Consider the following 115343-nt stretch of genomic DNA (forward strand, 5'->3'; position numbering starts at 1 on the left):
ATCCAGCACCACCGACAGCCCATAACCATGCGCGGCATCGATAAAGGCTTTGAAATCGTCGGGCGTGCCATAGGCGGCATGTGGCGCATAGAGCAGTACGCCATCGTAGCCCCAGCCGCGGTTACCGCCAAACTGCGACACCGGCAGCACTTCGATCATGGTGATGCCGGTGTCGGCCAGCATCGGCAGTTTATCGATGGCCGCCCGGAACGTTCCCTCGGCGGTAAAGGTGCCGATGTGCAGTTCATACACCACCGACTCCTCCCACGGCCGTCCCTGCCACTGACTGTTCTGCCAGCGATAGGCTGCCGGGTCGATCACCAGCGACGGGCCGTTGACGCTGTCTTTCTGCGCACGGGCGGCGGGATCGGGCACGGCGGTGCCATCTGCCAGCACAAAATCATATTCGGTATTGGCGGCGACTCCGGCGACCCGGGTTTCAAACCAGCCATCACCCTCTGGTGTCATCTCAATATCCTGACCTGAAAGCCGCAGCGTGACGCGCGGCTGACCGGTTGCCCAGAGGCGGAAACGCACCTCGTCGCTGGCAACCCGTTCTGCGCCCCAGCTTTTAAAAAAAGATTTGGATTCCATTCAGTTGCCTCATTTAGCCTGGAAATGCGCGATGGCAGCCATCGCACGAAAAGGGTGTTGATGACACAAGCGTTAAAAAACCGTAAAGCTATCAGCGAGACCAGAATGCCAGATGGGCTGGCGCGTCTCTTCAGCCAGGAAGCTGGACTGGTATTCAGCGTGATACCGCAGGAAGCCAGCGATGAGACCGTTTTCACAGGGTATACAGACAGTAATCATAGACTAAGATGTTGCAGTCGCAGGGCGGCGGGGCGTGGCGCGGCATGAATTTGTGTTAATTGCAGTGAAATGACCGCCACCGGCCGCAGAGGCGCATCGGCAGGCGCAGAAAATCCTGCCGGATGGGGCGGATTCGCTCTACGCTTAAACCTGATGGCGCCAGTCACATCGCAGGATCGGCGCCGCTGAACATTGAAAAGGAAATGACGTGAGGAAATGCGTTCTGTTCGCTGCGCTGCTGCTGCTCTCCGCCTGTTCTAACCGGGTCGGACACCGGCTGGACAGCGGTAATCTGCAGCATATTCATGCCGGTCAGACCAGCCGGGCGCAGCTGATCGCGCTGTTTGGTCAGCCAGACAGTGAAACGCCTTACACCGACGGGCAGCGGCTGCTGAAGTGGACCTACAGCGAGGCGCGCACCCTGAATACCACCGAGGGGCAGACGCTGACCGTCCAGATGAAAAATGACAGGGTACTGAATTATGCGCTGAGCAAAAGTTAACCGGCCCGGCTGTGGCGCTGCCCGGTGGCGTCTGATGCCACCGGCATCACCGGCTAGCATCCGCCGTTTTGCTGCGACTCCCGGCTGTCGGCGCGCGGCTGCGCCAGTCGGGCAAAATCGGAGCCTGCCGGATGCTGATAGATCTGCAGCGAAAAGAAACGGGTCATCGCCGTGATGTACTCAAAAATCGCAGCCTGGGTATTCTCATAGTCGGCCCAGTAAATTGACGAGGTAAAGCAGTAGACCTCCACCGGCAACCCCTCCGGCGACGGCTTCAGCGGCCGTACCACGATATACATCTCTTTCTGAATATCATCACGCTGCGCCAGCCAGGCGGTCAGGAATTTACGGAACACCATCAGGTTAGTGATGTTGTTTTCGATAAACCAGCGGTCGCCGACGGCGCTGATATCGCGTCCATCCAGCAGCTCCGTTATCGCTTCACCGGCCAGACGGATCTGACTCATCGCCTGCAGCATCTCCTGATTCACAAAGGTAATCGACTTCTGATCGAGCCAGAAGCTGCGCATGATGCGGCGTGCGCCTGAAGAGAACATCGCCTGCCAGTTGGTGTAGGTCTCGGTCAGGAAATTTTTGGTCGGAATGCGCGACAGGGTGTTGTCCCAGTTGCGGATAGTGATGGTGTGCAACGCAATATCGATCACCTCGCCGCTGATGTTTCTGTCCGGCATCTCGATCCAGTCGCCCAGCTGCAGCACGTCGTTGGAGGAGAGCTGAATATTGGCCACCAGCGACAGCAGCGTATGCTGAAAGATCAGCATCAGCACGGCGGCCACCGCACCCAGCGAGGAGATAATAATCGCCGGTGACTTGTTGGACATGATCGCCAGAATCATGATCGCGGCAATGATGTGCACCAGGATTTTACCAATCTGGATATAGCCTTTGATCGAGTGATTTTTGCGTTTGGACTTGCGCGAATAGGAGTTGTTAACGATCTCCAGCACTTCATTAAAGAAGATCGAGAGATAGATAAAGAACAGGATGCCGCAGATGGTCTGAATGGCCACTTTCAGATTTTCAGGCAGGCCCGGCATAAACTGCAGAAAATTGTAGACCACAATCACCGGCACAAAGTTTGACAGTTTCTGAGAGAGGCGGATGTCTTTATCCAGCGGCACGCCCTTTTTATGACTGCTGAAAAAGACCTTCCTGATCACTTTGACGATGAAGAATTTGCAGATCAGGTGCGTGATCATGCCCGCCATCACCAGCAGCAGCAGGCTGAAGCTGATCGACAGCACCCGGTTTCCCTCGATAAAACTCGTCAGACTCTGAATGTAATGCATGATAACCACGTACGAAAAAGAGGAGGGGCGAATTCAACCACAGCGGGGGGGCGGTTGTTAAGCGCCGAATGCGCTCAGGTTCTGCCGCCGCGCTTTTTTCTGTCGCTGGCGATGCGTGCGGCATCGTCTGCACGCCGATGCTCAGATAAATGGCGCACTGGCCGATAACGATCTTATCTCCTCTGACATGAGCCTCCCGACATGCTAAAAAATCTTAAAATTACACACGGCATTCTGGCCGTACTGGCCATTTTTATTACGTTACTCACCCTGACCGGTTTTCTGTTTTATAACGGCGTCGCGAAGGCCGATAAAAACTTTGTGGCGGCCGAACAGCTGACGCTGCAGCAGCAGCATCTGAGCGATGCGGTTAAAACCCTGATCAAAACCCGCGTCACCATCAACCGCGTGGCGATCCGTTTCCTGAAAAATCAGCAGGACCCTAAATCGCTGGCGGCGATGGCGGCGCTGCTGGAGCAGGCACAACAGTCAGCGGAAAGGGCCAATGCGGATTTCAGCGCGTGGCAGGCGATGCCGCGCAGAGCCGGGCAGGGTGAGGCGCAGTCGGCGCAGGTTGAAACCGCCTATAGGCAGATGCGTGACACCATGCTGGCCTCTGTTACCTTCCTGAAGCAGGGCAACTATCCGGCCTACGGCAACCTGGAGGCGCAGGCGGCACAGGATCAGCTCGACAGCGCCTATGAAGCCTGGCGGGCGGTGAACATCCAGCTGATGAAAGATACCTCTCTGCATAACCAGCGCAGCCTGACGGATGCGCTCTGGGCGCTGCTGACTATCGGCCTCATCACCGCGGTGATCGGCGTGGCGGTCTGGATCGGACTGCAGAAACTGCTGATTGGCCCGCTGGCCAGGCTGACCGGCCATATGCGCGCCATCTCTGCGGGCGATCTCACTGCGACGATCCAGCCGGAAGGCCGTAACGAAATGGGGCTGCTGACGCAGGAGCTGCAGCAGATGCGTGACGCGCTGGTGGTGACCATCACTTCAGTCGATGAGGCGACCCGCTCTATCTTTACCGGCGCGGCGGAAATTTCAGCCGGCAGCACCGATCTCTCCTCCCGTACCGAGCAGCAGGCGGCCGCGCTGGAACAGACCGCCGCAAGCATGGAGCAGCTCACGTCTACGGTGAAACTCAACGCGGACAATGCGCAGCAGGCCACCACGGTATCCAAAGAGGCGTCAGCCACGGCGCAGCAGGGGGGCGAAACCGTTGCCCGGGTTATCGCAAACATGGATCAGATTAGCGAAAGTTCCAGCCAGATCGCCGGGATTACCGCCATTATCGACAGCATTGCCTTCCAGACCAATATTCTGGCGCTGAACGCCGCCGTGGAAGCCGCGCGCGCCGGTGAGCAGGGCCGGGGATTTGCGGTAGTGGCGGGGGAAGTCCGCTCGCTGGCCGGACGCAGCGCCAGTGCGGCGCAGGAGATCCGTGGGCTGATCGAGCGCTCCGCCGAGCGCATCAAAACCGGCGCCGGTCATGCTTCTCAGGCGGGCGTGGCGATGGAGAGCATCGTGAAGTCGGTCAGCCGGGTAACGCAGCTGATCGAAGAGATCGCGGCGTCCTCCACAGAGCAGACCCGCGGCATTGAGCAGGTCTGCATTGCGGTCTCGGAAATGGATGGGGTAACGCAGCAGAATGCCGCGCTGGTGGAAGAGTCCGCCACGGCCGCCGCCTCGCTGGAGGATCAGGCCAGCACGCTGCGCAAAACGGTCTCAGTCTTTAAAACCAGCAGCCTGCGGGCAGCGTTCTCCGCCGCGCCGGTGGCGAAGGCGCTGGTCGTGCCAGCCCGTCAGCCTGTCGCCGTGACGGACAATGATAACTGGCAGAGCTTCTGACAACGGCGGAGATCCCGCGATGGCATAAAAAAACCGCCCCGGAGGGCGGTTTTTCTTTGACGCAATCTGTCAGGCCGGAACCGACTGCGCCTTCTGGCTGCGTGACCAGACGCGGTGCGCCTTCATCGCCTGCGTAAACGCAGACATCAGCGCGCGCTCTGCCGAATCACCTTCCACGATCCCCTCTTCCTGATCGCCATCGTTGAGGCCGAACTGCGCTTTAAAGCGGCGTGCGTCGCCCACCAGGCCGATCACCTTGAGATGCTTGTAGGCTTCCAGCAGGAAGTAACGGGCATCGCCGCTTAACAGCAGGGCGTCGATATTGCCATCCGGCACGATCGCGGCATCAAAGGTCAGTGACGGCAGACCGGCGAAGGTTGCATCCACCGGCAGCACTGACCCATCATCGGCCCGCACCTGACCCATGTGCGGCGCCAGCAGCTTAGCGTGGACGCCTTCCGCCTTCAGCGCCTGCAGGATGGCCAGCACATCTGCGGCTTTCACGCCGTCGCTGAGCAGCAGCGCCACCTGGCGGCCTTTGATCTCTCCGCCCGGCACGGCGTAGAGACTCAGGCTCTCATCCTGAGTCAGGCCGTTCACCGCCGCAGGCGGCTGAATGTTGCGCTGCTCGTCGGTCAGCGCGATACCCAGGTTATCCGCCACGCCCTGCGCCAGTTTCAGGTCGATGCGCGCCAGATGGTCCACGACACGCTCGCGAATATAGGCTCGGCCCACTTTACTTAACTCAAACGAGTAGGCCCCGATGATGTGCTGCTGCTCGAACGCCGTCTGGCTGTTCCAGAACAGGCGCGGCTGGGCGTAGTATTCACCGAACGACGGGCTGCGCTCACGCACCTTATGGCCTTCCACACGCTCCTGATAGCTCTCGAAGCCGCCGCCTTTCGCCGCCGGTGGGGTTTCACGCGGCCAGTTATCGTTGATGGAGTTCGGCTCGTAGTTCGCCGGATTGGTATCGATATCCTGACGATGCATCCCCTGACGCTGGAAGTTGTGGTAAGGGCAGGTTGGACGGTTGATCGGGATCTCATGGAAGTTCGGCCCGCCCAGGCGGCTGATCTGCGTGTCGGTGTAAGAGAAGAGACGACCCTGCAGCAGCGGATCGTTGGAGAAGTCCAGACCGGGCACGATATGGCCCGGATGGAACGCCACCTGCTCGGTTTCCGCAAAGAAGTTGTCCGGGTTGCGGTTAAGCACCATCCTGCCAACGATCTCTACCGGCACCAGCGCTTCCGGGATCAGCTTGGTAGCATCGAGAATATCGAAGTCATATTTGAACTCATCCTCTTCCGGGATCAGCTGCAGGCCCAGCTCATATTCCGGGAAATCACCGGCTTCGATCGCTTCCCAGAGGTCGCGACGGTGGAAATCGGGATCGCGACCGGTGAGTTTCTGCGACTCATCCCACAGCAGCGAGGCTTTACCGGCCACCGGCTTCCAGTGGAAGCGGACAAAGGTAGCTTTGCCTTCGGCGTTGATCAGACGGAAGGTGTGGATACCAAAGCCTTCCATGGTGCGGTAGCTGCGCGGGATGCCACGGTCAGACATCGCCCAGATCACGTTGTGCATGGTTTCCGGCTGCAGAGAGACGTAGTCCCAGAAGGTGTCATGGGCGCTCTGGCCCTGTGGGATCTCGTTGTGCGGTTCCGGCTTAACGGCATGCACGAAGTCAGGGAATTTATGCGCATCCTGAATAAAGAAGACCGGCGTGTTGTTGCCGACCAGATCGAAAACGCCCTCTTCGGTGTAGAACTTGGCGGCAAAACCGCGAATATCACGCACGGTATCCGCGGAACCGGCACCGCCCTGAACCGTGGAGAAACGGACAAACACGGGGGTAATCTGCTCCGGGTCGCTGAGGAACTGCGCTTTGGTCAGATCTTTCAGTGAGCGGTAAGGCTGGAAATAGCCATGGGCGGCCGATCCGCGGGCGTGGACGATACGCTCGGGGATACGCTCGTGGTCAAAGTGCGTGATTTTCTCGCGCAGAATAAAGTCTTCCAGCAGCGTCGGACCGCGCGACCCGGCGGTCAGGGAGTTCTGATCGTTGGCGATGCGCGTACCCTGATTGGTGGTCAGGGCCTGATGGGTGCCGTTTTTACGGCTGGCTTCAAGCTGGTCGAGTTTGGCGTTGTGTGTCTGCGGAGCTTTCAGGCTGCCTGGTGCGGTAGGCTGTTTGCCGGGCGGTGTCGGTTCAGCGGGTGGCTGATGTGAACCATCTTTGGGTGCCAGCGATCCCAGACCCGGCTCTGAGGATTCGGGACCGGTGGTGGGCGCACGTTCGCTCAGGGGTTTCTTCTCTGTATCTTTCGACATTAATCCATGCTCCAGCGGTTATTTAACTTTCAACGACACTAAATATAGAACAACCTGAACAATCGTGAGGGTTAACCGGCCATTTAACCGCCGCACACGTTCCTTTTTTATCCGGACAGAAACCGCCGCTTATCTCTGCACCTCTCCTGTCGCTACGCTTATCGATGCCCGAACCGTCTGGCTTAGCGGCGGGTCAGGCCGCGCCCGCCATACGAATAATCCGGTCTGCTGACGTTCCGGCGTTGTCCGCCAGCAGGTCAGCGCAGAGGCCGGAAAGGGCTGAAAATGGTTAAACAAAATTAACGTCACAGCCGGAAACTTTTCGTTGAGTTTGGAAATGTTATATCATAACATTTTGCGCAATTGTAACGATGAGTGAGGATGGGGTTGTGGCAAATCTGACAGGTCAGTGGATTAGGGTCATCGGGGCGCTGTTAATCAGCCAGCAGGCGCTGGCGCACGGCACGCATACGCATGGAAAACCGCTCTCTGCGATGGAGCAGAAGGCGGCAGAAGGCGTTTTTGCTGACAGCGATGTGAAAGATCGTCCGCTCTCTGACTGGGACGGACTGTGGCAGTCGGTCTATCCGCTGCTGCAGAGCGGAGAGCTGGACCCGGTCTGGCAGAAGAAAGCGCAGCAGACGCCCGGTAAAACGGCAGAGGAGATTAAAGCCTATTACCGCAAAGGCTACGCCACTAACGTTACGACGATCGGCATCGAAAACGGTGTCATGGAGTTTCACGTCGGGGAGCAGGTCAGCGCCTGTCACTACCGCTACGCGGGCCATAAAATTCTGACCTATACGTCAGGCAAAAAAGGGGTGCGTTACCTGTTTGAGTGCCAGGATGCGGACAGCAAAGCGCCCAGATATGTGCAGTTCAGCGACCACACCATCGGCCCGCGCAAGTCTGCGCATTTCCATATCTTTATGGGCAACGTGTCGCAGCAGGCTCTGCTGACGGAGATGGAGAACTGGCCGACCTGGTACCCTTATCAGATGACCAATGCGCAGGTCGTGGAGGAGATGCTGCATCACTGAGCAGGGCAGCGGCCCGACCAATCCGTGCAACACGGCGGGTTAAGCGTGGCCGGGCGCGGCTTTCTCACGATCCTGATCGGGTACGCTTTGCGGCCCGGTCAGCCGTCAGAAAGGTTTCCACACACTTTCCAGACCGGAGGGTCCGGCCCGACGCGATTGCCGCACACTGGGGCGGGCAGCCGCTTCGCCCGCGCCGCGCCGGCACGTCTCACCCTGTATAAGTACGCCTCCTGCGGCTATTCCGCTCAACGCCGTGGCTCACGACTGGCTGGTCGCCAGCGGCCTGTTACACTTCTGATAAGCATAAATCAGGAGCAGACATGAAATTAGGCTTCGCATGTAAGTATCTTAACCCCGAGGGGAAACAGTTTTTTCCGTTTCGCGCGACCACCCGTAAACGCTTTCTGAGTTTATCGCACGACGAACGCTACCAGCTGCTGTATGAGATCACCGTAACCAATCTCAATCATCTCTTCCTGACGCTGGAGCAGCTGGCGACGTTGCCGCCGTCACTCAGGATGATGCGTATCGGCAGCGACCTGCTGCCCCTCTACACGGTGCCCGAAGCCGCACCGCTGTTTGCTGAATTTCTGCCGGCGCTCTATTCGCAGTTTGCCCGCTGTGGCGAGCTGGCGCGGGCGCACCAGATCCGGCTCTCATTCCATCCGGGGCAGTATACCGTGCTGGCCTCCGACAACCCTGATGTGGTGACGCGGGCGCTGGAGGATGTGGAGTATCACACTCTCTGCGCCTGCCTGATGGGCTACGGTAAAACCTTCCAGGATTTTAAAATTAACATCCATATGAATGGCAAGGCGGGCTTCGACGGCTTTAAGCAGTCGTTTAACCGGCTCAGCCCGGAAGCGCGGCTGATGCTGACGGTGGAAAACGATGAAATCTCCTGCTCGCTGGATGATGTGCTGCAGGCGGCCCCGCTCTGTCCGGTAGTGCTGGATATCCATCACCACTGGGTAAAAGAGAGCGAATTTATCCAGCCCGATGATGCGCGTGTGGCGAGCGTCATCGACTCCTGGCGCGGCGTCCGGCCGGTGCTGCACTATTCGATTTCGCAGGAGGGGATTATTCCGGCGCAGGGCTGGCCCGATCAGCAGCAGCTGGGGGTGAGCAAAAGCAAACTGCGGGCGCACTCCGACTATTTCTTTAATCCGACGCTGAATGCGTGGGCGCTGTCGTTCCGGGATTTCGACATCATGTGTGAAGTGAAAATGAAGAATCTGGCGCGGGAGCCGCTCTACCAGTGGGGAATAGCGCAGCAGCTGGTGGCCGATCCGCAGGCGGAATCGGCCGGGGAACAGCCGGTTAAATAATGGCAACGCCGCCCGTCACGGCGATGGTGGCCCCTGAAATGTAGCTGGCCTCATCGCTGGCCAGCATCACATAGGTGGGTGCCAGTTCCGCAGGCTGACCGGCACGCTGCAGCGGCACTTCGCTGCCGAAATTTTTCACCTGTTCAACCGGCATGGTTGACGGGATCAGCGGCGTCCAGATCGGGCCAGGCGCGACCGCATTGGCCCGGATACCTTTTTCAGCCAGCAGGGCCGCCAGGCCGCCGGAGAAGTTTACAATCGCGGCTTTGGTGGCGGAGTAGGCGAGCAGCTTTGGTTTCGGCTGGTCGGCATTGATTGAGGCGGTATTAATGATCGAGCCGCCTGCTGGCATATGCCGCGTGGCCGCTTTACTGAGGTAGAACATCGCATAGAGGTTGGTCTTCATCGTCCGATCGAACTCATCATCGCTGATTGCATCCAGCGATTCGCGCGTCATCTGATAGGCCGCGTTGTTCACCAGAATATGGATTTCGCCAAACGCCTCGACGGCCTGGTCAACCAGCGCGTTGCAGTGTGACGCCTCGGTAATGTCGCCAGGCACCAGCAGCGCCTTCCGGCCCGCCGCCTCCACCAGCCGGGCAGTATCCTGCGCATCCTCATGCTCATCAAGATAAGAGATCAGCACATCGGCACCCTCGCGGGCAAACGCAATGGCGACCGCCCGGCCGATGCCGGAGTCGCCGCCGGTAATAATCGCTTTTTTACCCGCCAGCCGGCCTGAACCCTGATAGCTCTCTTCACCGTGGTCGGGCTGAGGCTGCATCGCGGCCGTGCTGCCAGGCCAGCTCTGCTGCTGCTCTGCGAAAGGGGGCTGTGGACGCTGAGTGGATGACATGACGTTTCCTCCATAAAAGACAGGGTAATCCGGTCCGGGCATCAGGCCCGGACCGGAGAGCGATCAGGGTTTCGGCGGGGTGATGCCGTCAATCTGCTCGGACTGAGCGCCGGAGCCGGGACGGGCATTACCCAGCAGCGGCTCGTCGCCCAGAATATCGGGCTGCTGTTTCGCGCTGAAGTGACCCCGGCCATCGTAAGCCGGGCCGCTGCTCCAGCGGCCTTCCGGCAGCGGCTTATCCAGCGAGGTGTTCAGGCAGTAATAGGCGTGCTCCTGCGCCTCATGCTCCTGCGGGAAGCTGTTCGGGATCGGCAGCGAGGCGTTCAGGCCACCCATCTCTTCGATGACGGCCAGCCACTGCTGCTGGTGCAGGGTGTCACGGGCGATCAGGAAGGAGAGGAAATCCTTCATGCCCTTATCTTCGGTCATATTGTAGAGCCGGGTCGCCAGCACGCGGCCCGTCGCTTCTGCGGTAACGTTCGCCAGCATGTCGGCGGCCACGTTGCCGGAGGCGTAGATATGGCTCATATCAAACGGCATGCCGTTGGCGTTCACCGGCATCGCCGCCAGTCCCGAGGAGAGGATATGGCGCGGATTCATGCCGCCCAGAATGGCGTTGACCACCGGATCTTTCGCCGACGCTTCCTGATAAGAGAGCGGGGCGCCTTCAAGGTTGAGTGCCACGGCGTAGCCCAGCATTTCGATATGGCTCAGCTCTTCCGTCGCGGTCGAGATCAGCAGATCGCGGATCCGGACATCGCCGCGAGCGCCCATCGCCTGGAAAAAATATTGCATCGCTACACGAATCTCACCCTCGACGCCGCCGATGGCCTGCTGAAGCAGCATGGCAAACTCAGGATCGGGCTTTTCTACACGAACCGGGAATTGAAGTTTTGATGAATGATGAAACATGATTATTTTCCTCGTCTGTGTTTGCAGGGGATGCAGAAAAAGCCTGGACACAGATAACGGATAAATAAAGCGGAACGAGAGCAATTAACCGGGATTGATGGTGAAATAATCGGCAAAAAAGCGTTTAAGCGGAGCGATATATGGCTGACTGGGTGGCCTCAGATCGGTGCTGAGAAGGGGCAGGCGTTGCGCAGGGCAGAAATAAAAAAGCCCCAAAAAATGGGGCCGATTCCGGTCGGGAAATGCATCCATGCTAATTCGCGTTCCCTCATAACAGACACAGGTTATCAGCTGTCGCTGGTCACCGACGCGCGCTGCAGAACATGCTCAAGCGCCTGACGGTAGATATCCTGTTTCATCACATCACGCTCGCTCTCCAGGTGGTTTATCAGGCCCAGCACGAGATCTTTATCGGAGACGTGGGCTTTTGCGCGAGCAAGTTCGGCATGGACGGCAGTAATCACCTGCTGTTCCGTGCTCAGCGCGGTACCAGAGTTCATGAAGTAATCAGAAATCTGAGACTCTGTATTCATCGTTGTTTGCATGGTCAGGCCTCATAAGAAATTGGGGGAGATTGCGGTCCGCTTAGCGGCTGACGCAAAAAAAATTGCATCTGAAGGTGGAAATCCACAACACCTTCAGATGCGGTGCAATGCACCTTTCGTTACAAGTGATTTAATATCACGAGGTAAAGTTATACAAGAATGGCAAACTTGTACAATAAAATTTGACAAAAAGGCACTGGTCGGTGGTGTATTTTAAATGCACCTTTAATTTGATGCTGGCGTTATTGCCACGAAGCCATAAAATACAAGGCGTTAGGTTTTGCTTACGGCAGTGGGGTGGGTTCACAGCCTGACGATGAAAAATGTCTTCCTGCTACAGCAGGGAGCTGAATCGCCCGTCTGAGTGCGGTCATCAGCAAAACCTGTACAGGTTTCAGCGCGGAAAATGTGCAGCGTCACGTCGGGCTGTCGCCATATTGTCCGTCGGAGAAGTGACACAGCATAATTCACTTCACACCGCCGGTTCAGACAGCTAAGGTTGACCCCTTATCCATTACAAGGAAATGATCATGGTCCACGACTATTTCGCGATCCCCGCTGCGGGTATCACCCAGGAACAACATAAACGCGCGGTCGCTGTCGCGGCGGCGCTCTCTGTCGCAAAAGAGTCCGTCAGCGCCTCGACCTCCGCAACCGGTTCGAAGGCCTCCTGGGATCTGCAGGCTGTGGCGAATGAAATAGCGAATCTGGCTGATGCGATTCAGGATGCGCTGGAAAGCGACAGCGGGGTATAAAGCCGGAGGTGCACCAGAGAGGGTGGCCGCCAGCCGGAGCAGCGTTCAGCCGCGTCGATAAAATCCGGCAGGCGGGCGCTGCCGGAAGGGCATTTATTCCATGCCGGGAGGCTCATACTTAATATACTGCCGCAGGGCATCATGGATGGCCTGATTATTCCCTTCCTCCAGCCCGCGCTCAGCATATTCCTTTGCCAGTGCCGCCAGCACATCGTCAAATTTCCCTTTGTAGTTGAGATTATTCAGCGCGATTTGCTGGCCCAGTATCGCTTTTAATACCGTGGTCTCCACCGTTAACTGCGCTACCGTCTCTTCCAGCTTTCTGATGCGATCGTCGTCTGCCATAACTCCTCCATGCCTGAAAAAAAGCAGAATAACCCGCTCACCGGTCATATTCAAACGCCAGACCGGACCAGACAGCGGATGTCAGATTTTCCTTAAGTCAGAATAATTCACGGCGTAATTTATAAGTGGCATTACTGTAAGCCGATGACGGAAATATTTCACTGCTGCGCTGAAAGTAACCCGTTTTTGTTTACTATCCCGGCAATGAAAAAAGGGCGATAAAAAAAAGTGCTGGGCCATCAGACGTTTTACTTAAAAAAGGGCCATATCACTTGATTAAAAGGGGGAATAGCTATTACTGTAATTATATACAGTAATCTGAAAAAGGAGTGAAATTGTGGAATTCATTAAACCTGCGGACATTCGCGCTATCCTGCCTTTGCCGCTCTATATCGAACGTGTCCCCTGTGGCTTTCCTTCTCCGGCACAGGATTATGTTGAACAGCGCATCGATCTGAATGCGCTGATGGTTCAGCATCCCAGCGCCACCTATTTTGTCCGCGTCAGCGGCGAGTCGATGATTGAGGCGGGCATTAACGATGGCGATATGCTGGTGGTCGACAGTTCCCTTACTGCCGCCCACGGCGATATTGTGGTCGCCGCCGTCGACGGAGAGTTCACCGTTAAGCGTCTTCAGCTTCACCCCTGCCTGCAACTGATGCCCATGAATACCAAATTCAAACCGATCGCTATCCGCACTGAAGATGTGCTGGAGGTGTTTGGTGTCGTCACCTTTGTGATTAAAGCGACGCATTAACACAGTGCGTATGGCTTAACTGAAAGCTGCTGACCTGCCGATGAGCATGACATTAACACAGGCTCACCGGCAGGGCTGTCTGTCCGACAGCGGGTCAGGGGGCGTACATAACCGGATCAGGTCGTGAACTGACCAATCCATGGACTGCTGGCTTCCTGCGACCAGAGCTGCAGCAACTGCTCTCTGAATTTCTCAGCGGCCGGACTGAGGGCGGTTTCCCGCCGCTGCACCAGCCCCAGCGTGCGCCGGATAACTGGCTCAACCAGTGGACGGCTGACCAGAATGTGATGCTCATTCACGGGCATCGCCAGATTCGGCACCACCGCCACACCCAGGCCTGCTTCCACCATGCCCAGTGAGGTGGAGAGATGTCTGACCTCATAAAACCAGTCTGGCTTAAACGCGACACTCTCCAGCGCCTCATCGATCAGGGACCGGTTTCCGCTGGATCGCCGCACCCCAATCAGCCTTAAACCTGCCAGATCATCCCACATGACCAGCGGTTTCTGCGCCAGCGGATGATCGCGACGACAGGCCAGAACAAAGGGTTCATTTACGAGAGGAGTAAAATCGATATTGGGATGTGTGATGTTAATCATATTTATGCCGAAATCTGCATCGCCATTTAGCACCGCTTCGAGACAGTCGCTGGCGCTGTGCTCAAGGATCCGGATACGAATGTGGGGATAGCGATTGTTATAATCTTTGATCGCAGCGGGCAGAAAGTAAAATGCGGCCGTAGGCAGACAGGAGAGGGTAACCAGACCGCGCTGGTGGGTTGCCATTTCGCGGATATTCAGAATAGAACTTTCATATAAGTCGATTAAATTCTTTGCTTTAGGCAAAAACTCCCGGCCAACAGCGGTCAGTTTTATATTTCGTGTCGATCGCTCAAATAATATTATCCCGAGACTTTCTTCGAGTTTTTTTATTCTGCGTGTTAATGCAGGTTGTGAAATGTGAAGAAAATTAGATGCGCGTGTAAAACATCCGATTTCTGCAACCTTAACAAATGCCTGAATGCCCTGAAGTTCGTGCTGCATTAATGCCGAAATCCTGTGGTGATTATGATGCAATTACCCTAACGCACCCTTTATTAATACGCAAAGCGTATTAATGCTGTGAATTTTGACATTAGCGTTAATAACCGCGCTATGGAATCTTGTTGCGGCTGTCATCATCATAAGAAATGAGAAAACAACATGCTGAAAATTCCTTGCGTATTAATGCGTGGCGGTACCTCAAAAGGCCCCGTTATTCTGGCCAGCGACCTGCCGGTTAATACTGCGGCGCGCGATGCGGTGCTACTGGGGCTGATGGGCGCAGGTCATGAACTTGAAATTGATGGGATTGGTGGGGGAAGCCCGCAGACCAGCAAAGTTGCCATCGTCAGCCCGTCGACCAGCCCGGACGCCGATGTCGACTATCTGTTCGTCCAGGTCATGGTCAACGAGCGACGCGTGGATACCACCCCTAACTGCGGCAACATGCTCTGTGCAGTGGGACCTTTCGCTATTGAAAAGGGGCTCGTCCGCGCAACCGGGCCTGTCACCATGGTGCGTATTCGTAACCTCAACACCGGCACACTGGTTGACGCAGAAGTGCAGACGCCGGAGGGGGTTGTGCGTTATGAAGGCGACACGCACATCGATGGTGTGCCGGGCACCGCGGCTCCGCTGGCGCTGACATTCCTGAATTCAGCTGGCTGTAAAACCGGTCAGCTGCTGCCAACCGGCAACGTCATCGATCGTATCGATGGCACAGAGGTAACCTGCATTGATATGGCGATGCCGATGGTGCTTATCGATGCGGCACAGCTGGGAAAATCGGGTGATGAAAGACCGGCTGAACTGGAGGCTGACCGCGCATTTATGACGCGTCTGGAGCATCTCCGCCGTCAGGCTGGCAGGGCGATGGGATTGGGTGATGTTTCAGATAAAGTGATCCCTAAACCCGTGCTGCTGAGCAGACCCCGCGCTGGCGGCACGATTAATGTTCGTTACTTTATGCCGCACGCCTGCCACCGATCGCTGGCAATTACCGGTTCCATTGGTATTGCGACGGCCACCCGAATTAAAGGCTCAGTGGCGTGGAAAATTATTTCAGGCCAGCCTGAAATCGCCTCTGCCCCTGTGATTAATATCGAGCATCCCGGCGGGAAAATTTCCGTTTCTCTCACCAACGACAGCAATGAAATTGAAAAGACACGGGCCGCCGTTATCAGGACCTGCCGGAAACTTTTTGAAGGCGAGGTTTGTGTGCCGGACGTGGTCATCTCCGAAGCTGTTTAATTCTGTCACGCGATTAAAAGAAAAAGGCTTAGCTCATGCGGGCTGCAACTCTCTGGACCCTGAAATAATATCGAGGACGTTATGACTAAAACGAAAAACAAGGAAAACAACGCTGCGAGCGAGGTTAACGCTGGGGCGTATATTCGTATTATTCTGGCACTGGCTTTATCCGGACTGGCTGAACTGGCCTCTCTTTTCTTTATTCAGCCACTGCTTCCGGTGCTGGCTATTGAATATGAGGTGCCTGTCAGCCAGGTCAGTATTATTCTCTCCGCCGAAACGGCAATGCTGGCAATAGGGCTGCTATTCACCGGCACGTTATCCGATCACTATGGCAGAAAGCGATTAATTATCGTGTCGCTGCTGCTGGGCGGCGTACTGACGATCCTTTGCCCGCTGGCGAATTCCTGGGCGCTGTTAGTAACTCTGCGGGCCGTAATCGGTCTTTCACTCAGCGGTATTGCAGCGGCGGCAACCGCCTATATCAGTGAAGAAGTAGCCCCTGTTGTGGCGGGGATTGTTACCGGCTATTTTGTTTTTGGTAATTCGATGGGCGGCATGTCAGGACGTATCATTGCCAGCCAGTTAATTGACTATGTTTCCATCAATACCATCTTCTATGGATTTGCCGTCAGCCTGATCCTTGTGGCGATTCTGGTCAAATTCCTGCTGCCCGCCTCCAGAAACTTTAAACCGACGGAAAACCTGAACGTGCTGTGTGTGGTTAAGGGCGCGGCCGCGCATTTTAAAAACAGACATCTCTCCCTGGTATTTGTTATCAGCTTCATCATATTTGGCGTGTTTACGTCGCTTTATAACTATCTGGCTTTCTTTCTTAAAGGCGAACCTTTTAATATCTCTCATGCCAACGCAGGGCTGATTTCATTCAGTTTTGCCCTGAGTTTCTTTACCGCGCCTCAGGCAGGTCGGCTGGCCGAGAAATATGGCAGTATGAACGTGCTCAGAACACTTTTCGCTATTATGGCGCTGGGAATGCTGCTGACACTGGTTAATCAGGTGGTGATATTTATTGTCGGTGCCGTGATTTTCACTGCCTGTTTCTTTGGCTGTCACGCCATTGGTCTGCGCTGGGTCAGTAAAAATGCCACCCATGCACGCGGTCAGGCGGTCGCGCTCTATCTGTTTTTTTATTACATGGGCGGTTCGCTGATTGGTTTTATTAACGGCTTTGTATTTCATGCCACAGGCTGGCATGGCATGACGGGCTTTATCATTGCGCTGCTGGTGGTGGCGGCCATTGTCGCAACCTCTTTATCCGGCAGTGAACAGAAAAGGCCGATGGCCGTGGCCCCGATGAAATAAATGTCAGGCTACTTCATGTTCACGCGCTGTCAGGTAGCGTGAATCCCGACAGATTTAAACAGATGAAACAGGTTCTATTATGAAATTAGCCAGCTACAGCCATAAAGGGCGTAAAAGCTACGGTATTTTTACAGACAACGGAATTATAGATCTGGAAAGTAAAATCGGTCAGACCTATCCCGATCTGAAAAATTTACTACAGCAGGATGCCATAGAGATAGCCAGACGTTATCAAAATAACCCGATCGATCTCATGGCCAGCGAGATTGTCTTTTTACCCGTCATTGAAGCACCGGGAAAAATATTCTGCGTGGGAATGAATTATGCGGAAAAACGCAGAGAGTTTTCTGAGACCTGCGATGCGCCGACGCTGTTTGTTCGTTTCCCTGACTCCCAGACCGGCCATGGCACACCGGTTGTCAAACCGGCGTTATCCAACGAATTTGATTATGAAGGCGAGCTGGCGGTCATTATCGGTAAGCCCGGCTTCAATATCGCAGTGAGCGACGCCATGCAGCATGTTGCAGGCTACAGCTGCTACATGGATGGATCCGTGCGGGACTGGCAACACGCCTGGTTTACCGCCGGAAAAAACTGGCCGCATACAGGCGCTTTTGGACCCAGCATGACCACCGTGGATGAAATCCCGGATCCTCACGCGCTGTCGATTCAGACCTGGCTGAATGGACGGATGGTCCAGAATGACTCCACCGCAAACATGATCCACAAAGTAGCCGACCTGATCAGCTACATCACCACCTTCACTTCGCTCAGTGCCGGTGATGTCATTATCACCGGTTCCCCTGGCGGAGTCGGTAAAAAGCGCACGCCGCCACTTTTCATGTACGAAGGCGACCAGGTGGATGTCGTGATTGAACATATCGGGCACTTATCCAACATCGTTGTGGAGTCTGACGCCCGGCATCAGTTGCTGGCGTCATAACCTGGCAAAGCAGGATGGCATGTGACCCCTCAATTTTCAGGAGAAGCCAGATGTATAGCGATCAGGCGCTGACGTTTGAAACGATGGATACGCATAACGTGGCGCGACGGGAAGAGGTGGCTCGTTTTCTTACGAGTAATGGGTTAGGCATTGACGATGATATTGAACAGTTCGTTGTGGCTCGCTGCCACCGGGATCTGGTGGCCTGTGCCGGAATTGCGGGGAATACGCTGAAATGCATCGCGGTGGAAACGGGCTGGCGCAGAACCTCTCTGGGTCTGAAGGTCATTCATGAGGCGGAGGTGCAGGCTATTCAGAATGGCGAACACCAGCTGTTTCTCCTGACCACGCCGGACAATGTGAAGGCGTTCCGGGGATGCGGATTTTACCCACTGGTGACGCTTGATCATCGCGCCACACTGATGGAGAACACGCCTGTAGGTATCCAGCATTACTGCCGAAAGTTGCGCGCTCATCATCGGGTGATGGCCGCCAATGTGGGCGGAATTGTGATGAACGCTAATCCCTTTACCTCAGGCCATCTCTACCTGATTGAGCAGGCCGCAAAGGCCTGCGACTGGCTTCACGTCTTTGTTGTCGGGGAGGATTTGTCGGCTTTCTCTTTTCAGGATCGCTTCGCGATGGTTAAAGAGGGGGCGCGCCATTTAAAAACGGTCACCGTTCATCCCGGCTCCCGGTATATTATTTCGCGCGGTACATTTCCGGGCTATTTTCTGAAAGAGAAACAAATCGTTAATGAAGTTTATGCCGCAATCGATTTAATTCTTTTTCGCCAGTATATCGCTCCGGCCTTAAATATCCGGCAACGCTTTGTAGGCACCGAGCCTTTCTGCAAAGTTACTGCGCAATATAATCGTGCAATGCATCACTGGCTGGAGGACGAAACCATCATGACAGACGCAGCGGTCAGGGTAAATGAGATCCCCCGGATAACGGATGAAAATAATCTGCCGATATCCGCCTCTGCGGTAAGGCGGGCACTGAAAAAAAATGACCTCAATACGGTTAAGCGAATGGTTCCGGCCACCACGATGCCTTATTTAATCCGCTGGCTGTCACATCATTTATTTACGGAGTCCGACTGCGGCCTGGCGAATGTCTGACCCTTTTGTTATTCAGGAAATTAAAATGAAAATAGTTAAAGCGGCCATAGCCGGCACGCTGGAATCCAGCGATCTGGTTGTTAAAGTCAGCCCCGGCGATGAGGGTCTGGATATTATTATTCACAGCGAGGTTTACAAACAGTTCGGGGAGCAGATTACGGCGGTTGTTAAAGAAACGCTTTCTGCTTTTGATATCACGCAGGGCGAAATTATTGTCGAAGACAAAGGGGCGCTGGATTGTGTCATCCGGGCCAGAGTGCAGGCGGCGATATTACGCGGAACAGCGAGTGAAACCATAGCGTGGGAAAAACTATGATGAAGAAATTACGTCGCAGTATGCTTTTTTTACCCGGTTCAAGTGCCGCAATGCTCTCAACGGCCTTTATTTATCGCCCCGACTCCATCATGTTTGATCTGGAGGATGCCGTTTCATTAAAAGAAAAAGACAGTGCGCGACTGCTGGTATTTCATGCATTGCAGCATCCTGCTTATAAAGATATCGAAACGGTCGTCAGGATTAATCCTCTTAATACCCCTTTCGGATTGAAAGATGTTGAGGCGGCCGTGCGGGCGGGCGTGGATGTTATTCGCTTACCGAAAACGGATACGCCGGAGGATATTTATCAGCTGGAAAGCGAAATGGCCCGTATTGAGGCGGCGTGTGGCCGCCCGGTGGGGTCAACACGGCTGATGGCGGCGATTGAATCGGCTGTCGGAGTCATTAACGCGGTGGCGATCGCTCAATCATCTCCGCGCTTAATGGGAATTGCGCTGGCGGCCTTTGATTACGTGATGGATATGCAGACGGAACGGGGCGACGGCACTGAGCTCTTCTATGCGCGCTGCGCGGTTTTACATGCCGCGCGTGCCGCAGGAATCGATGCTTTTGATGTGGTGTATGCCGACATTGATGACGAAGCGGGCTTTTTAAAAGAGGTGGATCTGATAAAGCGGATGGGCTTCAACGGTAAATCGCTGATCAACCCCCGGCAGATTGAGATCTTACACAACGCCTATGCGCCCACCCAGGAGGAGGTCGACTACGCGGAGCGCGTGATCGCCGCGGCTGAAGAGGGGGATCGTCAGGGGCTTGGTGTGATTTCGCTGAATGGAAAAATGATTGATGCGCCCATCATTAATCATGCTCGTGTCGTGATTGAACGTAAAAACGCCTCCGGCGTTCGTCAATAGCGTTATTTTGCCCAGAACAACAGGATTTAACGATGAGCCATTTAACCGAAGCACTCCAGACTCTGTCCGGCCACGCCCGTCACTATGAACCCTTCAGTGGTGCCAATACCCGGACACCCTATCTCGCTGACATCCGGGAAAAATATCAGCGCAAACTTTTCAGTAGTCTCGACGACGTTCTGGCTCGTTGCGCACTGCGTGATGGTATGACGATCTCCTTTCATCACGCCTTCCGCGAAGGTGACAAAGTCATCAACTACGTTATGGCTGCGCTGGCAGAAAAAGGCCTGAAGGATCTGACGCTGGCATCAAGCTCGCTGATGACCTGCAACGCGCCGCTGATAGAACATATAAAAGCTGGCGTCATTCGCAAAATTTACACCTCCGGTATGCGGGGCGAGCTGGCTGAGGCGATTTCGCACGGGCTGATGGCTGAGCCGGTCGAGATCCATTCTCATGGCGGCAGAGTTAATCTGATTGAAAAGGGCGAAATTTCCATTGATGTCGCCTTCCTGGCCGTCTCCTGCTGCGATGCGTATGGCAACGCCAGCGGCACTGGCGGCAGATCCCGCTGCGGTTCGCTGGGATATGCGATGGTGGATGCACACTATGCCCGAAAGGTGGTGCTGCTGACCGAGAGCATTGAACCCTTTCCTTACCTGCCCGCCAGTCTGATTCAGGATCAGGTGGACTACATCGTCAGAATCGACAGCGTGGGCGATCCGGCAAAAATCAGTGTAGGTGCCGCGCGTGTCACCAGTAACCCGCGGGAGCTGATGATTGCCCGTGCGGCTGCAGATGTGATTGAGCACTCCGGTTTCTTCGTCGACGGGTTTTCTATCCAGACGGGGTCAGGGGCCGCTTCGACGGCCTGCACCCGTTTTCTGGAGTCACGCATGCGCAAACAGAACATTGTCGCCAGTTTTGCCCTTGGGGGCATTACCGGCAGCCTGGTGGATCTGCATGAAAAAGGGCTGATTAAAAAACTGCTGGATACGCAAAGTTTCGACGGCGTCGCCGCGGCATCGCTGGCGACAAACCCGAATCACGTTGAGATCTCAACCAGCGTCTATGCCAATCCCGCCGCGAAAGCAGCCTGCTGCGATCGGGTTGATATCGTCATCCTCAGTGCGCTGGAGATCGATACCGATTTTAATGTCAACGTGCTGACCGGCTCTGACGGAGTGATGCGTGGGGCCTCCGGCGGGCATTGCGATGTCGCCGCCGCCGCGAATTTAACCATCGTTGTTGCGCCGCTTATCCGCAGCCGTATTCCTACCGTTGTCCGAGAGGTTACTACGCGAGTCACGCCAGGTGAGAGCGTCGACGTGCTGGTTACCGACCAGGGCATTGCGGTGAATCCTGCACGACCAGAGGTAAAAGCACGCCTGATGGCTGCCGGTCTGCCGGTGGTCGATATAGAGACGCTTTATCAGAAAACCCGGCTTATTTCGGGTGAGCCGAAGCCGATTGCATTTACGTCGCGCATCGTTGGCGTTGTGCGCTATCGCGATGGCAGCGTCATTGATGTGGTCCGGCAGGTGAAAGAGTGAGCGCGTCAGTGACCGCCGCCTCCTGCATGAGTCTGACGCTGGAGGATGTGCTGGAAGCCAGAGAGACGCGGGCGCGGGCCCAGCAGGCGTGGCTGGGCCGCTACGGGCAGTCGATCGTTTCTGCGACCCTCGTCTGGCCGGGAGAGATCAAGGACTCGCTGATGGCCAGACGGGTAATGGCAGAGGCGAATAACGCGATTGACCAGGCGCTGCGGACCCATCACTGGCGGGTGGCCGCTCACGAAATCACCTTCCTCTGCACGGGACCGGAGGCGCGCTGGTCCATCTCCTCACCCGCCTGGATGATTAAGCATGTTATGGCCCATCTGGAGGATACCCATCCTCTTGGACGTCTGTGGGACATCGATGTGTTCTGTCCCACGGCAGGCTTGATCAAGCGCAGCGCGATCCATCAGCCGATGCGCAGGTGTTTCATCTGTCATGAGCCCGCCCATGTCTGTTCGCGGATGCGTCGCCACCCGCAGAACGAACTGGCTCAGCTCATCGAGGAGTTAACCAATGACTATTTCAGTCGTCCGCGTTGATGCCGATCGGGCCAGAAGCATCGCCTGGCTGGCCGCAGAGGCGATGTACAAAGAGGTGAAGTTAACGCCTAAGCCCGGTCTGGTGGATAGTGAAAACAGTGGGGCGCACAGTGACATGACCCTTATGCACTTTATGGCCAGTCTGCGCGCCATCTCACCCTGGTTTCCCCGTTTTTACGTGCAGGGGATAACCACGGCTGGTTTGCCCGCTCCCCGGACGTTACAGGCGATAAGGTCAACGGGGCTGGCCTGCGAGCAGGCGATGTTTAAAGCCACCGGCGGCATCAACACGCACAAAGGCGGCATCTTTTCTCTGGGCTTGCTGTGTGCCGCCGCGGGCCGGCTTGAGGCAGGCCGGATCAGGCTCAGTCAGCAGAACCTCTGTCGTGAAGTTCGCGCGATGTGCAAAGGCCTAGTTGACCGGGAGCTCAGCAGAAGCCGCGCAGCCAGAACAAAAGGTGAACAAATCTTTCAGGTTTGCGGACTCACGGGCGCGCGCGGTGAAGCCGAAACGGGCTTTGAGACTGTCAGACGATATGGTTTGCCGCAATGGGAAAAGGCTCTGGGTGAGGGGCGCTCTGAAGAGGAGGCCCTGCTGACGATGCTGCTGGCCTTAATGGCCGCCAATCCCGACACTAACCTGGTTTCACGAGGGGGACTGGATGGCCTGAGATATGCGCAGCGCTACGCGGCGCGGCTCACGAAAATAGAAAACCTGTCCGGCAGCAGACTCAGCCAGGCGCTGACAAAGATGAACGCCGCCTTTATTAAAAAAGATCTGAGTCCGGGCGGTAGCGCGGATCTGCTGGCAGTGGGATGGGTCCTTTCCCATTACCCGACGCGCTGACACGGCGTCAACATGGAGAGTGAAACGACATGACGACACAACGGCTGGAACAGTTGAGTGAGATGTTCACGGTTATTCTGGTGCCAGGCCTGAGAGACAGTGACGAACATCACTGGCAGAGTTGCTGGAGTCGGCGTTTTCCTCTCTGGAAGCGGATCCGTCAGCGAAACTGGCGGGATCCGGATATTGACGGCTGGATTTCGGCTATCCGTCGGGAAGACTTTACCTGTCAGCGTCCGGCCATTCTGGTCGGGCACAGTTTCGGGGCCCTTGCCGCGTGTCGTCTGGTGCAGACGCAGACGTTGCCTGTGGCCGGTCTGGTGCTGGTCGCTCCTGCCGAACCCTCTCTTTTCGAACTGGAGGATCGGGTTCTGCCGCGGACGCTTCCCACGCACAGCATTATGTTCGTCAGCCATAACGATCCGCTGATGTCTTTCAAACGCGCGCAATTCTGGTCTGAATGCTGGGGGGCGCGCCTTATCGATATCGGTGACGCCGGACATATCAATACCGCAGCCGGATTTGGCGAGTGGGAGTATGGTCTGGCACAGCTTGCCGACTTCGGCGAGAGCCTGGCCTGGACGCAAAGAGAGAATTGAGCCGTTTTTACTGTAACCGCTACTGAAGTCAATCATGTCTGTTTCGGAGAAACCATGTCAGAAAACGATAATAAAAATGCGCAGGAACGCGCTTTAAAAAATATTCCTCCTGAGCCCCTGAATAGAGAGCAAACGCAGGCGTTAATAGCCTCGCTGAACACAGCAACGGGAGAAGATAAAAACAGGCTGATTCATCAGTTAGCCCATTGCGTGCCGCCGGGTGTCGATCCGGCCGCAGAGATTAAAGCGGCATTTCTTTATCAGCAAATTGAAAAGGGCAGGCAGGCCGGTATTCTCCCTCCCCGGCAGGCGATTGAACTGCTGGGCACCATGCAGGGGGGATATAATATTCAGCCGCTGATCGATCTGCTGGATGATCCGCAGTGGGCGGACTGTGCGGCGGAACAGCTCAGTCACACCATCCTGATCTTTGAGAAATTCAGCGAAGTCGCCGGAAAAGCCCGGCAGGGAAATCCTCAGGCGCAAAAAGTGATGAACGCCTGGGCCGAAGGAGTCTGGTTTACGCGCCGTCCGGCCCTTCCGGATGTCATCACGCTCACTGTCTTCAGAGTGACCGGAGAAACGACGACCGACGATCTCTCACCGGCGCCTGAGGCGTGGTCGCGCCCCGATATTCCTCTGCATGCGCTCTCTATGCTCAGCCAGCCGCGCGACGGCGTGGAGCCGGATGAGCCCGGCAGCCGGGGACCGATCCGCCAGCTGGCAACGCTCAGAAGCGCGGGCTATCCACTGGTTTACGTCGGGGATGTGGTGGGAACCGGATCGTCACGCAAATCGGCAACCAATTCGCTTCTGTGGCATATCGGCAGCGATATTCCCTGGGTGCCGGGCAAACGTAGCGGCGGCTTTGTCTTTGGAGGAAAGATTGCCCCGATATTTTTTAACACGCTGGAAGATTCTGGCGCGCTACCCGTCGAGATGGATGTCTCGGGGCTGGAAACCGGGATGCAGATCGACCTTTACCCCAGCCGGGGCGAGGTGCGTGACAGCCTGAGCCAGCGGCTGATTACCCGATTCGCGCTGAAAACCGCCGTGCTGCTGGATGAAGTCCGCGCCGGAGGACGTATTCCGCTGATCATTGGCCGCAGCCTGACAGCGAAAGCGCGTGAGGCGCTGGGACTGCCTGCCTCTGAACTTTTCCGGCAGCCTGACGCACCCGCCCCTTCCGCCGCGGGCTTTACTCTGGCGCAGAAAATCGTGGGCAGGGCGTGCGGTGTTACAGGTATCCGGCCTGGCCAGTATTGTGAACCAGTCGTCTCCACGGTCGGCTCCCAGGATACGACCGGTGGCATGACGCGCGACGAGCTGACCGATCTCGCCTGTCTGCGCTTTTCTGCCGACCTGTTTATGCAATCGTTCTGCCATACTTCCGCTTACCCGAAACCGGTTGATGTGAAGCTGCACGAAACGCTGCCTGATTTCGTTACCCGGCGCAATGGTGTCACGCTCAGGCCAGGCGATGGCATCATTCACTCCTGGCTTAATCGTATGCTAATCCCGGATACGGTCGGAACCGGTGCCGATTCCCACACCCGTTTCCCGCTGGGGATTTCGTTTCCCGGCGGTTCAGGGCTGGTGGCCTTCGCCGCGGCAACCGGTATCATGCCGCTGGATATGCCGGAGTCAGTGCTGGTGCGTTTTACCGGTCACATGCAGAAAGGGATCACCCTGCGTGACCTGGTTCACGCGATCCCGCTCTATGCCATCAGACAGGGGCTACTGACCGTCGAGAAGAAAAATAAGGTCAACATCTTCTCCGGGCGAATCCTGGAAATCGAAGGGCTGCGCGGGCTAAAAGCAGAACAGGCGTTTGAGCTGGCAGATGCCTCCGCTGAACGCTCTGCGGCGGCCTGTGTCCTGCGTCTTGAGGAGGAAAACGTTGCCGACTATCTGCGATCTAATATCGCGCTGCTGCGCTGGATGATCGATCAGGGATACCAGCATGCGCCAGCGCTGGCACGACGCATAGCTGCTATGGAGGCATGGCTGGCTGATCCGTCGCTGCTGACGGCTGATGAGGATGCGGAATATGCGGCGGTGATTGAGATCGATCTGACAGAAATCACCGAACCGATTGTCTGTGTGCCGAATGACCCGGATGATGCCCGCCTGCTTTCCGACGTGGCTGGTTCGCCGGTTGACGAAGTGTTTGTCGGCTCCTGCATGACAAACATTGGTCATTTTCGCGCCGTCGGCCATCTCTTATCGGATGTCACGGATCTCCCCACCCGGTTCTGGCTGGCTCCGCCGACAAAAATGGATGCGCAGCAGCTCGCCAGCGAGGGTTACTTTAATCGGTTTATCCAGGCTGGGGCCAGGATAGAACCTGCCGGATGTTCTCTTTGCATGGGCAACCAGGCGAGAGTACGGCCGGGAAGTTATACGGTGTCCACTTCAACTCGCAATTTCCCACATCGTCTGGGCACGGGTGCACACGTTTATCTGGCGTCGGCGGAGCTGAGCGCCGTAGCGGCGATCCTCGGGAAAATGCCCACGGCAGAGGAGTATCTGCGGTACATGGAAAAAATGAACGGCAGCGACGACGAAATATATCGCTACCTCAGTTTTGATCGGTTATCGCACTATCAGCCAGAGCATGATGAAAATAAGCTGATTAAACGCTTTTCCGGCCTGGCCCTTTAATCACCGACTCTTAACCCGTTCAGCGTCAGCCACACTCCTGTTCAGCAGAAGTGATTCTGATGGTTCTGCTCAAAACAGAGCGTGTGGCTGACTGGGGGGATATATGCTGACAGCAAAGAATGTAAAAATTGCGTTTCTTGTTTTCATTATTGCGTTACCCATCATCTTTCCTCCACCAGCGGGGCTGACGAAGGAAGCGGCAATAATCACGGGCATTTACCTCGCGGCGATTGCCGGGCTGGTGAGCAAGCCTTACCCTGAGCCGGTCATTATGCTGCTGGCAGTGGCATTATCCTGCTGTGTCATCGCCCGGTTTGACAATTCGCCCGTGAAGTCGCTGGATCTCCTGAGCGGCTACGCTTCCGGCACAACCTGGCTGGTATTCAGTGCCTTTACCCTCAGCGCGGCTTTTGTGACAACCGGATTAGGCAAGCGTCTGGCGTACGGTTTTATTCTGAAGTTCGGCTCGACTACCCTGCGGCTCGGCTACGTCACCGCGCTGCTGGATCTGATGCTCTCTCCGGCTACACCCTCTAACACCGCACGCGCGGGCGGGGTGGTTTTCCCCATCATCAACAGCATTGCTCTGGTGCTGGGCTCAACGCCGGATGAGACGCCGTGCAAAGCCGGGCGGTTCCTGATGGTTAATGTCTACATGGTCACCAAAACCACCAGCTACATGTTTTTGACGGCATTTGCCGGAAATGCCTTAGCCCTTCAGCTGATGTCTGACATTTTTCACATTCAGATTAGCTGGGCTGGCTGGGCACTGGCTGGCGTGCCGCTGGGGTTGTTAATGCTGGCGCTGATCCCCTGCATGACTTACAGGCTGGTGCGCCCGGAGCCAGAAAAATTAGATAACGTTAAAATCGGGGCGGAGGGACTGAAGGCGCTGGGGCCTGTCAGCTCAAAAGAGAAGGCGTTGATCGTGATTTTTCTCGCTGCGCTGCTGGGGTGGATTTTTTCTCACGATCTGGGATTAAACGAATCCGCTGTGGCGGTTATCGCGATGGTGGCTGCACTTCTGTTTAATATCATCAGCTGGAATGATGTGCTGCAGAACAGGGGCGGCTGGAATACGCTGATCTGGTATGGCGGGATTATCGGACTCAGTGCGACGCTCAGCAAAGAGGGCGTATTCAGCTGGCTGGCGAAGGCCATGTCGGCGCACCTCACGTTTCTGGGATCGGGGAACAGCACGATAGTAATGATTGTCCTGCTGGGGCTGATGGTGCGCTATCTGTTTGCTTCGGGCGGTGCGTATGTGGCCGCTATGGTGCCGGTTCTGGCAACCGTAGGGCTGGTGGCCGGAACCGCACCGATGCTGCTGGCGCTGGCGATCCTGTTTTCTAACTCTTATGGCGGCAGTCTGACCCATTATGGCGGCGCGGCGGGCCCCATTATCTTTGCTGCCGGTTACAATGACATCAAATCGTGGTGGATGGCGGGCACCGCCATCACCCTGGTCACCTTTATCCTGCATATGACCCTTGGCCTTCCCTGGTGGCGCTTCCTCCTGCAGCACCACCTGCTGTAGAAGGGCATCGTTTAAGCAGGCCGGAGGCTGTGTCGCCAGCCCGGCCTTTCATCGGGCAACAGGCAGATCCTGATAGCGGGTGGTATAGGCCGGAGAGAGCATATCGCGCTTCATCGCCCAGGCCTTCTGGACACCCTGACCGGCAAACCACAGCTTCGCTTTGCCACTCTGGTTGAGGCCATCGACCACGCGCATCAGCGCCTCACTGTCAGGGCGGGGCTGAAACTCATCAAAAAGATTAAGCTGCGTCACGCCCTGGCTGTAGAAGTCACCCAGCGTGACGCCTGCCTTCATGTAGCGGCAGCCCTCCAGCCAGATACGATCCAGCGCCTCGATCGCCACGCGGATGATGTCGCGGGTATCACAGGTCGGAAACGGTAACTGCGCCATCGCCTGATTGCCATAAAAGGTTTCGCCCTCTGCATGCGGACTGGTGCGAACAAAGACGGTCACCTGGCGACAGTACTGGCCATCCTGACGAAGTTTCTCGGCTGCTCTTACCGCATAGTTGCAAACCGCTTCCCGCATATCAGCATAAGCCGTGATGCGCGTTGAAAAGGAGCGGGAGCACATGATCTGCTGTTTAGTGGGCGGACAGGTCTCCAGATCCAGGCACGACTCGCCGCGCAGCTCCCTGACAGTTCGCTCCAGCACGACATTGAAGTGTTTCCGGATCACCCACGTACTCTGTTCTGCTAAATCTTTTGCGGTCATGATGCCCATGGCATTCAGTTTCTGACTGATACGTCGACCTACGCCCCAGACATCCTCCACCGCTATCAGCGCCATCAGCTTCTTCTGGCGCTCCACATTCGAGAGGTCGACAACACCGCGCGTTTTTGACCATTTTTTGGCGGCATGATTAGCCAGTTTTGCCAGCGTTTTGGTTTGAGCAATGCCGACACCGACAGTCAGGTGGGTATCCTGCTTAATACGATTACGGATCTCGTGTCCGAACTCTTCCAGCTCACGGCAATGATGAACCCCGGTAAGATCGACAAAGGCCTCGTCGATTGAATAGATCTCAACAGCAGGGGAGATCGCCTCCAGCGTGGTCATTATCCGGTTACTCATATCAGCGTAGAGCGTGTAGTTAGAGCTGAACACATGCACATTGAGGCGCTGCAGCTCATCTTTTATTTTGAAATAGGGCGCACCCATTTTTATCCCGAGTTTCTTTGCCTCGGCGGAGCGGGAGATAACACAGCCATCGTTGTTACTCAAAATACAGACGGGCTGGCCTCTCAGATCGGGCCTGAAAATGGTTTCACACGAAGCATAGAAGGCGTTGACATCAACCAGGGCGAACATCAGCGACCTGCACACTGCGGCGGATAATTAACAACCTGCCGGTCTGTCGTGCAGTGACGGCCGGAGGCGTCAGCGCAAAGATGTTCGCCGCATAATGGCAGCAGAATAAGGTGAGATGTCGTGTATCTGAAAGAGAGCATAGCCAGGCCTTAATAGTAACTGTATATAAATACAGTATTACCGACCAGCCGTTTCGGTCAAGCAGGGAGAGACGATCGGGTTTTAGTTTCATGAAAATAAGGGGAACTGAGCGCTGACGGACGCCCGCATAAAAGCTTTTTTTAACACGCGTAAAAGGGTTCGGGCGGTTATGCTTTTTCTGATCCGATGAGCAGTTAATCATCGGGTTGTTAAGGACTTTAACCAGGTAGATATAATGAATTACACGCAGTTTGAAGCCCGCATGAGGCAATGGCCCGCCATCTCTTTTACCACCATCATCCTCTCCTGCCATCACCACAACTATGAGATCTACGCGATCGACGATAGCAGCACGGTAAAGACCCGGCTCTTTTTATGCCTGGCGGACAATGAAAATCATGCCAGCCTGTTAATTGAGCAATTTACTTTCTGGCTGATGAAAATCAACGCCGCGCAGCGCGCCCGGCAGGAAGAGAAGGCCAGCACAGCGGCACCGCTATTATCTGAATAAGTGCTGGCCGGGCGGCACCTGAGCTGCTGCCGGAGGAGGGGCAGAACCGGCTGATACGGGTGGCCGCAGAGAGCCTGGCCGATGAAGCATCGGGCGCAGATGACGCTCTGTCGCGCTGATCATCTATACTTGTTGCCCGTGCCTGGGATAGAATCCCTGTCGATTTTGACAGGATGCATGACCTCAGACCGGTAACGATGATCACGACAGCCACAGCGCATAAAAACAGAGAGCGGGGACGTCCCAGAGAGTTCGACATCGAACAGGCTCTGGATAACGCCATGACCGTTTTCCGGCAAAAAGGGTATCACGCCGCCTCGATAACCGATCTGGGTGAGGCAATGAACCTCTCCGCAGGTAGCATCTACAAAGCCTTTAAAGACAAACGTTCGCTGTTTCTGCTGGTGTTCGAGCGCTATCTGGCGCTACGTAACGCCGATCTGCGTCGTCGTCTGTCACACTGCGTAAGCGGACGGGAAAAAGTCACCGAACTGTTGCAGTTCTATCTGGATTCGGCCCGTGCGACAGAGGGACGGCGCGGCTGTCTGGTCGTCGCCAGCGCAATTGCGCTACAGACCCTGGATGAGGCGCTGGCGCAGCGCATTAACGAAGTGGTACAGCGTAATCAGCGCTTTCTGGTCACGCTGCTGGAGCTGGGACAGAAGGATGGTTCAATTGACAAGACGCTGGACAGCGAAGCAGCAGCCGGTCTGATCCTCTGTATCGCCTTTGGTATGCGGGTGGCAGGTAAGGTCAGTGATGTCACGAATGAGCAGGAGACACTGGCACTGGCACTGAAAGTACTGGGATAATCATGCTGCGCTCAGGCAGAATAGCGCGCCATGATCTGCGGCCCGTCACTTTCGCAACGGGCTTCTTCGCCAGCTTCCACACCGCATCCGTGCCTTACAACAGGTCGAAATGCTTCCGATCAGCCTGATCCGCCTGCAGGCTGATGACCCGTCAGGCCGCATGAGGCAGTCCACGCAAAATGATGTGAGGCTGGTGACGAAAAACGGAGCCGGCAGAGCAGAAAAGCGGTCGCTTAACGCCCGAACAGCAGGCTGATAAGCGTGCGATAATGGCGCTCTTCCTCTTCTGTCGACGCGGTTTCAAGCCGAAGCAGAAGTTTGGTGCAGATCGATTTGCGATTCACATTCAGTCCGGCATGCAGAATTTCAACCACCACCTGTCCCAGCGTCTCTTGCTGTGAAGGCAGGCTTGCCGCATTAAAATAACGGGCAATATCGTCTGCCGTCCGCGGCAGTCTCTGGTTCGGGTACATGGATTTTTTTCCTGAGAGGTGATGTAAAAACGTTCAGTCAGGCGCGAAGTTATACAAAAAACATTGGTCTGTACAGTTATTTCAGCGATGTCAGGATGATTTTTATTCATATCCGCCTGCCGGGTCAGCAAAACGGCAAAATCGGCAAGCGAAACGTGACGCAGGCGCGTCAGAAGCCGGGCGAGCACCCGGATATCAACGGCTGCCTGACCCGCGAAACGTTAACGATAATCTTTGAGGAAGGCGGGTGCCTGACCGGTTTCGACCAGCCAGTTAAGTTCAGCACGGTCACGCGAAGAGGCTTCAACAAAACTTTTTAACCAGTTTCGTGCGTCGGCAATCTGCGCAACGCGCTCATCGCTCTGTTCGTTCTCCGCCATGACACCCAGCTGCCGAATCAGCGACGCCAGAGTAATTTCCTGCTCTTCAAAAGCCAGATTAATGGTGGCTTCCCCAAGAATAATATGGCCGACCTGTTTTTCGTGATAAATCATCTGCTACCTCCTGATTAAATAGCGATACGGATAGTTTAGTTAACGAAGCGCAGGACTAAAAGCCCTGTAAAATTGCGCAGGGAGAGCTGGAGAGCTGAAAAATAAAGGGAACCTTTAAGCGTAACGATAAACAGCTAATAGCACAGCATAAAATCAAACGCTGATTGGCTGGCTGACAAAAGCTGAACAATTATGCTGGTTAAAAAAAAGAAGGTAGCCTGAAATTCAGATAAGCAAAAAGTGGGGATTCTTTACTTTTGTCAAATTAAGCGCAGCAGGCGACAGAGACGCCGGATGAAAAGGGCGGCCTGATGAAATCTGCGCTGTGCGCGATTCGCCGCAATTGCAGGCAAAAATAAAGCCGCCCGAGGGCGGCTTTGTTCGTCAGACGACAGCAGCGTGTTTATTTGTGGGGAACTTCAGAAACGGCTTTAACATCTGCTTTATTAATCTGTTGCTTAACACCGTTGGCATCGGTGTAGGCCAGCAGGCCAGCATCAGACTCAGAAGGCTTGCCATCACTGATGATGGTCCGGCCATCATTGGTCTGAATCGCATAACTGGTACGGGTGCAGCCGGTTAATACGGTCATACCGATCAACGCGGCGAGAGGCAGAATCAGCGCTTTTTTCATCTTATTCACCTTATATTAGTTGTCGAGTTCACTCATATTACTAATCTCATTGCGATTAATTTGCTCGGTTTTTCCGGTCTGAGCATCGCGATAAGAAACCAGCCCCGTATCTGAATCAATCTGGGGTTTTCCATCAGTGACAATCGTGCGGCCGTCAGTGGTCTTAATCGATTGATTCGAGGCGCAACCCGCCAGCGTACCTAAAGAAAGAACCAGCAAAGCAATAGCTGACAGGGATTTCATTTTCATTTTTTTCAACTCCGTGAATTCTATCCAGACATTTACAGCATAGACGGCTTTATCGGGTTTGCTGATCCCGTCTCGCTTCGGTGGCGGTTTTTTAAACAAAAATAGTGTCTGCAGTGGAAATTAGCAGGCGTAACAAAAGAAAACCGCATTTATTGCAAACCTGTATGCGATTAACAAGGGCGCTGCGGGCAGGGCAGCGTGCCGGAATAGACGAAAGCGCAAAGATGGAAAATAAACCGATCGCCCCAAAGGCCTGTTCCGGCGGCGGGCTGGCGTCGCCGCCGGATAAGAGGCCGTCTCCGCACGGTCCGCAGGCTGCCCGGAAACGACGGGCGTCGGCCCGGGCAATCGCATCAGAGCAGAGAGTCTTCGCCCGCTCTGGCGGCCGCTTTTTCCGCTTTCATCGCGCTGACCGGGTCGGATGCGCTCAGCCAGCGGTCAAATTTCTGGTAGGTGTCGATAAAGGTTTTAAAGTAGCTGCTGGCGACAGTGGCATTCTCTTTATGGTTCATAAACGCCACGGCCAGCTTAAAGGCATCTTCGTTATCAAATTTCATCTCTCTTTCCCCTTGCTTAAGATGTATAGAGCGTAGCCTGAGAATAGTGGCTGTGCATTCGGACAACCACCTGAAAATGCGGAATAATTCATGCTGGCCGATCCCATCAGCCCGATTGGCGTCAATTCTCACTTACTTCGCGCTGAATCCTTCTTATAATGCCAGCTTCACTCGTGAAGGAGACCCGCTTATGTTGAAAGGATTAACTGTCGCTGCGGTGCTGCTGCTGTCGGGCTGTAGCCTGATGCACAAACAGCCACCGGCAGCACAGACCCTGCACTATCGCTGCGGAACGCTGCCGCTGACCGTGACGCTGGACGAGGCGAAGGAGGAGGTCCGTTTCATCATGGATGGCCAGCCGCTGACGCTGAAGCAGACGGTATCGGCTTCCGGCGCCCGCTATAGCGACGGCACCTATGTTTTCTGGTCCAAAGGTAACGGCGCGTTTATCGAACGTAACGATAAAGTTGTCGTCAATGATTGTGAGCTGCAACCCGCCAGCTGACTTTTTATCTGAATAGGCGAGCATTATGAGTGACAGCGAAACGCTACACACCATTGCCCATCTGCGGCGTGAATATACCCGCGGCGGACTGCGTCGTAAGGATCTGCCGGATAATCCTCTCGCGCTGTTTGAACAGTGGCTGGGCCAGGCCTGTGAGGCAAAACTGCCCGATCCTACTGCCATGACCGTGGCTACCGTGGATGAAACGGGGCAGCCCTGGCAGCGTATTGTGCTGCTGAAACATTTCGATGCCCAGGGCATGGTGTTTTACACCAACCTCGGCAGCCGCAAAGCGCTGCAGCTGGCACAGAACCCGCGCATCTGCCTGCACTTCCCCTGGCACTTTCTGGAGCGTCAGGTCATGGTGCTGGGCGAAGTGGAAAAACTGTCACCGCTGGAGGTGCTGAAATATTTCCACAGCCGTCCGCGCGACAGTCAGATCGGTGCCTGGGTGTCGAAGCAGTCGAGCCGGATTTCGGCGCGCGGGATCCTGGAAGGAAAATTCCTTGAGCTTAAACAGAAGTTCCAGCAGGGTGATGTGCCGCTGCCGAGCTTCTGGGGCGGCTACCGGGTGAAATTTCATACGATGGAGTTCTGGCAGGGCGGCGAACATCGCCTTCACGATCGCTTCATCTATCAGCGTGACCACGACGGCTGGACAATCGACCGTCTGGCACCCTGAATCTGCACGGTTTTCCCCTATCAGCGCTGGCACAGAGAGCGTCGGCGCTTTATGCTATAGCCCTCATTTTTTTGGTTCCGCAACTCAGCGGAAAGCTGTGTACCAGCATAGGTGCAGTCTGATCAATTTGGAGTCAGTAATGACCAGCAGTAACCTGATACAACAATTGCAGGAGAGGGGCCTTATCGCCCAGGTGACGGACGAAGACGCGTTAACAGAGAAACTGGCGCAGGGGCCAATTTCGCTCTATTGCGGCTTTGACCCCACTGCTGACAGCTTGCATTTGGGCCATCTGGTACCGCTGCTCTGCCTGAAGCGTTTTCAGGATGCCGGTCATAAGCCGGTGGCACTGGTCGGGGGCGCAACCGGCCTGATTGGCGACCCGAGCTTCAAAGCCGCAGAGCGTAAACTTAATACCAGCGAAACCGTTGGTGAATGGGTTGAAAAGATCCGCCAGCAGGTGGCCCCGTTCCTCGACTTCGATTGTGGCAGCAACAGCGCCATCGCCGCGAACAACTACGACTGGTTTGGCAGCATGAACGTGCTGACCTTCCTGCGTGATATCGGCAAGCACTTCTCCGTTAACCAGATGATCAATAAAGAAGCGGTGAAGCAGCGTCTGAACCGTGACGATCAGGGTATCTCCTTTACCGAGTTCTCCTACAATCTGCTGCAGGGTTATGACTTTGCCTGCCTGAACGAGCGCCACGGCGTTTCCCTGCAGATCGGCGGCTCTGACCAGTGGGGCAACATCACCTCCGGTATCGATCTGACCCGTCGTCTGCATCAGAACCAGGTCTTCGGCCTGACCGTTCCGCTGATCACCAAGTCTGACGGTACCAAATTTGGTAAAACCGAAGGCGGCGCAGTCTGGCTGGATGCGAAGAAAACCAGTCCGTACAAGTTTTATCAGTTCTGGATCAACACTGCCGACGCGGATGTCTATCGCTTCCTGAAATTCTTCACCTTTATGAGCATTGAAGAGATCAATGCGCTGGAAGAAGAGGACAAAAACAGCGGCACCGCGCCACGGGCTCAATATGTGCTGGCAGAGCAGGTAACGCGTCTGGTGCATGGCGAAGCGGGCCTGTCGGCGGCAAAACGTATCACGGCCAGCCTCTTCTCCGGCTCCGTCAGCGACATGACCGAAGCGGACTTCGAGCAGCTGGCGCAGGATGGTATGCCAACCATCGTGCTGAGTGCAGAAGACGATCTGCAGCAGGCGCTGGTGAAAGCCGAGCTGGTGCCATCCCGTGGTCAGGCGCGTACCATGATCGGCTCAAATGCCGTCTCTCTGAACGGTGAAAAGCAGTCTGATGCGGAGTACCGCTTCAGCGACAGCGACAAACTGTTCAACCGCTATACGCTGCTGCGTCGCGGCAAGAAACACTACTGCCTGATTAACTGGCAGTAAGCTTTCAGGGCCGGTTTCCGGCCCTTTTTTATGGCAAGGCAGACAGGGCAAACAAGTGAAAAATATTTTAGCGATTCAGTCGCATGTTGTTTTTGGTCATGCCGGTAACGCGGCGGCTGAGTTTCCGATGCGCCGCATGGGTGCCAACGTCTGGCCGCTGAATACCGTGCAGTTTTCCAACCATACGCAATATGGCCACTGGACCGGCACGGTAATGCCGGCAACGCATCTGACCGACATTGTGAAAGGCATTGCTGACATCGACCGCCTGAAGACCTGTGACGCGGTGCTGAGCGGTTATCTGGGCTCGGCGGAGCAGGGCGAACAGATTCTGCAGATTGTCCGCCAGGTGAAGGCAGCGAATCCCAACGCCTGGTACTTCTGCGATCCGGTTATGGGCCATCCCGAGAAAGGCTGCATTGTGGCACCAGGCGTGGCAGAGTTTCACTGCAAAATGGCGATGCCTGCCAGCGACATCATTGCGCCGAACCTGCTGGAACTGGAGATGCTGAGCGAACGCACCGTCACGGATGTTGACGCGGCGGTGGAGGCGGCACGGGCACTGATTGCCCAGGGGCCACGCGTCGTGCTGGTGAAGCACCTTGCGCGCGCCGGTCGCCGCAGCGATCGCTTTGAGATGCTGCTGGTGACGGCGGATGACGCCTGGCATATCAGCCGTCCGCTGGTCGATTTCGGTGTGCGTCAGCCGGTCGGCGTCGGCGATCTCACCAGCGGCCTGCTGCTGGTAAATCTGCTGCACGGCAAATCACTGCAGGATGCGCTGGAGCACGTTACGGCGGCGGTTTATGAGGTGATGCTGAAAACCCATCAGATGGGCGAGTATGAGCTGCAGCTGGTCGCGGCGCAGGATGCCATTGCCTCGCCGGTGCACCACTTCGCGGCAGAAAAACTGTAATGCATCAGGGCCGGTTAATCGGCCCTGTTCTCTCAGGCTAAACCTTCCGCTTTCAGCGCCGCCTGTACCGCAGGCCGTTCCGCCACGCGTTCAAACCACGCCTCCAGCGCCGTCAGGCCAGACAAATCCAGACCCAGCGCCTTTGCCCAGCGCGTCACGACAAACAGATAGGCATCCGCCACGCTGAAATGCAGCCCCATCAGCCACTGTCTGTCACGCAATGACTCATCCACATAGCGAAACTTCGCTTCCAGCTGGCTGCGGGTCTGCGCCTTCACCTCATCGGTGTAGCCGGGACGGAACAGCGGGCCGAAGCTTTTGTGCAGCTCGCTGCCGATGTAGCTGAGCCACGCCACGGTGTGATAGCGGGTCAGGCTGCCGACCGGCGCCAGCAGATGGCGATCGGGCTTGAGATCCGCCAGATACTGCACAATCGCCACGCCTTCGGTCAGCACGCTGCCGTCGCTGAACTGCAGCGCAGGCACCTGGCCTTTGGGATTGATCTGGCGAAAGTCATCGCCCTGTTCGGTAAGTTTAGTGGCCAGGTCGACGCTCACCTGGGTGAAGTCGAGCCCGCATTCGCGCATAACAATGTGGGGAGAGAGAGAGCAGGCTCCTGCTTTGCAAAACAGTTTCATGACCATGTACTCCTTGTTGCAATGGGATCACAGCATAGTAAAGACTCAGGCTGGAATTACCAGTGATAAGGATCAGGGATCTGCGCGGGGAGGCGTTCGGCCACAAAAAAGCCGGGCAGAGCCCGGCTGAGTCGTGACGTGGGGATCAGGGCTGTACGCTATTTTTTTGCGTCAGGGTCCTGAGTCATCCGGTTCAGCAGCGGTGCTGTAATCAGCATCAGCAGGGCAATAACCGCCGTAACGATACCAATCTGCTGGAACACACGGCTGTAGGTCGCCAGGGAGATCAGCGGATCGGTCACGTTCTCCGGCACCGCCATCAGGTTAGCCACTTTACCGGCAATCACCGCCGCGCCAGCGGTGGTCAGGAACCAGGAGCCCATGATAAAGCCCATCAGACGCTGGGGAACCAGCTGCGCCACCATCGCCAGGCCAAGACCCGAGATCATCAGCTCACCGATACTCTGCAGCGCATAGCTCAGGATCAGCCAGTTAACAGAAACGATACCGGCGTCGCTGGCAAATTTTGCCCCTACCGGCAGCACCAGGAAGGCACCGGAGCAGAGCACCATACCGAGGGCAAACTTATGTGGCATCGGCAGCTTATCGCCCAGCTTATTGTAGAGCGCCGCCAGCAGCGGACTGGCCAGCATGATCCAGAACGGGTTCAGCGCCTGGAACTGCTCGGGCGCAAACGTAATGCCGAAAATGGTGTGCTCAACGTTACGGATAGCAAAGAAGTTGAGTGAGGTTGGCATCTGCATATAGAGCACGAAGAACAGGATCGCTTCGACCATCAGCAGGAAGGCCACGATCATCTTCCGGCGCGCCGCGCCCTGCAGCGCAAAGGCTTCTTTAGCGAAGATCAGCAGGATGCCCAGCGCAATCACCGCCAGCACCAGACGTGCGATAGCCTGATGATGCAGCATCCAGTTTGCCAGGGCGATCAGCACGACCACGCCGACCAGGGTCATCAGCAGTTTGCCGACCTGCAGCGGAGCGAAGTCTGGCTTAGAGCCATAATCCTTTACCATGCGCTTGCAGAACAGGAAGTTAAACAGGGTGATGACCAGGCCGATGACGCAGAGTGAGAAGGCGACGCTGTAGCCATATTTTGCCGCCAGCCACGGTGTCAGCATCATCGAGAAGAGCGAACCGATGTTGATCGACATATAGAACATGGTGAAGGCACCGTCGATACGCGGGTCATCTTTTTCGTAGCAGGTGGAGAGCAGCGAAGAGGGGTTCGCCTTGAACAGACCGCTGCCTACGGCGATCGTCGCCATACCTATGTAGACAATGCTGACGTTATGGCCGGAGAAGGCCACCAGCGCATACCCCAGCGCCAGAACCAGCACACCCAGCACGATCACGCGCTTGGTGCCCAGCACCTTATCGCCCAGCCAGCCGCCGATGGCGACCAGCCCATAGACCAGCGCACTGAATGAAGAGAAGAGGGTGATTGAGTCTGATTCAGACAATCCCAGCTGCTTCACCAGGTAAACCGCCATGATGGCCTGCAGGCCATAGAAGCCAAAACGTTCCCATAACTCAATCGAGAAGATTAAGTAAAACGCCTTTGGCTGTTTAAACGCATTGAGACTGACAGCCTCATCAGTGTGTTTGTTTGCAGTTGACACATGTACCTCAGTTTTTTCATACCCTGTTTCGGGACAGCAATTAAGTCCGCGTCATGTGAGTTTTCCACGCGCAGAATTGTTATTAGAAGGGAAAAGGGGCGACTAATTTGGCTGATTACGGGCGACAGGGCAAGAATTTTCTGACAACCACGCTGAGCTGATAATGTAGCGTTAAAAACCGTGGAATAAGCTGTTGATTAGATTTTAATTTTGATGAGCAGGGGCAGGTCAGTGCGATCTGACTAAATCCTGGCGCGGTGCTGGATGAAATTGATATTAACTGCTAACAGAATGATTTGTGGATGAATCGTTCACAGGAACGAGAATCGCCAGCACAGACGGTCAGTCGCAGCCCTTTTTTCCCGCGATTTGAATAAACAGTAACCGTTATGCGGCCCGGGTTGCGGAAAAAATGCACGATGCGCGATCGATCCCACACTCTGAGGATTTAATTCAGCACGCAAAACAAGAAACCGATTGCGTCACGCCGGTTGGGCAGAAAACCGCGTAATTGACGCGCAGACGGTAAATTGTCCAGGCAGCAACCGAATCTGCGGGCAGCCGACGCTGCAGAACCCTCCGCCGCTTTGCCAGCGCACAGGCGAGAAACAGGCAATTAATGACAAAAGATTAACATTCCTGTAACCTTCTGCTTTCCCTGAAAAGGATCTGCCCATGTCATTCCTGCGTCTCTTTCTGGTGGGAGACTACCGCGCCAGCGCGGTTGCTCATCAGGCCATCCCCCCTGCAATCGAACTTGCTGCCCGCAGCCTGAATATCAACGCTGAAACCACCTGGGTCGCCACCGAACGACTCGATGAGACCGACCTGACAGCGTGCGACGCGCTCTGGGTGGTGCCGGGCAGTCCCTGGCACAATGACAGCGGCGTCTATGATGCTATCCGCTGGGCGCGGGAGAGCGGTAAGCCTTTCCTGGGCTCCTGTGGCGGGTTTCAGTATGCGGTGATCGAATATGCCCGTAATGTTCTGGGCTGGCAGGATGCCAGCCATGCCGAAACCGACACCGGCGGACGCAGCGTCATCGCGCCGTTGAGCTGTTCGCTGATGGAGCAGCGCGGTGCGGTCAGATTCGAGCCGGGCTCACGTATCGCCACTGCCTACGGCGCGCTGGAGAGCAATGAGGGCTATCACTGCAACTTTGGCGTTAACCCGGCGTTCAGCGCGGCGCTGGGCGAGAAAACGCTGCGAACAACGGCCTGGGATGAAGCGGGTGACGTCCGCGGCGTGGAGTTGCTGGATCATCCCTATTTTGTGGCAACGCTGTTCCAGTCGGAACGGGCGGCGCTGCAGCAAAAACTTTCACCGCTGGTGGTGGCCTGGATGCAGGCCGCGCTGGCGCAGCACTAAGGGCGGGGTATCGTATTAAGTGACACCGTCACATGATGGCGATGCGTCACAGAACGGCTGACAGCCTGTCAGCCGCTTCTTCAGCCGAACTGACGGCGCTGGGCAATCTCTTCCGCACGCAGCAGCAGCGCCTGCAAATCATCTTCATCAATATCCAGCAGTTCACCGCCCTGCAGCGCCTGATGCAGATCGTCTCGCGTCAGCGGAACCGGCATCGCGACCGGCTCTGGCTTCACCTCTTCGGGCGCCAGCGGATGCGGATAGCGACGGCCTGCCAGATTGTTAAACAGCAGCGCCAGCAGCGCCAGGATCAGGGAGTTGAGCAGAACAGGCGTCAGCACAAAGTGATAGCCCAGTTGCTGCACCGAGGGGCCGCCCAGGATGGCGGTCAGTGCCACCGCGCCACCGGGCGGATGCAGACAGCGAAGCTGAAACATCAGAAGTATGGCGACGCAGGCCGCGACGCCGCAGGCGATGGCGGGATCGGGAATGAGCTGACAGACGACAACGCCTGTCAGCGCAGAGAGGCTGTTACCGCCGACGATTGCCCACGGCTGCGCCAGCGGGCTGGCCGGTACACCAAACAGCAGCACGGCCGAAGCGCCAACCGGCGCGACAAACCACAGGTTCAGTTCGCCCAGCATCCAGTGGCTCAGCAGGCTGGTGAGCATGAGTCCTGTACCGGCGCCCAGTCCGGCGATAACGATATGCTTTTTACTCACCGCCAGCGGATGCGGCCAGAGTCGCGCCAGAAACAGGCGCAGTGCGTGCTTCCCGGCAGAGGGGCGTGTATTCATGACATTACTCACTGTGGCATAACTTTTTCTTATGATCAGGGGCGGCGATTTTCCATCATCAACACGCAGGTAACAACCCGATAAACTGTGTTGTCTTTCAGACTGGGGTGACACCGGGGCGAACCGGCAGGGGCAGAGGCGGGGCAGAAAAGCAAAAACCCGCCGAAGCGGGTCAGGAAGCGGTGCAGTTACTCGGTTTTCTCAGGATACTCGCAGAGATCTTCAATCAGGCATGAGCCACAGCGGGGCTTACGCGCCACACAGGTGTAGCGACCGTGCAGGATCAGCCAGTGGTGACAGTCGACCTTGTAAGCCGCAGGCACCACCTTCAGCAGTTTCTGCTCCACCTCTTCGACATTTCTGCCCGGCGCAAACTTCGTCCGGTTACTGACCCGGAAGATATGGGTATCGACGGCAATCGTCGGCCAGCCAAAGGCGGTATTGAGCACCACGTTAGCGGTCTTGCGGCCCACGCCCGGCAGGGCCTCCAGCGCGGCGCGATCTTCCGGCACCTCACCGTTGTGCTGCTCAAGCAGGATGCGGCAGGTTTTGATGACATTCTCCGCTTTGCTGTTAAACAGGCCGATGGTTTTGATATAGGACTTAACGCCCTCCACGCCCAGCGCCAGCATCGCGGCGGGGGTATTCGCCACCGGATAGAGTTTCGCGGTGGCCTTGTTGACGCTGACATCGGTTGCCTGCGCCGAAAGCAGCACCGCGATCAGCAACTCAAAAGGTGAGCTGAAAGAGAGCTCGGTGGTCGGATGCGGGTTGTTCTGCTGCAGCCGGCGAAGGATCTCAGTGCGTTTGGTCTGATTCACACGGCTTTCCCGACGGCGTTCTGTGGCGCAGTGCTGTCAGTCGTCTGAGCACGCAGGGCGGCACGCTGTTTCATCTTCTGATCGATCAGGTATTTACCCGCCAGCATCATGCCGAGTCCGATAAAAGCCCCCGGCGGCAGCATGGCCAGCAGCATCGGCGAATCGAAATGCACCACTTCGATACGCAGCGATTTCGCCCACGGGCCAAGCAGCTGATCGGCCCCGTTAAACAGGGTGCCGCTGCCGATAATCTCACGCAGCGAGCCAAGCACCACCATGGCGCAGGTCGCGCCCATTCCGATGGCGAAGCCATCCAGCGCCGCCAGCGGAATCGAGCTTTTCGAGGCGACGGCTTCCGCGCGGCCCACCACGATACAGTTGGTGACGATCAGCGGGATAAAGATCCCCAGCGACTGATAGAGACCGTAGGCGTAAGCGTTGATCAGCATCTGTACGCAGCTCACCACCGAGGCGATGATCATCACGTAGATCGGGATACGGATTTCCGAGGGCACCCAGCGCCGGGAAGCGGAGATAAAACTGTTGGTCAGGGTCAGCACCAGCGTGGTCGCCAGGCCTAAACCCAATGCGTTGGTGGCAGTGGCGGTGACCGCCAGCAGCGGGCAGAGGCCCAGTAACTGCACCAGCGCAGAGTTATTTTTCCACAATCCGCCCACCAGCAGACTTTTTGCTTCACTCATTTGCATCTCCACAGGCCGGTAACGAAGAGAGTCTCTCCGGGAGGGTTTTCATCAACAGCGCGGTGCGTTTCGTCGCATTGACCACCGCGCGTGGGGTAATAGTAGCACCGGTAAACTGGTCAAATTCGCCACCATCTTTTTTAACGGCAAAAGCCTTGTCTGCCGGGCCCTGAACCACTTTTCCGTTGAAACTGTTGATCCAGTCGGAGATGCGCAATTCGATCTTGTCACCCAGGCCCGGTGTTTCATGGTGCTCGATGACCCGCACGCCCAGCACTTTACCCTGAAAATCGGCGCCGACCAGCATCTGTATCGCACCCGAATAGCCGTCGGGTGCGGTCGTCTCCAGCGCCGCTGCGACCGGCTGGTTGCCTTTACGCGCCACGAAAAGATGGTGCGGGGCGCCGTTACCCAGTGCACTATCCGTGACAACGTAACAATCCTGCTGAATGTTGTTATCATACATATCGGTGGGCACGACCTGATCCAGCAGGTTTTTTTGCTGCAGCAGAGTCTGATGTTCCACGGTCGGTTTCGTCACCGTGTTCACCACGGCGGTGGCGGCAGTGGTGATCGCCGCGAAAACCGCCAGCGTTACCCCATTTTTACGGATCGTCTCCAGCATCGCTTAATCCTTCTGATGGCCGTAAACGCGCGGCTGGGTGTAGTAGTCAATCAGCGGCACGCAGATGTTTGCCAGCAGCACGGCAAAGGCGACGCCATCGGGATAGCCGCCAAAGCTGCGGATCAGCCAGACCAGCAGGCCAATCAGCGCGCCATAGAGCAGACGCCCGCGATTCGTGGTCGAGGCGGTCACCGGATCGGTGGCGATGAAGAACGCCCCCAGCATGGTTGCGCCTGAGAAAAGGTGAATCAGCGGGCTGTTGAGCGAGCCGGGAGAGAAGAGCCAGCCCAGCACGGCACAGCAGGCCAGCGACAGCAGCATAGCCACAGGAATATGCCAGCGAATCGCCTTTTTCCACAGCAGGAACAGGCCGCCAGCCAGATAGCCCACGTTGACCCACTGCCAGCCCAGACCTGCCAGCACACCGCTGTAGATCGGCTGCGCCAGCAGATGCCCGGCGCTGTGTCCGGCGCGCAGGCCGGTTTTAAAGGTATCAAGCGGCGTGGCCTGGCTGACGCCATCGACGCCCAGCTGCAGCTGCTGCATGGTGTCACCCGCCAGCGTGTGGCCGTGGAACACCATGCTCAGCGTATCCATCAGGCTGGGCCGGATGGCCTGCAGTGAGTCAGGCGGGAGCCAGCTGGTCATCTGCACCGGAAAGGAGATCAACAGCACCACATAGCCGACCATCGCCGGATTAAACGGGTTCTGGCCGAGTCCGCCATAGAGCTGTTTCGCAATCACCACCGCAAACAGGGTACCGACGACGACCAGCCACCAGGGGGCCAGCGGCGGCAGGCTGATCCCGATCAGGACGGCCGTCAGCAGGGCCGAATTGTCCGCCAGCGCAGAGGCAACGGGTGCTTTGCGCAGTCGCAGAATGGCCGCTTCTGTCAGCCAGGCGGTCAGCGTTGCCAGGATGACCTGGATAAAGGTGCCGTAGCCAAAGAAATAACACTGTGCAGCGAAACCCGGCACCGCAGCCAATACCACCAGCAGCATGATATTGCCGGTGCTGCGGCGGTTATGGGTATAGGGAGAACTTGCGATACGAAAAGCCATTTAATCCTCAAGCGTCGTAGACGACTGCGCTTTACGCGCTTTGGCACGGGCGATGGCGGCAGCAATTGCAGCTTTACGCGCATCGTCGGGTTGATTCAGTTCAGGTGCCTGTTCCGGTTCAGCATTCGCGTTGTTGGCCTGCTCCTGAGCCTGTTCTGCGTTTTCCACCGCAAAATGCGCGGCGGTCGCCAGGGCTGCGGCATCGCGTGAGGCGGCATCCGCGTCACTTTCCGCCTGCGCAGCCTTTTTCGCTCTGGCACGGGCGATAGCGGCTTCAATGGCGGCCTTACGCGGGTCGGGAGCGGCATCCGGTGCGGAAGTGCTGTCAACGGCTGGTGCGGCATCAGCGCCTTCCGCCTGCGCAGCTTTCTTCGCTCTGGCGCGGGCGATAGCGGCTTCGACGGCGGCCTTACGCGGATCGGCAGCGTCATCCGGTGCAGCAGTGCTGTCAGCGGCCGGAGCCGCCTCAGCGCCTTCCGCCTGCGCAGCCTTCTTCGCTCTGGCGCGGGCGATAGCGGCTTCGACGGCGGCCTTACGCGGATCGGCAGCGGCTTCCGGTGCAGCAGTGCTGTCAGCGGCTGGTGTAGCCTCAGCGCCCTCGGCCTGCGCAGCCTTCTTCGCTTTCGCGCGGGCGATGGCGGCTTCGACGGCGGCTTTACGCGGATCGGCAGCGGCTTCCGGTGCAGCAGTGCTGTCAGCGGCCGGAGCCGCCTCAGCGCCCTCGGCCTGCGCAGCCTTCTTCGCTTTCGCGCGGGCGATGGCGGCTTCGACGGCGGCCTTACGCGGATCGGCAGCGGCTTCCGGTGCAGCAGTGCTGTCAGCGGCTGGTGTAGCCTCAGCGCCTTCCGCCTGCGCAGCCTTCTTCGCTTTCGCGCGGGCGATGGCGGCTTCGACGGCGGCTTTACGCGGATCGGCAGCGGTATCCGGTGCTGTCGCCGCATCCGGCACGGCTTCTGCCGGCTTCTCTGCCGTTTTTTTCGCTTTTGCGCGGGCAATAGCGGCTTCAACGGCGGCCTTACGCGGATCGACCGACTGACGGGTCACCGGCTGGGTTTCAGCCTGCGCCTCTGCCTGACGCAGACGCGCCTGGGCATGACGAGCCTCGCGCTGCGCTTCCAGCGTGGCTTCATCCGGCTCGGTCACCTGACGGGCTTTCACCCGCGCTTTTGCAGCAGCCAGTTCACCGTTGTCGGCACGGGCAACCCGCTGTTTCGCCTCTTCATGACGCGCTTCGCGCGCCTGTTTTTCGCGCTCCAGTCGTGCCTGACGGGCTTCAAAGCGTGCTTTCGCTTCCAGCGTACGTTTCGCTTCCAGGTCGATGGCGCGCAGTTCGGCCTTTTCCTGACGGTAATACTGTACCAGCGGAATGTTACTCGGGCAGACATAGGCGCAGGCACCACATTCGATGCAGTCATCGATATGGTGCGCACGGGCTTTATCGTGATCGCCGCCCTGGCTGTACCAGTAGAGCTGCTGTGGCAGCAGTTTGGCCGGGCAGGCGTCCGCACAGGCCGAACAGCGGATGCAGGACTGCTCTTCGTCGTTGTTCCCCATCTCCGTGGCGGATGGGGCAAGGATACAGTTGGTGATCTTCACCACCGGCACATCCAGCGACGGCAGGGTAAAGCCCATCAGCGGGCCGCCCATGATCACCATCTGACGGGGTGCCGGGGTAAAACCGACATGGTGCAGCAGATGACTGATCGGTGTGCCCAGTCGGCTCCAGACGTTCCGCGGCTGGGCGATCGCCTCGCCGGTCAGCGTCACCACGCGTTCGGTGATGGGTTCGCCGTTGACGATCGCGCGCTTGACGGCCCAGGCCGTGCCGACGTTCTGCATCAGCACGCCGATATCGGTCGAGCGCCCGCCGTGCGGCACTTCTTTGCCGGTCAGGATGCGGGTCAGCTGTTTGGCACCACCGGAGGGATATTTGGTCGGAATGACCCGAATCTGCAGGTCGCGATCGCTGCCCAGCGCCTGCTTCAGCGCGGCGATCGCTTCCGGTTTATTATCCTCAATGCCGATTAACACCCGCTCAGCCTGCAGGACCCAGGCAAGAATGCGGCTGCCCTCCAGCACCTCAGCCGCGTAATCCTGCATCAGGCGATCGTCAGCGGTGATATAGGGTTCGCACTCCGCTGCGTTGATAATCAGTGTGTTAACGCCGCGCAGGCCGCCTTTCAGCTTAGTGGCAGTCGGGAAGCCCGCACCGCCCAGGCCCGCCACGCCCGCATCGTGAATACGCTGCACGATGTCGGCGCGCGGATGCTGCCGGTAATCAGGCAGGGGATCGAGCGGCATCCAGCGATCCTCGCCATCGGGCGTCAGGAAAACGCAGAGTTCTGACAGACCTGAGGGATGAGCGGTCATATGCTGACCGATCGCCTCAATGACGCCGGACGTGGGCGCATGGACGGGCAGCATACGGCCTGTGCCAAAGGTCAGCGGCTGGCCGCGCAGCACCCTGTCGCCGGGAGCCACACAGATCTCGCCTTCGTGTCCGATATGCTGTTTAAGTGGAATAATAAAACGGTGCGGCAGAGGCAGTTCGCTGAGCGGCGTTCCGTTAGACTGGGTTTTCATTTCGGGCGGATGAATGCCGCCCTCAAAATCCCAGACCTTCTCTTTTTTCAGGAAGTTAAACAGATTAAGCATGAGTTTCTACCGGGATCACCCGTACAGGAATGGTATTCAAATCCCACTTCCAGTTGGCTGGCGTGGTGGCAACCGGACGCATTTCAATACAGTCGGTCGGGCAGGGGGCAACGCAGAGATCGCAGCCAGTGCAGACGTCGCTCAGCACGGTGTGCATGGCGCGGGTAGCGCCGACAATCGCATCCACCGGGCAGGCCTGAATACATTTGGTGCAGCCGATACAGTTGGCTTCGTCGATAAAGGCCACGGTGCGTACCGGCTCTTTCGCTGCCTCATCGCCGTCAATCGGCTGCGGCTCAACGTTGAGCAGCGCAGCCAGCTTGAGCATGGTCTGCTCTCCGCCTGGCGCGCATTTATTGATCGCCTCACCGTTGTTGCCTACGGCATCCGCATAGGGGCGGCAGCCCGGATAGCCGCACTGGCCGCACTGGCTTTGCGGCAGAATGGCATCAATCTGCTCGACGATAGGATCTTCTTCCACCTCGAAGCGGCGTGAGGCGTAACCCAGCAGGGCACCGAACACCAGGCTCAGCGCACTTAATACGGCAACAGCAATCCAGATCGCGGTCATCAGAATTTCACCAGCCCGCTGAAGCCCATAAACGCCAGCGCCATCAGACCAGCAGTAATCAGGGCGATGGAGTTGCCTTTAAACGGCGCGGGCACATTGGCCAGTACCAGACGCTCGCGCATACCGGCGAACAGCACCATCACCAGCGAAAAGCCAATGGAGGCACTAAAACCATAGAGGGCCGCCTGGAGGAACGTGTGGTTCAGGTTAACGCTCAGCAGGGGCACGCCCAGCACCGCACAGTTGGTGGTGATCAGCGGCAGAAAGATACCCAGCAGGCGATAGAGCGACGGGCTGGTTTTACGCACCACCATCTCAGTAAACTGCACGACGACGGCGATGACCAGGATATAGGCCATGGTGCGCAGATAGACCAGGTCCAGTGGCAGCAGGATCAGATGATTGACCAGCCAGGCACAGATGGAGGCCAGCGTAATCACAAATGTCGTGGCGAGGCCCATGCCAATCGCCGTTTCCAGTTTTTTGGAAACGCCCATAAAAGGACACAGGCCGAGAAACTTCACTAATACGAAGTTATTCACCAGCACAGTGCCTATAAAGAGAAGCAGATAATCGGTCATTTTTTCGCCTGGGAGCCAGAAAGCGGCTTATTATCGTGGATAGCGCGGCGTATCTCAACACCCGCGCCCTCCGCAGAGCGGCAGACCGCACTCAGAATTAAATTCCTGACATAACTCACGGCGTTAGGGCGCAATAAAGGTCGCTTTTACCCTTACAGAACGCCTGAAATAGGGCGCAAACACCGCCGCGGCGAGCAGTGACAGCAGCAATGTCTGGAGGGCGCGGCCATCGGCCACCGGCGTAAAGGCAAAGGTTTTCAGCGCCAGCAGGACGGTAATCAGCAGCCAGAGCAGATAGTGGCGCGGCAGACGACGCGAGCGTTTGAAGAACAGCCAGCTGATCCAGAGGCTGTACGCCCAGACGGCGACGGCGGTGAGCAGAGAAATGGCCCAGTAAGAGAGCAGCGTGCTGCCGTGGGAAAAGAGCGCCACACGCCATTCTGGGTTAAACAGGGGGGTCAGATACATCGCCAGCACCAGAACGGTGGTTAACAGGGTCATTATCAGCCAGGCCAGCGGCAGCAGAAGCAAGCCACCAATACGCGGCGCAGCAACCTGTTCAGTCATCGTAGTTATTCCTGTCTCGGAGAGTCGAAGCGCAGCAGAATAACATGTTCAGAGAGGCGCGCCCATCCGGACAGGAACAGAGGGTAAAACAGCGAAAAATCAGCCAGTAATCACACCACGTAGCGCCACACCGTTTTTGGGACACAGCCCAGATCGTACAACCGTCCGCCTGAGGCAAGTTCAGCGCGTCGATGATCCGCAGCCCGGTACATATTAATGATGTCCATATCATTCGTCAGGGAGTAGTTCAGGTGATCAAAAAGTTTTTCCAGACTGTCTGAATTATTTACTTTGCGAAATTTAAGCAGGTAATCGTGCGCAGTCATCATTGCCATAACAGATAGAAGTAACAAAGGAGCGCTCAGTATAGGGGGCAGGCTTAAGCTGTCCAGATCGCAGGCGTGAAAAAAGGTGAAAATCAGATAAAAGCACTTTATTCGTCAGCAAACGGCGCTATCCGGCGGTTTTATCTGGCTGGAGGGCGTTGAGCCGTTGTCTGAACCTGAGGCTGTAAAAAATGATCGGGAAGCATATCAGATAAACGAAGCGATAAAATGTGATGTAAAATACTCTTTTTGATTATTTCACACTCTTCCGTAAATCAGCGCCCGCTTTTTTACTTTTTAAGGCCGGAACAAAAGGTCTGACAATCGCTGTCGTCAGAGAAACGTTTCGCGCCAGAGGCGGGTCTGACGGGTAGTGTGCGGCCAGTCACAAAACCCATTTTTTGTTAACGACCCGCGGCGTAACTCATTTTGTACGCCTCTCTGTAATCGTTTCCAGAGGGTGGAAGCATAAGCGCCTCTGTTTATTACAATTATTTAACGGCCATGCTGGCGATATTCAGCCGTTTTATCCATAGCTATCTCCTCAGCGAAGCCGTCCATCTGCACGTAACTCCTTTAAATTGCTCTGTTTTGTGAAGTGTGTCGCCATTATGCACCCTTTTTTAGTCCAGTCTAAGCAGGCTCTCTACCCTAAACAGCAATCGCCTTTCAGAGGATAAAAAACTATGTGGAAACGTTTACTTCTGACCACGCTGGTCAGCGCTGCGTTAACCGGCCCGGTGCTCGCTGCAGATATGACGGTGGGCTTCTCGCAGGTGGGTTCTGAATCTGGCTGGCGCTCGGCGGAAACCAACGTCGCGAAAAGCGAAGCCAAAAAACGGGGCATTACCCTGAAAATCGCCGATGGTCAGCAGAAACAGGAGAACCAGATCAAGGCTGTCCGCTCCTTTATCGCCCAGGGCGTGGATGCCATTTTTATCGCTCCGGTGGTGCAGACCGGCTGGGAACCAGTTCTGGAAGAAGCTAAAGATGCCAAAATCCCGGTCTACCTGCTGGACCGCGCGATTGTAGTGAAAGACAAATCGCTCTACCAGGCGGTGGTCACGGCGGACAACGTCCTGGAAGGCAAGCTGATCGGCGACTGGCTGGTCAAAACGGTGGGCGACAAGCAGTGTAACGTGGTGGAACTGCAGGGCACCGTGGGTGCCAGCGTAGCCATCGATCGTAAGAAGGGCTTTGCGGAAGCCATCAGCAACCACCCGAATATCAAAGTGATCCGTTCGCAGTCGGGTGACTTTACCCGCAGTAAGGGTAAAGAGGTGATGGAGAGCTTTATCAAGGCCGAGAACAACGGCAAAAACATCTGCATGGTTTACGCGCACAACGATGATATGGCGATCGGTGCCATTCAGGCGATTAAAGAAGCGGGCCTGAAACCAGGCAAGGATATTCTGACCGGCTCAATTGATGGGGTGCCGGATATCTATAAAGCGATGCTGGCCGGTGAGGCTAACGCCAACGTGGAGCTGACGCCGAATATGGCAGGTCCAGCATTTGATGCGCTGGAGAAGTTTAAGAAGGATGGCACGCTGCCGCCTAAAGTGATCAAGACCGAATCGAAGCTGTTCCTGCCTGCTGACGCGCAGAAGGAGCTGGAAACCAAAAAAGGCATGGGTTACTGATTCACCCGCAGCCTCAGACCAGCCGCAGACCGCCCTATGGGGCGGTTTTTCCTGACGTAAGGCGGAGTGAGCAGAATGACCACGCAAAGTGAAACACCGCTGTTATCCATCCACGGCATCAGCAAAGGTTTTCCCGGCGTTAAGGCCCTGAATAATGTCTCCTTTGATATTCGCAAAGGGGAGATTATGGCGCTGCTGGGTGAAAACGGTGCCGGCAAATCCACCCTGATTAAAGTGCTGACCGGCGTTTACAGCCGCGATGCCGGCACCATCACCCTGAACGGTAAGCCAATCACACCGCATAATACGGCGCAGGCGCAGGAGATGGGCATCGGCACCGTCTATCAGGAAGTGAATATGCTGCCGAACATGTCGGTGGCGGATAACCTTTACATTGGCCGTGAGCCGCGTCGCTTTGGCCTGATTGACCGGCGCAGAATGGTGCGGGATGCCGATGCCCTGATGCGGAATTATGGCTTTTCCCTCGATGTGACCCGTCCGCTGGGCCACTACTCGGTGGCAATGCAGCAGATTATTGCCATCTGCCGTGCGGTGGATCTGTCGGCGCAGGTGTTGATTCTTGATGAGCCGACCGCCAGCCTCGATGCCAGCGAAGTAGAGATGCTGTTTACCCTGATGGCGCAGTTAAAAGCCCGCGGGATGAGCCTGATTTTTGTGACCCACTTTCTTGACCAGGTGTACAGGATTACCGATCGGATTACCGTGCTTCGTAACGGGCAGTATATCGCCACCCACGACACCGCCACGCTGCCGCAGATCGAGCTGATTAAGCTGATGCTGGGGCGTGAACTGCTGGAGACGGCGCTGCAGCGGCAGGGCAGCACCCTGCGCAGCAATCAGCCGGTGGTGTCGTTTGAAGATTATGGCCGGAAAGGCACCATCGAGCCGTTTAATCTGGCGGTGCGTCCCGGCGAAGTTGTGGGTCTGGCGGGACTGCTGGGGTCGGGCCGTACCGAAACCGCTGAGGTGCTGTTTGGTATTCGTCGGGCCGATCGCGGAACCGCGAAGATCAAGGGCAAAGTGCAGCGCATCACCAACCCGGCGAAAGCCTCGCAGCTGGGAATGGGCTTTTGTCCGGAAGATCGCAAGACTGACGGGATTATTGGCGCGGCGTCGGTTCGGGAAAATATCATTCTCGCACTGCAGGCGCAGCGTGGCTGGTTACGGCCGATTAAGCGGCGCGAGCAGCAGGCGATTGCCGACCGTTTTATCAAGAGTCTGGGCATTCGTACACCGCACGCTGAGCAGCCGGTGGAGCTGTTATCGGGCGGCAATCAGCAGAAGGTGTTGCTGTCGCGCTGGCTGGTCACAAAACCGCAGTTTCTGATCCTCGACGAACCTACGCGCGGCATTGATGTGGGCGCGCACGCCGAGATTATTCGTCTGATTGAATCCCTGTGCGCCGATGGTCTGGCGCTGCTGGTGATCTCCTCTGAACTCGAAGAGCTGGTGGGTTATGCCGATCGGGTGTTGATCATGCGCGATCTGAAGCAGGTGGCAGAGATTCCACTGGAGCAGCTTTCGGTGGCGTCGATCGTCAATGCTATCGCGGACGGAGGGGTACAACATGCTTGAGTCGCCTATGTCATCTGAAAAAACGCCACGTCGTAAGCTGAAGTTCCCATCCGGGATGCCACAGATTGCTGCGCTGCTGCTGGTGCTGTTGATAGACAGTCTGGTCGCCAGTAACTTTTTTGCCGTGCATCTGCAGGATGGGCGTCTGTTCGGAAGCCCGATCGATATTCTTAACCGTGCGGCACCGGTGGCGCTGCTGGCGATTGGGATGACGCTGGTGATCGCCACGGGCGGTATCGATCTCTCCGTAGGTGCGGTGATGGCCATCGCAGGTGCCACCGCTGCCACGCTGACCGTGGCGGGTCACGGCGTGCCTTTTATTATCCTCGCCACGCTGGGCACCGGCCTGCTCTGTGGGTTGTGGAATGGGGTGCTGGTGGCGCTGCTGCGGATCCAGCCGTTTGTGGCCACGCTGATTCTGATGGTGGCCGGGCGGGGTATCGCGCAGCTGATCACGCAGGGACAGATTGTGACCTTCGACAGCGACAGTCTCGGCTGGTTTGGTAATGGCTCGCTGTGGATGTTGCCGGTGCCGGTCTGGATTACGCTGGTGGTGGCGCTGGCGGTCTGGCTGCTGACGCGCAAGACTGCGCTGGGGCTGTTTATCGAAGCGGTGGGGATTAACCTGCGTGCGGCCCGCAATGCGGGTGTGACCGGCTGGCTAGTGGTAATGTCTACCTATGCGATCAGCGGCGTCTGTGCTGCCGTTGCTGGTCTGATCGTTGCGGCGGATATTCGCGGTGCGGACGCCAATAACGCCGGTCTGTGGCTGGAGCTGGATGCGATTCTGGCCGTGGTGATTGGCGGTGCGTCGCTGATGGGCGGTCGTTTTAATCTGGTGCTGTCGCTGATTGGAGCACTGATTATCCAGTCGATGAATACCGGGATTTTGCTCTCCGGCTTCCCGCCGGAGCTGAATCAGGTGGTGAAAGCGGTGGTGGTGATGTGCGTGCTGTTACTGCAGTCACCGCGGTTTATTGCGATGCTGAAACGGAGACGTCCGACATGATTAAACGTCATCTTCCGCTGATGATTACGCTACTGGTGTTTGTGGCGGGTTATCTGTTCTGTCTGAGCCAGTTCCCGGGCTTCGCCTCTACGCGGGTGATCTGCAATATTCTGACTGACAATGCTTTCCTCGGCATTATCGCTGTTGGCATGACCTTTGTGATTTTGTCCGGCGGGATCGATTTGTCGGTTGGTGCAGTGATCGCGTTTACCGGCGTGTTCCTGGCGCGGGCGATTGGCGATTTCCATCTCGATCCGCTGCTGGCGTTTGCGCTGATTCTGTCGATGGGGGCGCTGTTCGGGGCCATGATGGGCTGGCTGATTGATGCACTGAAGATCCCGGCCTTTATTATTACGCTGGCGGGGATGTTTTTCCTGCGCGGCTGCAGCTATCTGGTGTCGGAGAACTCGATTCCCATCGATCATCCGTTCTATACAATGCTTTCCGGGCTGGCGTGGAAAGTGCCGGGCGGTGGTCGCCTCAGCCTGCTGGCGGTGATTATGGTGGTGGTGGTCGTGGGCGGGATTATTCTGGCGCACCGTACCCGTTTTGGTAACCGGGTTTACGCCATCGGCGGCAATCTGACCTCGGCGCAGCTGATGGGGGTGTCGACCCGCGCCACCACCATTAAGATCTATATGCTCTCTACCACGCTGGCGACGCTGGCCGGAATTGTCTTTTCGATCTATACCTCGGCAGGTTATGCGCTGGCCGGGCTGGGTGTGGAGCTGGATGCGATTGCCTCGGTGGTGATCGGCGGTACGCTGCTGTCGGGCGGGGTCGGGACGGTGCTGGGGACGCTGTTTGGTGTGCTGATTCAGGGGCTGATTCAGACCTGGATCAATTTCGACGGCACGCTGAGCTCCTGGTGGACCAAGATCGCTATCGGGATTCTGCTGTTTGCGTTTATCGCCCTGCAGCGGTTACTGACGGTGATTTGGGATCGTCAGCAGAACGCGCCGGTTAAGCGACTCACTTCCTGATTATTCAATGTCAGGATAAGAGGCGGCTCTCAGGAGCCGCCTTTTTTTGCGCCAGATATAGCCTATTCCTTGTTTCGGCGCGCTGTTCATTTCCGGGAGGAGCTTAGGGTGGCAAAGAAAATCATGGCTGATGGCTGATGGCTGAGGTGCCAGGTCAGGAAAGGCGTGCCTGACCGCAAAGGATCCCCGCATCCCTGCGGATCGGCCACGCCATCCCTGGCGCGGACGCTTTGCTCTTCAGGCACGCGTCTCCTTCCCGTTCGGGCTCTGGTGCTGCTTTAAGGGCTGAGATGGCGTTACTGAGTCTGTATGCGGGGTGTCAGAAAACAACGCATCGCTGATGGCTGGGGCGCCAGGTCAGGAAAGGCGAGCCTGAACGCAAAGAATCCCCGCATCTATGCGGATCGGCCACGCCATCCCTGGCGCGGACGCTTTGCTCTTCAGGCACGCGTCTCCTTCCCGTTCGTGCTTTAGTGCTGCTTTAAGGGCTGAGATGGCGTTACTGAACGTGAGGGGGTGAGCCTGAGGAGGGGATCAACGGCGACATTACGGCACGCCGCCGTTCCGCACCGCATAACACGGAGATTTAATATAGGGCGCCTTTAAGCCCCTGCATTTCGCTTATCGCAGAGACGAAAGGCGCCAGAAAGCCCTGATTAACGTTTCAGACGGTAGTAGGCCTCATTCCAGCGCAGCGCATCTTTAAAGGCTGGCAACCGGGTGTGCTCATCAATTACCAGCACTTCGATGTCGTTCATCTCACCATACAGATACATATCCTCCAGCGTCAGCGCCTGGCTGAACACCGTATGGTGCGCGCCACCGCCCAGAATCCACGCTTCGGAGGCGGTCGCCAGTGACGGCTGGGCTTTCCACAGCGCACGCGCAACCGGCAGCTTCGGCAGCGGTTTCGGCTGTTCGATCGCATCGACCACGTTTACCAGCAGACGGAAACGATCGCCCATGTCGATCACGCTGGCGTTGATTGCCCGGCCAGCCGGGGTCGAGAAAATCATGCGCGCCGGATCGGCTTTATTGCCGATGCCGAGGAACTGAACATCAATTAAGGGCTTCTCTTCGATGGCAATCGACGGGCAGACTTCCAGCATGTGCGAACCGAGCACCAGATCGTTGCCAGGTGAGAAGTGATAGGTGTAATCCTCCATGAAGGAGGTACCGCCTTTACGATCGCCAGCCATAACTTTGAAAATGCGCAGCAGGGCAGCGGTTTTCCAGTCACCTTCGCCGGCAAACCCGTACCCCTTCGCCATCAGCCGCTGAACCGCCAGTCCAGGCAGCTGCGTCATGCCGTGCAGCGTCTGGAAGTTGGTGGTAAAGGCGTGGCAGCCTTCCGCTTCCAGAAAACGAGTCAGACCGAGTTCAATACGCGCCGCATCCAGCACGTTCTGACGCTTTTCACCGCCCGACGCAGCGACATCGGTAAAGCGATAGAGGCTCTCATATTCGTCGATCAGCGCATTGACGTCGCCATCGCTGACGCCGTTGATGACCTCAACCAGATCGCCGACGCCCCAGCCATTCACCGCATAACCAAACTGGATCTGTGCGGCTACTTTATCGCCTTCGGTGACGGCCACTTCACGCATGTTGTCGCCAAAACGGGCCACTTTCAGCTGCTGGCTCTCCTGTTTCGCCAGAGCTGCACGCATCCAGTTCCCCAGACGCTGCTGACTGGCGCTGTCCTGCCAGTGACCTGTGATCACGCTGTGTTGCAGGCCCATACGCGCGCCAATGAAGCCGAACTCGCGGCCGCCGTGCGCCGTCTGGTTCAGGTTCATAAAGTCCATGTCCATGCTGTCCCACGGGATCTCCGAATTGAACTGGGTATGGAACTGCAACAGCGGCTTATTGAGTACGCTCAGGCCACCGATCCACATTTTGGCCGGCGAGAAGGTGTGCAGCCAGGTAATAATACCGACGCACTGCTGGTCGAAACTGGCGTCGCGGCACAGGGCCAGCGCTTCATCCGGTGATTTCACCAGCGGTTTCAGCTCCAGGCGCAGTGGTAAGCCGGTCTGATTAAGACCTTCAACGACCTGACGGGCATTTTGTTCAACCTGGCGTAAGGTTTCCGCGCCGTAGAGGTGCTGTGTGCCGATGACGAACCACACGCTGTAGCTGTTTAACTGTTCCATAAATCACTCCTTTACTTTGCGCCTACCCCGGTAGGCTGTTTAATTTGTCTGTCTGAACCCGGGCAGTGCGCACACAGGCTGCTTCAGCAACCTGAACGCCTGCCTGTTACGCGCTGTTCGGGAGCAGATTGCCTGCAACAATTACGCCTGCCGGGATAGGCTCGTAGCGGAAGCGGGGCGGGCGGCGTATTGCGGTTCAGCCGTCACGCACCATTGTTGATAGCGTTGATAAAGTTGTTGATAGCGGGCGACGCGCGCCGGGTCGGGCTGCAGGGTGACGGCGATCGGGCTGGCCATAACCTGCTGCGCGTCCGGGACGCTGGCATATACACCTGCGGCAACGGCGGCAAAGATCGCCGCACCCAGCGCACAGCATTCGTCTGAGGCGACGATATCCAGCGGCCGGTTCATCACGTCGCAACAGGCCTGCATGATGGCAGGCGATTTGCGGGCGATGCCGCCCAGCGTCAGGATGCTCTCCACCGGGATCTGCTGCTGTTCAAAGCACTCCATGATGGCGCGCGCACCAAAGGCGGTGGCTGCGACCAGTCCGCCAAACAGCGCCGGTGCATCGGTGCCCAGATTGAGATCCGTGATGACCCCTTTCAGTCGCTGGTTGGCATTCGGCGTGCGGCGACCGTTGAACCAGTCGAGCACCACCGGCAGATGATCGAGCTGCGGATTTGCTGCCCAGGCCTCGGTCAGATCTTTGATCAGGCTCTTCTGCATCTCCGCCAGCTGCGGCTTAAGCGCGGGATGCTGCTGCGCCGCCAGCTGCAGCGGCCAGCCCAGTAAACGGCTGAACCAGGCGTAGATATCGCCAAACGCAGACTGACCCGCCTCCAGCCCGATAGCACCGGGCATGACGCTGCCATCGACCTGGCCACAGATGCCTTTGATATCGCGATCGCCAACCTGCTCTGCGTCAGCAATCAGGATGTCGCAGGTTGAGGTGCCGATGACTTTCACCAGCGTATAGGGCTTCGCGCCGCCACCCACGGCTCCCATATGGCAGTCAAACGCGCCACCGGAGATCGTGACGGTCTGCGTCAGGCCCAGCCGCTGAGCCCATTCCGCGCTGAGCGTGCCGACCGGCAGATCGGCCGTCCAGGTGTCAGTAAAGAGCGGGGCGTCGAGCTGCTGCGTTAACAGCGGATCGAGCGCATTGAGGAAGTCGGCATCGGGCAGACCGTTCCAGTCGCCGTGCCACAGTGCTTTATGTCCGGCTGCACAGCGGCCGCGGCGCAGTTTATCCGGTGCGGTCGTGCCGCTCAGCAGGGCGGGCACCCAGTCGCACAGCTCGACCCAGGAGACCGCCGCCTCACGCACGGCGGCATCTTCACGCGAGACGTGCAGAATCTTGGCCCAGAACCATTCGGAGGAGTAGATACCGCCGATGTAGCGGCTGTAATCCTGGAAGCGGCCGCTGTGACAGAGCTGATTGATCTCTTCGGCTTCTTCTATGGCGGTGTGATCTTTCCACAGGACGAACATCGCATTAGGGTTGTCGGCGAACTCCGGACGGAGCGCCAGCACATGCCCCTCGCGGTCAATCGGCGCAGGGGTAGAGCCGGTACTGTCCACGCCAATACCGACCACGGCGCGGCGCTGCTCGTCACTCAGCGCATTCAGCACGCCGAGCAGAGCCTGCTCCATAGCATCAATATAATCCTGCGGATGGTGACGAAAACGGTTGGTGTGTGGATCGCTGTATAAGCCCTGTTGCCAGCGCGGATAGTTGGACACCGCGCTTTGCAGCTCTTTGCCGCTGTGACAATCCACGGCCAGCGCACGCACCGAATCACTACCAAAATCCAGCCCAAGGGTGATGGCTCCAGCACGCATTGGAATCTCCTGTGATGAGTTAACTCCTGTATCCTGGGTTCGGCGCGCCGGAACAGTTAGTCCTGGCTGGCTGACAATATGCACTTTTCTGTCATCGGCAGTGATTTTGTGATCCATTGCAAAAGTTAAGGTCCGGTTAAATTTGCTGAATATATGGATCATTTTGTCGTGATTTTAAGATGTGATACCGCTCTACATTTTTCTTCGCTAATCCCGCTAAAACTAGCCCAGCGTCTGCACAGGCTGACTGCACATAGCAGCCTAACGCACTGATTTATGGCTGTACCCACAAAACAAAACTAACTGGTAGCGTTTACACCAATTCGTTATTAGCAGCGAAAAATAACCTGGTACCGGAGAGCATCATGCATAAATTCACTAAAGCATTCGCGGCCATCGGCCTGGCAGCGGTTATGTCACAATCCGCTATCGCCGAGACCATGAAGCTGGGTTTTTTAGTCAAGCAACCAGAAGAACCCTGGTTCCAGACGGAATGGAAATTCGCCGATAAGGCGGGCAAAGATCTTGGCTTTGACGTCATCAAAATTGCCGTGCCGGATGGGGAAAAGACCCTGAATGCCATCGACAGCCTTGCGGCCAACGGTGCAAAAGGTTTTGTGATCTGTACGCCCGATCCGAAACTCGGCTCGGCCATTATGGCGAAAGCGCGCGGCTACGGCCTGAAGGTCATCGCGGTTGACGATCAGTTCGTGACGGCCAAAGGCAAACCGATGGACACCGTGCCGCTGGTGATGATGGCGGCGACCAAAATTGGTGAGCGTCAGGGTCAGGAACTCTATAAAGAGATGCAGAAGCGCGGCTGGGATGTGAAAACCACCGGCGTGATGGCGATTACGGCCAACGAGCTCGATACCGCCCGTCGTCGTACCGGCGGCTCTATGGACGCGCTGAAGGCAGCCGGTTTCCCGGCCGGACAGATCTATCAGGTGCCGACCAAATCCAACGATATCCCTGGCGCGTTTGACGCCGGTAACTCCCTGCTGGTTCAGCATCCTGAAATCAAACACTGGCTGATTGTCGGCATGAACGACAACACCGTGCTGGGTGGCGTGCGCGCCACAGAAGGTCAGGGCTTTAAGGCGGCTGACGTCATCGGCATCGGCATCAACGGCGTGGATGCGGTCAGCGAACTGTCGAAAGACAAAGCGACCGGCTTCTACGGTTCGCTGCTGCCCAGCCCGGATATTCACGGCTATAAAAGCAGCCAGATGCTCTACAACTGGGTCAGCAAGGGTGAAGAACCGGCGAAATTCACCGAAGTTACCGATGTGGTGCTGATCACCCGTGACAACTTCAAAACTGAACTGGCGAAAAAAGGACTGATGTAACCCTGAGCCTGTCAGGCGCATTGTCGCCTGGCATCCTTCGTAGCCGATTTCGCGTCGCCAGCCCCAACCGGCTGGCGGCGCGGAAGAGTGAGGATCCACATGAACACTGATTCAGCATTTCTGTCGTTTCATGGCATCAGTAAAACCTTTCCTGGCGTGAAAGCGCTGCAGGATATCTCTTTCGACTGCCGCGGCGGTGAGGTCCATGCGCTGATGGGCGAAAACGGTGCGGGCAAATCGACGCTGTTAAAAATACTCAGCGGCAGTTATCAGCCGAGCGGCGGTGAGATTCGTATTAAAGGGCAGCCCATGAGCTTTCAGCGCACCACAGATGCGCTGGACGCGGGCGTGGCCATTATCTACCAGGAGCTGCATCTGGTGCCGGAGATGAGCGTGGCGGAGAATATCTACCTCGGTCAGATCCCCCATAAACACGGGCTGGTGAACCGTAAGCTGATGCGTTATGAGGCGGGACTGCAACTGAAAAACCTCGGCATGGATATCGACCCCGATATGCCACTGAAATATCTGTCGCTGGGACAGTGGCAGATGGTGGAGATTGCCAAGGCGCTGGCGCGTAACGCGCGCATCATCGCTTTCGATGAGCCGACCAGCTCCCTGTCGGCGCGTGAGATCGACAACCTGTTTCGCGTCATCCGCCAGCTCCGTGAGGAGGGCCGGGTGGTGCTCTACGTTTCACATCGTATGGAAGAGATCTTTGCCCTAAGCGATGCCATCACCGTCTTCAAGGATGGCCGCTATGTGCGCACCTTCACCGATATGGCGAACACCCATCACGACGATCTGGTGCAGGCGATGGTCGGCCGTAATCTCGGTGATATTTATGGCTACACGCCGCGGGCGAAAGGCGCGGTGCGGCTGGAGCTGGATAAGGTCGAAGCGAAGGGCGTCCGTACGCCGATTTCGCTGAAGGTCCATGCCGGTGAAATCGTCGGGCTGTTTGGTCTGGTGGGTGCCGGACGCAGTGAACTGCTGAAAGGGCTGTTTGGCGGCACCCGTCTGCGTGGCGGTCAGGTGATCCTGGATGGCAAGCCGCTGCCGCTGCGCGAGCCGATCGACGCCATTCGTGCGGGCATTATGCTCTGCCCGGAAGATCGCAAAGCCGAGGGGATCATTCCGGTGCATTCGGTGCGCGATAACATCAATATCAGCGCCCGGCGTCACAACCTGACCGCAGGCTGCCTGATCAAAAACGGCTGGGAAAACAAAAACGCCGACAGCCACATCCGTTCGCTGAACATCAAGACGCCCAGCGCCGATCAGCTGATCATGAACCTCTCCGGCGGTAATCAGCAGAAAGCGATTCTGGGACGCTGGCTGTCGGAGGAGATGAAGGTGATCCTGCTGGATGAGCCGACGCGCGGCATCGATGTCGGTGCCAAACATGAGATCTACAACCTGATTTATCAGCTGGCGAACCGGGGCATCGCGGTGCTGTTCGCCTCCAGCGATTTACCGGAGGTGATGGGCCTGGCCGATCGCATTGTGGTGATGCGCGAAGGCGCCATCGCCGGTGAACTGCTGCACGACGACGCCACGGAGCAGCAGACGCTGAGCCTGGCGATGCCTAAAACCACTCAAGCGGCCGCCGTGGCCTGACAGGAGAGCATCATGGCTTCATCCACGACCTCAAATACGCCGCAGCCTGCATCACGCGGCGGTCTGCAGTTAGGTCGCATCTGGGACAACTTCGGCATGCTGGTCGTTTTTGCGCTGCTGTTTATTGTCTGTGCGATCTTTGTGCCGAACTTCGGCTCCTTTATCAATATGAAAGGCCTGGGGCTGGCGATGTCGATGTCCGGCATGGTCGCCTGCGGCATGCTCTTCTGCCTGGCGTCCGGGGATTTTGACCTGTCGGTTGCCTCGGTCATCGCCTGCGCGGGCGTGGTCACCGCCGTGGTGATCAACATGACCGAAAGCCTCTGGATCGGCGTCGCGGCCGGTCTGGTGCTGGGGATGATCACGGGCTTTATCAACGGCTTCGTGATTGCCCGGCTGAAGATCAACGCCCTGATCACCACGCTGGCGACCATGCAGATCGTACGCGGTCTGGCTTATATCTTCTCCGACGGTAAAGCGGTCGGCATCGAAGATGAGCGCTTTTTTGCGCTGGGCTTCGCTAACTGGCTGGGCGTACCGGCGCCGATCTGGCTGACCCTGGCGACGATGCTGATCTTCGGTTTCCTGCTCAACAAAACCACCTTTGGCCGCAATACGCTGGCGATCGGCGGCAATGAAGAGGCGGCGCGGCTGGCGGGCGTGCCGGTGGTGCGTACCCGCATCATCATCTTCATTCTCTCCGGTCTGGTGTCGGCGGCGGCGGGCATCATCCTGGCGTCACGCATGACCAGCGGCCAGCCGATGACCTCCATCGGCTATGAGCTGGTGGTGATCTCAGCCTGCGTGCTGGGCGGCGTGTCGCTGAAGGGGGGGATCGGCAAAATCTCCTATGTTGTGGCCGGGGTACTGATCCTGGGTACAGTTGAGAATGCGATGAATTTATTGAATATCTCGCCATTCTCACAGTATGTGGTGCGCGGTCTGATACTGTTAGCTGCGGTGATATTTGACCGTTACAAACAGAAAAAAGCCTGATTGCGCGAGTCGTTGGCCCGCAGATGCAGCCGCCTCTGCGGGCTATCCGGACAATAACAGACTGAGTGAGGACGCTATGTATCACCGTGAATTACCGGCCGAACAGCAAAACCCCTTGTTGCCGGGCTATTCATTTAATGCCTGGCTGGTGGCGGGGCTGACCCCGATTACCGCCGATGGTCCGCTCGATTTCTTTATCGATCGCCCGCACGGCATGAAAGGTTACATTCTGAATCTCACCATTAAAGGTAAGGGGCGGGTATTCGACGGTGAGCGGGCATTCGACTGTGAACCGGGTGAACTGCTGCTGTTCCAGCCAAAAACCGCCCATTACTATGGCCGCGCGCCGGACAGCCCGCAGTGGTTTCACCGCTGGGTCTATTTCCGTCCGCGTGCCTACTGGCAGGACTGGCTGCGCTGGCAGGATGAGCAGGAGGGCGTCGGACGCCTGCTGCTGCCGGAGTCGCTGCGCGGCGAATTTGATCGCCTGTTTGCCAGTATCGAACAGACCCATAACTCGGGCCGCCGCTTCGCGGAAGAGCTGGCGATGAACCTGCTGGAACGGCTGCTGCTGCGCGCCGTTGAGGAAGATCCGCGCAGTCATCAGCTGATCCGCGATCCCCGCGTTATCGAAGCCTGTCAGTATGTCACCAATCATCTCGCCAGCGAGGTCAGAATCGAGGAGGTGGCGCGCCACGTCTGTCTGTCACCGTCACGGCTGGCGCACCTCTTCCGCGAGCAGATGGGGGTTAACCTGCTGCGCTGGCGGGAAGATCAGCGGGTGATCCGTGCCAAACTGCTGCTGCAGACCACCCAGGAACCGATTGCTTCGGTCGGACGTGAAGTGGGCTACGACGACCAGCTCTACTTTTCACGGGTGTTCCGTAAGCGGGTCGGCGTCAGCCCCAGTGACTTCCGCCGCCGTAATCAGGATGCCCATGACAGCCTCGCGGCGCAGACCGCCTGGCCTTTAGCGCGGAGTGCTATCTCTTAGTTTTTTCGGGAAATTCCTCCTTGTCCGCACCGGGTTGATCGTCTTAAATCAATAGCGACTAAATACCTGATCCCTCTGGTAGGTCCCGACGCCAGTCCGAAACCGCGCAGTACGCTTCCTCGTCACGGACATCTGTCGGTGCAGGGCGTGCACTGCCTGTGCCCGGACTGGCTGTCATCATCTCACCAGATGGGCCTGGCTCTGAGAGGAAGCAAAATGAGCGATAAATTACGTGTTGGTCTGATCGGCTACGGTTTTGCCAGTAAAACGTTTCATGCCCCGCTGATTGCGGGAACGCCGGACGTGGAGCTGGCCGCGATTTCCAGTAGCGACGCCAGCAAAGTCCACGCCGACTGGCCTGGCGTTCAGGTGGTGGCCGATCCCCAGGCGCTGCTGGATGACCCGACGCTGCAGCTGATTGTGATTCCTACCCCCAATGATACGCACTTCCCGCTGGCTAAAGCGGCACTGAATGCCGGGAAGCATGTGGTTGTCGATAAGCCGTTCACCGTGACGTTGTCACAGGCTCGCGAGCTGGATGCGCTGGCAAAAGCGAATGGGCTGCTGCTTTCCGTGTTTCATAACCGCCGCTGGGACAGCGACTTCCTGACCCTGAAATCGCTGCTGGAGGCGGGTACGCTGGGCGAGGTGCGCTATTTTGAGTCGCACTTTGACCGCTTCCGTCCGGAGGTCCGCAATCGCTGGCGTGAGATGAAGGGCGCGGGCAGTGGCATCTGGTATGACCTGGGGCCGCATCTGCTGGACCAGGCGCTGCAGCTGTTTGGCCCGCCGGTTGCCATCAATGTCGATCTGGCCGAGATGCGGCCGGGCGCGCAGACTACGGACTATTTCCACGCCACGCTGACCTATCCACAGCGCCGTGTGGTGCTGCATGCCAGTATGCTGGTGGCGGCGGAGTCTGCCCGCTATACGGTGCACGGCACGCGCGGCAGCTACATCAAATATGGGCTGGACCCGCAGGAAGATCGCCTGAAGTCGGGTGACTTCCCGCCGCAGGCGGACTGGGGCTACGACATGCGCGATGGCATCCTGACGCTGGTTGAGGGCGATGACCTGAAAGAAACCACGCAGCTGACGCAGCCAGGTAACTATCCGGCTTACTACGCGGCGGTGCGGGAGGCGATCGCCGGACGGGGCAACAACCCGGTTACGGCGGAAGAGGCGATTCAGGTGATGGAGCTGATCGAACTGGGTCTGCAATCCGCCGGGAAGCGCCAGACGATGTCGCTGAAGCGCGTCTGATCGTCGGGAAAAGACAGAAAGCAGAACGGGCCGGCTATCCGGCCCGTTTTTTTTGCGCGCGGGGATTACCGGACGCGGGCGCGAATCGCCGCTTTCTCTGCTTCGCTGAGGAAGGCGATGGTCAGGCCATTTTCCTGCGCCTGCCGGATCTGCGCGGCGCTCAGGCCCGCCGCTGGCGCGGCGTGATGATACTCATGGGCCAGCTCAATGCCCTGAACCGCCGGATCGTCGGTGTTGATGGTTGCCAGAATGCCGTGCTCAAGGAAGCTCTTCAGCGGATGCTGCGCCAGCGACGGCACGGTGCTGGTCTGGATGTTGGAGGTCAGGCAGGATTCGATGCCAATGCGATGCTCCGCCAGGAAGTCCATCAGCGCCCGATCCTCAATCGCTTTGACGCCGTGACCGATACGTTCCGCACCCAGTTCACGAATCGCCTGCCAGATGCTCTCCGGGCCGGCGGCTTCGCCCGCATGCACGGTCACGCGGAAGCCCGCGTCGCGCGCCCGCGTGAAGTGGCTCAGGAATTCACTGCCGGGGAAGCCCAGCTCGTCACCCGCCAGATCGACTGCGGTAATGTGATCGCGATGCGCCAGTAATCCCTCCAGCTCGTTGAGGCAGGCCTCTTCACCGAAGGTACGGCTCATGATCCCGATCAGGCGCACGTCGATATCGTGCTGCTGACGACCGGCACGCACACCGTCGATCACCGCTTCCACCACACCGGCGATCGGCAGATTGTGGGTCATCGCCATATAACCGGGGGAAAAACGGAGTTCAGCGTAGTGAATGCCAGCGCGGGAGGCATCTTCGACATTCTCACGCGCGATGCGGCGGCAGGCATCAAGATCGCCCAGCACTTTTACGCCCCAGTCGAGCTTCTGCAGAAAGCTCACGAGGTCAGGTTCGTTCTGGCCCACCTGAACGTGCGGACGCAGCGTTTCCAGCGTGGAAGCGGGCAGGTCAAGGTTAAACTGGCGGCCTAATTCAAGGATGGTCTGTGCACGGATGTTGCCATCAAGGTGGCGATGAATATCAGTCAGGGGAATTTCAGAATCGATCATGGTGCACTCGCTCAGTTGTCAGTGAAGTGCAGAGCATTATAAAAATATCATGCGCAACAGCGCCAGTTATTTGCGCAAACGGCGTCGCCGGATGCTGCATAATTACCCATAACCCGGATGAAATACCCGATCCGGCCGTTCCGGCGATAAAAAAGGCGGCCCGAAGGCCGCCCTGATGCGATAAAACCTGTTACTGCGGCATTCCTTCGCTGGTCGGCATACCCAGCATGTAGCGGGACAAAAACTGCTCCAGCGTCATCTTGTCGCCATTCATATTGACCTGACCATTGGCGTACTGCAGGCTGGTGACGATGTTGTTATCCTGCTGCTGCGTCAGGCGGAACATCTGACCCATCGCCGCCAGACCTTTCACCTGCTGGTCGGCCAGTTTCTGTGCGTCGTCCGCCTGATAGCCCTCGGCCAGACCCACTTTATGCATGGTTTCGGTCGCCATCGGCATATTGATTGTCAGCTTGCTGTCCAGCGACTTCAGAACCCGATCCACCATGGCGCTCAGGCTCTGCGCTTCGCCGGTCACCAGTGAAGGATCGTTGAAGTTAGCGGTCAGGTTAAAGGTGCTTTCCCCTTTATCGTTCTTCCAGCTCAGCGGCGCAATGCTGAGTGAGGGCGAACCTTTCAGCAGCATCGGCAGGTTGTTCATCAGGATCTCATGCACGCCCGCCTGATAGCGGATCGGGTCGTCTGCCAGGCCTGGCTGATTCTGCAGCGCCTGCATCTGCGCGTTGTAGCGATCGGAGAAGGCTTTTACCGCCTGGGCGTCAAACTGTGACAGTTTCATCTTCAGCGCCGCCTGGCCAAAGTCCTGCTTCTGCAGCTGAACGCTTTCCACCTGATAGTCGATATTGCCGCCAATCTTACCCGCGCTGTTATCGAACGAGGAGGTGCCTTTCATGTTGTGCAGCGTCAGGGCGTCCTGACCATTGATGCTGGCATTGACCTTCTCAATATTCACCGACTGATCGCCAATCCGTACGCCTTCCGGGCTGAGATGGGTGTTACCGCTCAGCTTCAGACCGTTAAGGGTGAACAGCACCGGCTGGCCCATCTCATTTTTACTGGTCAGCGCCAGGCTATCGACATCGCTGTCGAGCGACACTTTGTCGCCTTTGTTGTCCGCGCTGACGTTGAAGGTCCCGCCATTGGTCGCCAGGCGTTCGCCGCTTTGTGCGTTCTGATAATCGATGGGCAGGATGCGCAGCGCCGTATCGGTCGCACCGCTGTAACCAATGCGGGTATCCGCGTTGATCAGGGATTTATTTCCGGTCAGCTCAAACAGCTTCTTCACCGCATCGGTGTTGGCCAGTTCGGTATGGACCGAGGCCATGCTCGGGATAAGATTGAAATGCTTCAGCTGGGCAAACGGGAAGGGGCCGTGGTCGATGGTTTCATTCAGAATGAGGCTCTGGCCAGGCTTGAGCAGCGGATTATCTTCCGTCTGTGAGCTGGCCTGAATCACCAGATTCACTTTACTGCTGAACACGCCGCGCTGGTAATCCTGATAGCTGATCTTCAGTCGGCTGTTGGGGGCATAAGCATTGAGCTGCGCGTTGGCATTCTGGACCAGCTGATCCCTGTGGCTTTCAATCTGTTTGCCCGTGAACCATGCCGCGCCAGTCCAGATTACACCCAGTGCGATGATGACACCTACGGCAACATTGGTCTTTTTCATTGCTGATTCGTCCTTATCCTTGAGTCCGCTTACGCCGCAGGTTTGCCCTGACGACCGAAGAAAAACGCCCGCAGGCGCTGAAACGCTAATAGGTTGAAATAATAGCAGTTAACCGGCCCTTCGTCAGCCGGTTCACCCTAAGTCGTTAAAGACCCGTGCCAGACGGCCCGTTCCGGCCACCGACACCGGCGATTCACAGGCGGGAATAAAGCAGGACTCACCGGGCTTCAGCGACAGCTGCTCATGACCTCTGATAATCATCGCCTGCCCCTCAATGCAGAACAGCACGGCGGCGCTCTGCTGCGCCAGCGATTGGGGTGCGGCGCTGAGCGTGTGAATGGCAAAGGCAAAATCCTCTACCGGAACCGGATAGCGCAGAGCGTGGCTCTGTTGCGTCGGTGCAATCAGTAACTCGCTGGCGGGTTTCTCTGCGAACGTCAGGTTCGCCATCAGCTCATCGACATCAATATATTTCGGGGTTAACCCGGCCCGCAGCACGTTATCGGAGTTGGCCATCACCTCCAGCGCCACGCCTTTCAGATAGGCATGCGGCGTTTCCGCCCGGAGGAACATCGCCTCGCCCGGTTGCAGCGTCCTCACATTCAGTAATAGCGGTGAAAAAAGGCCACAGTCGTCCGGATAGTCTGCCGCGATGGCGCGGATAGTCCGCCACGGCTCACTCTGCTGCACACTCAGCACCGATTTCAGGACGCCCAGTGCCCGCGATTTCGCCTCACCCTCCAGCGAGAGCAGAGCAGGGAAGAGCACGGCCAGCGTCTTAAGATCGGGGTGTTGCAGAAAATGGGCAATCTGCGGATGCGCACCTGCGACCGGCTCCAGTAGCGACACCATCTCCGTCAGCGTCCGGAAACCGTTCATCGCCTGAAAAGGGGTCAGCGCGAAGAGCAGCTCCGGCTTATGGTTATCATCCTTATAGTTGCGCTCCGGGGCGCCGGGGGGATCCCTGCCGCATTTTCACGGGCAAAGCCGGCCTCGGCTGCGGGTTTGCTGGGATGAACCTGAATGGAGAGAGGCCGATCGGCAGAGAGGACTTTGAAGAGAAAGGGCAGTTCACCAAAACGCCGGGCAACGCTTTCACCCAGCATGGCGACAGGATCGGCCGCGATGACCTCACGCAGCGACCGCTGACGACCCCGATCAGAGACGGTAGAAGGGCTTTTCGGGTGCGCCCCCATCCAGAGTTCCGCCATCGGCAGGCCCTGCGGGTTGGCAATGCCATAGAGCCGGGTTAACGCCGTCTGGCTGCCCCAGGCATAATTTTGCAGCGAGTTGTTCATTTTGTGCATCACGAACTCCCGGGTCACGAAAATTATGGTCGTTATTAAAGCAGAAACTGTCGTTAAAAATAGCGACCCGGTCCCAAACGGCGCTAAGCTCTGATAATGTTAAATTATTGTGTATTGCGATCCGGTGTACCCTGGACGATCGCCAGACCAGGTGCACATTCTTTTAAATACAAGGTGAAGGAGATGTATTCATGGCAGCCAACCGCATTGAGAAAGATTCAATGGGCCCCATCGACGTACCGGCAGACAAACTGTGGGGCGCGCAGACGCAGCGCTCACTGGAGCACTTCCGCATCTCAACCGAAAAAATGCCGACCGCGCTGGTGCATGCCCTGGCGCTGACCAAACGGGCGGCGGCCAGCGTCAACCGCGATCTGGGCCTGCTGCCCGCTGAGCGTGCCGATGCGATTGTCCGCGCGGCGGATGAGGTGCTGGCTGACCAGCATGCGGATGAATTTCCGCTGGCGGTCTGGCAGACCGGTTCCGGTACGCAGACCAACATGAATATGAATGAAGTGCTGGCTAACCGCGCCAGTGAACTGCTGGGCGGCGAGCGCGGCATGTCGCGGCTGGTTCATCCCAACGACGATGTGAACAAGAGCCAGAGCTCCAACGACGTCTTCCCGACTGCCATGCATGTGGCCGCCGTCATCGCCCTGCGCGAACAGCTGATCCCGCAGATTCAGGTGCTGAAACAGACCCTGAGCCAGAAGTCCGACGCCTTTAAAGATATCGTCAAGATTGGCCGTACCCATCTGCAGGATGCCACGCCGCTGACGCTGGGGCAGGAGATCTCCGGCTGGGTGGCGATGCTGGAGCATAACCTGAAGCATATTGAGCAGAGCATTCCGCACGTAGCGGAGCTGGCGCTGGGCGGCACCGCCGTTGGCACCGGCCTGAACACCCATCCGGAATATGCGGTACGGGTGGCGGCGGCGCTGGCCGATCTGACGAAGCAGCCGTTCGTCACGGCACCGAACAAGTTCGAGGCGCTGGCGACCTGCGATGCGCTGGTCCACGCACATGGCGCGCTGAAAGGGCTGGCCGCCTCGCTGATGAAAATCGCTAACGACGTGCGCTGGCTCTCATCCGGCCCGCGCTGCGGCATCGGCGAAATTGCGATCCCGGAAAATGAACCGGGCAGCTCGATCATGCCAGGCAAGGTCAATCCGACCCAGTGTGAAGCGATGACCATGCTCTGCTGTCAGGTAATGGGAAATGATGTGGCGATCAACATGGGCGGCGCGTCCGGTAACTTCGAGCTTAACGTCTTCCGTCCGATGATCATCCATAACTTCCTGCAGTCGGTGCGCCTGCTGGCAGATGGCATGGACAGCTTCAACCATCACTGCGCGGTCGGCATTGAGCCGGTGCGCGAGCGCATCGATCAGCTGCTGAATGAGTCGCTGATGCTGGTGACGGCGCTGAATACCCATATTGGCTATGACAAAGCCGCAGAAATTGCCAAAAAGGCGCACAAAGAGGGGCTGACGCTGAAAGGCTCGGCGCTGAAGCTGGGCTACCTGACCGAAGAGGAGTTTGATGCCTGGGTCCGGCCGGAAGAGATGGTCGGCAGCATGAAGTCGTAAGCGAGGTCAGAGGCCAGCGGAGTCTGGCCTCTGCATTATATCGGGCAGTCCACCCACAGATGCAGTCTGGGGATCAGCAGATTCAGCGGTTCAGCGGCGGGCTTGTGACGATGGGTGATGTTATCCGCATCATAATTTAGTAACTCGCCGAGCACCGGCACCTGACTGCGGTCGCGGCAGATCACCAGAATGGGTGACGGGCACGCCAGCTGCGTCTGTTTTTGCTCATCGGCACGCCAGACGCGCGCTACCGGCTGGACTTTCACCGGACGTTTGATTTTGAGCCGTGCCGAGTCGGGCAGGGCGCGCACGCTGGCCAGCTCCTCCTGCACTTTTTCTGCCCACTGTTCGCGTGACCAGGGGGCCTGAGCGCGTCCCGCTTTCAGGCTTTTTTCCAGTTGGGCGATCACCTCTTCGCGTTTAAGATTCTTGATAATGTGTTTATTCGCCCAGCCGAAGCGCAGGCTGTCCGGTGCGCTGAGCAGGGTGATGGTGCGGTAGGCGTTCAGCGTGATTAACCCGCGCAGATGCTGGTGGACGAACTCAAAGCGCGCTTCACTCGGCAGGCCCGACTCCACCGTAATCAGCTGCTCCAGCCGCGCTTTCAGCTGATTAATGACCGTTACCAGCGCACCGATCTCCGCTTCCTGCGCCGCGTCGCACTCGATGCAGAGGGCGCCCGGCAAGCGCACGGCGGCCTTGGTGCTCAGCTGTTCAGACTGATGCTGCATAAACAGGCGGCAGTAGTGGTCCAGCGCCATCGTCAGCGCGCGCTCGCCGAGATGCTGTTCGACGGCAATCCGGGTAATTGCCTCATGTTCACGGCCTTTCACCACCGGCGGCAGGCTGAACACGCGGGCGATGAGCAGCGGCTGCGCTTCAATCTGCTGGCGCAGTTCGCCCAGCGCCAGTTCCAGGTCGTTGACACACTGATGCATATCAGCCACTAAGTCGTAGCGGGTCATGTGAACCTCCATAGTTACAACGTCCACAATGTGGCAGAAGGCTGCCGGCGATGCAAGCCCTTTATAGTTACAACATACTTTAGAGCTGGTCAGTAAAACGTGCGGCCTGCCTGGCGAGGCAGTTAAAGGCGATCGCGCATTCTGGCTTACCGCAGAACATGTTATAAAACGGTTCGCCTGCTAACCATGAGATTGCCTGTGAATCTGACGAACAAACCCGGCGTCGCCGCCATCATCACCCTGGGCTGGATACAGATCCTCTCCTGGGGCGGATCCTTCTATCTGATGGCGGTGATGGCGTCGCCAATCGCGGAGGAAACCGGCTGGTCACAGCAGTGGATTTATGGCGCGCTCTCCACCGGGATTCTGGTGTCGGGGCTGTTATCGCCGCTTGCAGGCAGGATTATCGCCTGCACCGGAGGCCGTATGATGCTGGCGCTGAGCGGGATAGTGATGGCGGTGGGGCTGGTCATCATGGCCTGCAGTCATGCGCTGCCGCAGTTTCTGTTTGCCTGGGTCGTGATTGGGGTCGGGATGGCGATGGGCCTCTATGACGCGCTGTTTGCCACGCTCGGCACCTGCTACGGCGCGCAGGCGCGGTCCGCCATCACGGGGATCACGCTGATATCGGGTTTCTGCACCACGCTGGTCTGGCCGGGAACGGCCTTGCTCATTCACGGATTTGGCTGGCGGGGCGCATCGCTGATCATCGCAGGCATGATGGTCGTCTGCGTCCTGCCTGCAACTTTGTTTGCCTTACCGGCGAGCCACGCTCAGCGGCCGGTAAAACGGCGCAACACTGCGCCCGCCTCGGCTGAGCTTGCGCCGGTGCTCTTCTGGCTGCTGTGCGCCATTTTCACGCTGGCTTCGGTGATCATGACCGCGATCTCCGTGCAGCTCATCACCTTGCTGCAGGCGAGCGGCCATACGCTGACGTCGGCGCTGGCGATCAGCGCGGTGCTTGGTCCGTGCCAGGTCGCGTCCCGTCTCGTTGATATCGCCTTTAAACGCAGCCATCCCATCCGCACCACCTTCTTTTCTGTCGGACTGGTGGCGCTGGGGCTGCTGTTGCTGGCGGTGATGCCCCAGATGGCGCTGCTGAGCATGTTACTCTACGGCGCCGGGAATGGCCTGCGCGCCATCGTGCGAGGAACGTTACCGCTGGTGATGGTCAAACCAGAGTCCTATGCCATCGTGATGGGTAAAATGGCCCGCCCGGCGCTGATGGGGCAGGCGCTGACGCCGCTGATCGGCGGATATGTCTTTGAAAAGATGGGCGCATCCGCCACGCTATGGTTGCTTTGCGCTTTAGCAATCATTAACGTGATGCTGGTGATGGCGCTGAAGAGGCGATTACCGGTGGCCCCGGTCCCGGCCGTTTAAGCGTTTTGCGCGCCCGCCAGGCATTAAAAGGGGGCGTGAGCAGGCTAAGCACCTTGTGCGGTCGGGCTTCTGCCTTTGGTGAATACGTGCCTTGTCAGCGTGGGTTTGCTTCAAAAAAGCAACTGTGTTTGTTATATTTATTGCTCATTGATTGTTCACTTATGCGGCAATAAAACAATAAGATGCACCGCAACTCAGGATAAAGAAATGCTTGATTACCGCTTCCCGACAGCTTTGCAAATGGTTCTGAGCGTAGCGATGGCGGAGCAGATGGGTAAACGCTCTACCAGCGCGATTCTGGCCTACGGGCTGGAAGCGAATCCCAGTTTCATACGAAAACTCATGGTCCCGCTGACCCGTGACGGCATCATCGTCTCGACGCTGGGCCGCACCGGTTCCATTCATCTGGGACGGCCTGCAGCGGAAATAACCCTGCGGGATATCTATGTCTCGGTGATTGAAGATAAAAAGATCTGGGCTGCGCGCCCCGATGTGGCGCCACGCTGTCTGGTCAGCGCCAACCTCTGCTGGTACTTCAAATCGATCGCCGACGAAGCCGAGCAGGCATCGCTGGACGTGCTGGCAAAACGCACCGTGGCCGACGCGCTGAACGAGCTGAAAAAGCGCGACACCAGCAACTGCACCGCCGTGCCGGAGCCTGAACCCGAAGAGAGTGAAGAGCTCTGCAAAAAAAGCCGCTGATGAGCGGCTTTTTTTATGGGCGTGGATTCATGCTGCACGCTGCCTTTGGACCCTTCCTGCTTGCTCTCCTGCTCTCAATAAAATGAAACATATATGTTGCCTTAAGCATCACTAGTGTTAATCTTGCTTTAGACAGAGCGAGGGAACGCGATGAAGTACAGTGAATTCAGGCGCTGGCTCATTCAGCAAGGCGCTATTCTGGTTAAGCACCGCAGTGGAAGCAGCCATTTCAAAGTCTTCTCAGGCGACAGGCAGTCTGTCTTTCCGGATCATGGCGCGAAAGAAATGCCGGAAGGGACGCGCAAGAAAATTCTAAAAGATCCGGGCCTGTAAGCCTGATCAGTGAGGTCACCCTATGTTTAACTATGCCGTCAGATTAACGCATGACCTGAAAACCGATAGCTGGGAGGTGTCATGTCGCGATTTACCCTTACTGCATTCAGTTGGCGACACCGTTGAGGAAGCGCTGGCCGAGGCAGCAGATGGACTGGTAGCCGCTATCTCTCTGGAAATGGATGCCCGTCGTCCCATCCCGTTAGCGAGTGATGCGCAGCAGGGGGAGTACATCGTTTCTGTGCCTGTCCTGGTAGCGATGAAAGCGGCACTGTATAACGCTATGATTGAAACCGGTACCCGCAAGGCAGATCTGGCACGCCAGCTGGGTGTAAATGGACCACAGGTTGATCGACTGCTTGACGTAGAGCACTCGTCAAAAGTTGAAAAAGTTGAACTGGCGCTGGCGCAGCTGGGCCGTAAAGCCCGGGTTGAGATTCTCATCTGATGAACCGCTTTCACGCGGGAGGGCGGTCAGGCGTGTCTCAGACAAAAAAAGGGCGATCCTGCGATCGCCCCTTTTAAACACTGACGGCTTACGCCGCAGCTGACTCCGCCTGTTGTGACCGGCGCGTCACCAGCTTGCGCAGCGCGACATAGAACACCGGCGTCAGGAACAGGCCGAAGAGCGTCACGCCGAGCATCCCGGAGAAGACCGTAATGCCGGTCACGCCACGTACTTCGGCACCCGCACCTTCACCCAGAATCAGCGGTACCGTACCGGCGATAAAGGCGATGGAGGTCATCACGATGGGCCGCAGCCGCAGGCGACACGCTTCCAGCGCCGCGTCCACAATCCCTTTGCCCTGCATCTCCAGCTCCCGCGCGAACTCGACGATCAGAATCGCGTTCTTACACGCCAGCCCCATCAGCACCACCAGTCCGACCTGCACGAAGACGTTGTTGTCCCCGCCGGTCAGCCAGACGCCAAACAGCGCAGAGAGCAGCGTCATCGGCACAATCAGGATCACCGCCAGCGGCAGCGTCCAGCTCTCATAGAGCGCAGCCAGCACCAGGAAGGCCAGCAGCACTGCCATCGGGAAGACGATCAGCGCCGTGTTGCCCTGGGTTGACTGCTGATAACTCAGGTCGGTCCACTCGATGTTCATGCCGTTGGGCAGGAGCTGACCGGACATCGCTTCCAGCTGGCTCATCGCCTGCGCGGAGGAGAGGATGCGCGGGTCGGCATCACCGATCAGGTCCGCCGCCGGATAGCCGTTGTAGCGGATCACCGGATCGGGGCCGTAGGTGGTGGTGATGTTGACCATGCTGCCAATCGGCACCATCTCGCCGCGGTCATTGCGGGTTCGCAGGTTAGCGATATCCTCAACGCTGTCGCGGAACTCCCCATCCGCCTGCGCCATCACCCGCCAGGTGCGGCCAAAGCGGTTAAAGTCATTTACGTATGAGGAGCCGAGATAGGTCTGCAGCGTGCTGAACAGCGCGGTCAGCGACACGCCCTGCGCTTTGGCTTTATCCCGATCGACCTGAACATCCAGCTGCGGAACGTTGGCCTGATAAGAGGAGATAGGGAAGTGCATCCCCGGCGTCTGCATGATACTGCCCGACAGCGTATTGATCGCCGTCTGCAATGCGCCATAGCCCAGACCGGCCCGATCCTGCACATAGAGCGAATAGCCCGAGCCCTGACCCAGCCCCAGAATGGGCGGTGGCATAATGGAGAAGCCAAAGCCCTGCTGGATTTGCGCAATCTTTGCATTGATCTCCGCGTTAATCTCGGCCGCCGTATGTTTACGCTCGTTGAAGGGCTTCAGACCAAAGAAGACCGTGCCGCTGTTTGGCGTATTGGTAAACTGCAGCGCATTCAGACCGGGGAAGGCGACCGCATAGGCCACGCCGTCGGTCTGCATACCGATTTCGCTCATCTTGCGAATCACCTCATCGGTGCGCGCCAGCGAGGAGCCTTCCGGCATCTTCACGCCGCCAATCAGATAGAGCTTATCCTGCGTCGGAATAAAGCCGCCCGGCACGGTATGGAACATAAACCCGGCCCCGGCCAGCAGCAGCAGATAGACGGCGAACACCGCGCCGCGACGACGCAGCGTGCGGCCAACCAGCGATTCATACCCATGCGCACTGCGCTGGAAAAAGCGGTTAAACGGCCGGAACAGCCAGCCGAACAGCGCATCGATAATCCGCGTCAGGCGATCTTTCGGCGCGTCATGGCCTTTCAGCAGCATCGCCGCCAGCGCAGGCGAGAGCGTCAGCGAGTTAATCGCAGAAATCACGGTGGAGATCGCGATGGTGGTGGCGAACTGTTTATAGAACTGCCCGGTGACGCCCGACAGAAACGCCATCGGCACAAACACCGCGCAGAGCACCAGCGCAATGGCGATGATGGGGCCGGAAACTTCGCGCATTGCCTGATGCGCAGCGGCACGCGGTGACAGCCCCATCTCAATGTTACGCTCTACGTTCTCCACCACCACAATGGCGTCATCCACCACGATCCCGATGGCCAGCACCAGCCCAAACAGGCTCAGGGTATTAAGTGAGAAACCGAGCAGATAGAGCACGCTGAAGGTCCCGACCACCGACACCGGCACCGCCAGCAGCGGAATGATGGAGGCACGCCAGGTCTGCAGGAAAAGAATCACGACCAGCACCACCAGGATCACCGCTTCCAGCAGGGTCTGCACCACGGCCTTGATGGAGTCGCGCACAAACACCGTCGGATCGTAAGGTGCGGCCCATTTCACATCGCTGGGGAAGCGGGTCGCCAGCTCATCCATTTTGGCGCGCACCGCATTGGAGAGATCGATGGCATTCGCGCCGGGCGCCTGGAAGATACCAATGCCGACCGCATCTTTGTTGTTGAGCTGAGAGCGCAGGGCGTAACTGCCCGAACCCATCTCAATGCGCGCCACATCGCGCAGTCGCACCAGCGAACCATCGTCAGAGGTTTTCAGGATGATGTCGCCAAACTGCTGCTCGTTCTCCAGCCGTCCCTGAGTGTTGATCGACAGCAGAAAATCACTCTGTTTCTTCAGCGGTTCCGCACCCAGCTGACCGGCAGACACCTGCACGTTCTGTTCCTGCATCGCGGTAATCACGTCAGAGGCGGTCAGGCCGCGCGCCGCCACTTTATTGGGATCGAGCCAGACGCGCATTGCATACTCACCCGCGCCGAAAATCTGGATCTGGCCCACACCCGGCAGGCGCGCCAGCTCATCTTTGACCTTGAGCGTGGCGTAGTTACGCAGGTAGAGCGAATCGTAGGTATTGTCCGGTGAGAAGAGGTGAACGACCAGCGTCAGCGTCGGGGACATCTTCTGGGTCGTGATCCCCAGCCGGCGCACATCCTCCGGCAGGCGGGCTTCCGCCTGCGCAACACGGTTCTGCACCTGCACCTGGGCCTGATCGGGATCGGTGCCCGGACGGAAAGTCACCGTGGTGACCAGCACGCCATCCGAACCGGCGACAGACTTCATATACATCATGTTCCCGACGCCGTTGATTGCCTCTTCCAGTGGCGTCGCCACAGAATCTGCGATCACTTTCGGGTTCGCGCCGGGGTACTCGGCACGCACCTGCACGCTGGGCGGGACAACGTCAGGATACTCACTGATCGGCAGCAGCGGGATGGCGATCATCCCGGTGACGAAGATCAGAATCGACAGCACCGCGGCAAAAATGGGCCGATCGATAAAAAAGCGGGAAAAGTCCATAGCGGCCTCGGATTAGTGAGCGGCTGTCGCGCGCATGGCGACCTGCTGAGCGGTAACGGGCATGCCCGGCATGAAAACTTTCTGCAGACCGGCAACAATAACCCGGTCTCCGGCTTGCAGACCCGATTTCACGATGCGCAGACCCTCCACCATTGCGCCGGGCTGAATATCGCGCCGCTGCGCTTTGCCTTCGCCATCCACCACGTAGACATACCTGCGATCCTGATCGGTCAGGATCGCCTTGTCATCAACCAGCATCGCGTCGAACTGCGCGCTGCCGGGCAGTCGTACACGGGCAAACAGGCCAGGCGTAAACTGACGCTGCGGGTTGTCGAGCAGGGCGCGCATCCGGATAGTGCCGGTGCTGGCGGTCAGCTGGTTATCCAGGAAATCGACTTTCCCCTGATGCGGGAAGCCCTGATCGCTGGCCAGCGCGATCTCAACCGGCAGGGCCTGGCGCTGCTGGCCCTGACGCGCCATCGCCTGATAGTGCAGGAAGGTGTTCTCATCGACATCGAAATAGACATACATCTGCTGCTGCGACACCAGCGTGGTCAGGACACTGGCGCTGTCGCCTGCGGTTACCAGGTTACCGGGGGTGATCATCGCGCGGCTGGCGCGGCCATCGATAGGGGCGGTAACGCGGGTAAAGTCCAGGTTCAGCTGGGCCATATCGACCGCCGCCTCGGCGGCCAGCACATCCGCCTGCGCCTGACTGGCCGCCGCGCGCCGCTGTTCCCAGGCTTCGCGGGAGATCGCCTGGGTGCCGATCAGCTTCTCGCTGCGACCCGATTCGCTGCGGGCCAGATTTGCCTGGCTGCGCGCCCGGGCCAGTTCCGCTTTGGCCTGCTCCAGCGCCGCGCGGTAGCTCCGGTCGTCGATGGTAAACAGCACCTGACCTTTGCGAACCTCATCGCCTTCGCGATAGTTGACCGACTCAATGTAGCCGGAAACGCGCGGACGCAGCTGCACGCTCTGCACTGCCTCCACCCGGCCATTGAAGTTGTCCCACTGGCTGACCGGCTTAATCAGCACCGGTGCGGCGCTGACTTCAGGCGGGGGGGCGGGGCGTTTTGCGCAACCCCCCTGTCGCAGCCGCTGAGCTGCGTGATGAGCAGTATCATCCCAAAGAGGGTCAAGCCCTGACGAACCCGGTTCGTAATCATTATTGTCATTCCGCGATAAATGGTAACAGGTGACCAGCTGGTCAATATTTGCAACTTTTAATATTGCAATTAATCGCGGTGAGTGTAGGCTGGCGTGACTGGCAACTGCAAGAATAAGAGATACACTTTATGTGCGGTTCGCGGCGGGGGCGATGAAAGCCTGAGCAGCGTGCGTTAAATCCCCATAAAAAGTGCGGCATTTAATGTACTAATAAAACTTGCATTAAATGGCATAGTCAGCCACCCTTAAGTGTAACTGCAACTGATACTAATACTTTTCGCCACGGCGAACAGGAGAGACTGGAATGATGAGTGACGCCTTTATTCACGATTTAATCGACTGGATTGATAACAACATCGAAGCACGTCTGGATCTGGATACCGTTTCAGAGCGCGCCGGTTACTCCAAGTGGCACCTGCAGCGCATGTTCAAAGAGCACACGGGCTATCCACTGGGTGAGTACATCCGCGTGAAAAAGCTGAAGAAATCAGCCGACCGCCTGACCAGCACCGACGAACCGATCCTGAACGTAGCGATCTCCCTGGGCTTCGACTCCCAGCAATCCTTTAATCGCAGCTTTAAACGTCAGTATGGTGTCGCACCCGGTGCATGGCGTCGACACAGCGGGGACTCGCACGCCGCATAACCTCGCCAGGGCCAGCCTGTCTGGCCCGCGCTTTTCTCTGCGTGTAAAACTGGTATCATCTGCATCCTGTCGTCACGGATGCCATTATGTCAAAAAAACTCTGGATTGGACTTTTCCTTGTCCTCGCGGTCTGTTTCTACGGCCTCAAACCCTGGCTGAATCGTGTTTCAGCACCCGCTCAGCCCGATATCGCTACCCTGACCGATGCCCGCACGGTCGCGCGCTGGGTACTGCAGCATCAGCATTTACCGGACTACTACCTGACGAAAAACGACGCGCGTAAGCGTGGCTGGAAGCCGGAGAAAGGCAACCTGTGTGACGTGTTGCCCGGCAAAGCCATCGGCGGCGATCGTTTTGCGAACCGTGAAAAACGGCTGCCCACGCGGGCCGGACGTCAGTGGTATGAGGCAGATGTGAACTATCGCTGTGGTCATCGCGATGCCGATCGGCTGGTCTACTCCTCCGATGGCCTGGTGTTTCTCTCGACCGACCACTACCGCAGTTTCAGACAGGTACCCTGATTATGCTCAGCCTGACCTTCGACCTGCGTCAGCTCACCACACGCGCCGCCTTTTATCAGCAGTTTGCTGAGCAGAGCGGCTGCCCGGAGACCTTTGGTCATAATCTGGATGCGCTGTGGGACTGGCTGACCGGCGGAATGGCGCTGCCTGCCACGCTGCGGCTTCAGCACGCTGACGCGCAGCAGCCCGATTTAGCGCCGGTGCTGGCGCTGCTGGAGGAGGCGGCGCAGTCGCTGGAGGGCGAACTGCGCCTGATTATCGACTAGGCGCGCAGCGGCTTAAGCAGGGCAACCAGCGCGTCACGCGCCGTGCGCGGCAGGTCGCCGCCGCCGGTGTAGCCGTTGTTCTCGATGATCACCTGATTCAGCCCGACCAGCCAGTCGTAAATGTAGTAGGCGGTGTGGTTGGCCGGGGCGGCTGAGAGGCGGGTCAGACGCTGACCGGCTCCGAAGCTGACGCTGGGCGCAGGCGGACGTGAGAAGATCACCTGACCACGATTCACCCGGCTGGCGGGCCGTTCAGTTTCAGGGCGCTGTAAAAAGCCGAGCCAGGCGACGAAATCCCCCAGCACCGTCATCGCCCGCGTCACCTGACGGTCGGCACGGGATTCATGACTGACGCTCTGCGTGTCAGGCTCATGCAGCGCCTGCTGCAGTTTTTGCGCGATATCGGTGCGGAATCCGGCCATGATCAGCTCCTCGACCAGCCACTCCATCGTCGCTTTATCCACATTCAGCAACGCCAGCAGGCTGCGGTTCTCCGGCAGCTGACGCAGATGATCGAGCCACAGCAGCATCACCTGGCGCGGAAACTGCTGCGCGCCCGGCAGACTCTGACGCGGCTGAGCCGGCGCTTCGGCCGGGCTTTCGCTGAACAGGTCAAATTCAAATCCAATCCCGAACTGATTCTCCGGCGCCTGCAGATTGGCCGGTTTGCTGCCAGGCAGGGCCGACTGATTCAGCCACAGCTGGCGCAGTGCCTCGCGGGGCGGCTGCAGGCGTTCCAGCAGCTCACCGTGCAGGCCGGTGCGGTGCTGTAAACATTTCAGCAGCGTGTCGGCAATGTTCTGTTTGCGGGCCGCCTGTTCCGGTGTGGCCTCCGCTTCGGTCCAGGGCAGTAAGCGGCGCTCGACCACGGTATGCTGGATCTGTGCCAGCTGTGCCAGCAGCATCTCACGGCGGGCTTCCGGCTGCATCTCATCCAGTAACCAGCTCGCCATGCGGTCAACACCCGCGCGATCCAGCGCCAGCATCGATCCCCAGTGCTGACCGGGCTGTCCCATCTGACGCTGCACGGCTTCATCCACGTTAACCTGCTGATGACGGGCATCGAAAGGGGTGATGGCCCAGATCAGGCGCGGTTTCCCGGCGGACTCCTGCGCGGGCTGCTGACGCTGCCATTCACGCAGCGACTCGCTCACCAGGCTGGCATCCTGACGCTGGCTGGCCGCGGTGCAGACCAGCAGCAGATCGATCGCCTGACGGGTGGCGTAGAAGCCGGGCAGCAGCGCGCGTTTCTGCTCCAGCAGCTGCGCCCGCAGCGGATCCTGCTGACGCAGGCGCTGCCGGTCGTCCAGCACGGTCGCGTCCGCGGGCTGGCCGGGCGCGGGCAGATCCAGCATGTCGGCATCATCGTAGAGCGCGGTGCGCGGCGTGGAGCAGAGCGGTGCCAGCACTTCCAGCGTCAGCAGAGCCAGCAGGCCCAGCGGCACATTCTGCGCCTTGCCGATGCGGTTGCCGTTCAGCGGGCAGACTTCCACCAGCTGCTGCGGATCCTGCTCACTGGCAGGCACGATCAGCTGCTCAGCCGGCAGCAGTGAGGCATCGGTGAGCAGGCTGAGAGGCGCGAGCAGACGGCTGCTGTTGCGCAGCTGATGACGCAGATGCAGCAGGCTGCGCAGCATCTCGCTCAGGGCCGGTTGTGCAGGCCAGAGCAGCGAAAAGAGCTGGACGCGATCGTCCACGCTCAGCCAGGGCGCCAGTTCAACCGCCTGCGGCCAGAAGTGGCGGTCAAGGCGGGCATCGTAGTGCGGACGGCGACGGCACCATGACCAGAGCGTCACCAGCGCATCGCCCTCCAGACCCGCCAGCGGCGTCGCCAGACGATGGCGCTGCAGGCGCTGCAGCGTGCTGTCAATCTGCGCGGTGTCGGGCGCGTTCTCACCGGCACAGGCGACCATCAGCCGAACGATCTCCGCCTCATTCAGCAGCGCCAGTTCAACCGGCCACTCGCCGGATAGCGGCTCGCGCTGATGGCTGAAGCGGGTCGCGGTCGCAAAATCCAGGTTGCCGGGATTGATATGCTGAAACCAGCTCAGCTGCTTGTCGCCCATACGGGTCATCAGCTGGCCCTGAGCATCAGCCACCATCTCATTCAGCAGCCAGGCTTTCCCGGACTGCGACTGACCAAACAGCGCCAGCGTTACCGGACGGGCCACCTGCTGCGCCAGCGCCTGGGTCTGCACACGCGCCTGACGCAGTTGCAGCGTCAGGGTTTCCGCTTCCAGCGCCAGACGCGGCGACTGCTCACGGCTCTCTTCAATCCAGGTCAGGCTCTGATTCAGGGCATCCTGCAGCAGGTTAAGGCGTTTTGCCAGCGTCTGCGGCTGGCGGGGTTTCAGGGCTTTCATCGTTTACATACGCTCCCGCTGTCAATCCAGTATTGCGCATTGGCATTGCCGGTGGCCGACAGGGTATTCAGCTTCAGACTTAACTGCTCCAGCGGCACGCGGGTGCCATCGTCCAGACGCGCATCGCTCAGCACCAGGTTTTCCGGGCCGGTCGCGCCAGGGCCAGCTTTCACCGCCAGACGGATACGCAGCACGCTCTCCCCGGCCACTTTACGCGCCAGGGCGGCGTCGTTCAGCGTCAGGCTGTAGAGCGGCGAAGCGGGCCAGCGGTCGTTATCGAGCTGGCGGAAGCCCAGGCAGACGTTGCCGCGGATACGGAAACTGCTTTTTTTATCCAGCGCATAGCCCGGATCGTCGAGGTCAATTTCGCTGTAGCAGAGATTCTCATCGCTCAGCGCCTGGTTTTCGTCGAGCATGCCCAGGTAGCGGATCGTCGAATAGGGCTCAAAGTCGCCCGCGCGGAACCAGAAGCTGCTGAGGCGCAGATCCAGCGCCAGCAGGCAGAGCATCGCGCCCACCGCTGCGGTCGATTTCGGGTTATCGATGCGGCCATGTTTGTTAAACGGATACCAGTCGCTGGTGTGATAGCCCTCCAGCGACAGAATACGGCTGCCAGGCAGCGGCTGCAGATGACGCACCAGCGCCTGAATGCCGGGGAAGCGCGACGGCCGCCCGGTCAGCAGCAGCACGTCACACTGATAGAGTGAAACCACTTCACACATTGAGCGCAGGGCCGGAATGATCGCCATGCGGTGCTGCATAAATTCGCCGTGCAGCTGCGACAGGCTGACTACCAGCGGCACCTGCAGCAGGTCGAAGCGGCTGTGACCGCCCAGCTCGCGCTGGATCTCGCCGTTGACAAAGGCGAGGACCGCGTCGCCCGGCGCCTGTCCGACCAGCTCGCCAAACAGCGCGTTGATTTCGGCGTGGCTCTCCAGCGGGTCCCAGTTCTCGTAGCGCTCCAGCACAGCCTGCGCCAGCGGAATAAAGAGCTGTAACGTCACCTGCTGGCGCAGCGTAGCCTGACCATCCATACGGCTGTCGTGACCAAAAAGTTTGTTCATCAGCGGATCGGTCAGGGTCAGGCCCGCTTTCTGCAGATGCTGCTGCAGCGCCGGGAGGATCCACAGCTGAATCACATCCAGCAGGATATCGTCGCCCGCTACCTTAAATCCTTCACGGAACAGCAGTCGCGGCGTGATTTTTACGTTGTTGCCCTGACCATCATCCAGACGATACTGGGTAATTGCCAGATCGGTGGTGCCGCCGCCGATATCGATCGAAGCGATGCGCAGGCTTTTGCCTGGCAGTTCGTCCGCCTCGCGCGGGCGATCCGGGCGTGCCATGCTGCTGAAAAAGTCTTCGGCGCGACCGGCAAAATTGACCTGGGTTTCGTTAAACAGCCAGACCATCTGGCCGCAGGTTGCCTCATCCCACTCCATCTGTACATCCGGCAGCGGTTTCGGGCTCTGACGCGGCAGTGCCGGGGCCAGCTCGTCCTCTTCGGTCAGCCAGCCTTCGGCTTTCCAGACCAGCGCCAGCGCCTCCTGCATTCTGCGGCGGAAGATTTCGCGCTCCGGTTTCGGCATCGCCGAAGGCAGCGTCAGGATGACATGGCGCAGCTGACGCGGCGCGTGGCTCTGCGGCATCCGCTGACGCTGAGCAGCACTGTTCATCTGCATCAGCGCCTGCGCCAGCAGTTCGCACAGCATAAAAGTCATCAGTGAGCTGCGGCTGTAGTGGGGTGAAAAGACCGGCAGGCGCTCGTCCGGCGACAGCGTCGAAAGCGGCTGGCCTTCGTCGTTGAGCAGAGTAGTAAAAGGTGCGGCATAGGCCAGCGGCTCACTCTGTTCGCCCGGCGTATTAAAGCGCCAGCCTGGCTGATAGCGCGCCTCATCCCAGAGATAGCGGCGCGGGCTGGAGAGGCCGGTGCTGCCTTCCAGGCCCACGCGCTGCAGCGCCAGACGGCTTGCTTCACGTCCGACGCGGGTCAGAGAGGGCCACATAAAGGCCTGCTCGCGCCCGCTCTCCAGCGAGAAGTTCGCCTTGCCAAAGCGGGCTTCAGCAAACTCCAGACGGCTGTCGAACAGCTCGTTGTAAACCTGATGCGGCTGGGAGAGATCGCGCAGTTGCAGTTCATAGGTCTGCTTCAGCCCGTTGCTCTCTTCGGGATGATCTTCTACCAGGATGCCGCAGGTATGGGAGTTACCGACATCAAGAATGATGTCGACGTTGACGGCCGGGGTCTGAAGCGTGGCGGCCTGAATGTAGATTTCGCTGAGGTCGAGCTGCTCGCCCAGCAACTCCAGCAGGTTCAGATAGTGTGCCTGATATTCAAACTCGCGAAGCGCCTGATTGATTGCCTGTTCACGGCGGTCGGAGACGCGATCGGTAAAGGTTTCCCGCAGCCAGCCGTCAACCCAGGTGAGATCGAGAAAGTCACCCAGTTCGTAGTTGTGCCAGGCGAGCGCAAAGGTCACGCCATTCTGCGCGTCGGCGGAAGTCAGACCGAGCTGTTCACCGCCATCCTGCTCCGCGACACAGCGGGTGTCGAACGCCAGGCTGACGCGATGGGTGTTGCCTGCCGCATCAGGCGTGGGCAGGGCGACCAGACGCATCCGCGCCCAGTTTTCAGGGCCGCCGATGAAACGGCGTCCGCTGGCACAGCGCAGCATGGGCAGCGGCAGCCAGCAGGCGGACAGGAGAGTGAGCGAGTCGGCCAGCGCGATATCGGACTCCGGGCGCACCACTTCTGCTGCACCACCATCCTCCGGGTAAAGCAGGAACTTACCGCTGTTGCCGTCAACATGCAGGCGCAGCAGCGGGCCATTGGCTGTCTGGCGCACAAACTGACGGCGCGCCGGGGTGGCGGAGAGTTGCAGGCCGAAATCCAGAAACTGTACGCCGCTGTTTTCAATCAGCGTAATTTTTTGTTTGTCATCGATCAGGGGAGCCAGCATCGTTATTTACTCTCACGCTTAATCGTCATCGGGAAGATCCGGTCTTCTGCATACTGCGCTTCACACACTGCGGCACCGATACTTGCGTGGCAGACCAGCAGCGGCATACGGTAGCGCGAACTGTTCTGGCACTTCGCCGTGTAGCGGCTTTCGATCACCAGATTGCCGGCGCTGGTCATGGCCGCGCTGACATCCGCTTTGCAGCTGGTGTTGCCCTGGGTGACCTGCACGCTGCCTTTGCCATTTTTAAACTGGAAACGCATCACTGGCGGTTTACCGGTTGGCGTCGGCATCTGGTCGATCGTGACGCGCCAGCGTCCATCAATGACCTGCACCTGACCTTCGCGCACCGCATCCGGTGTGACGACCAGATCATCAGGCCGGGCCGGAACCGCAGGCGTGACCACACTGGCAAGGGTAGCAGATGAGGCGGCCGGTGCGGCTTCAGCCGCTGTGACGCTGGCCGGTTTCTGCGGCAGCGTTTCGGGAAGTTTTTCCGCAGCGGCCATCACGGCAGGCGGGGCGACAGCGGGCGTGGAGGCGACCGGTGCTGGCGCAGAAGCCGGTGCTGACGCAGAAGCCGGAGTCGCCGTGGGTTTCGCACTGACTGTCGCACTGTCAGCCGGCGTTTCGGACGCGGGACGATGCAGCAGCACCGCTACCGTGACGGCGGCCGCAATCGCCACCGGTGGCAGCAGATACCAGATACGGAAACGGCGGCGGGCCGGAGCGGGTACGTTCTGCACCGGTTCAGGGGTCAGCACCACCGGCTGCGGTTCCGCCACTTCTTCAGGTGCCGGTTCCGCTATCAGGACGGGTTCAGCGACCACGGGCGCGGCAGGCTGCTCAGGCAGCGGCTCAACCAGCGCGACCGGCAGATTCTCCTCCAGCGTGTCGCGCAGGCAGGCCAGCGCATCATCGCGGCTGCGTGCCTGGGCATCGACAAAGCCCCAGAAGGTGATAACCGGTTTGCCATCCACCAGATAGACATATTGCTGATCGGGAAACTGCAGGGTTTTGCTCAGCAGCGCACCAAACAGCCGCATGGAGGGGTTCTCCGCCGCGCGCGCGCGCGTGCTGAGATCCTGCATATCCTGCTGGCAGGCGGTGAGCTGTTGCAGGGCCGCCCGACGTTCATGATCGCTCGCGCCCAGCCAGGATTTCACCCGGCCGCTGAAAGGGGCGTACCAGTCGAGGCGGTCGCCCCGTTCATTGGCCTGCGGGATCGCCAGGCAATCTGCCAGTGCGCTCTGACGGCGCAGACGCAGCGTTTCACGAATTTGCAGTGCTGAGGCGTAGACCGGCTGGCCGTTTTCACCTAGCGCCAGAACAGCATCCAGTTTACCGCTGCGCAGAAAAGTTTTTGCCACCTGTTGGGCCCTTATCGGTCGTTGTCTGAGGCAGAAAATCGCGTGTTATCGACGATTAAATTGATTTTACGCCGGGCAATGACAAATCAAACGGCAGAAAAGGGGCTAAATCCACTGTTTTTTTCACGGGCTGGCGTAAAAATAATCGAAATTTCAGTCACAATGCGATCTTCAGCCCGTTTTGCGCACCAGCAGCAGGTGAGCGAGAGCGCCTCCCGTCAGCCCCCAGAAAGCGGGTCCGATGCCCAGCAGCGACACGCCCGACGCGGTGATCAGAAAGGTGATCAGCGCGCTGTCGCGCTCGGCTGGCTGTTCCAGCGCCCGCTGCAGGCTGCCGCCCAGGGTAGCCAGCAGAGCCAGACCGGCGAGTGCCTCGATCAGCACCGCAGGCAGGGCGCTGAACAGCACGGCGATCAGCGCGCCTGACGCCCCGGCCAGCAGATAAAATGCTCCGGCCAGTGCTGCCGCCCGCCAGCGTTTCTGTGGGTCGGGGTCCACTTCCTCGCTCATGCAGATGGCGGCGGTGATCGCAGCGACACAGACTGAAAACCCGCCAAACGGCGACAGCAGCAGCGCAGTGAGCCCGGTCCGGGTCATCAGGGCAGAGACAGGCGGACGATAGCCGTGCGCCTGCAGGGTCGCAATGCCGGGGGCATTCTGCGACGCCATCGTCACCAGAAAATAGGGCAGAGCCGTGCCCAGCAGCAGGGGGAGCGTAAAGTGCGGCATGATCGGCTCCGGCAGCGCCAGCCTGACCGCGTGCGGCGGAAAGTGGATGGCCTGTTGCGCCAGGGCGACCACAATGCCTGCCAGCAGCGTCACCAGGATGGCGTAGCGGGCCAGCCAGCGGCGGGCCAGCAGCCAGGCCAGGCACATGCTGCCGCATAAGAGGAAGTTGCTCTGTAGGTCGGCAAAGGTCTGCAGCCCGAAGCGCAGCAGGATACCTGCCAGCATCGCCGCCGCCAGCGAGGCGGGGATATGGTTCATCAGACGGGCGAAGAGGCCGGTTACGCCGCAGAAGACGATTAGCAGGTTGGCGAAGACAAAGACCCCGACCGCCTCATTCAGCGTAACGCCGTGAAAACTGGTCGCCAGCAGTGCGGCTCCGGGCGTTGACCAGGCGGCGAGCACCGGCATGCGGTAGCGCAGCGACAGACCCAGAGAGACGATCCCCTGCGCGAGTCCGAGCACTGACAGCCAGCCGCCGATCTGCGCGGCTGTAGCCCCTGCCGCCTGAAACATCTGGTAGATAATTGCGCCGCTACTGCTGTAGCCGACCAGCACCGCAACAAAGCCGGAAACCAGCATCGGCAGGGTAAAAGGGGCCTGATCCGTTCTCATACATGCCCTCTCAGCAGGTTGTACGCTATAACGCACATGATGGCATGGTGCGCTATAACGCACAAGTGTTACACTGCCAGCCTCTCTTTTACAACGCTGGCAAACAGGAGTCAGAATGGCGGATTTTCAGCAACACCTGAGCGAGGCGCTCAGGCAGTTGCGTCAGGCCAACGGCTGGAGTCTGACGCTCACGGCAGAGCGGACCGGCGTCAGTAAGGCGATGCTGGGGCAGATTGAGCGCGGTGAGTCGAGTCCTACCATTGCCACGCTCTGGAAGATCGCCACCGGATTTAACGTTCCTTTTTCGTTTTTTATCGACTCCCGGGTGACGGCCTCTGGCACTGCGCCAGGGTTCAGTCAGCCTGACGCCGGGATGGCTGTGCGGCCCTTGCTGCCCTACGATCCACAGCTCCGGTTTGAACTGCTGGCGGTGGAGTTGGCTGCGGGTGCGCAGAGCCACTCGTCGCCCCATGAAGCGGGCTGCGTGGAGCAGGTGGTGGTCATTGAGGGCGAACTGCTGCTGGCGGTTGGGGAGGTCTGGCGACGTCTGCTCGCAGGTGAAGCGTTCCGCTTCGGAGCCGATGTGCCGCACAGCTACCGCAATCCGCTCAGTACGCCGCTGCGCTTTCACAGCCTGATTCACTATCCCTACCGCCCCGACGTTACAAATTGATACGGGCGCAAACTACACAGTTTACCTTCGTATCTCTATACTTTTGCTGATTAACAGAGAGGGACAATGAGCGATCTGACGGATTCTGCTGCCACGCTGCGTATGCTGACAGGTAAGCTGGCGCGCCGCCTGCGCGAGTCGGCACCGCCCGGTGAGCTGACCTGGTCACAGGTGGCGGTGCTGGGCCATCTGGTGCGCGACGGAGCCATGACAGTGACGCAACTGGCGGCGGCTGAGGGCGTGCGGACCCAGTCAATGGGCGCGACCGTAGCCGGTTTACTGGCGGCGGGCCTGGTGACAGGCGAGCCCGATCCCCATGATGGCCGCAAGACCTGTTATTTTCCTACGCCTGCAAGCCTTGCGGTCATTACGTCGAGCCGGGCGATGCGTGAAGACTGGCTGGTGCGGAGGCTGGAGGCCCGGCTGAGTCCGCCAGAACAGCAGCAACTGATCGACATTCTCCCTCTGCTGCAACGACTCGCTGACGATTAACCCTGAGGATCCAAGATGGCTGTAACCACACTTGATGCAAAAACTGCACTGATTGTTATCGACCTGCAACATGGCATCGTGGCGCTGCCGCTGGTGCATGCACCCGAGCCGGTAATCGAACGTTGTGCCGCACTGGCAGAGGCCTTCCGCGCGCATCAGTTGCCGGTGGTGCTTGTGAACGTGGCCGGTGCGGCACCAGGTCGCACTGAGCAGGGAGGCCACAGCGGCGAACTGCCAGCCGACTGGGCTACACTGGTTCCGGCAATGACGCCTCAGCAGGCCGATCTGACCGTGACGAAGAGAACCTGGGGTGCGTTTCACGGCACGTCGTTGCATGATGAGCTGCAGGCGCGGGGCGTCACGCAGGTAGTGATTTGCGGAATTGCGACCAGCATAGGCGTAGAGTCTACTGCCCGTCAGGCCTATGAATTAGGTTACAACGTCACGCTTGCCACCGATGCGATGACCGATCTCAACGCCGATACCCACCACAACAGCATCAGCCTGATCTTCCCGCGCCTGGGTGAAACCGGCAGCAGTGAAGAGATTGTGGCGCGCCTGCAAACGGCTTAACGTCTGCGCGATCTGCGCTGCAAAAAAACTGTCCTGCCATTCATCATGGCAGGACAGACAGAGCTGACTTCAGTCACCGGTTTCAGAAGCTGAAACGATAACCGGCATTGATCTGACGCTGATTGAACCGCTGGCCGGTTGTCAGGTCGGCCTCCAGATAAAAGTTATGGGTATTGTGCAGGCTGGCACTGATGCCTAACCCGTTGTTCCATCCGTTGCCGCCAAAATCACTCTTCTCTTTGGAGCCATTCAGGGAGTAGTTCATGCTGCCGGAGAACTCGCGCACCATACCGGTTTTGGCATACAGATTGTAATTAACCCCCTGGTGCTGCTGGCTGAATCCAGCCAGTACACTGACGCGTCCCATCACGGAGTGAGTATCTTTGTAAGCGATAACCAGACCATTGTTTGCCCGTGTCTGGGCGCCTTTCTGACGACCTGCCGTAACCTGTGCCTGAGGTTCCAGATAGAAACCCTGACGATCCGGGGAGAAGGTAAAGCGTTTCCCGGCTTCGACAGACGCGCTGATACCGGTGGATTTTGCCTGGGCGGAAACACGATTCTGCTGGCTGTCTTTGACATTAAACTGATTGCTCAGGCGATTGATTTTCACAACCTGATCGATGTAGAAACCCTCATCGGTTGCCCAGGTGAGATATCCCCCAACGCTTTCAGATCGGGTTGTACCCTCACCACCCCGATAGTGTGGTGAAGCATGGGTGACGCCCATAAACGCACCGACCCGCAGGTTTTCATCTTCGTTCAGGTTTTTATCGACCCCAAACAGAAACCCGTTATAACTCATGGCAAAACCGCTGAGTCTTCCGCCAGAGAAGGCGTCCAGCTTCCCGCCTGTGCCGCGCAACCAGACATTACCGTGGGCATTGTTCTGGCGAATATCCCCCAGACGCTGAAGCAGTGTCTGTGTTTCGACATAATTCAGCAGATAGCCGATATGCAGGAAGTTACCCCCCGCGTCGGCGGTAGTTGTCAGGGTTTTGTCCGGTTTATTTATTTCAGGCGCAGGCTGAGGCGCTGGTTCTGGTGCAGGCTCAGGGGCTGGCTCTGGCGCAGGCTGAGGCGCTGGTTCTGGTGCAGGCTCAGGGGCTGGCTCTGGCGCAGGCTGAGGCGCTGGTTCTGGTGCAGGCTCAGGGGCTGGCACTGGTGCAGGCTCAGGCGCTGAGCCGGAAGATGCGAGAACCCAGTCTGTCCCCGATTTACGCACGGAATAAAGATAGCCGCCTAACTCGACATCAGAATCGGAAGAAAAATTCGCGACACCGTCGGCTGTCTCGACAACAGTTAATTGTTCATCACCGGTGGTGGCCAGCGAACCCTGATTCAGAAAGGAGAGTGTATAGTCACCGGCGCTACTTTTCGTCACGATCAGTTTGTCGCCGTTATTATTGACTCCCGCACCCTCACCAACCAGATTAACGCGCATGTTAAAATGACCACTACCCTGCAAATCGGCCACGCTCAACGTTGTATAGCCCGGGGAAGAGGCCGCCCGCGTAAAATCAACGTTGCTGTTGTTCAGTGTTAAAGCGTCCAGATTTGAATTGTCACTGACATACCAGACACTGTTATCCAGGGTTGCATTTAAATAACCCCCGTTAATATTGTCGCTAAACGCCGCGCCTTCCCAGAGAGAACCTGGCTGTAAATAGAGGTCAATCTGGCCGCCATTCGAATTAACAGAGCCAGTCATCTCTGTTCGGGCGTTAACATTTATATGGCCGGGTGCATAGCCCGGATTGTATTTCGTCGTCAGAGCAAACGAACTGGCTGAAGGCATTTTAATCGTCAGATTACCGGTCAGGTCGACGGTGCCATCGGCCTGTGCAAATACAGCCCCTATGGTTGATTGGCTGCTGATAGAAAGATTATTGCCCGTAATGTGGCCACCGAGCAGGGACCAGAGTCCCACATTTTTTGCGGAGATATCGGTCTCATCCAGATTCACAAAAGAAGAGACAGTCTGGGCTGAAGCGGCATATGAACCACCCGACGAAATAGTATTCCGTTTATCCGCTGTCCCCTTAAAGTTAATGACGGCATGAGTGCCACTGGCAACAACGCCTCCGGCAAGTGCAGAACTGACGTGGCTGTCAGCGCCAATATTGGTGACGCCATCCCCCCGGACTTCCAGAGCGATAGCCTCCTTTCCCGATGTGGTGAGCGTCAGATTATCTGCGGTGAGATTACCAAAACTCCAGATGCCGGTTGAGCTCTCGCCAGACGTAGTAATCTGCGTCCCTGAACCTAAGTCGACGTCTGTTTTCGCCTGAAGTTCGAGGCCGTACGAGAAATCGCCCCGGGTGGTAACCGTCAGTTTATTAGCCCTGAGCCAGGTGGGATTGTCAGAGGGTGTGCCGTTTAATGAATCGATATTAATACCACCGCTGCGATCGCCGTAGGTAGAGAGGATGCTGTTACTGCCCAAATCAGCATGGGTTCCGGGGTTGGAAATCGAGAGGGCTGCTCCGTTTCCTCCGTGGGTAGTCACCGAAAGCGCGTTTGCCTGAAGTGAAGAACCCTCTCGCAGGCTGATTCCGTAGGCTGCCGGATATTCAGACTCAATCCCGGTCACAGTGATTTGGCTCCCGCTGCCCAGATCAGCCGTCACGCTGCTGCCCGTGAGAGCCAGACCGCTCGCCTTATTACCCAGCACATTCAGGGTGAGACCATCTGCGTTCAGCACGCTTTTTCTTCCCCAGATCATGATGCCGCGCGCATAATTTTCTTCATCTGTGACATTTATTACTGAATTTTTTCCCAGTTCGATAACGCCAGTGTCCGGATAGGGGTTAATTATTCCATACAAACCGCCGGAATAGCGTTCATCGCCCGTCAGCGTATCACCGTCATTCATCCTGATATCAGTGCCATACTGGCTGCCAATATTTTCTCCCATTGTCGACCCGCTGATAATTAAACCTGTAACGAGAGCCAGTGGCGTTAAATGATATCTTTTTATTAAGGCTGGTTTTTTCATTTTTATTCTTCCCTGTTTATATTTTTCGTCAGTATTGATGCTGTTCAGGTTTGTTTTGTTAAGCCTGAACCGGGGGTTTAAATTGACGATAATTTATCAGGAAAAAAGCCAGCGCCTGCGAATTTAAGCGCGGCCTTGCTCTCTTTTTATTCCAAAAAGAGAGTGAATTTGAAGGGGTAGTTAATTGAATGCGTTGCGACGTTAAAACAGGGGCTATTCCGGGAATGATGTTTAGAGTAAATAGTCATCGGGCCTGAGCGGTACTATCAGAAATTAAATGAGGCGGGTTAAGATTAACCCGCTCATTTATTAACGGAAAGCGTAACCTAATGTCGCACCCAGGCTGTAATTGCGGCCAGGCGCGGATTCGAAGTAGCGACTATTACTTTCATTCACAATCACAGAACCTGCATAGTGCCGGTCAAACAGGTTATCGACCCGTCCATACAGATCCAGCGTCCAGTTCTCAACCTGCCATTTGTAACCACTGTTCAGTGCGGCAACGGTATAGGAGGGGGTATTGACCCGGTTCTGATCTTCCGCGGCAATCTGGCTCAGATAACGCACCTCGCTGCCCGCGTAAAAACCCGTTTCCGGCAGATAACCCAGTCCGGCGTAAACGATGTTGCGGGCGATGCCCGGGATCCGGTTGCCGTCACAGCTCTCGCTGCCGCAGGCGTTGCTGCGATAACGCGCATCCAGCAGGGTGTAGGCCATCTTCAGTCGCCAGTCCCAGGCAAACTGCTGATCCAGGCTTAGCTCCAGGCCGCGACGGCGGGTCTGACCGGCATTCTTATAGGTCGTCCGTCCGCCGCTGCTGGCATCCGACACAATCTCATCGCGGGTGTCGGTCTGGAACAGCGCCGCACTGATCAGCCCGTTGCCGATACGTTTCTTGCTGCCCATTTCCAGCGTGTCGCTGGTGGCGGGTTTCAGACCCAGATTCAGGCCTGTGGCGTTGTCTGAGCGGTAAGAGAGCTCGTTGATGGTCGGGGTCTCAAAGCCGCGTCCGGCGGAGATCCACGCATTCCAGCTGGGATCAAAGGCGTACTTTAGCGCCGCAGCGGGCAGCCACTTGTGGTAGCGCGCCTCGCCGCTGTCGTCGCCGTTTCCGGGCCGGATATAGAAGTCATTGGAGTCAAAGTTCACGGTACTGAAACGCACGCCGGCATCCAGCGATAGTTTGTCCGTCAGCTGCCAGCCGGTCTGGAGATAGGGGTCCAGCGTCCACATCAGGTTGCGCTCGTTGCGGCGCAGGTTGCCCTGTTCGCCCAACTGCGTCACTCCGTTGCTGACGGTAAAGTTTTCATAGCCTTTACGCCGTTCGCTCATGGTTTCGTAATCGAGCCCTGCGGTCAGTGCCACCGGAATCGACAGCAGCGTATCGCGATGGGTCCAGCGGCTGTCGACACCCTGATAGTGACGGGTCAGGGCGATCACGCCTCCGGGATGCGCAGGATTGCGCTGAACCGCGGCGGGAATCGACTGGAACTGCGTGGTTTCCCGCATCCCCGCGTAGAGCATCACGCTGAGGTCGTCGTTCTCGCTCATCTGGCGCTGATAACGCAGGCCGCCCTGGGTTTGATCCACCGTCTTGCGGGTGTTGTAGAGCGAAACGTTACTGACCACCTGGCGCGGGTTGTCCCGCCACTGCGCCTCGGTTAATCCGCCCGGATCCTGCGCGTCGATGTGAACGCTGTTAAACAGTAGCGTCAGGGTGCTGACATCATCGATCCGCACGCCGAGCCGGGCATTGCCGAGGTTCTTCTGCGCCGCGCTGTGGTCCCGATAGCCGTGCGTGGTAAAGCGTGAAGCCGACACAGTGTAGTTCACATCGCCGGCGTGGCTGCCATCGCCCGTCGCGCCGCTGGCTTTGATGCTGTTGCGCCAGCTGCCATAGCTGCCGTACCAGCTGCTGTATTCGAGTGTGGGGGGCTGCTGACCCTGCTGAGTCGTCACGTTGATGACGCCGCCTGAGGCGTTGCCATAGAGCGCAGAGAAGGGGCCGCGCAGGACTTCAACGTGATCGATTGAGCCGATGTCGATATTGGAGGTCTGCGCCTGACCATCCGGCATGGTGGCCGGGATGCCATCAACGTAGATGCGTAAACCGCGCACGCCATAGGTTGAACGCGAGCCAAAGCCGCGCATCGACAGTTGCAGATCCTGCGCATAGTTCTGCCGGTTCTGTATCTGCAGGCCCGGCACACCGCTGAGGTTTTCCGACAGGTTGACGCGTGGTGCAGCCTGACGCATATCCTCGCCGCTGACCACGCTCAGGGCCGCCGGGGTGTCGAGTTCGTTAAGCCCGTTTTCCGGCGGGGCAGCCGTGACGACCAGGGTATTGTTGTCATCCGCCGCCTGCAGCGACAGCGGTAAGAGTGCGGGCAGCATCAGCAGCGTTGCCCGTCGCAGAGAAATTATTTTCATTATGAATGGCCTGAAAAAGAGAGCGGTAATGAACCAGCCGGAACAATCGCCGCGTATGGTAAGGGTTTGATGCGCCGGGGTATACCGTTTCGGGCTGGATTTTTTTACCGTTTACCGCCAGGCTGGAATCCATCGTTTGCAGTAATCACGCGTCCGATTTGCCCGGATGCAGAGAGACAACTTACGGGAGTCAGCATGAAACAACCTGAAGTCGCGGTTCTGGGATTAGGCGCAATGGGGCACGCATTTGCTGCCAACCTGCTGAAAAAAGGCTTTCGCGTTAACGGCTGGAACCGCACCCGCGCACGCGGCGAGGATCTGCTGGAGGCTGGTTTAACGCTGGCTGATTCGCCGGAAGAGGCGGTGCGTGATGCGGATGTGGTGATCGCCATGCTTGCCGACGGCGACACCACAGAGCAGGTGCTGCATCAGGCGAAAGCGGCCTTTAAACAGGGGGCAACCCTGTGCCAGATGGGTACCATAGGGGTTGAAAAAACCGACGCGCTGATCGCCTTTTTCGCCGAACAGCGCCCGGACCTGCTGCTCATCGACGCCCCGGTTTCCGGCACCAAAGCGCCTGCGGAGAACGCGCAGATCCTGGTGCTGGCCAGCGGTGATCAGAGCCGGGCGCAGGCGGCAGAAACGGTGTTCGCCGCCATCAGTAAAGGCACGAAGTGGCTGGGCGAAGCGGGTAAAAGCACCCGGATGAAGCTGGTGATCAACAGCTGGCTGATTGGCCTGATGCAGAGTCTGGCTGAGAGTACCCGGCTGGCGGATCAGTTTGGCTTCTCCACCGACGATCTCTGGCAGGTGCTGGAGGGCGGACCGCTGGCGGCGCCTTATGCGAAAATGAAGCTCGGCATGATTGCCAGCGACGACTACACGCCGCAGATGCATCTGGTCTGGGCGCTGAAGGATGCGCGGCTGGCGCTGGATGCGGCAGAGACCCCGCTGCCGGCGCTGGACAACATTGCCCGGCTCTGGGAGCAGGCGGTGGAGGCCGGACACGGTGAAGAGGATCTGGCGGTGATCTACCGCTACCTTGGGGCGCAATGAGCCAGCAACCCATTGCGTTTCAGTCGCGTCCGCTGGTGCCGCTGGCGCACGATTATCCGCACGCTGCCAGCGAACCCTGGCATTATCGTAAAGTTTTCGCTCCTGTCACGCGTTTAACAGGTATTTTTACGAAAGCTCATATGGCCGGGGAGGTGCTCAGGCCAGCACCTGGATGTCAGATCGGGGGCTGGAGATTGTGAGTATCGTTCAAGTAATACGCCCACTTTGTGGGCTTATTATGGGATCGCGAGCCTTTCAGATTTCACCGTATAATGCTCAAAATTAAAACAGTTAATGCCGTTATAAGGTAGCAAAGGCCAGCGGACATCCACAAACGTGAGAAAATTATCATCCAGTTGCTTACTGTCAGGTTGTTATCACTGAAAAAAGAATAAGCAGGATTAGGATAGCTAAAAAAGCGAATTTGCTTTTTTTTGTTTAAATTAATAAAAAATCTGCATACCTGGTAGACACCAAAAAAACCAACCATGTGATAAAAAGAATAGGGCGGGGGGAATTGATATCGCTCCAGAAACAGTGAAATTAGTTTTTCATATTCTTTTTTGTGATAAGCATAAAAAAAGAAAGAAATCAAAATTATTGCACTACCTGAAAGGGCAAAGATTAAACCCATTCTTGAAATGTAAAATTCAGTCACCTGTAAACCCCAGTAAATAATCCACCGTTTTTTCGCCGGCTGTACTACCAATATAACCGCCGGCCATGGAGCCTACAGCTGCACACGCTACGCCTCCTGCACCTGCGGTGGCTATGCCTATTGCTGCACAGCCCAATAGCCCGGCAGAACCGCCCCATGCTCCGATAAACATCGCACTACCCGTACCAACAGCAAACTTTGTGTAGTCTCTTACCGCAATTTTACCACACTCATTTTCACGTCCTTTTAAACAGGCATTAACGACATCGTTACTTGTTCCGGCAAAAGCAAATCCAATACCGATATATCCTCCAGCCTTCAGGAATCGAGCCGCCCTGGCCGCATTACCGACATAATAGGAATAGCCCGGAATACCGCTTATCCCCGCAGTGGACCACTCATGAACAATCGAACGGCTCGAGAGGTTTAACGCCCGTTTCATGTTCTCATAATTCTGAAATTTGACGATATTCCGACTGAGGGATTTTAATAGCGGCTTATTAACTAATTCTTTTAACTGATGCAACAACTCATTGCGCTCCACAAAGAACTGCTGGCCGATTAACGTACCCTGGGTACGAAATTGATTCTGATAGCTGATTTCAATTTTTTTAGTGTCTGCTCAATAGCATTAAAATACTTTTCACCGGCATCACCTGCAGTGCTGAAAATCTTGTCCCCTGCACCCGTTAACGCAGCAATAGTTCCATAATGTTTTGCATTAAACCGGCGTCATCGCTGTTGATGCCTGTAAAAGCCGCATTGGTCTTGTTTTTTTGCCTGTCGGAGTGTCGTCAGTCTCTTTATTGTCAGAGGGGCTGGGGTCTCCGTGTCAGCAACAATCAGAATTTGCCCGGGTTTCAGATAAGGAGTGTCCGCATTGAGTTTCATAAAGAGACTGGCGGCTGGGGAACGGACATCCCTGAAGAGTTCTCTTGCCTGATATTCCAGACTACCCGCTGTTTGCACTATACAATATCCTGGGGCTAAGTTACGCGACATGCTTCCGTGCTCCATCAGTTTTAGTGCCAAAAGGATGGATTCTGATAAGCCAGAACCTGAAACAAAGATAAATAATTTTACATCGTTACGCAAAGGCAAATATAAAGTTCTATGGTACGGACTGAGATCAGTTTCAGGTCCGGAAATAAATTACCTTCGGACTTTAATTCCTTCATCTCAATACCTGCTTTATGAATAGAGCCGTGCAGGACAACTCTCTCTCGTGCGGGTTTAAACATCACCAGAATTATTCGCAGATCCAGTATCGGGCGACCTCAATGCGCACAGAAGCATACAGAACAACACGCGGCGTGCGGCGACGTTTGATGAATCCGCCGGGCAGGGTTAGCATGGTCGGCTGTTTATCCGGGTGGACTTTTATGCTGATTTTTGACGGTCACAACGATCTGCTGCTCAACCTCTGGCTGCATCATCGCGATGCGCCCGCACAGGCGTTTTATCAGGGGATCGAACGGGGGCATCTCGACTTTCCCCGCATCCGGCAGGGCGGACTGGGCGGCGGGCTGTTTGCGATTTTTGTGCCGCCCCAGACCTATATTGCGCAGACCGTGCCGGACCGCGCCAGTGAACCCTACGAACCGCTGACGATCATGTGGCAGCAGTTGCAGATCCTGCAGCAGCTGGCCGATGAGTCGGGCGGCCGGGCGCGCCTCTGCCGCAGCGTGGATGAGATCGCCGCCTGCCGCGCCGCTGGCGTGCTGGCGATGGTGGCGCATATCGAAGGCGCGGATGCGCTGGATGAGGAGGGCGAACAGCTGTACGCCTTCTGGCAGGCGGGCGTGCGCAGTATCGGGCCCTTCTGGAATCTGCCTAACCGCTTTGGTCAGGGCGTCAGCGGACCCTTTCCCGGCTCACCTGATACCGGCCCGGGCCTGACCGCTGCCGGTGAAAAGCTGATTCAGCAGGCGGCTCGCCTGAAGATGATGATCGATGTGTCGCACATGAACCTCCAGGCGTTCCACGACACGGCCCGGCTCTTCAGCGGGCCGCTGGTCGCCAGCCACTCTAACGCGCACGCGTGCTGTCCGCAGCCACGCAACCTGACCGACGACCAGCTGCGGACGATCCGCGACAGCGGCGGTCTGGTCGGCATCAATTTTGGCAATGCGTTTCTGCGCGCCGACGGCCGACGTGACGCTGACACGCCATTAACAGAAATTGTTAAGCATTGTGATCACCTGTTGAGGATAATGGGCAGTGACCATGTCGCCTTTGGCTCCGATTTTGACGGCATTACCCCTCCGGCTGCGCTGGGCGATATCAGCGGAATGCCGCGATTGCTCGCCGCTTTCCGGGAAGCGGGCTATGATCAGAGACTGACAGAGAAACTGGCATGGGGAAACTGGCAGCGGGTTTTACATCTGACCGGGCTGTGATAACAATTTCCTTACGTTCCGGGCTTGATCCTGACGCGCCATTGGCGCACCATCTGCCTGGAATTTGTGATGGCGGTCTCATTTACCGCCGCTGACGCTGATTTCAGGCAGCTACTATACTGTTAATAAAGAGGAAATAACTCATGTGGAAAAAACCAACTTTCGTTGATATGCGTCTCGGTCTGGAAGTGACTCTCTACATCTCCAACCGTTAATCGTTCTGCCCGCCCTCTGAGCGGGCATTTTTTTTCAACTTCTGGTTTTCCTCTATGTTTATCAAAATCCTCGGTTCAGCCGCGGGTGGCGGGTTCCCGCAGTGGAACTGCAACTGCGCCAACTGCCTCGGTGTGCGTAACGGCACGATTCAGGCCCGCCCGCGCACACAGTCGTCAATCATCCTCAGCGATAACGGCACGGACTGGGTGTTGTGCAACGCCTCGCCCGATATCAGCCAGCAGATCCTGCATACGCCAGAGCTGACACGCCAGGGCGTGCTGCGCGGCACGGCGATCGGCGGGATTATCCTGACCGACAGTCAGATCGACCATACCACCGGACTGCTGAGCCTGCGCGAAGGCTGCCCGCATCAGGTGTGGTGTACACCGGAAGTGCATGCCGACCTCAGCAGCGGCTTCCCGATTTTCCCGATGCTCTCTCACTGGAACGGTGGTCTGCAGCACCGGCCTGTCGCGCCACTGACGCCGTTCAGCGTGGATGTGTGTAGCAATCTGCGTTTCACCGCGATCCCCATCATCAGCAATGCGCCGCCTTACTCGCCCTATCGCGACCGGCCGCTGCCAGGCCACAACGTGGCGCTGTTTATCGAAAACCAGGCGAATGGCCAGACGCTGCTCTATGCGCCGGGTCTGGGCGAGCCTGATGAAGTGATCCTGCCGTGGCTGCAGAAAGCGGACTGCCTGCTGATTGATGGCACCGTCTGGCAGGATAATGAGCTGCTGACCACCGGTGTGGGTCACAACACCGGAAAGGCGATGGGCCACCTGGCGCTGGCGGAAGAGCAGGGACTGATGGCGCTGCTGGCGTCGCTGCCGGCAAAACGTAAGATTCTGATCCACATTAACAACACCAATCCGATCCTCAACGAGCAGTCACCGCAGCGTCAGTTCCTGACGGCGCAGGGAATAGAGGTGAGCTGGGACGGAATGGCGATTCACCTTCAGGGCTAAATCATGCAGATCACGCAAACGCTCTCCCCGCAGGCTTTTGAACAGGCGCTGCGCGACAAAGGCGCTTACTACCATATTCATCATCCCTATCACATCGCGATGCATACCGGTCAGGCCACGCGCGAACAGATCCAGGGCTGGGTGGCGAACCGCTTTTACTACCAGACCACCATTCCGCTGAAAGATGCCGCGATCATGGCCAACTGCCCCGATCCGGCCACCCGGCGTAAATGGGTGCAGCGCATCCTCGACCACGACGGCAGCAACGGCGAAGAGGGCGGCATTGAGGCCTGGCTGCGGCTGGGCGAGGCGGTGGGTCTCACCCGCGAAGCGTTACTGTCAGAGCAGCATGTGCTGCCGGGCGTGCGCTTTGCGGTGGATGCTTACCTTAACTTTGCCCGCCGCGCCAGCTGGCATGAGGCGGCCTGCAGCTCGCTGACGGAACTCTTCGCGCCGCAGATCCACCAGTCGCGGCTCGACAGCTGGCCGCAGCACTATCCGTGGATCAAAGAAGAGGGCTATTTCTACTTCCGCAGCCGCTTAGGTCAGGCGAACCGCGACGTGGAACATGGACTGGCGCTGGCGCTGGAAACCTTTACCACGGCGGAGACGCAGAATCGTATGCTGGAAATTCTGCAGTTTAAGCTCGATATTCTATGGAGCATGCTGGACGCGATGACGATGGCCTACGAGCTGAAGCGTCCGCCTTATCACACCGTCACCGACAAGGCGGCGTGGCACACCACCCGACTGGTATAACAGATGAACGAAAACTCTATTGTCGCGTTCCGTCGCGGCTATCGCCTGCAGTGGGAAGCCGCGCAGGATACGCATGTGGTGCTCTATCCCGAAGGGATGGCAAAACTGAATGAAACCGCCGCCGCCATTCTTGAACTGGTGGATGGTAAGCAGGACGTTGCCGCGATTATCGCCACGCTGGACAGCCGCTTCCCGGAAGCGGGCGGCGTCGGGCCGGATGTCACCGAATTCCTGCAGTCAGCTTATGAACAGAAGTGGATACAGTTCCGTGACCCCGCATAAATCTGGCGTGAATCCGCCGCTCTGGCTGCTGGCCGAGCTGACCTATCGCTGTCCGCTGCAGTGCCCTTACTGCTCCAATCCGCTCGACTTCGCGCAGCAGGAGAAGGAGCTGACCACGGAGCAGTGGATTGAGGTCTTCCGTCAGGCGCGCGCGATGGGCAGCGTGCAGCTCGGTTTTTCCGGCGGCGAGCCGCTGACCCGCAAAGATCTGCCCGAACTGATTAAAGCGGCACGCGACCTTGGCTTCTACACTAACCTGATCACCTCCGGTATCGGCCTGACCGCGAACAAGCTGGAGGCGTTCAGTGAAGCGGGTCTGGATCATATTCAGATCAGTTTCCAGGCGAGCGATGAAACCCTGAATGCGGCTCTGGCTGGATCGAAAAAAGCGTTTCAGCAGAAGCTGGAGATGGCGAAAGCGGTCAAGGCGCACGGCTATCCGATGGTGCTTAACTTCGTGCTGCATCGCCACAACATCGATCAGATCGACAAAATCATTGATCTCTGCATCGAGCTGGAAGCGGATGATGTGGAGCTGGCGACCTGTCAGTTCTACGGCTGGGCGCAGCTCAACCGCGAAGGGCTGCTGCCAACGCGTGAGCAGATCGCCCGCGCAGAAGCGGTGGTCGGCCGCTATCGTGAGCAGATGAGCGGCAGCGGCAACCTGACGAATCTGCTGTTCGTGACGCCTGACTACTATGAAGAGCGGCCAAAACCCTGCATGGGCGGCTGGGGATCGATTTTTCTCAGCGTCACGCCGGAGGGCACTGCGCTGCCGTGCCACAGTGCGCGTCAGTTGCCCGTCGAGTTTCCTTCGGTGCTGACTCAGAGCCTGGAGGATATCTGGTACAACTCCTTTGGTTTTAATCGCTATCGTGGTTTTGACTGGATGCCGGAGCCGTGCCGCTCCTGTGACGAGAAAGAGAAGGATTTTGGCGGCTGCCGCTGTCAGGCGTTCCTGCTGACGGGGGATGCCGACAACACCGATCCGGTCTGCAGCAAATCGCCGCATCACGGTAAAATCCTGGAAGCCCGCCGCGAAGCGGATTGCAGCGACATTAAAATTGGTCAGCTGCAGTTCCGTAACCGCACCAACTCACAGCTGATTTATAAAACCCGGAATCTCTGATGAAGACGCGCGGTCTGGTGATCGAGGGGCTGAACGTTGAGCTGGTTCAGCAGGCCGATGCCCGCCAGGCCGCGGCGCTGATTCACGTGGGCGCAGGCAGTCACGACGAGCCGACGCGCTGGCCGGGCCTGGCGCATCTGCTGGAGCATCTGCTGTTTACCGGCAGCACCGGCTGGCCTGATGAGGGGCGGCTGATGCCGTGGATCCAGGCGCAGGGCGGGCGGGTTAACGCCACTACCCTGGCGCGCCACAGCGCCTTCTTTTTTGAGGTCGCACCGTCGCAGCTGGCGGACGGGCTGGCTCGTCTGCAGGATATGATCGCCCATCCACTGCTTGATAACCGGGCGATCGGCCAGGAAGTGGCGGTGATCGAGGCGGAGTATCAGCTGCTGCAGCAGCATCAACCATCCCGTATCGAGGCCGCGCTGCTTCATGCTGCCGACTCTCCCCCGGCGTTCCGGCAGTTCCATGTTGGCAGCCGCGTCCACTTTGGCGATGAGCTGCCCGCGCTCCAGCGGGCGCTGCGTCAGTTCCATCAGCGTTACTATGTCGCCGGGAATATGCGTCTCTGGCTGCAGGGCCCTCAGCCGCTGGATGCACTGGAGGCGCTGGCGCGTGAGTTTGTCGCGGCGCTGCCGCCTGGCTCATCCCGGCGCGACATCCCCGTGCCGCAACTGTCAGAAGGAACCCACTGGCAGCTTGGTGGCACACCGGCCGCGCTGTGGCGCAGCTGGCTTTTGGAAAACAGTGACGGTGTCACGTTGTGGCGCGCGTTTCTGCTGGATGAGGCGCCTGGTTCGCTGCTGGCTACCCTGCGTAAACAGGAGCTGGCGGAGACGCTGGAGCTGAAAATTCTCTATCAGGCAGACAGCGCGATCTGGCTGGCGCTGGGCATCGACACCGCTCACCCGGAAGCGGTCAATGGCCTGATCGACCGCTATCTGGCGGCGCTTAGCCAGACGAACCAACAGCAGCATCAGCACTATCATCAGCTGGCGCAGAGTCAGTTCGTGACACTGTCACCTGTGGAGCAGCTGCGCCAGCGCGCGCTCGGCTTTGCGCCGGACGAAAACCCGCCTGCACTGCTGTCGCTGGCGGAGAGACTCACCACCGCGCCGGGCACGCTGCTGCGCTGCACGCCAGAGGCAGTGGAAGGCAGTCAGCTCACCCAGGGCTTCAGCCTGGCGCTCAGCCCCTGGCAGCCTTCAGCGCCTGAAACGCTGCCTTCGGCAGCGTTCTTTTTCTATCCGCTCGACGGCGCCGTTGCCACCGGACGGCTGCCTGAGCAGGCGGTGGCGCTGCCTCATCATCAGCCTGATGAGGCAGCGGCGACCCTGATCCTGCGGCCCGAGTTCTGGTCAACATTTTCCCCCGAGGCGGGTGACGATCTGGCGCGGCGGCTGCGTCCACTGTTTGCCATGCTGCGTCATCAGGGCGGGCACGGCAGCTGGCAGGAGGTGGAGGGCGTCTGGCAACTGACGCTTCAGCTGCCGCCGGATGAAGAGGCCGCTGACCGGGTACTGAGCCAGATCGTCACGGTAATGACACAGCCCGCCGCGCACGGTCAGCCTCCTGCACCCGAAACGATCGCCATCCGTGCGCTGCTGCGGCAGTTGCCCGGCCAGTTAGCGGCGAACATGAACCCGCCATGCTGGCGGGCGGCGCTGAAAGGCGGCGGCGCGGCGCTGCACTCGCGGATTGCCCGGCGACTGAGCGCGCTGTCGCTGCCCGTCAATCCCGCCTCGCCCCCGACGCGCATGACCTCCCGCACCGGCATGACCCATCTGCCGCACAGCAGCACAGACAATGCGCTGCTGCTGTTTATCCCGCTGCACCGGGCGGAGCAGCTGACGGCGCTGCGTGCGCTGGCGCTGATTTACGAGCCGCGTTTTTTCCAGCGTTATCGGGTTGAGCAGCCTGTGGGTTACGTGGTCAGCAGCCGTTATCTTCGCTGTGCCGATCAGGATGGCGTGATGTTTGCGCTGCAGTCGCCCGATTACAGCCCGCTGTCGCTGCTGCGCTACTGCCGCACGTTTCTGCGTTCCCTGACGGAAACCCTGGCGGATGCAGATCTGGATGCGATCAAAACGCGGCTGCTGAGCGAGCAGGCGGATCAGCCGCTGGCGCGGCTGCGGCATGAAAACGGTCTGGCGGAGCCGGACGCGGCGCAGATTGAGGCGCTGAGCCAGGCGGATCTGCAGCAGCTGCATCGCACGCTGATTCAGGACCGCCGTCGCTGGCGCGTTCTCTTCACCGGCGGCCCGGTCGCGTAGCGGCGGGGCAGAGTTGCTGAATTTATTTGAAAATTAACGACAAATCTCTTCACTGTCTATTCGTGCCAGAGTGAACCACACTCAGTTAACTTTTGTCCGCATAAGGAATTTATTGTGAAGAACGTTAAACGTATTGCACTGCCCCTGTCAGCCGTTGCCGCGCTCTATGCCCCGTTGTCCCAGGCTGAGGCGATGCACTATCAGCTGAACCCCGAGCATACGTCGGTAGTGGTGGCCTGGAACCATTTTGGCTTCTCAAATCCTACTGCGGATATCCCGGATGCAACCGGTACGCTGGTGTTTGACAAAGATCATCCGGAAGCCTCACGCGTTGATGTGACCCTGCCGGTCAGCAAAATCGACAGCCACGTTGCGGCGCTGACCAAAGAGTTTAAAGGTGCTAAGTATTTCGACACCGCGAAATACCCGACCGCGACCTTCCACAGCACCAAAGTGGTGGCGAAGGGTGACAACAAGTTTGACGTTGAAGGTAACCTGACCCTGAAAGGGATCACGAAGCCGGTTACCCTGCACGCTACGCTGAACAAGCAGGGCGAGCATCCGATGGTGAAGAAGCAGGCGATTGGTTTTGACGCCACCGGCACCATCAAGCGTTCAGACTTCAAGCTGGACAAATATGTGCCTGCGGTCAGCGACGACGTGACGCTGACGCTCTCTACCGAAGCCTACGCGAAGTAATCTGTCGGGGCGCTGCGGTTAACCATGGTGCCCCGGTTTTAAATCCTCATCCTCACACGACCCCGCAACCCCCAGTCACCTTACGTTCCGCTTTTTTTACACCCTGTCCGGCCGCCGAACCGGGAAAAATGAGGCGAAAATCACAATTTTGCAACATCACATCCTCTCCCGTTTATCGGCTCGCCACGGCCCGCATTACTGCGCAGGCGCTTTGCGTTAACTCCCTGATTTACATCATTTTGAAAACCTCTCTGTCCGATCGGGTTATGTGATTCCGCTCACAAATAACGGCCTGGTATTGCCGCTGTCAACCCGCCTGCCCGGAAAATACCGCACGTAACTGTGATCTCACCTGCAAATAGCCGACCCGCTTCCCGGAAGAATGACCTTCAGCAGATGAGGCCAGTGAGGAGCGGGAAAATGCGAATTGGAATGGTGATCAGCGGCGGCGATGTAACCGGTATAAATAATTTTGTTTTCCGGTTAGGGCATCTGGCGCAGGCAGAGATGGTGATATTTGACGGCGGCATTCCCGGGCTGCTGGCAAATAACCACCGTGATATCAGCGAACGCGATCTGCTCGATTTTTCCATCGCCTCAATTCCTGTGATGCAGTCAGGCCGCACCCAGAAAAAACTGGTACGCAGCGAATATGACGCTATTGCGCGCCAGTTAAAAAGCGCCCGGATCGATGTATTAGTGATGGCGGGTGGCGACGGCTCGCTGCAATTTCTGCATACGCTGTCGGAGTGGGGCGTAAATTGTTTTGGCGTCGGCATGACCATCGACAACGATGTTTTTGGCAGTGATTACACCCTGGGTTTCTCCACCGCCTGCGAACAGGTTTTAAAAGAGGTCGCGAAACTCCGTAATACCGGACGCGCCTTACCGGGCCGGGTCTTTATGCTGGAATTACTCGGCGGTTATTGCGGGGAGTTAACGCTGCAGTCTGCCATTAAATCGAACGCCGATATTGCGCTGATCCCGGAGTGTCAGATCCCCGTGCCTCAGCTGGCGCAGCGTATCACACAGCGGCTGGCGCAGCAGAACAGCGTCATTATCCTCTGTTCGGAAGGTTACACCCTGGAATATTCGCCCGGTTTCCAGGGCGCAATTGACACCCTGATCAAACAGCTGGAGCCACTGACTGGCGTGCGCATCCGCAAAACGATCCTGGGCTACGGACTGCGTAATGGCGACCCCACCTGCGAAGAGATCTATCAGGGCACCATTATGGCCAGTGAAGTGGTGCGATGTATTCAGTCAGGAATGCGGAATAAAGCGGTCATAATTAATGGCAGCAATAAACCCATTCCGATTGATTTAAAAAGCATGCAGAAACGCCTGGTCGATATTGACGGGCACCAATACAAACTCGCTAAACAACTCAATATATTGTGAGGAAAAAGACCATGCTGAAAATATTATGTGTCTGTGGTTGTGGATTAGGTTCCAGTTTCGCGATTGAAATGAGCGCGAAGGCCGTATTAAAAAAGCTGGAAATCGAGGCGGATATCGATCACACCACTATTTCAGAAGCAAATGCGTTTAAATCAGACATGATTCTGACACAGAAAGCCTTTGCCGATGTATTAAATGCCGACGCCAGTCCGGAACAGATTAAACGGGTCATTATTCTTAACCGGCTCACCGATAAAGCGGAAATTGAGCAGAAGATACTGGCGTTTTTAAAAGAACATAATCTCAAGGTCGCGGCTCATGAATAGTGTAATCGACTTCCTGGTAAAAGATCTGCTGGGGCAGGCCTCCATTCTGATCGCCTTTATTGCGTTGATCGGGCTGCTGCTGCAAAAAAAATCGGCCGGCAAGGTGATGGAAGGCACCTTTAAAACCCTGCTCGGCTTCTTAATTATGATGGCGGGTATCAATATTATCGTTGGTACGCTGACCTTCCTGAATACGATATTTACTCACGGCTTTGGTATGCGCGGCTACATCACCGATGTTGCCGCCATCGCCGGGCTGGCCAACCGTGAGCTGGGATCGGAGGTGGCGCTGACGCTGCTGGTGATTTTCATCGTGAATATCGTTATCGCGCGGCTGACACCCTTTAAGTACATCTTCCTCACCGGGCAGGCGCTGCTCTGGATGGCGACGATTGGAGCCGTCATCGGCTACAAAGCCGGACTTACAGGTCTGCCGCTGATCCTGACCGGCGGGCTCTTCGGTGGGATCATGGCCGTTGTCATGCCTGCGCTGGCGCAGCCGGTAGTGCGCCGTATCACCGACTCGGACGATGTGGCGCTGGGGCACTTCTGCACCATCGGCTATCTGGTCACGGCGGCGGTGGCAAAAGTCGTCGGCAAAGGATCGCGCTCCACTGAAGATCTGAAGCTGCCCGATAACTTTAAGTTCCTGCAGGATACCTATCTGTCGATGGCGCTGGTGATGGTGCCGATGTACCTGATCCCCGCCGTGGCGGCCGGTCCGGCGTTCATTGCACAGTACAGCAACGGCATGAACTACCTGATGTACGCCTTTATGCAGTCGATTCAGTTTGTGGCCGGGGTATTCGTGCTCTACAGCGGGGTGCGTCTGCTGCTGAACGAACTGGTTCCCGCTTTCCGCGGCATCGCAATGCGTGTGGTGCCGGACGCAAAACCGGCGCTGGATTGCCCGGTGATGTTTCCCTATGCGCCAAACGCGGTGATTGTGGGCTTTCTCGCCACCACGCTCGGCTCCATCGTCGGCATGCTGGTTTTCCCGATGTTCGGCCTGGCGATGATCCTGCCTGGACTGCTGACTAACTTCTTTGCCGGTGGCACCGCTGGCGTCTTCGGCAATGCCATGGGCGGCCGTCGCGGCGCGATGATCGGCGGCTTTGTACACGGCCTCTTTATCACCATTCTGCCCGCCATTCTGGTGCCAATGCTGGAGAGCTACGGCTTCACCGGTGTGACCTTCAGTGACTCCGACGTTATCAGTACCGGTCTGGTGCTCGGCCACGCCTTCCAGAATAACTGGCTGTTCGTGGCGCTGTTTATCGCCTTTGTCACCGCCATCGCCTGGTTCGTTAACGGTAAATCCACCCACCCTCAGGAGGAAAAAATCCATGAAACTTTATAATTTCGCCGAGCTGTTGAAGCTGGCTAAACAGCGTGACTTCAAAGCCGTCGGTTCGTTTAACCTTCACTGTCTTGAGATGCTGCCCGCCTATTTTAAAGCAGCAGAGAAAACCAACAGCCCGTTAATGATCCAGATCTCCACCGGCACCGCGAAATATCTCGGCCATAAGCTGCTGGTGGATGCCATTAAATCGCTGTCGGAAAGTATGAATGTGCCAGCCTGTCTGCATCTCGACCACTGTTCCGATTTAGCGGCGATTCAGACGGCAATCGATGCCGGATTCAGCTCCGTGATGTATGACGGGTCACATCTGCCGATTGAGGAGAATATTGCCAATACCCGCCGGGTGATCAATATGGCGCGCCCGCACAATGTCTCGGTGGAAGCCGAACTGGGGGCGATTGGTGGCTCGGAAGATGGTCTGTGCGTGGAAATGGACGCTATCGCTTTTACGCCGGTGGACGATGCGCGCCGCTTCGTCGAAGAGACCGGCGTCGATATGCTGGCGATCTCTATCGGCACCGTGCATGGGCTTTATACCGGTAAAGCCCACATTCAGCACCAGCGGCTGGCGGATATCACCGCAGCAACCCACACCCCGCTGGTGCTGCACGGCGGCACCGGGGTCAGTGACGAAGATATGCGGCTGGCCGTCAGCAGCGGGATCGAGAAGGTGAACGTCGGCACCGAGATGAACGTTCAGTGGGTGGCGCGCTGCAAATCGACCTTTGAGAAAGGCAAGGTCAATGACAGCGTGCGGAATTTCCTGGTTCCCGCCAACGATGCCGTCACCGATGTGCTGGTCGAGAAGATGCAGTTATTCCGGTAAGCGCAGAGCCGCCTGAGTCCGGCTATTTTTATCATCCCTTTACGCTGAGTGACCCCGACAGAGCCGGGGACAGGAGAGCCTATGTTCGGATTTTTAAAAAAGTCAGCGGCACCGGACACCGCTGACGAGCAGCAGCAGGATCATCTGGCAGAGATCAGTCGCGAGAAAATCACGCAACTGGAAGAGCAGCTGGCGAGGAATCCACGGCACGGCGAAACGCAGAAGGCGTTGATGCTGGAATATAACCGGGCATTGAGTTTATTTGCCAGAAGCCGCCGCTACCGCAATGAAATTGATGGGCTGTTTGTGAAAATCGATGAACTGCGCAACGTGGTTCGCCAGTCGGTTTAAGGAGTGGTGATGACGATTAAGCAGTTATTGCAAGAGGCCAATGCCATCCAGATCGGGATTGACGCCACGGACTGGCGTCAGGTTATCGCGCTGGCCGCGGCCCCGCTGGTGAGAGGGGGATATCTGTCGGCCTCCTATCCTGACGCCGTGATCGCCAATACGCTGACGCATGGCGCCTATTATGTTTTTGAAGAGGGGATCGCGATCCCCCATGCGCGACCGGAAGCCGGGGTCATCCGCGACTGTTTCAGCATGATCCTGCTGAATGAGCCGATCTCGTTTGAGGGCAGCGACAAGGCGGACATTGTGATCATGTTTGGCGCCCGCGACAGTAATGCCCATATCGAAGAGGGGATCCGGGCGATTGTGTCGCTGCTGGAGGATGAGCAGACGCTGGTCAGACTCCGTCAGGCCGCGAGCGTTGCGGAGGTCATCGACATCCTATGACGCTGAAAACTCCCCCTAAACGTGTGGTGCTGGTGAACGGCATTCCGGCGTCTGGCAAAAGCACCCTGACGCACGCGCTGTCGCACCACTTTGGCTGGCCTGTGCTGACGCTCGACAGCCTGAAGGAGCCCTTTATGGCCTGCTTTGCGCCGGTGGACCGCCAGCGTAACCGGCAGCTGGGCTGCGCTGCCTATCAGGCGATCTGGAACATTGTCGGGCAGTCACCGGCTACGCCTGTCTGGCTCATCGACGCCTGGTTTGGCTTCCAGCCGCGTGCGCTGCTGGAGCAGGGACTGAAACAGGCGGGTGTCGGCGAGGTGCTGGAGCTGTGGCTGAAGATCGATCCAGACGTGGCGGTGGCGCGCTATCAGGCGCGGCTCTCGCAGCGGCAGCCCGGTCATCCGGGGGCGGAGTATCTGCCGGAGCTGCACCAGCTGGCGCAACGGGCGCGGCCCATGGCGCTGGGGCCGCTCTGTGAGGTCAACGCCTGCGCGCAGGATCATGCGGCCGTTTTCCAGTGGTTACAGCAGCAACTCAGCAGAACCCGCTACACTTCAGCTCATCATCTGAAAAGTGAGGCGTTGCAGGATGTCGTCACCCCCCTGTCTGCAAACCGGTGAAAGCGTCGTGCTTTATGACGGCGTCTGTAAGCTCTGCAATGGCTGGGTTCAGTTCCTGCTGCGCCACCATCTGGCGCGGCAGGTTCGTTTTGCCTCGGTGCAGAGCGAGCAGGGCAAGGCGCTGCTGCGCTGGGCCGGACTGCCGGAAGAAAACGTCAGCACCATTGTCTATATTGCCGATAATCAGCACTGGCTGCGGGCGCAGGCGGTGTTTCGTGTTATGCAGCATCTGCCGGCACCCTGGCGTGCTCTGGCGGTGCTGCGGCACTTTCCGGATGCCATCAGCAATTTTGCCTATGACCGCATTGCCCTGAACCGCTATAAACTGTTCGGCCGCTACAGCAGCCAGCACGCCATCACACCCGATTATCCTGAGCGATTTCTGCATGAGGTTTCGTCGCCGCACTGATCTGTGACAGGCGGCCATGAGCTGAGCTGAAATCAATGATATCCTTAACGTTATTGCTTAATTCCGGCGCGTCATGGCATCGCAGTGACAGGGCAGAAACCGGGCTGACAGACTAAGGACAGAAGGGGTATGCCGGTTAATTTCGATCTCAACGACCTCTACGCGTTTCGCGCGCTGGTGGAGTTTGGCAATTTTCGCCTGGCGGCGGAGTCGATCTGCCTTTCCCAGTCGGCCCTGAGCCGCCGGATAGATAAGCTGGAAACCGCGCTGGGCATCAAACTGTTTGAACGAACGACCCGTCGCGTCACGCTGACGCTGAAAGGGCATGCGTTTGCGCAGCGGTCGGACAAGCTGCTGGCCGATTTTGAAGAGGTGATGGCCGATCTCAGTGAGGTGAGTTTAGCCCGTACGGGCCTGATCACCGTAGCCTGCGTGCCGTCCGCCGCCTACTACTTCATGCCCAGCATCATCCGGCTGTTTCAGACGCGCTATCCCAGAGTGCGGGTCAAACTGATCGACAGCAGCGCAGCCAATGTCTACGACGCGGTGATCGGCGGGCAGGCTGACTTCGGCATCAGTTTTTCCGGCCGCTCGCAGCCGGATGTTCACTTTCAGCCGCTGATGGATGACCCCTATGTGGCTGCCTGTCGCCGCGATCATCCGATCGCAAATAAAAAGAGTCTGAGCTGGCGGGAGTTCTATCAGTCTGAGTGGATCGGGCTGGATAAAACCTCCGGCAACCGCAACCTGCTGGATCAGGCGTTGCAGGCGATCATGCCAGAGAAGCCCTGTGTCTGTGAAACCCGGCACGTCACGACCATGCTGGGGATGGTTGAGGCGGGGCTGGGCATTGCTGCTGTCCCCGCCATGTCGATGCCGGAATACGATCACGCCCTGCTGATGGCCGTGCCGCTAACCGACCCCCAGGTGAAACGCACCGTGGGTCTGTTGCGTAAAAATGGCCGGACGCTGTCCCATATCGCCAGCGAGCTGGAAAACCTGATTATTGAACAGTATCAGCGGCTTTAACCGGGGCGGCCGCTTTCACGCTGTGCAGGCCGCTGTCATGAACCGCCTGCTGTGCGTCGGGTGAGGCGAGCCAGTGTAACAGCTTCGCTGCCTCGTCCGGCTGGGCGGACTGGCGCACCACGGCACCGGCGAAACGGGTGGTGTACTGCACCTTGTCCGGCAATTCACCAATAAAGGTGACGCCCTGGACCGGCAGCAGCTCGCTCACCTGCTGGAAGCCGATGGCATATTTCCCGGCGGCGACCTCCGAGGCTACCGGAATACGCTCCACCTTCACCGCCTTCGCCTTGACCTGATCCTCAATTCCCAGCCGCGTAAACAGCTGGCTGCTGACATACCTGCCGCTGGCGCTGTCGGAATAGGCGATAGACTGCGCGTTCAGCAGGGTCGTGCGCAGCTCGCTTTCCGTGCCGATCTTCACCGGCGTCGCGCCCTTTTTAATGACGGCACCGATGCGGGAGTCGGCGAGTTCAACCCGTGAGCCTGGCAGCGTCTTTCCCTGCTTTTGCAGCTCGCCCAGCGCATCGCCGACCATGATCACCACATCGGCCGGTTCACCGCGCGCCAGTCGCGCCGGGATCGCCTGTGGCGTCCTGCCCATCGACGGCCCGGCCACCGTATTGATAGTGATCCCTTCCTGCCTGGCAAAGCGGGGCGACAGGGTATCCCACGCCGCTTTAAACCCGCCGGAGATCATCACCGTCAGCTCTCTGGCCTGCGCCGTGGCACTGCCTGTCACGCTGGACAGCAGGGCGGCGTACAACGCGATTTTTTTCAGTTTCATCTTCATTCCTTAGCTAACCGTTTCATGGGCAGGTGATACGACACTGCGGGTACGACGATAGAGATAGAGTGTGGCCCCCAGCGCACAGACAGCCGCGAAGCTCATCCAGTAGCCCGGCGAGGCTTTGTCGCCGGTCAGCTCAATCAGTCCGGTCGACATTACCGGCGTAAAGCCGCCAAACAGTGCCGTTGCCAGACTGTAGGCCAGCGAGAATCCGGCAACACGCACTTCCGCCGGCATGATTTCGGTCAGCGCCGGGATCATCGCGCCGTTGTAGAGACCGTAGATCATCGACAGCCACAGCAGCACGCCCAGCATCATCGAGAAGCCCGGTGCTGCCGCCAGCAGGCTCAGCGCCGGATAGCTGGTCGCCATCGCCAGCAGGGTCATAGCGACCAGAACCGGTTTACGGCCAAAACGGTCGGAGAGTGCACCACCAATCGGCAGCCAGATAAAGTTCGAGATTGCCACCAGCAGCGTGACCAGCAGGCTGTCAGAGGCACTGAGCAGCAGCACCTTCTTACCAAAGGTAGGGGCGTACACCGTAATCAGATAGAACGCGGTGGTGGTCATCGCCACCATCAGCATCCCGGCAATTACCACCTGCCAGTTGTTCAGCAGGATGCGGAAGACCTGACGCACCTCAGGATGGCTGCGGCGATTGTTAAACTCCTGGGTCTCTTCCAGCTTGCGACGCAGTACAAAAATAAAGGGCACGATCAGGCAGCCAAACAGGAACGGAATACGCCAGCCCCATTCGCGGATGGCACTTTCTGCCAGCACGACGTTGAGGATAAAGCCCATCGCCGCTGCCACCATGATCGCGACCTGCTGACTGCCCGACTGCCAGCTGGTGTAAAAGCCCTTCCGGCCGGGCGTGGCGATCTCGGCCAGATAGACGGATACGCCGCCCAGCTCTGCACCGGCAGAGAAGCCCTGCAGTAAACGGCCGATCAGCACCAGCAGCGGAGCCCACAGGCCGATGCTCTGGTAAGAGGGGATCAGCACGATCATAAAGGTGCCCGCCGCCATAATAGAGAGCGTGACAATCAGCCCCTTGCGACGGCCGACTTTATCGATATAGGCCCCCAGCACCACGGCGCCAATCGGCCGCATCAGGAAGCCCGCCCCGAACACGGCAAAGGTCATCATCAGTGACGCGAACTCACTGCTGGCCGGGAAGAAGGTATGTGCGATATAGGTGGCATAGAAACCGAACAGGAAGAAATCGAACTGTTCGAGAAAATTGCCCGAGGTTACACGGAAAATAGCGCCAATCCTGGCGCGGTGGGTCATGGGTGAGGTCGTCTGCATCAGTAACTCCAGTAAGGTATGACGCTTTTAGCCGCGCCTGTTGCAGAAGAGTGGATCAGCGTCCGCAGCTAAATAAGTGCAAAAAGCGCATAGATTGATGAGCCTGACGCATGATTGCCGGGCGGTACTACCGAAAAGGTTTAGGATTCAGCAGGTTGAAACAGAGGCCGTCTGCCTCCTGTTTGTGAACCGTGCTGATGTGAGTTTGCGGAAATGTGACAGAATTCATAAGCGTGTTACGCACAGAAGGGAAGCTGATCGGCGGATCGATCCGCTGCTACCGCTCTCCGGCGCACAAAGTCAGGATAACCGAAAACGCGTGGTTTCAGAGCCGGGGTTACTTCACAGGCAGGATAAGGAGAGTGACACGTCTGAACAGCAGAGGGTTCAGACGTGAAGAGCGAGAATCCATAAAGACATCGGGGCGGTACACTGCTGCCACAGAGAGAAAGCACTCATTTTTTTGCCATCAGCATCGTCAGCAGTTCCCGGCAGCAGGCTTCTTCTTCGGCGCTGTCCGCAGAGGCCAGATAGCGCAGCAGCTCCATGCAGCTTTTTTCCTTACCCGCTTCCAGTAACTCTTCGATCAGAAAATTCAGTTTCTCCTGCTCAGACGCCGCGAAGGAGGAGCCGAACTCATTTTTCACCGGGACGATGTGATTCGCCGGCAAGGTAAGGGTGTTCTGCATTGGCATATTTTTATCCTTTTCTGGGTTAAAAAACGTACTGGTGTTGCTATTAAACTTATACAACGATCCCGGATTTGTACAGAAATGTGCCGGACTGATTTTCGGGCTGACGCGAAGCGCAGCGCGGGCTGGAGGTAAATCCCTGCTTATCATTCAGTTAGCGTGGAGGCGCCATTCATAAAATTTTTTGCAGTCCGGTCAGACGAGGCGGCGGGAAAAAGCAGATGCTGGCGGGAGAGGAAAACGGCGGCCCGATGAGCCGCCCCTCCTATTTTGCGGACAGGAACGCTTCCCGCTGCGGTGTGAAGGTATCCAGCAGCACGCCCGCTTCCAGACAGACACAG

The 115343-nt window shown here is 57.7% G+C and carries 105 protein-coding genes and 3 pseudogenes (2 of these 108 only partly in view); 63 read left to right on the forward strand and 45 right to left on the reverse strand.

Going from position 1 to position 115343, the window contains the following annotated elements; translation table 11 throughout:
- A protein-coding gene (gene treZ / locus AB1748_RS10325; RefSeq protein WP_367395451.1) for a malto-oligosyltrehalose trehalohydrolase crosses the window boundary here: on the reverse strand, positions 1–594 show its start. The gene continues 1191 nt to the left of window position 1, outside the view; 594 of the gene's 1785 nt are visible here — the first part of the coding sequence; it begins with the start codon at positions 592–594; the stop codon falls past the left edge of the window.
- A gap of 427 nt (positions 595–1021) precedes the next feature.
- Here treZ and AB1748_RS10330 point away from each other — a divergent pair, with 427 nt between their 5' ends.
- A complete protein-coding gene (locus AB1748_RS10330; protein WP_111139043.1) occupies positions 1022–1315 on the forward strand; it encodes a hypothetical protein in 294 nt (97 codons plus the stop codon).
- Between the two features lie 53 nt (positions 1316–1368).
- Here the strand turns inward: AB1748_RS10330 and AB1748_RS10335 are convergent, their stop codons facing one another.
- Positions 1369–2625, reverse strand: a complete 1257-nt coding sequence (locus AB1748_RS10335) for a mechanosensitive ion channel family protein (RefSeq protein WP_111139042.1) — start codon at positions 2623–2625, stop codon at positions 1369–1371.
- 201 nt (positions 2626–2826) lie between these two features.
- On the opposite strand from AB1748_RS10335, the gene AB1748_RS10340 reads away from it, so the two are divergent.
- Complete coding sequence (locus AB1748_RS10340; protein ID WP_293769883.1) at positions 2827–4485, forward strand: methyl-accepting chemotaxis protein; 1659 nt, start codon at positions 2827–2829, stop codon at positions 4483–4485.
- A gap of 69 nt (positions 4486–4554) precedes the next feature.
- On the opposite strand, the gene katE is transcribed toward AB1748_RS10340, so the two are convergent.
- A complete protein-coding gene (gene katE / locus AB1748_RS10345) occupies positions 4555–6819 on the reverse strand; it encodes a catalase HPII (RefSeq protein ID WP_293769885.1) in 2265 nt (754 codons plus the stop codon).
- A gap of 371 nt (positions 6820–7190) precedes the next feature.
- Here katE and zinT point away from each other — a divergent pair, with 371 nt between their 5' ends.
- Both zinT and AB1748_RS10355 read left to right on the forward strand, forming a co-directional pair.
- Positions 7191–7859 carry a metal-binding protein ZinT gene (gene zinT / locus AB1748_RS10350; protein ID WP_367395452.1) on the forward strand — a complete coding sequence of 223 codons (669 nt, stop codon included), beginning with the start codon at positions 7191–7193 and terminating at the stop codon, positions 7857–7859.
- Positions 7860–8179: 320 nt separating this feature from the next.
- Complete coding sequence (locus AB1748_RS10355) at positions 8180–9187, forward strand: UV damage endonuclease UvsE (protein WP_367395453.1); 1008 nt, start codon at positions 8180–8182, stop codon at positions 9185–9187.
- Here the strand turns inward: AB1748_RS10355 and AB1748_RS10360 are convergent.
- The 3 genes from AB1748_RS10360 to AB1748_RS10370 form a co-directional block, all read right to left on the reverse strand.
- A complete protein-coding gene (locus AB1748_RS10360; RefSeq protein ID WP_111142011.1) occupies positions 9180–10043 on the reverse strand; it encodes a glucose 1-dehydrogenase in 864 nt (287 codons plus the stop codon). The genes AB1748_RS10355 and AB1748_RS10360 overlap by 8 nt on opposite strands.
- A 63-nt stretch (positions 10044–10106) precedes the next feature.
- Positions 10107–10955: a manganese catalase family protein gene (locus tag AB1748_RS10365; RefSeq protein WP_111142010.1), complete on the reverse strand. Its 849-nt coding sequence runs from the start codon at positions 10953–10955 to the stop codon at positions 10107–10109.
- 287 nt (positions 10956–11242) lie between these two features.
- The gene (locus tag AB1748_RS10370; protein ID WP_293769892.1) at positions 11243–11500 is read right to left on the reverse strand and encodes a biofilm development regulator YmgB/AriR family protein; all 258 of its coding nucleotides are present in this window, start codon (positions 11498–11500) and stop codon (positions 11243–11245) included.
- 530 nt (positions 11501–12030) lie between these two features.
- Here AB1748_RS10370 and AB1748_RS10375 point away from each other — a divergent pair.
- Positions 12031–12255, forward strand: a complete 225-nt coding sequence (locus tag AB1748_RS10375; protein WP_111142008.1) for a hypothetical protein — start codon at positions 12031–12033, stop codon at positions 12253–12255.
- 93 nt (positions 12256–12348) lie between these two features.
- Here the strand turns inward: AB1748_RS10375 and AB1748_RS10380 are convergent, their stop codons facing one another.
- Entirely contained in the window at positions 12349–12600 is a 252-nt protein-coding gene (locus tag AB1748_RS10380) for a hypothetical protein (RefSeq protein WP_111142007.1), read from the reverse strand.
- A 337-nt stretch (positions 12601–12937) separates the two neighbouring features.
- On the opposite strand from AB1748_RS10380, the gene umuD reads away from it, so the two are divergent.
- Positions 12938–13357 carry a translesion error-prone DNA polymerase V autoproteolytic subunit gene (gene umuD / locus AB1748_RS10385; RefSeq protein ID WP_367395454.1) on the forward strand — a complete coding sequence of 140 codons (420 nt, stop codon included), beginning with the start codon at positions 12938–12940 and terminating at the stop codon, positions 13355–13357.
- 116 nt (positions 13358–13473) lie between these two features.
- Here umuD and AB1748_RS10390 read toward each other — a convergent pair whose 3' ends face one another.
- Positions 13474–14400: a LysR family transcriptional regulator gene (locus AB1748_RS10390; protein ID WP_367395455.1), complete on the reverse strand. Its 927-nt coding sequence runs from the start codon at positions 14398–14400 to the stop codon at positions 13474–13476.
- Between the two features lie 159 nt (positions 14401–14559).
- Between AB1748_RS10390 and AB1748_RS10395 the strand changes: the two genes are divergently transcribed.
- The 12 genes from AB1748_RS10395 (at position 14560) to AB1748_RS10450 (ending at position 27974) form a co-directional block, all read left to right on the forward strand.
- Positions 14560–15648 (forward strand): 4-oxalomesaconate tautomerase, encoded by a 1089-nt coding sequence (locus tag AB1748_RS10395; RefSeq protein ID WP_367395456.1) that lies wholly within the window; start codon positions 14560–14562, stop codon positions 15646–15648.
- 81 nt (positions 15649–15729) lie between these two features.
- On the forward strand, positions 15730–16971 hold the full coding sequence (locus AB1748_RS10400; protein ID WP_367395457.1) for an MFS transporter: 1242 nt from the start codon (positions 15730–15732) through the stop codon (positions 16969–16971).
- 79 nt (positions 16972–17050) lie between these two features.
- Positions 17051–17914, forward strand: coding sequence for a fumarylacetoacetate hydrolase family protein (locus AB1748_RS10405; protein WP_367395458.1), 864 nt, complete (start codon positions 17051–17053; stop codon positions 17912–17914).
- 50 nt (positions 17915–17964) lie between these two features.
- A complete protein-coding gene (citC, locus tag AB1748_RS10410; protein ID WP_367395459.1) occupies positions 17965–19038 on the forward strand; it encodes a [citrate (pro-3S)-lyase] ligase in 1074 nt (357 codons plus the stop codon).
- A gap of 25 nt (positions 19039–19063) precedes the next feature.
- Positions 19064–19354 carry a citrate lyase acyl carrier protein gene (citD, locus tag AB1748_RS10415; protein ID WP_367396339.1) on the forward strand — a complete coding sequence of 97 codons (291 nt, stop codon included), beginning with the start codon at positions 19064–19066 and terminating at the stop codon, positions 19352–19354.
- The gene (gene citE / locus AB1748_RS10420; protein WP_367396340.1) at positions 19354–20229 is read left to right on the forward strand and encodes a citrate (pro-3S)-lyase subunit beta; all 876 of its coding nucleotides are present in this window, start codon (positions 19354–19356) and stop codon (positions 20227–20229) included. The genes citD and citE overlap by 1 nt, the downstream gene beginning before the upstream one ends.
- Positions 20230–20261: 32 nt before the next feature.
- Positions 20262–21782 carry a citrate lyase subunit alpha gene (citF, locus tag AB1748_RS10425; protein ID WP_367395460.1) on the forward strand — a complete coding sequence of 507 codons (1521 nt, stop codon included), beginning with the start codon at positions 20262–20264 and terminating at the stop codon, positions 21780–21782.
- Positions 21783–21808: 26 nt separating this feature from the next.
- Positions 21809–22327 (forward strand): citrate lyase holo-[acyl-carrier protein] synthase, encoded by a 519-nt coding sequence (gene citX / locus AB1748_RS10430; protein ID WP_367396341.1) that lies wholly within the window; start codon positions 21809–21811, stop codon positions 22325–22327.
- Complete coding sequence (gene citG / locus AB1748_RS10435) at positions 22302–23174, forward strand: triphosphoribosyl-dephospho-CoA synthase CitG (RefSeq protein ID WP_367395461.1); 873 nt, start codon at positions 22302–22304, stop codon at positions 23172–23174. The genes citX and citG overlap by 26 nt, the downstream gene beginning before the upstream one ends.
- Positions 23175–23203: 29 nt before the next feature.
- Positions 23204–23773 carry an RBBP9/YdeN family alpha/beta hydrolase gene (locus tag AB1748_RS10440; RefSeq protein ID WP_367395462.1) on the forward strand — a complete coding sequence of 190 codons (570 nt, stop codon included), beginning with the start codon at positions 23204–23206 and terminating at the stop codon, positions 23771–23773.
- 54 nt (positions 23774–23827) lie between these two features.
- Positions 23828–26437, forward strand: coding sequence for a bifunctional aconitate hydratase 2/2-methylisocitrate dehydratase (locus AB1748_RS10445; protein WP_367395463.1), 2610 nt, complete (start codon positions 23828–23830; stop codon positions 26435–26437).
- 103 nt (positions 26438–26540) lie between these two features.
- Positions 26541–27974 (forward strand): anion permease, encoded by a 1434-nt coding sequence (locus AB1748_RS10450; RefSeq protein WP_367395464.1) that lies wholly within the window; start codon positions 26541–26543, stop codon positions 27972–27974.
- Between the two features lie 48 nt (positions 27975–28022).
- Here AB1748_RS10450 and umuC read toward each other — a convergent pair whose 3' ends face one another.
- Positions 28023–29285: a translesion error-prone DNA polymerase V subunit UmuC gene (umuC, locus tag AB1748_RS10455; RefSeq protein ID WP_367395465.1), complete on the reverse strand. Its 1263-nt coding sequence runs from the start codon at positions 29283–29285 to the stop codon at positions 28023–28025.
- Between the two features lie 376 nt (positions 29286–29661).
- Between umuC and AB1748_RS10460 the strand changes: the two genes are divergently transcribed.
- Both AB1748_RS10460 and AB1748_RS10465 read left to right on the forward strand, forming a co-directional pair.
- Complete coding sequence (locus AB1748_RS10460; protein ID WP_367395466.1) at positions 29662–29937, forward strand: hypothetical protein; 276 nt, start codon at positions 29662–29664, stop codon at positions 29935–29937.
- Between the two features lie 197 nt (positions 29938–30134).
- A complete protein-coding gene (locus AB1748_RS10465; protein WP_293769910.1) occupies positions 30135–30749 on the forward strand; it encodes a TetR/AcrR family transcriptional regulator in 615 nt (204 codons plus the stop codon).
- A 233-nt stretch (positions 30750–30982) separates the two neighbouring features.
- On the opposite strand, the gene ycgZ is transcribed toward AB1748_RS10465, so the two are convergent.
- From ycgZ to AB1748_RS10490, 5 genes are all read right to left on the reverse strand, one after another.
- Positions 30983–31222, reverse strand: coding sequence for a regulatory protein YcgZ (ycgZ, locus tag AB1748_RS10470; protein ID WP_111141149.1), 240 nt, complete (start codon positions 31220–31222; stop codon positions 30983–30985).
- 221 nt (positions 31223–31443) lie between these two features.
- The gene (locus tag AB1748_RS10475) at positions 31444–31716 is read right to left on the reverse strand and encodes a hypothetical protein (protein ID WP_111141148.1); all 273 of its coding nucleotides are present in this window, start codon (positions 31714–31716) and stop codon (positions 31444–31446) included.
- A gap of 403 nt (positions 31717–32119) precedes the next feature.
- On the reverse strand, positions 32120–32350 hold the full coding sequence (locus AB1748_RS10480) for a YgdI/YgdR family lipoprotein (protein ID WP_003848985.1): 231 nt from the start codon (positions 32348–32350) through the stop codon (positions 32120–32122).
- Positions 32351–32365: 15 nt separating this feature from the next.
- Entirely contained in the window at positions 32366–32599 is a 234-nt protein-coding gene (locus tag AB1748_RS10485) for a YgdI/YgdR family lipoprotein (protein ID WP_111141161.1), read from the reverse strand.
- 353 nt (positions 32600–32952) lie between these two features.
- The gene (locus tag AB1748_RS10490; RefSeq protein ID WP_111141147.1) at positions 32953–33156 is read right to left on the reverse strand and encodes a hypothetical protein; all 204 of its coding nucleotides are present in this window, start codon (positions 33154–33156) and stop codon (positions 32953–32955) included.
- 190 nt (positions 33157–33346) lie between these two features.
- On the opposite strand from AB1748_RS10490, the gene AB1748_RS10495 reads away from it, so the two are divergent.
- The 4 genes from AB1748_RS10495 (at position 33347) to pdxY (ending at position 36673) form a co-directional block, all read left to right on the forward strand.
- The gene (locus tag AB1748_RS10495) at positions 33347–33661 is read left to right on the forward strand and encodes an MliC family protein (protein ID WP_111141146.1); all 315 of its coding nucleotides are present in this window, start codon (positions 33347–33349) and stop codon (positions 33659–33661) included.
- A gap of 25 nt (positions 33662–33686) precedes the next feature.
- Positions 33687–34343 (forward strand): pyridoxamine 5'-phosphate oxidase, encoded by a 657-nt coding sequence (gene pdxH, locus AB1748_RS10500; RefSeq protein WP_111141145.1) that lies wholly within the window; start codon positions 33687–33689, stop codon positions 34341–34343.
- Positions 34344–34482: 139 nt separating this feature from the next.
- Complete coding sequence (gene tyrS / locus AB1748_RS10505; RefSeq protein ID WP_111141144.1) at positions 34483–35757, forward strand: tyrosine--tRNA ligase; 1275 nt, start codon at positions 34483–34485, stop codon at positions 35755–35757.
- A 55-nt stretch (positions 35758–35812) separates the two neighbouring features.
- The gene (gene pdxY / locus AB1748_RS10510; protein WP_111141143.1) at positions 35813–36673 is read left to right on the forward strand and encodes a pyridoxal kinase PdxY; all 861 of its coding nucleotides are present in this window, start codon (positions 35813–35815) and stop codon (positions 36671–36673) included.
- Positions 36674–36705: 32 nt separating this feature from the next.
- Here the strand turns inward: pdxY and gstA are convergent, their stop codons facing one another.
- The gene (gene gstA / locus AB1748_RS10515) at positions 36706–37311 is read right to left on the reverse strand and encodes a glutathione transferase GstA (RefSeq protein WP_111141141.1); all 606 of its coding nucleotides are present in this window, start codon (positions 37309–37311) and stop codon (positions 36706–36708) included.
- A 158-nt stretch (positions 37312–37469) separates the two neighbouring features.
- Positions 37470–38951, reverse strand: coding sequence for a dipeptide/tripeptide permease DtpA (dtpA, locus tag AB1748_RS10520; RefSeq protein ID WP_111141139.1), 1482 nt, complete (start codon positions 38949–38951; stop codon positions 37470–37472).
- Between the two features lie 675 nt (positions 38952–39626).
- On the opposite strand from dtpA, the gene AB1748_RS10525 reads away from it, so the two are divergent.
- On the forward strand, positions 39627–40319 hold the full coding sequence (locus AB1748_RS10525; protein WP_293769920.1) for a CTP synthase: 693 nt from the start codon (positions 39627–39629) through the stop codon (positions 40317–40319).
- 80 nt (positions 40320–40399) lie between these two features.
- On the opposite strand, the gene AB1748_RS10530 is transcribed toward AB1748_RS10525, so the two are convergent.
- The 10 genes from AB1748_RS10530 to ydgT all read right to left on the reverse strand — a co-directional run bounded on the left by AB1748_RS10530 (position 40400) and on the right by ydgT (position 49025).
- Positions 40400–41116 carry an HPP family protein gene (locus AB1748_RS10530; RefSeq protein WP_111141135.1) on the reverse strand — a complete coding sequence of 239 codons (717 nt, stop codon included), beginning with the start codon at positions 41114–41116 and terminating at the stop codon, positions 40400–40402.
- 188 nt (positions 41117–41304) lie between these two features.
- A complete protein-coding gene (gene nth / locus AB1748_RS10535) occupies positions 41305–41937 on the reverse strand; it encodes an endonuclease III (protein WP_111141133.1) in 633 nt (210 codons plus the stop codon).
- Positions 41934–42638 carry an electron transport complex subunit E gene (locus tag AB1748_RS10540; protein WP_111141131.1) on the reverse strand — a complete coding sequence of 235 codons (705 nt, stop codon included), beginning with the start codon at positions 42636–42638 and terminating at the stop codon, positions 41934–41936. The genes nth and AB1748_RS10540 overlap by 4 nt, the downstream gene beginning before the upstream one ends.
- Positions 42631–43263 (reverse strand): electron transport complex subunit RsxG, encoded by a 633-nt coding sequence (gene rsxG / locus AB1748_RS10545; protein ID WP_111141129.1) that lies wholly within the window; start codon positions 43261–43263, stop codon positions 42631–42633. Before rsxG ends, AB1748_RS10540 begins: the two co-directional genes overlap by 8 nt.
- A 3-nt stretch (positions 43264–43266) precedes the next feature.
- Complete coding sequence (gene rsxD, locus AB1748_RS10550; RefSeq protein WP_111141127.1) at positions 43267–44325, reverse strand: electron transport complex subunit RsxD; 1059 nt, start codon at positions 44323–44325, stop codon at positions 43267–43269.
- A complete protein-coding gene (gene rsxC, locus AB1748_RS10555) occupies positions 44326–46980 on the reverse strand; it encodes an electron transport complex subunit RsxC (protein ID WP_367395467.1) in 2655 nt (884 codons plus the stop codon).
- Entirely contained in the window at positions 46973–47551 is a 579-nt protein-coding gene (rsxB, locus tag AB1748_RS10560; protein WP_111140494.1) for an electron transport complex subunit RsxB, read from the reverse strand. Before rsxB ends, rsxC begins: the two co-directional genes overlap by 8 nt.
- Positions 47551–48132, reverse strand: a complete 582-nt coding sequence (gene rsxA, locus AB1748_RS10565; protein ID WP_111140493.1) for an electron transport complex subunit RsxA — start codon at positions 48130–48132, stop codon at positions 47551–47553. Before rsxA ends, rsxB begins: the two co-directional genes overlap by 1 nt.
- A 123-nt stretch (positions 48133–48255) precedes the next feature.
- Entirely contained in the window at positions 48256–48699 is a 444-nt protein-coding gene (locus tag AB1748_RS10570) for a DUF2569 domain-containing protein (RefSeq protein ID WP_111140492.1), read from the reverse strand.
- A gap of 110 nt (positions 48700–48809) precedes the next feature.
- The gene (gene ydgT, locus AB1748_RS10575) at positions 48810–49025 is read right to left on the reverse strand and encodes a transcription modulator YdgT (RefSeq protein ID WP_111140496.1); all 216 of its coding nucleotides are present in this window, start codon (positions 49023–49025) and stop codon (positions 48810–48812) included.
- Positions 49026–49711: 686 nt separating this feature from the next.
- Here ydgT and ytfQ point away from each other — a divergent pair.
- The 4 genes from ytfQ (at position 49712) to yjfF (ending at position 54256) form a co-directional block, all read left to right on the forward strand.
- Entirely contained in the window at positions 49712–50668 is a 957-nt protein-coding gene (ytfQ, locus tag AB1748_RS10580; RefSeq protein ID WP_111140491.1) for a galactofuranose ABC transporter, galactofuranose-binding protein YtfQ, read from the forward strand.
- 75 nt (positions 50669–50743) lie between these two features.
- Positions 50744–52264: a sugar ABC transporter ATP-binding protein gene (locus tag AB1748_RS10585; protein WP_111140490.1), complete on the forward strand. Its 1521-nt coding sequence runs from the start codon at positions 50744–50746 to the stop codon at positions 52262–52264.
- On the forward strand, positions 52257–53273 hold the full coding sequence (gene ytfT / locus AB1748_RS10590; RefSeq protein WP_111140489.1) for a galactofuranose ABC transporter, ATP-binding protein YtfT: 1017 nt from the start codon (positions 52257–52259) through the stop codon (positions 53271–53273). Before AB1748_RS10585 ends, ytfT begins: the two co-directional genes overlap by 8 nt.
- Positions 53270–54256: a galactofuranose ABC transporter, permease protein YjfF gene (yjfF, locus tag AB1748_RS10595; protein ID WP_111140488.1), complete on the forward strand. Its 987-nt coding sequence runs from the start codon at positions 53270–53272 to the stop codon at positions 54254–54256. Before ytfT ends, yjfF begins: the two co-directional genes overlap by 4 nt.
- Before the next feature lie 656 nt (positions 54257–54912).
- Here yjfF and araA read toward each other — a convergent pair.
- Positions 54913–56412 carry an L-arabinose isomerase gene (araA, locus tag AB1748_RS10600; protein WP_111140487.1) on the reverse strand — a complete coding sequence of 500 codons (1500 nt, stop codon included), beginning with the start codon at positions 56410–56412 and terminating at the stop codon, positions 54913–54915.
- 141 nt (positions 56413–56553) lie between these two features.
- Entirely contained in the window at positions 56554–58257 is a 1704-nt protein-coding gene (locus AB1748_RS10605) for a ribulokinase (protein ID WP_111140486.1), read from the reverse strand.
- A 365-nt stretch (positions 58258–58622) separates the two neighbouring features.
- Between AB1748_RS10605 and AB1748_RS10610 the strand changes: the two genes are divergently transcribed.
- The 5 genes from AB1748_RS10610 (at position 58623) to AB1748_RS10630 (ending at position 64479) form a co-directional block, all read left to right on the forward strand.
- Entirely contained in the window at positions 58623–59606 is a 984-nt protein-coding gene (locus AB1748_RS10610) for an arabinose ABC transporter substrate-binding protein (protein ID WP_111140485.1), read from the forward strand.
- A 99-nt stretch (positions 59607–59705) separates the two neighbouring features.
- Positions 59706–61226 carry an L-arabinose ABC transporter ATP-binding protein AraG gene (gene araG, locus AB1748_RS10615; RefSeq protein ID WP_293769940.1) on the forward strand — a complete coding sequence of 507 codons (1521 nt, stop codon included), beginning with the start codon at positions 59706–59708 and terminating at the stop codon, positions 61224–61226.
- 12 nt (positions 61227–61238) lie between these two features.
- Positions 61239–62222 carry an L-arabinose ABC transporter permease AraH gene (araH, locus tag AB1748_RS10620; protein WP_111140483.1) on the forward strand — a complete coding sequence of 328 codons (984 nt, stop codon included), beginning with the start codon at positions 61239–61241 and terminating at the stop codon, positions 62220–62222.
- Between the two features lie 76 nt (positions 62223–62298).
- On the forward strand, positions 62299–63216 hold the full coding sequence (gene araC / locus AB1748_RS10625; protein ID WP_111140482.1) for an arabinose operon transcriptional regulator AraC: 918 nt from the start codon (positions 62299–62301) through the stop codon (positions 63214–63216).
- Between the two features lie 216 nt (positions 63217–63432).
- On the forward strand, positions 63433–64479 hold the full coding sequence (locus AB1748_RS10630) for an oxidoreductase (protein WP_367395468.1): 1047 nt from the start codon (positions 63433–63435) through the stop codon (positions 64477–64479).
- Positions 64480–64544: 65 nt separating this feature from the next.
- Here the strand turns inward: AB1748_RS10630 and add are convergent, their stop codons facing one another.
- The 3 genes and pseudogenes from add to manA all read right to left on the reverse strand — a co-directional run bounded on the left by add (position 64545) and on the right by manA (position 68537).
- Positions 64545–65540, reverse strand: a complete 996-nt coding sequence (gene add / locus AB1748_RS10635) for an adenosine deaminase (RefSeq protein WP_367395469.1) — start codon at positions 65538–65540, stop codon at positions 64545–64547.
- A gap of 190 nt (positions 65541–65730) precedes the next feature.
- Complete coding sequence (locus AB1748_RS10640; RefSeq protein WP_367395470.1) at positions 65731–67230, reverse strand: YdgA family protein; 1500 nt, start codon at positions 67228–67230, stop codon at positions 65731–65733.
- A 132-nt stretch (positions 67231–67362) separates the two neighbouring features.
- Positions 67363–68537, reverse strand: a pseudogene (gene manA / locus AB1748_RS10645) (mannose-6-phosphate isomerase).
- A gap of 191 nt (positions 68538–68728) precedes the next feature.
- Between manA and fumC the strand changes: the two are divergent.
- Positions 68729–70126, forward strand: a complete 1398-nt coding sequence (gene fumC / locus AB1748_RS10650) for a class II fumarate hydratase (RefSeq protein WP_111140477.1) — start codon at positions 68729–68731, stop codon at positions 70124–70126.
- Positions 70127–70161: 35 nt separating this feature from the next.
- Here the strand turns inward: fumC and tus are convergent, their stop codons facing one another.
- Entirely contained in the window at positions 70162–71091 is a 930-nt protein-coding gene (gene tus / locus AB1748_RS10655; protein WP_111140476.1) for a DNA replication terminus site-binding protein, read from the reverse strand.
- 198 nt (positions 71092–71289) lie between these two features.
- Here tus and AB1748_RS10660 point away from each other — a divergent pair, with 198 nt between their 5' ends.
- The 4 genes from AB1748_RS10660 to AB1748_RS10675 all read left to right on the forward strand — a co-directional run bounded on the left by AB1748_RS10660 (position 71290) and on the right by AB1748_RS10675 (position 73957).
- Complete coding sequence (locus AB1748_RS10660; protein ID WP_293769950.1) at positions 71290–72474, forward strand: MFS transporter; 1185 nt, start codon at positions 71290–71292, stop codon at positions 72472–72474.
- A gap of 207 nt (positions 72475–72681) precedes the next feature.
- Positions 72682–73176: an Rrf2 family transcriptional regulator gene (locus tag AB1748_RS10665; protein WP_111140474.1), complete on the forward strand. Its 495-nt coding sequence runs from the start codon at positions 72682–72684 to the stop codon at positions 73174–73176.
- 150 nt (positions 73177–73326) lie between these two features.
- Positions 73327–73509: a type II toxin-antitoxin system HicA family toxin gene (locus tag AB1748_RS10670; protein ID WP_111140473.1), complete on the forward strand. Its 183-nt coding sequence runs from the start codon at positions 73327–73329 to the stop codon at positions 73507–73509.
- Positions 73510–73531: 22 nt separating this feature from the next.
- Positions 73532–73957 carry a type II toxin-antitoxin system HicB family antitoxin gene (locus AB1748_RS10675; protein ID WP_111140472.1) on the forward strand — a complete coding sequence of 142 codons (426 nt, stop codon included), beginning with the start codon at positions 73532–73534 and terminating at the stop codon, positions 73955–73957.
- Positions 73958–74045: 88 nt separating this feature from the next.
- On the opposite strand, the gene oqxB is transcribed toward AB1748_RS10675, so the two are convergent.
- Together oqxB and AB1748_RS10685 are read right to left on the reverse strand one after the other, a co-directional pair.
- The gene (gene oqxB, locus AB1748_RS10680; protein WP_293769955.1) at positions 74046–77198 is read right to left on the reverse strand and encodes a multidrug efflux RND transporter permease subunit OqxB; all 3153 of its coding nucleotides are present in this window, start codon (positions 77196–77198) and stop codon (positions 74046–74048) included.
- A gap of 12 nt (positions 77199–77210) precedes the next feature.
- Positions 77211–78364: pseudogene (locus AB1748_RS10685) on the reverse strand (efflux RND transporter periplasmic adaptor subunit).
- 305 nt (positions 78365–78669) lie between these two features.
- On the opposite strand from AB1748_RS10685, the gene AB1748_RS10690 reads away from it, so the two are divergent.
- From AB1748_RS10690 to AB1748_RS10700, 3 genes are all read left to right on the forward strand, one after another.
- Positions 78670–79011, forward strand: a complete 342-nt coding sequence (locus AB1748_RS10690) for a helix-turn-helix domain-containing protein (RefSeq protein ID WP_009090299.1) — start codon at positions 78670–78672, stop codon at positions 79009–79011.
- 86 nt (positions 79012–79097) lie between these two features.
- On the forward strand, positions 79098–79532 hold the full coding sequence (locus AB1748_RS10695; protein ID WP_111142028.1) for a ribonuclease domain-containing protein: 435 nt from the start codon (positions 79098–79100) through the stop codon (positions 79530–79532).
- 2 nt (positions 79533–79534) lie between these two features.
- Entirely contained in the window at positions 79535–79798 is a 264-nt protein-coding gene (locus AB1748_RS10700; protein ID WP_111142027.1) for a barstar family protein, read from the forward strand.
- Here the strand turns inward: AB1748_RS10700 and AB1748_RS10705 are convergent.
- The 4 genes from AB1748_RS10705 to AB1748_RS10720 form a co-directional block, all read right to left on the reverse strand.
- Positions 79795–82161, reverse strand: coding sequence for a virulence factor SrfC family protein (locus AB1748_RS10705; RefSeq protein WP_367395471.1), 2367 nt, complete (start codon positions 82159–82161; stop codon positions 79795–79797). The genes AB1748_RS10700 and AB1748_RS10705 overlap by 4 nt on opposite strands.
- Positions 82158–85121: a virulence factor SrfB gene (locus AB1748_RS10710; protein WP_367395472.1), complete on the reverse strand. Its 2964-nt coding sequence runs from the start codon at positions 85119–85121 to the stop codon at positions 82158–82160. The genes AB1748_RS10705 and AB1748_RS10710 overlap by 4 nt, the downstream gene beginning before the upstream one ends.
- A gap of 2 nt (positions 85122–85123) precedes the next feature.
- Positions 85124–86491 carry an SrfA family protein gene (locus tag AB1748_RS10715; protein WP_367395473.1) on the reverse strand — a complete coding sequence of 456 codons (1368 nt, stop codon included), beginning with the start codon at positions 86489–86491 and terminating at the stop codon, positions 85124–85126.
- 171 nt (positions 86492–86662) lie between these two features.
- Positions 86663–87832, reverse strand: coding sequence for a benzoate/H(+) symporter BenE family transporter (locus tag AB1748_RS10720; protein ID WP_367395474.1), 1170 nt, complete (start codon positions 87830–87832; stop codon positions 86663–86665).
- Between the two features lie 115 nt (positions 87833–87947).
- Between AB1748_RS10720 and AB1748_RS10725 the strand changes: the two genes are divergently transcribed.
- The 3 genes from AB1748_RS10725 (at position 87948) to AB1748_RS10735 (ending at position 89570) form a co-directional block, all read left to right on the forward strand.
- On the forward strand, positions 87948–88505 hold the full coding sequence (locus AB1748_RS10725) for a helix-turn-helix domain-containing protein (protein WP_111142150.1): 558 nt from the start codon (positions 87948–87950) through the stop codon (positions 88503–88505).
- Between the two features lie 66 nt (positions 88506–88571).
- A complete protein-coding gene (locus tag AB1748_RS10730; RefSeq protein WP_293769970.1) occupies positions 88572–88997 on the forward strand; it encodes a MarR family winged helix-turn-helix transcriptional regulator in 426 nt (141 codons plus the stop codon).
- Positions 88998–89012: 15 nt separating this feature from the next.
- Positions 89013–89570, forward strand: coding sequence for an isochorismatase family protein (locus AB1748_RS10735; RefSeq protein WP_111142148.1), 558 nt, complete (start codon positions 89013–89015; stop codon positions 89568–89570).
- Positions 89571–89652: 82 nt separating this feature from the next.
- Here the strand turns inward: AB1748_RS10735 and AB1748_RS10740 are convergent, their stop codons facing one another.
- Both AB1748_RS10740 and pqqU read right to left on the reverse strand, forming a co-directional pair.
- Positions 89653–92568 carry an autotransporter outer membrane beta-barrel domain-containing protein gene (locus AB1748_RS10740; RefSeq protein ID WP_367395475.1) on the reverse strand — a complete coding sequence of 972 codons (2916 nt, stop codon included), beginning with the start codon at positions 92566–92568 and terminating at the stop codon, positions 89653–89655.
- 309 nt (positions 92569–92877) lie between these two features.
- Positions 92878–94998, reverse strand: a complete 2121-nt coding sequence (pqqU, locus tag AB1748_RS10745) for a TonB-dependent receptor PqqU (RefSeq protein WP_367395476.1) — start codon at positions 94996–94998, stop codon at positions 92878–92880.
- 69 nt (positions 94999–95067) lie between these two features.
- On the opposite strand from pqqU, the gene AB1748_RS10750 reads away from it, so the two are divergent.
- Positions 95068–96054 carry an NAD(P)-dependent oxidoreductase gene (locus AB1748_RS10750; RefSeq protein WP_255562732.1) on the forward strand — a complete coding sequence of 329 codons (987 nt, stop codon included), beginning with the start codon at positions 95068–95070 and terminating at the stop codon, positions 96052–96054.
- 650 nt (positions 96055–96704) lie between these two features.
- On the opposite strand, the pseudogene AB1748_RS10755 reads toward AB1748_RS10750, so the two are convergent.
- Positions 96705–97714: pseudogene (locus AB1748_RS10755) on the reverse strand (hypothetical protein).
- Positions 97715–98094: 380 nt separating this feature from the next.
- On the opposite strand from AB1748_RS10755, the gene AB1748_RS10760 reads away from it, so the two are divergent.
- The 17 genes from AB1748_RS10760 (at position 98095) to AB1748_RS10840 (ending at position 112212) form a co-directional block, all read left to right on the forward strand.
- Positions 98095–99111, forward strand: a complete 1017-nt coding sequence (locus AB1748_RS10760) for a dipeptidase (RefSeq protein WP_367395477.1) — start codon at positions 98095–98097, stop codon at positions 99109–99111.
- 143 nt (positions 99112–99254) lie between these two features.
- Positions 99255–99326: a pyrroloquinoline quinone precursor peptide PqqA gene (gene pqqA / locus AB1748_RS10765; protein WP_010245082.1), complete on the forward strand. Its 72-nt coding sequence runs from the start codon at positions 99255–99257 to the stop codon at positions 99324–99326.
- Between the two features lie 54 nt (positions 99327–99380).
- Positions 99381–100298 (forward strand): pyrroloquinoline quinone biosynthesis protein PqqB, encoded by a 918-nt coding sequence (pqqB, locus tag AB1748_RS10770; RefSeq protein WP_367395478.1) that lies wholly within the window; start codon positions 99381–99383, stop codon positions 100296–100298.
- A gap of 3 nt (positions 100299–100301) precedes the next feature.
- The gene (gene pqqC, locus AB1748_RS10775; RefSeq protein ID WP_111140337.1) at positions 100302–101057 is read left to right on the forward strand and encodes a pyrroloquinoline-quinone synthase PqqC; all 756 of its coding nucleotides are present in this window, start codon (positions 100302–100304) and stop codon (positions 101055–101057) included.
- 3 nt (positions 101058–101060) lie between these two features.
- On the forward strand, positions 101061–101339 hold the full coding sequence (pqqD, locus tag AB1748_RS10780; protein WP_111140338.1) for a pyrroloquinoline quinone biosynthesis peptide chaperone PqqD: 279 nt from the start codon (positions 101061–101063) through the stop codon (positions 101337–101339).
- Positions 101302–102468, forward strand: a complete 1167-nt coding sequence (gene pqqE, locus AB1748_RS10785; RefSeq protein ID WP_293769985.1) for a pyrroloquinoline quinone biosynthesis protein PqqE — start codon at positions 101302–101304, stop codon at positions 102466–102468. The genes pqqD and pqqE overlap by 38 nt, the downstream gene beginning before the upstream one ends.
- Positions 102468–104741: a pyrroloquinoline quinone biosynthesis protein PqqF gene (gene pqqF, locus AB1748_RS10790; protein WP_367395479.1), complete on the forward strand. Its 2274-nt coding sequence runs from the start codon at positions 102468–102470 to the stop codon at positions 104739–104741. The genes pqqE and pqqF overlap by 1 nt, the downstream gene beginning before the upstream one ends.
- Before the next feature lie 114 nt (positions 104742–104855).
- Complete coding sequence (locus AB1748_RS10795; protein ID WP_367395480.1) at positions 104856–105440, forward strand: YceI family protein; 585 nt, start codon at positions 104856–104858, stop codon at positions 105438–105440.
- 420 nt (positions 105441–105860) lie between these two features.
- Positions 105861–106841: a 6-phosphofructokinase gene (locus AB1748_RS10800; protein ID WP_367395481.1), complete on the forward strand. Its 981-nt coding sequence runs from the start codon at positions 105861–105863 to the stop codon at positions 106839–106841.
- 11 nt (positions 106842–106852) lie between these two features.
- Positions 106853–107167, forward strand: coding sequence for a PTS sugar transporter subunit IIB (locus AB1748_RS10805; RefSeq protein WP_111140343.1), 315 nt, complete (start codon positions 106853–106855; stop codon positions 107165–107167).
- Positions 107160–108527: a PTS sugar transporter subunit IIC gene (locus AB1748_RS10810; protein ID WP_140917227.1), complete on the forward strand. Its 1368-nt coding sequence runs from the start codon at positions 107160–107162 to the stop codon at positions 108525–108527. The genes AB1748_RS10805 and AB1748_RS10810 overlap by 8 nt, the downstream gene beginning before the upstream one ends.
- Complete coding sequence (locus tag AB1748_RS10815) at positions 108514–109356, forward strand: ketose-bisphosphate aldolase (RefSeq protein WP_367395482.1); 843 nt, start codon at positions 108514–108516, stop codon at positions 109354–109356. Before AB1748_RS10810 ends, AB1748_RS10815 begins: the two co-directional genes overlap by 14 nt.
- 81 nt (positions 109357–109437) lie before the next feature.
- Positions 109438–109707 (forward strand): hypothetical protein, encoded by a 270-nt coding sequence (locus AB1748_RS10820; RefSeq protein ID WP_111140346.1) that lies wholly within the window; start codon positions 109438–109440, stop codon positions 109705–109707.
- Between the two features lie 9 nt (positions 109708–109716).
- A complete protein-coding gene (locus AB1748_RS10825; RefSeq protein WP_111140347.1) occupies positions 109717–110154 on the forward strand; it encodes a PTS sugar transporter subunit IIA in 438 nt (145 codons plus the stop codon).
- Complete coding sequence (locus tag AB1748_RS10830; protein WP_111140348.1) at positions 110151–110774, forward strand: glucokinase; 624 nt, start codon at positions 110151–110153, stop codon at positions 110772–110774. Before AB1748_RS10825 ends, AB1748_RS10830 begins: the two co-directional genes overlap by 4 nt.
- Complete coding sequence (locus tag AB1748_RS10835; RefSeq protein WP_111140349.1) at positions 110743–111183, forward strand: thiol-disulfide oxidoreductase DCC family protein; 441 nt, start codon at positions 110743–110745, stop codon at positions 111181–111183. The genes AB1748_RS10830 and AB1748_RS10835 overlap by 32 nt, the downstream gene beginning before the upstream one ends.
- Before the next feature lie 129 nt (positions 111184–111312).
- Positions 111313–112212, forward strand: a complete 900-nt coding sequence (locus AB1748_RS10840) for a LysR family transcriptional regulator (protein WP_111140350.1) — start codon at positions 111313–111315, stop codon at positions 112210–112212.
- Here the strand turns inward: AB1748_RS10840 and AB1748_RS10845 are convergent.
- From AB1748_RS10845 to AB1748_RS10860, 4 genes are all read right to left on the reverse strand, one after another.
- On the reverse strand, positions 112187–112996 hold the full coding sequence (locus tag AB1748_RS10845) for a substrate-binding domain-containing protein (protein WP_111140351.1): 810 nt from the start codon (positions 112994–112996) through the stop codon (positions 112187–112189). The two genes, AB1748_RS10840 and AB1748_RS10845, sit on opposite strands and share 26 nt — an antisense overlap.
- A 9-nt stretch (positions 112997–113005) precedes the next feature.
- Positions 113006–114313 carry an MFS transporter gene (locus AB1748_RS10850; protein ID WP_367396342.1) on the reverse strand — a complete coding sequence of 436 codons (1308 nt, stop codon included), beginning with the start codon at positions 114311–114313 and terminating at the stop codon, positions 113006–113008.
- Positions 114314–114765: 452 nt separating this feature from the next.
- On the reverse strand, positions 114766–114999 hold the full coding sequence (locus AB1748_RS10855; protein ID WP_367395483.1) for a hypothetical protein: 234 nt from the start codon (positions 114997–114999) through the stop codon (positions 114766–114768).
- Positions 115000–115267: 268 nt separating this feature from the next.
- Positions 115268–115343: the final stretch of a cupin domain-containing protein gene (locus tag AB1748_RS10860; protein ID WP_293770001.1), read on the reverse strand. The gene runs 254 nt beyond the window's last position; 76 of the gene's 330 nt are visible here — the last part of the coding sequence; its start codon lies off the right edge, out of view — the gene reads right to left on this strand; its stop codon occupies positions 115268–115270.

The organism is Pantoea sp. Ep11b (genome assembly GCF_040783975.1).
Classification (GTDB): domain Bacteria; phylum Pseudomonadota; class Gammaproteobacteria; order Enterobacterales; family Enterobacteriaceae; genus Pantoea.

Bases quoted from the DNA above. Each gene is read 5' to 3' on its own strand.
- AB1748_RS10335 (WP_111139042.1), bottom strand. From the start codon at position 2,625: ATGCATTACATTCAGAGTCTGACGAGTTTTATCGAGGGAAACCGGGTG.
- AB1748_RS10340 (WP_293769883.1), top strand. From the start codon at position 2,827: ATGCTAAAAAATCTTAAAATTACACACGGCATTCTGGCCGTACTGGCC.
- katE (WP_293769885.1), bottom strand. From the start codon at position 6,819: ATGTCGAAAGATACAGAGAAGAAACCCCTGAGCGAACGTGCGCCCACC.
- zinT (WP_367395452.1), top strand. From the start codon at position 7,191: ATGAGTGAGGATGGGGTTGTGGCAAATCTGACAGGTCAGTGGATTAGG.
- AB1748_RS10355 (WP_367395453.1), top strand. From the start codon at position 8,180: ATGAAATTAGGCTTCGCATGTAAGTATCTTAACCCCGAGGGGAAACAG.
- AB1748_RS10360 (WP_111142011.1), bottom strand. From the start codon at position 10,043: ATGTCATCCACTCAGCGTCCACAGCCCCCTTTCGCAGAGCAGCAGCAG.
- AB1748_RS10365 (WP_111142010.1), bottom strand. From the start codon at position 10,955: ATGTTTCATCATTCATCAAAACTTCAATTCCCGGTTCGTGTAGAAAAG.
- AB1748_RS10370 (WP_293769892.1), bottom strand. From the start codon at position 11,500: ATGCAAACAACGATGAATACAGAGTCTCAGATTTCTGATTACTTCATG.
- AB1748_RS10375 (WP_111142008.1), top strand. From the start codon at position 12,031: ATGGTCCACGACTATTTCGCGATCCCCGCTGCGGGTATCACCCAGGAA.
- AB1748_RS10380 (WP_111142007.1), bottom strand. From the start codon at position 12,600: ATGGCAGACGACGATCGCATCAGAAAGCTGGAAGAGACGGTAGCGCAG.
- AB1748_RS10390 (WP_367395455.1), bottom strand. From the start codon at position 14,400: ATGCAGCACGAACTTCAGGGCATTCAGGCATTTGTTAAGGTTGCAGAA.
- AB1748_RS10395 (WP_367395456.1), top strand. From the start codon at position 14,560: ATGCTGAAAATTCCTTGCGTATTAATGCGTGGCGGTACCTCAAAAGGC.
- AB1748_RS10400 (WP_367395457.1), top strand. From the start codon at position 15,730: ATGACTAAAACGAAAAACAAGGAAAACAACGCTGCGAGCGAGGTTAAC.
- AB1748_RS10405 (WP_367395458.1), top strand. From the start codon at position 17,051: ATGAAATTAGCCAGCTACAGCCATAAAGGGCGTAAAAGCTACGGTATT.
- citC (WP_367395459.1), top strand. From the start codon at position 17,965: ATGTATAGCGATCAGGCGCTGACGTTTGAAACGATGGATACGCATAAC.
- citD (WP_367396339.1), top strand. From the start codon at position 19,064: ATGAAAATAGTTAAAGCGGCCATAGCCGGCACGCTGGAATCCAGCGAT.
- citE (WP_367396340.1), top strand. From the start codon at position 19,354: ATGAAGAAATTACGTCGCAGTATGCTTTTTTTACCCGGTTCAAGTGCC.
- citF (WP_367395460.1), top strand. From the start codon at position 20,262: ATGAGCCATTTAACCGAAGCACTCCAGACTCTGTCCGGCCACGCCCGT.
- citX (WP_367396341.1), top strand. From the start codon at position 21,809: ATGAGTCTGACGCTGGAGGATGTGCTGGAAGCCAGAGAGACGCGGGCG.
- citG (WP_367395461.1), top strand. From the start codon at position 22,302: ATGACTATTTCAGTCGTCCGCGTTGATGCCGATCGGGCCAGAAGCATC.
- AB1748_RS10440 (WP_367395462.1), top strand. From the start codon at position 23,204: ATGACGACACAACGGCTGGAACAGTTGAGTGAGATGTTCACGGTTATT.
- AB1748_RS10445 (WP_367395463.1), top strand. From the start codon at position 23,828: ATGTCAGAAAACGATAATAAAAATGCGCAGGAACGCGCTTTAAAAAAT.
- AB1748_RS10450 (WP_367395464.1), top strand. From the start codon at position 26,541: ATGCTGACAGCAAAGAATGTAAAAATTGCGTTTCTTGTTTTCATTATT.
- umuC (WP_367395465.1), bottom strand. From the start codon at position 29,285: ATGTTCGCCCTGGTTGATGTCAACGCCTTCTATGCTTCGTGTGAAACC.
- AB1748_RS10460 (WP_367395466.1), top strand. From the start codon at position 29,662: ATGAATTACACGCAGTTTGAAGCCCGCATGAGGCAATGGCCCGCCATC.
- AB1748_RS10465 (WP_293769910.1), top strand. From the start codon at position 30,135: ATGATCACGACAGCCACAGCGCATAAAAACAGAGAGCGGGGACGTCCC.
- ycgZ (WP_111141149.1), bottom strand. From the start codon at position 31,222: ATGTACCCGAACCAGAGACTGCCGCGGACGGCAGACGATATTGCCCGT.
- AB1748_RS10475 (WP_111141148.1), bottom strand. From the start codon at position 31,716: ATGATTTATCACGAAAAACAGGTCGGCCATATTATTCTTGGGGAAGCC.
- AB1748_RS10480 (WP_003848985.1), bottom strand. From the start codon at position 32,350: ATGAAAAAAGCGCTGATTCTGCCTCTCGCCGCGTTGATCGGTATGACC.
- AB1748_RS10485 (WP_111141161.1), bottom strand. From the start codon at position 32,599: ATGAAAATGAAATCCCTGTCAGCTATTGCTTTGCTGGTTCTTTCTTTA.
- AB1748_RS10490 (WP_111141147.1), bottom strand. From the start codon at position 33,156: ATGAAATTTGATAACGAAGATGCCTTTAAGCTGGCCGTGGCGTTTATG.
- AB1748_RS10495 (WP_111141146.1), top strand. From the start codon at position 33,347: ATGTTGAAAGGATTAACTGTCGCTGCGGTGCTGCTGCTGTCGGGCTGT.
- pdxH (WP_111141145.1), top strand. From the start codon at position 33,687: ATGAGTGACAGCGAAACGCTACACACCATTGCCCATCTGCGGCGTGAA.
- tyrS (WP_111141144.1), top strand. From the start codon at position 34,483: ATGACCAGCAGTAACCTGATACAACAATTGCAGGAGAGGGGCCTTATC.
- gstA (WP_111141141.1), bottom strand. From the start codon at position 37,311: ATGAAACTGTTTTGCAAAGCAGGAGCCTGCTCTCTCTCTCCCCACATT.
- AB1748_RS10525 (WP_293769920.1), top strand. From the start codon at position 39,627: ATGTCATTCCTGCGTCTCTTTCTGGTGGGAGACTACCGCGCCAGCGCG.
- AB1748_RS10530 (WP_111141135.1), bottom strand. From the start codon at position 41,116: ATGAATACACGCCCCTCTGCCGGGAAGCACGCACTGCGCCTGTTTCTG.
- AB1748_RS10540 (WP_111141131.1), bottom strand. From the start codon at position 42,638: ATGAGTGAAGCAAAAAGTCTGCTGGTGGGCGGATTGTGGAAAAATAAC.
- rsxG (WP_111141129.1), bottom strand. From the start codon at position 43,263: ATGCTGGAGACGATCCGTAAAAATGGGGTAACGCTGGCGGTTTTCGCG.
- rsxD (WP_111141127.1), bottom strand. From the start codon at position 44,325: ATGGCTTTTCGTATCGCAAGTTCTCCCTATACCCATAACCGCCGCAGC.
- rsxC (WP_367395467.1), bottom strand. From the start codon at position 46,980: ATGCTTAATCTGTTTAACTTCCTGAAAAAAGAGAAGGTCTGGGATTTT.
- rsxB (WP_111140494.1), bottom strand. From the start codon at position 47,551: ATGACCGCGATCTGGATTGCTGTTGCCGTATTAAGTGCGCTGAGCCTG.
- rsxA (WP_111140493.1), bottom strand. From the start codon at position 48,132: ATGACCGATTATCTGCTTCTCTTTATAGGCACTGTGCTGGTGAATAAC.
- AB1748_RS10570 (WP_111140492.1), bottom strand. From the start codon at position 48,699: ATGACTGAACAGGTTGCTGCGCCGCGTATTGGTGGCTTGCTTCTGCTG.
- ydgT (WP_111140496.1), bottom strand. From the start codon at position 49,025: ATGACTGCGCACGATTACCTGCTTAAATTTCGCAAAGTAAATAATTCA.
- ytfQ (WP_111140491.1), top strand. From the start codon at position 49,712: ATGTGGAAACGTTTACTTCTGACCACGCTGGTCAGCGCTGCGTTAACC.
- AB1748_RS10585 (WP_111140490.1), top strand. From the start codon at position 50,744: ATGACCACGCAAAGTGAAACACCGCTGTTATCCATCCACGGCATCAGC.
- ytfT (WP_111140489.1), top strand. From the start codon at position 52,257: ATGCTTGAGTCGCCTATGTCATCTGAAAAAACGCCACGTCGTAAGCTG.
- yjfF (WP_111140488.1), top strand. From the start codon at position 53,270: ATGATTAAACGTCATCTTCCGCTGATGATTACGCTACTGGTGTTTGTG.
- araA (WP_111140487.1), bottom strand. From the start codon at position 56,412: ATGGAACAGTTAAACAGCTACAGCGTGTGGTTCGTCATCGGCACACAG.
- AB1748_RS10605 (WP_111140486.1), bottom strand. From the start codon at position 58,257: ATGCGTGCTGGAGCCATCACCCTTGGGCTGGATTTTGGTAGTGATTCG.
- AB1748_RS10610 (WP_111140485.1), top strand. From the start codon at position 58,623: ATGCATAAATTCACTAAAGCATTCGCGGCCATCGGCCTGGCAGCGGTT.
- araG (WP_293769940.1), top strand. From the start codon at position 59,706: ATGAACACTGATTCAGCATTTCTGTCGTTTCATGGCATCAGTAAAACC.
- araH (WP_111140483.1), top strand. From the start codon at position 61,239: ATGGCTTCATCCACGACCTCAAATACGCCGCAGCCTGCATCACGCGGC.
- araC (WP_111140482.1), top strand. From the start codon at position 62,299: ATGTATCACCGTGAATTACCGGCCGAACAGCAAAACCCCTTGTTGCCG.
- AB1748_RS10630 (WP_367395468.1), top strand. From the start codon at position 63,433: ATGAGCGATAAATTACGTGTTGGTCTGATCGGCTACGGTTTTGCCAGT.
- add (WP_367395469.1), bottom strand. From the start codon at position 65,540: ATGATCGATTCTGAAATTCCCCTGACTGATATTCATCGCCACCTTGAT.
- AB1748_RS10640 (WP_367395470.1), bottom strand. From the start codon at position 67,230: ATGAAAAAGACCAATGTTGCCGTAGGTGTCATCATCGCACTGGGTGTA.
- fumC (WP_111140477.1), top strand. From the start codon at position 68,729: ATGGCAGCCAACCGCATTGAGAAAGATTCAATGGGCCCCATCGACGTA.
- tus (WP_111140476.1), bottom strand. From the start codon at position 71,091: ATGACCCGCTACGACTTAGTGGCTGATATGCATCAGTGTGTCAACGAC.
- AB1748_RS10665 (WP_111140474.1), top strand. From the start codon at position 72,682: ATGCTTGATTACCGCTTCCCGACAGCTTTGCAAATGGTTCTGAGCGTA.
- AB1748_RS10670 (WP_111140473.1), top strand. From the start codon at position 73,327: ATGAAGTACAGTGAATTCAGGCGCTGGCTCATTCAGCAAGGCGCTATT.
- AB1748_RS10675 (WP_111140472.1), top strand. From the start codon at position 73,532: ATGTTTAACTATGCCGTCAGATTAACGCATGACCTGAAAACCGATAGC.
- oqxB (WP_293769955.1), bottom strand. From the start codon at position 77,198: ATGGACTTTTCCCGCTTTTTTATCGATCGGCCCATTTTTGCCGCGGTG.
- AB1748_RS10690 (WP_009090299.1), top strand. From the start codon at position 78,670: ATGATGAGTGACGCCTTTATTCACGATTTAATCGACTGGATTGATAAC.
- AB1748_RS10695 (WP_111142028.1), top strand. From the start codon at position 79,098: ATGTCAAAAAAACTCTGGATTGGACTTTTCCTTGTCCTCGCGGTCTGT.
- AB1748_RS10700 (WP_111142027.1), top strand. From the start codon at position 79,535: ATGCTCAGCCTGACCTTCGACCTGCGTCAGCTCACCACACGCGCCGCC.
- AB1748_RS10705 (WP_367395471.1), bottom strand. From the start codon at position 82,161: ATGAAAGCCCTGAAACCCCGCCAGCCGCAGACGCTGGCAAAACGCCTT.
- AB1748_RS10710 (WP_367395472.1), bottom strand. From the start codon at position 85,121: ATGCTGGCTCCCCTGATCGATGACAAACAAAAAATTACGCTGATTGAA.
- AB1748_RS10720 (WP_367395474.1), bottom strand. From the start codon at position 87,832: ATGAGAACGGATCAGGCCCCTTTTACCCTGCCGATGCTGGTTTCCGGC.
- AB1748_RS10725 (WP_111142150.1), top strand. From the start codon at position 87,948: ATGGCGGATTTTCAGCAACACCTGAGCGAGGCGCTCAGGCAGTTGCGT.
- AB1748_RS10730 (WP_293769970.1), top strand. From the start codon at position 88,572: ATGAGCGATCTGACGGATTCTGCTGCCACGCTGCGTATGCTGACAGGT.
- AB1748_RS10735 (WP_111142148.1), top strand. From the start codon at position 89,013: ATGGCTGTAACCACACTTGATGCAAAAACTGCACTGATTGTTATCGAC.
- AB1748_RS10740 (WP_367395475.1), bottom strand. From the start codon at position 92,568: ATGAAAAAACCAGCCTTAATAAAAAGATATCATTTAACGCCACTGGCT.
- pqqU (WP_367395476.1), bottom strand. From the start codon at position 94,998: ATGAAAATAATTTCTCTGCGACGGGCAACGCTGCTGATGCTGCCCGCA.
- AB1748_RS10750 (WP_255562732.1), top strand. From the start codon at position 95,068: ATGCGCCGGGGTATACCGTTTCGGGCTGGATTTTTTTACCGTTTACCG.
- AB1748_RS10760 (WP_367395477.1), top strand. From the start codon at position 98,095: ATGCTGATTTTTGACGGTCACAACGATCTGCTGCTCAACCTCTGGCTG.
- pqqB (WP_367395478.1), top strand. From the start codon at position 99,381: ATGTTTATCAAAATCCTCGGTTCAGCCGCGGGTGGCGGGTTCCCGCAG.
- pqqC (WP_111140337.1), top strand. From the start codon at position 100,302: ATGCAGATCACGCAAACGCTCTCCCCGCAGGCTTTTGAACAGGCGCTG.
- pqqD (WP_111140338.1), top strand. From the start codon at position 101,061: ATGAACGAAAACTCTATTGTCGCGTTCCGTCGCGGCTATCGCCTGCAG.
- pqqE (WP_293769985.1), top strand. From the start codon at position 101,302: ATGAACAGAAGTGGATACAGTTCCGTGACCCCGCATAAATCTGGCGTG.
- pqqF (WP_367395479.1), top strand. From the start codon at position 102,468: ATGAAGACGCGCGGTCTGGTGATCGAGGGGCTGAACGTTGAGCTGGTT.
- AB1748_RS10800 (WP_367395481.1), top strand. From the start codon at position 105,861: ATGCGAATTGGAATGGTGATCAGCGGCGGCGATGTAACCGGTATAAAT.
- AB1748_RS10805 (WP_111140343.1), top strand. From the start codon at position 106,853: ATGCTGAAAATATTATGTGTCTGTGGTTGTGGATTAGGTTCCAGTTTC.
- AB1748_RS10810 (WP_140917227.1), top strand. From the start codon at position 107,160: ATGAATAGTGTAATCGACTTCCTGGTAAAAGATCTGCTGGGGCAGGCC.
- AB1748_RS10815 (WP_367395482.1), top strand. From the start codon at position 108,514: ATGAAACTTTATAATTTCGCCGAGCTGTTGAAGCTGGCTAAACAGCGT.
- AB1748_RS10820 (WP_111140346.1), top strand. From the start codon at position 109,438: ATGTTCGGATTTTTAAAAAAGTCAGCGGCACCGGACACCGCTGACGAG.
- AB1748_RS10825 (WP_111140347.1), top strand. From the start codon at position 109,717: ATGACGATTAAGCAGTTATTGCAAGAGGCCAATGCCATCCAGATCGGG.
- AB1748_RS10830 (WP_111140348.1), top strand. From the start codon at position 110,151: ATGACGCTGAAAACTCCCCCTAAACGTGTGGTGCTGGTGAACGGCATT.
- AB1748_RS10835 (WP_111140349.1), top strand. From the start codon at position 110,743: ATGTCGTCACCCCCCTGTCTGCAAACCGGTGAAAGCGTCGTGCTTTAT.
- AB1748_RS10840 (WP_111140350.1), top strand. From the start codon at position 111,313: ATGCCGGTTAATTTCGATCTCAACGACCTCTACGCGTTTCGCGCGCTG.
- AB1748_RS10845 (WP_111140351.1), bottom strand. From the start codon at position 112,996: ATGAAACTGAAAAAAATCGCGTTGTACGCCGCCCTGCTGTCCAGCGTG.
- AB1748_RS10855 (WP_367395483.1), bottom strand. From the start codon at position 114,999: ATGCAGAACACCCTTACCTTGCCGGCGAATCACATCGTCCCGGTGAAA.